Here is a 110,832-nt window from a genome sequence, read left to right as displayed (position 1 = left end):
TCCAGCATGTCCTGGGTGATCAGCGTCACGCCGCCCTCGCTGACGCGGAACCAGCGGGCGTCCTCCTCGGGGTCCTCGCCCACGACCAGGCCTTCGGGGATGATAACGCGGCTGTCGATGACCACGTTCTTCAGCCGGGCATGGCGATGCACGGTGACATAGGGCAGCACCACCGCGTGATCCAGGACCGCGTAGCTGTTGGTATGCACCTCGGTGAACAGCAGCGAGTTGCGGATCTCGGTCCCCGAGACGATGCAGCCGCCCGACACCATCGAGGATATGGCGACGCCGCGGCGGTCCTTTTCGTCATGGATGAACTTGGCGGGCGGCACGCTTTCGGAATAGGTCCAGATCGGCCAGTCGCGGTCCCAGAGGTTCAGTTCCGGCGTGAAATCCGTCAGCGCGATATTGGCCTGCCAGAAGGCGTCGACCGTGCCCACGTCGCGCCAATAGGCCGGCGCGCCCGGCGCACGCACGCAGGAGGTGTCGAACTGATGCGCCATGGCCTTGCCGTCGCGCACGATCCGCGGGATCAGGTCAGTGCCGAAATCATGGCTGGAATCCGGGTCCTCGGCGTCGCGCATCAGCAGGTCGCGCAGGAAGGCCCAGTTGAAGACATAGATCCCCATCGAGGCCAGGGCCTTGTCCGGCGCGCCGGGCATGCCGGGCGGATCGGCGGGCTTTTCCAGGAATGACAGGATCCGCCCGGTCGCGTCCACATCCATCACGCCGAAGGCCGTGGCCTCCATCCGCGGCACGGTCAGGCAGCCCACGGTGACATCCGCCCCGCTGGCCACATGCTCGCGCAGCATGATCTCGTAATCCATCTTGTAGATGTGGTCGCCCGCCAGAATGATGATGTAATCGACATCGTAATCGTCGACGATGTCGATGTTCTGGGTCACCGCATCGGCGGTGCCGCGATACCAGTGATCCTCGTTGGTGCGCTGGCTGGCGGGCAGGATGTCCAGGAACTCGTTGCGTTCCGCGCGAAAGAAGTTCCAGCCCCGCTGGCAATGCCGGATCAGGCTGTGGGCCTTGTATTGCGTGGCGATCGCGATCTTGCGGATGCCGGAATTCATCGCGTTGGACAGCGCGAAGTCGATGATGCGGGTCTTACCGCCGAAGAAGACCGCGGGCTTCACCCGCCGGTCGGTCAGTTCGCGCAGGCGCGATCCGCGCCCTCCGGCCAGCACGAAGGCCATGGCCCGCCGGGTCAGTCGCTGGTTCTCAGCCATCTGGGGTCCTCCCACCCTGTCAATTCCTGTCATCCGCCACGAAGATCACCACCGACAGCGGCGGCAGGGTCACGGCGGCCGATGCGGGCTGGCCGTCCTGGCCCGGCCCGTCGGCACTCACCCCGCCCATGTTGCCCATGCCGCTGCCGCCATAGATCGCGGCATCGGTGTTGATCGCCTCGCGCCAGGGGCCGGGGCGGGGCATGCCGATGCGGAAGCCGGTCCGCGGCACGGGGGTGAAGTTGCAGGCCACGACGACGGGCGGATCGCCCGCCTCGCCGATGCGCTGCCAGACATAGGTCGATTGCGCGGGATCGGTGGCGATCCACTGGAACCCGCCGGGATCGGCGTCGCGCCGGTGCAGGGCGGGCGTCTCGCGATAGATCCGGTTCAGGTCGCGCACCAGCGCCTGCACCCCCTGATGGGGGGCCTGGGCCGCCGCATGCCAGTTCAGCTCGCCGTCATGGTTCCATTCCTCGGGCTGGGCGAATTCGCAGCCCATGAAGATCAGCTTCTTGCCCGGATGCCCCCACATGAAGCCGTAATAGGCCCTGAGATTGGCGAATTGCTGCCACGCGTCGCCGGGCATCTTGCGCAGCATGGACCCCTTGCCATGGACCACCTCGTCATGGCTGATCGGCAGGATGAAGTTCTCGGAAAACGCATAGACCAGGCCAAAGCTCATCAGGTCGTGATGATGGCGGCGATGGACCGGGTCATGCGCCATGTAGCGCAGCGTGTCGTTCATCCAGCCCATGTTCCATTTGAACCCGAAGCCCAGCCCCCCCATGTCCACCGGGGCCGAGACCATGGGAAAGGACGTGCTTTCCTCGGCCACGGTCATGATGCCCGGATGCTGGCCATAGGTCTGGACGTTCATCGCCTGCAGAAAGGCGATGGCCTCGTAATTCTCGCGCCCGCCGTCGCGGTTGGGCACCCATTCGCCGTCGCGCCGCGAATAGTCGCGATAGAGCATCGAGGCCACCGCATCCACGCGCAGCCCGTCGATATGGTATTCCTCCAGCCAATAGAGCGCGTTGGCGGTCAGGAAATTCTGCACCTCGGTCCGGCCGTAATTGTAGATCAGCGTGTTCCAGTCCTGATGGAACCCCTCGCGCGGGTCGGCATGTTCGTAAAGCGCGGTGCCGTCGAACCGCGCCAGCCCATGCGGATCGGTCGGGAAATGCCCCGGCACCCAGTCCAGCAGCACGCCCAGGCCCGCCTGATGCGCCGCATCGACCAGATCGCGGAACTCATGCGGCGGCCCGAAGCGGATCGTCGGCGCATAGAGGCCCACCGGCTGATAGCCCCATGACCCGTCGAAGGGAAACTCGCTGACCGGCATCAGTTCCAGGTGGGTGAAGCCCATGTCCTTGGCATAGGCGACCAGGTCGCGGGCCAGTTCCCTGTAGGACAGGGGCCGGCCGTTCTGATCCCACCGGCGCCGCCAGCTGCCCGGATGCACCTCGTAGATGCTGATGGGGGCGCGGCGGTCCTGCGCCTCGGCGCGCGACCCCATCCACGCGTCGTCGCGCCAGCCATAGCCCGCGATGTCGCGCACGATGCTGGCCTTTTCCGGCGGGTGCTGGCTGCCGAAGCCGACTGGATCGGCCTTCTGCGTCACCGCGCCCGACTGGTCCAGGATCTCGTATTTGTAGAGCGCCCCGTCCCCCGGCCCGGGCAGGAAGATCTCCCACACCCCCTGGCCCACGCGGCGCATCGGGTGGCGGCGGCCGTCCCATTCGTTGAAATCGCCGATGACCGACACGCGCCGCGCATTGGGCGCCCAGACCGCGAAATGCGTGCCCGCCACGCCTTCATGCGTCATCGGATGGGCGCCCAAGGCCTGCCACAGGCGCCGATGCGTGCCCTCGGCCAGCAGATGCAGGTCCATCTCGCCCAGAACGGGACCGAACCGATAGGGGTCGTCGAAATCCCATTCCGCCCCCGCCCCGCTCTGCGCGCGCAGGCGGTAAGGGCCGTCGGGGATGGGACCGGCGAAGATGTCGCCCTCGACCCGGTCCAAGGGGATCACGCCCGCCCCCGTCACCGCCGACAGCGCGGCCAGGCCCGGATGAAAGGCGGTCAGCCACAGCCCCCCGTCATGGGCCTTCGGTCCCAGGACCGCGAAGGGGTGCCCCATCCGCCCCCGGTTCAGGGCCTCCCGGTCGTTGCGCGCAAGCTGCGGCCCTGTCGCCATGTCGATCCATACCCCGTCCCGGCCCGATCAGGATTCGGGCAATTGCCTGACCAACGCTAATCGGTCCTTTTTGATCCCGCCAGAGTCATGCAGGATCGGGCCGACTCGAACGGACAAGGTGACGATGATGGTTGAATGGTGGCGCGACGCGGTGATCTATCAGATCTATCCGCGCAGCTTTCAGGACAGCGACGGCGACGGGGTGGGCGATCTGCCCGGCATCACCCGCAGGCTGGACCATGTGGCGGGGCTGGGGGCGGATGCGATCTGGCTGTCGCCCTTCTTCACCTCTCCGCAAAAGGACATGGGCTATGATGTCAGCGACTATACCGATGTCGACCCGCTCTTCGGCAGCCTGGCCGATTTCGACGCCATGGTGGCGCGGGCGCATGATCTGGGGCTGAAGGTCATCATCGACCAGGTCATCAGCCATTCCTCGGACAAGCATCCCTGGTTCGAGGAAAGCCGCCAGTCGCGCGACAATCCCAAGGCCGACTGGTATGTCTGGGCCGATCCGAAACCCGACGGCACGCCGCCCAACAACTGGCCCTCGGTCTTCGGCGGCCCGGCCTGGGAATGGGAACCGCGGCGCAGGCAGTACTACCTGCACAACTTCCTGATCGAACAGCCCGACCTGAACATGTGGAACCCCGCCGTTCAGGACGCGCTGCTGGACACGATGCGCTTCTGGCTGGAACGTGGCGTGGACGGGTTCCGCCTGGACACGGTGAACTACTATTTCCACGACGCGAAACTGCGCGACAACCCGCCCAATCCCGATCACAAGGGCCCCGAGACCTACGGCTTCCAGCGCCATGTCCATTCCAAGAACCAGCCCGAGAACATCGCCTTCCTGAAGCGGATGCGCGCGCTGACCGATGAATACGACGCACGGATGATGGTGGGCGAGGTCGGCGATGGCGGCCAGGCGGCCATCGACATCATGGGCGATTACACCCTGGGCGATGACCGGCTGCACATGTGCTACAGCTTCGAGATGCTCAGCCCGGACTTCACCGCCGCGCATTTCCGCCACACGATCCAGGGCGTGCATGACCATGCCCCCGACAGCCATTCCTGCTGGTCCTTTTCCAACCATGACGTCTTCCGCCACGTGACCCGGTGGGCCAAGCATGGCGAAACGCCCGAGGCCCTGGCCCGCCAGTCCGCGGCGATGCTGATGTCCTTTCCCGGCACCATCTGCCTCTATCAGGGCGAGGAGCTGGGCCAGACCGAGACCGCGCTGGTCTATGAGGAACTGACCGACCCCCCGGCCCTGCGCTTCTGGCCCGAGGTGAAGGGCCGCGACGGCTGCCGCACGCCGATGGTCTGGGATGCGGACGCCCCGCAGGCGGGCTTCTCGGATGCCGACCCCTGGCTGCCGGTCAAGCCGGAACAGGCCGCGCGTGCGGTGGCTGGCCAGACCGGCAATGACAGCGTGCTGGCCACCTATCGCGGGGTGATCGCGTGGCGCAAGGGATCGCTGGCGCTGCGCTACGGGGCCACGACCTTCCTCGACCTGCCCGAGCCGGTCCTGGCCTTCCGCCGCGACCACGAGGGCCAGGCACTGACCGCCGTCTTCAACCTGTCGCCCAAGCCGGTGCAGGTGACGGTCGCGGGGGACACCGCGCTGGAGGGTCCCGGCCATGCCGATCTGGCGGATGGGCGGCTGGACCTGCCCGCCAACGGCTATGCCTGGCTGACCGGCGCGCCGGACCTGTCGATGTGATCCCGTACCCCGGGGGCCCTTCAGCCCCCGGGACGCCGCCGGCTGAACAGCGCCACCGCCAGATAGGCCCCCGCCGCGGCAAAGATCATCGCCCAGGCCGGGTTGCCGGTCCACAGCTCCACCCCCGCCCAGATCATGGGCAGCACGACGCACAGCACCCGCACCCACAGCCTGCGGAAGAAGGGGGCGTTCGGATCGACGAGCTTCATTCGGTCTTTTCTCCAAGGCTGGGTGCGGGCCCGGGCCGGGGGGTCCGGGGGGCTGGCCCCCCGGCCGTCGCGGGACGCAGGATGCCGCGCTGCCACGGAGGATCGCCACTGAACGCCCCCGCGATATGGTCGATGAAGGCGCGGGTCTTGGGCGGCAGCGGCCGGATCGGCGGCCAGACCACGCTGATCGGCAGCGGCTGCTGCGCCAGGCCCGGCAGGACCTGCACCAGCCGCCCGTCGCGCAACGCGTCATGCACGATGAACAGCGGCAGCAGCGCCAGCCCCAGCCCGCCCACGGCCATGTCGCGCATCGCCTCGCCGTTGTTCGCCATGATCCGCCCGCCGCGCGGCGCGGCGACCTCCGGGCCGAAGGGCCAGACCTCGGCCAGCCGGGCGTTCAGATATCCGATCGCCTCATGCCCGGCCAGATCGCCCGGCCCCACGATGGGCGGGTGCAGCGCCAGGTAATCCGGGCTGGCGACCAGCAGGCGCGGATCCTCGCAGAGCCTGCGCGCCATCAGGCTGCTATCCTTCAGATGCCCGATCCGCAGCCCCAGATCGAACCCCGCCCGGCCCAGATCCGTATGCCGGTCGTCGTAATCCAGCACGATCTCTAGCCCCGGATGGGCGCGGGCGAAACCCGCGATGACCGGCCCCAGATGGCGGATGCCAAAGCTCATCGGCGCGGCGATGGCCAGCCGCCCGCGCAGGCCCGCCCCGCCGCCCTGCGCGCTTTCCGTCGCCGCGACCAGCTCGGCCAAGGCGGGGCGCAGCCGCTCGGCCAGGCTCAGCGCGCTGTCGGTGGGCGCGATCCGCCCCGCATGGCGGGTGAACAGCGCCACCCCAATGGCAGCCTCGAAATCGCTGATGCGCTTGCTGACCACCGATTTCGACAGATCCGCCCGCGCCGCAGCCCCCGAGATGCTGCCCGCGTCCAGAACCGCCAGAAAGGTCTCGATATCGGTGATCGTCCATCCCATCCGCACAGCATGGCAAGCTGCGCCTCCGTTCGCAAGAACCGAACGCGGCGTTGCCCGCCCGGCGGGTGCCGCGAACGCCGCCCCTGCGCCATATTGAACTCAAAGCACAGGAGGCACCCCATGCAACTGACCGGAATCCACCATTTGACGGCGATCACCGCCAATGCGCCGGGCAACAACCGCTTCTATACCGAAACGCTCGGGCTGCGCCGGGTCAAGAAGACGGTGAACCAGGACGACACCTCGGCCTATCATCTGTTCTTTGCCGATGGCGCAGGCAGCCCGGGCACCGACATCACCTTCTTCGACTGGCCCGCCGCCCCCGAACGGCGCGGCACCAACGCGATCACCCGCACGGGCCTGCGCGTGGGCGCGGACAGCCTGGATTACTGGGCCGACCGCCTGAACGGTCTGGCGGGCCGGATCACCACGCTGGACGGCCGCCCGTCCCTGGATGTCGAGGACCCGGAGGGTCAGCGCCTGCGCCTGATCGCCGCCCCCGATCCTGTGGGCCAGCCGTGGGGGGGCAGCGACGTGCCCGCCGAACACCAGATCCGCGGCTTGGGGCCCATCACCATCTCGGTCCCCGATCTGGGCCCGACCGAGGCGGTGCTGACCCGCGTGATGAACATGCGCCGCGTCCGCGACTATCCCAGCCCGGACGGCCAAGGCCAGGTCCATGTCTTCCAGATGGGCGAGGGCGGCGCCGCGGCGGAACTGCATGTCGCGGTCCAGCCCGACCTGCCGCAGGCGCGCCAAGGCGCGGGCGGGGTCCATCACGTGGCCTTCCGCGTCCCCGACACGGATGCGCTGACCGCCTGGACCCAGCATGTGTCCCAGTTCCGCGTCCCCAATTCGGGCGAGGTCGAGCGGTTCTACTTCCGCTCCCTCTATTTCCGCGAGCCGGGCGGCAACCTGTTCGAACTGGCGACCGACGGCCCCGGCTTCGACGTGGACGAACCCTTCGAGACGATGGGCGAATCCCTGTCCCTGCCCCCCTTCCTGGAGGCCAAGCGCCCGCAGATCGAGGCGAACCTGAAACCCCTAGTCTGACGATGTTGCACCGCTGCAACAATCACGCGGCGGTGCAGAAACCTTTTGCCCGCGAATGAAACCCCGCAGGGGGGCCGGGCATTGTCCCCCAGTAACCGAGGAATGAGTCCCCCGCCCCTGACATGGTCAGCGGCGGGGTTTTTTCATGCGCCCAGCCAGTCGGCCGCGATGCGCAGGTCGTCCTGGGCCAGTTGATGCCCGCCGGGCACCATGCGCGCATCCAGATCCGCCCCCGACCGCGCCAGCCAATCGTTCAGCGCCGGGGCATGGACGCCATAGGGATCGCCCTGCCCCGCCAAGGTCAGCACGGCCAGCCCGGTCAGGTCCGCCTCGGGCACCGGGTCCAAGGCCAGCATCGGCCGCATCAGCACCGCGCGGCGGATCAGGCCGGGATGCAGCGCCATCACGGCGCCTGCGAAATTCGCCCCGTTGGAATAGCCCAGCACCGCGATCCGGTCCGCGTCCAGGTCATAGGCCGCGACCGCATCCCGCCAGAACCCGGCAAAGGCCTCGGCCTCGGCGCGGATGTCGTCCTGATCGAAGGTCGTCATGGACAGGCGGCGAAAGAACCGCGCCACGCCCTCCTCGGTCGACCGCCCGCGCAGGCCCAGCAGCGTCGCGCGGGGCGCGATGCGATGGGCCAGGGGCATCAGGTCGGTTTCCGACCCGCCGGTGCCGTGCAGCAGGATCAGGGTCGATCCGTCCGGGTCCTCAGGGGTGTGGATGCGGTGGGTGAAGGGCAGATCGCGCATGGGTCTCCTTTCCTCGCCCGGTCGGGCGAATTGCGGCAGGCGCAGCCGCAGGTCGGTGCTGTCGTCGAAATGGGGCGGGACCATCAGGGTCCGGCCAAGCTGGGCCTCGTCGATGCCCATGCCGGGACCATCGGTCGCGGCCTCGATCAAGAGGCCCGCCGGGTCGCGCATATAGAGGGACGCGAAATACAGCCGGTCATGGGCGGTGGTGTCGGTCAGGGCGCTCGCATGGGCCTCCAGCGCGGCACGGTCGGGGACGCGCAGGGCGACATGGTCGATCACCCCGGTGCCGGGAATGCCCGGCACGAAGCCCGCCGCATCGCGGATGTCCAGCTCGTCACGGTCGGACCGCAGGCGCGTCACGCCCCCCTCCGTCCCCGCAGGGCGGTAACCGAAGCGTGCAAGGAACGCCGCCGTCGCCGCTGCATCCTCGGACCACAGCGTCGCACCCGCCAGATGCGCGGGCGGCGCGGGCCAGCCCGCATCGGCGATGTCCAGCCCCACCAGCTTGACGATGATCCCGTCCGGGTCGCGCAGGCGCAGCACCGGATCGCCGAATTCGCGCATCGGTCCCTGCACCGACAGCCCGTGCTGCATGGCGCGGGTCAGCCAGTCGCCGATCCGCCCGCGCGGGATGGCCAGCGCGATCTCGGCCGCCTGGCCATGGCCCACCCGGCCCGCCGCCCCGCCCTGCCAGACGAGGAAGCTGACCAGCGTCCCCGGCGCGCCCGCGGCATCGCCATAGAACAGATGCAGCTGTTCCGCATCCTCGAAGCCCGCGGTCTGCTTGACCAGCGACAGGCCCAGAAAGCCCATCCAGAAATCGACATTGGCCTGCACGTCGCGCGTGATGGCCGTGACATGATGAAGTCCGCTCATGGTGACCCCCTTTCGCCCCCCAAGATGCCGCGCGGGACCGTTCGGCGCCACGCGGGCGCGCCGCAACCCGGCGTTCGCAGGGGCCGAACGCCGGATCGCTTGCCCCGGGCCGCGCAAGGCCCCACCCTTGAGATCAGCACCAGGAGGAACGCATGAGCTGGAACCCCGCCTTGACCCCCGGCTGCCCCGACGCGGTCGGCGCAGACGCCATCGAGACGCTGATCATCCCCCGCGCCCGCGATCTGGGCGGGTTCGAGGTGCGCCGCGCCCTTCCCGCGCCCAAACGCCAGATGGTCGGGCCGTTCATCTTCTTCGACCAGATGGGCCCGGCCGAGTTCCTGACCGATCAGGGCATCGACGTGCGCCCGCATCCGCATATCGGGCTGGGCACGGTGACATACCTCTATCGCGGCAGCTTTCAGCATCGCGACAGCACCGGCGCGGACCAGATCATCACGCCGGGCGCGCTGAACTGGATGGTGGCGGGGCGCGGCGTGACCCATTCCGAACGCAGCCCCGAGGCGGTGCGCGCCGGTCCCAGCAGCCTGTTGGGCATCCAGACCTGGATCGCCCTGCCCGAGGATCACGAGGATGACGCCCCCAGCTTCGAACATCACGCGGCCGCAGCCCTGCCCGAGATCCGCGACCAAGGCATCACCGCCCGGCTGATCCTGGGCAACGCCTATGGCGAACGCGCGCCCGCGACCATGCATTCCGAGACCTTCTATCTGGACGTCGCGCTGGAGGCGCGGGCGCGTTTTCCCCTGCCCGACAATCACGAGGATCGCGGTCTGTATATCACCGAGGGCAGCGTCAGCGTCGCCGGTCAGGAATACCAGGCCGGGCAGATGATGGTGTTCCGCCCCGGCGACCGGATCACCGTGCAGGCGGGCGACCGGGGCGCGCGGCTGATGGCGCTTGGCGGGGCGACGCTGAACGGGCCGCGCCATATCTGGTGGAATTTCGTCGCCTCATCGCGCGAGCGCATCGAGGAGGCGAAACGCGAATGGCGCGAGGGGCGTTGGGGGCAGGGTCTCTTCGACCTGCCCGTGGGCGACCGCGACGACCACATTCCCTTGCCCTAAGGAAGGCCATGCCATGACCAAGACCCCGCAGGAGATCCTGGATTTCTGGTTCTCGGACCAGATGAGCCGCTACTGGTTCGCCAAGTCCGACGATATCGACCGCGAGATCACCGCCCGCTTCGCCGAAACGCATGAGGCCGCGCAGGCCGGTCATCTGGACGACTGGATCGCCGCCCCCGAAAGCGCGCTGGCGCTGGTGATCGCGCTGGACCAGTTCCCGCGCAACATCTTTCGCGGCGGCCCGCGCGCCTTCGAAAGCGACGATCTGGCGCTGGATCATGCCCGCACCGCCATCGAGAAGGGCCATGACCAAGCCATGACCCCCGAGCAGCGGCAGTTCTTCTATCTGCCCTTCATGCATGCCGAGGACCGGGACGTGCAGGACCGCTCGGTCGAGCTTTACGAGGCGCTCGGTAACGAGAATTCGCTGCATTTCGCGCGCGAGCATCGCGACATCGTCCAGCGCTTCGGCCGGTTCCCCCATCGCAACGCGATCCTGGGCCGCGACAGCACGCCCGAGGAGGCCGAGTTCCTGAAAACCCATTCCGGCTTCTGACATTTACAGCGGCGCGAAGGCCCCCTAGCCTTCGCGCCATGACCGACCTGCCCTGCTTCTACGCACCCGAGACCGCCGCCCATGACCCGCGCTTCTGGATGCTGCGCGGCGTCGTGATGGCGAACAAGGAAACCCCCGAACGCGCCGACCGCCTGCTGGCGGGGATCCGCGCGGCGGGCCTTGATGTCCTGACGCCGCCAAGCGCCGACCAAGCGCCCATGCGCGCCATCCATACCGACCGCTATCTGCGGTTTCTTGAGACCGGCTGGCAGGATTGGCAGCAGGCCTCGGGCGCGGGGCCGGAGGTGGTGGCGAACCTGCATCCGCAGAAGGCCGGCGCGACCTATCCGTCCGGCATCACCGGGCGGGCGGGCTGGCATATGGGCGATACGGGCTGCCCCCTGGGGCGTGACACCTGGGCGGCGGCGCTGCGCGGCGTGGACACCGCGTTGGCGGCGGCGGATGCGGTGATGGCGGGGGCGGGGGCGGCCTATGCGCTGTGCCGTCCGCCGGGGCATCATGCGGATGCGGATACGGCCGGGGGACATTGCTTTCTGAACAATTCCGCCATCGCGGCCCAGGCCCTGCGCGGGCGCCATGACCGGGTGGCGATCCTGGATATCGACGTGCATCACGGCAACGGCACGCAGGCGATCTTCTTCGACCGCGCCGATGTGCTGACCGTCTCGGTCCATGCCGATCCGGACAATTTCTACCCGTTCTATCTGGGCCATGCGCATGAGACAGGCTACGGCGCGAACCTGAACCTGCCCTTGCCCATCGGCTCGGGCGACGAGGCCTGGCTGGCGGCCATCGACCAAGGGCTGGCGCGCATCCGCGATTTCGCGCCGGGCGCGCTGGTCCTGGCCTTGGGCCTCGACGCGCATGAGAACGACCCCTTCCGCGGGCTGCGCGTCACGACGCCGGGCTTTGCGCGGGCGGCGGCGCGCATCCGGGCGCTTGGCCTGCCCACCGTCATCGTGCAAGAGGGCGGCTACCTGTCCGAGGACCTGACCCGCAATCTGGCCAGCTTCCTCGGGGGGTGGATCGAGGCCGGCTGAAGGGGGCGTCATGCGGATCTGCATCTTCAACACGGGCGGCACGATCGCCTGCACCGGCACGCCCTTGGCGCCCATGCCCGCGGCACGCTTTGCCGATGCGGCCCGCGCCATCCTGGGACCGGCGCTGCAGGCGGCCCTGCCGGGGATGGATCTGCATTTCGACACGGGCCTGCGCTTCGACAGCGCCTCGGGGGTGCTGGATAGCACGGATCTGCGCCCCTCGGACTGGTGCCGCATCGCGCGGCGGGTGCTGGACCTCTATGACCGCCATGACGGCTTCGTCATCCTGCATGGCACCGACACGATGGACTACACCGGCGCGGCGCTGCCCTTGCTGCTGAACGTCCCCGATGCGGTCGGCATGGCGCGGGCGGCCCTGTCCAAGCCGGTGATCCTGACCGGCGCGCAGCTGCCCCTGTTCCGCGACACGGGCCAGGGGCTGGTCCTGAACGCGGGCAGCGACGCGCTGGCCAACCTGACCGGCGCGCTGGAGATGACGCGCCTGCGCCTGCCCGAGGTCGGGCTGTTCTTCGACGGCCGCCTGCTGCGCGGCAACCGGGCGCTGAAGGTCTCGACCACCGGATTTGCGGGTTTCGACAGCCCGCATCTGGGGGCCTTGGCGGAACGCGGCATCGGCATCCGCATGGGGGTGGCGCCCCTGCCCGGCCCCGCCGCGCCCGACCTAGCGCTGGATGATGCGGTTGCGCGGGCGCGGGCGCTGGAGCGGCTGGACAGGATCGCGGCGCGGATCGACGATCAGCGCATCGTCCAGATCCCCGCCCTGCCCGCCGATCACCGCGCCGACCGCTCCCTGCTGGCCCAGATGGTGCGGGCCGCGCTGGACCAAGGCGCGACCGGCCTGATCCTGGAGGGGTTCGGCGCGGGCAACTTGCCCCAAGGCGCGGGCGCGCTGGCCGATGCGATCGGGGCGGCGCGGGTGCCGGTGCTGATCGCCAGCCGCGCGGTGGGCGGCCAGGTGGGCGCCTTCGACTATGCCGCCGGGGCCTGGATCGCGGGGACCGGGGCGGTGGCCGCGGGCGACATGACGCCGGTGGCGGCGCTGGCCAAGTTGATGATCCTGAACGCCGATCCGGCCACGCCCGATCCGCGCGCGATGCTGGCCCGCAGCCTGACGGGCGAATGCACGCCCCGCGACCGGATCGACCCCGCGCTCTGGCCCGGTCAGGCGCTGGAGGCGGCGGACGCGCCCCTGAGGCTGGAAAACGACCCCGCGACAGGCCCCCGGCTGATCCGCGGGGCCCGGGCCCTGTGGCAGACCCCCGGGCCAGGGCGGCTGGCCATGCGGGGCGACCGGCTGGCGCTGATCGCGCCCGACGGGGCGGTGGCCTGGGCGTCGGATCCCGCGCCGGGGGCGGTGCCGGTCCTGACGGCCGAGGGGCTGGTCCTGGTCGATCCGGCGGGCCGCGCCGCGCCGGTCATTGCGCTGGCGGGCTGAGATCCGCTAGCAGGGTTCCGGGAACCAAGGGGAAATCCGATGCCGCTGATCCATGTCCTGAACGGCCCGAACCTGAACCTGCTGGGCATGCGCCAGCCCGAGATCTATGGCCGCGAGACCCTGGCCGATCTGGAGGCGCTGTGCCGCGAGGCCGCCCGCCCCCATGACATCCGCTTTCTGCAATCCAACTGGGAAGGCCAGATCGTCGACTGGATCCACGAGGCCCGGCAGGAGGCCGCGGCCATCGTCATCAACCCCGCAGCCCTGACCCATACCTCGGTCGCGGTGCTGGATGCGCTGAACGCCTTCGACGGCCCGGTGATCGAGGTCCATATCAGCCAGGTCCACAAGCGCGAGGCCTTCCGGCATCATTCCTATGTCTCGCATCGCGCGGACGGGGTGATCGCCGGTCTGGGCTTGGGCGGCTATGTGGCCGCGATCCGCCATGTGGCCGGGCTGATCTGACGAAAAGAAGCCGCCGGCCCGGCCGCAGGGAGGAGGGTTGCGGCAGGACCGACGGCGCGGCACCCGATGCGGGGCACCCGAGGAGGACGCACAAAAGCCATTGGCTTCATGTCCCCACCCTGCCCGCCGCCGTGTGATTCGTCCCGCATCGCCCCGCGTCGCGGCGCCCGGAAACCGCCTCTGCCGCGCCGCGGCGCAGCATGGGCGGCGTTTGCCCGCGAAACGGGCAGTCCGCGCTCAGCCGAGCGTCTTCAGATAGCTGTCCGACCACCATGCCACGTCATGATCGACCACATCGCGCAGCAGGGCCGCGTGCTGGTCGCGGCGTTCGGATTTAGACATGCGCATCGCCTCGGCCATGGCGGCGGCCATCTCGGTCGGGTCATGGGGGTTGATGACCAGCGCCTGCTGCATCGTCTCGGCCGCGCCGGCAAAGCGCGACAGGATCAGCACGCCGGGATCCTGCGGGTCCTGGGCCGCGACATATTCCTTGGCCACCAGGTTCATCCCGTCGGCCAGGGGCGTGACCAGCCCGATGCGCGCCTGACGATAAAGGCCCGCCAGGACCGGGCGCGGAAAGGGCCGGTGGATGAAGCGGATCGGCGTCCAGTTCAGCGTCGCGAACTGGCCGTTGATGCGCCCGGCCAGATGCTCGGTCTCCTCGCGGATGGTCTGATAGGCCTCGACCTCGCCCCGGGTGGGCGGCGCGATCTGCAGAAAGCTGATCTTTTCATGCAGGTCAGGGATCTTGTCCAGCAACAGCTGATAGGCGCGGAACCGCTGCGGGATGCCCTTGGAGTAATCCAGCCGGTCCACGCCGATCATCATCTTGGCGCCGGTCAGGCTGCGCATGCGGTCGCTGTCAGGGGCGCAGGCGGCCTCGGCCATGAAACTGTCGGCGTCGATGCCGATGGGAAACACCCCCGCCCGGACGCGGCGGCCGCACAGATCGAAATGCCGCGGATCGGCGGGATCGGCCCCGGCCAGCTGGCGCGCGCTTTCGGCGAACGCCCCCAGGTCGCGTTCCGCCTGGAACCCGATCAGGTCGTAATGGGACAGCCAGTCGAACAGCTGGCCCGGATTGGGCAGGGCCGCGCAATCGCCCGGTCCCGGAAAGGAGATGTGCAGGAAATGCCCGATCCGCGCCGTGACGCCCAGGGCGCGCAGATGCGCGGCCAGCGGGAACAGGTGGTAATCCTGCACCCAGATGCGGTCGTCGGGGCGCAGCTCCCGCGCCAGCATCCGCGCGATGCGGGCATTCACCCGGTCATAGCCGTCCAGATATTCCGGCAGGATCCGCGTCAGGCTGGGCCGCCCATGACAGACCGGCCAGAGGATCGAGTTGGAATAGCCCAGGTAATAGGTCTCGTGTTCATCCGGCGTCAGGTCGAAGGACAGGCGCTGGAAGGCCGCGCCCGGATGGCTGCGCAGCGCGGGTTCCGCATCCGGCGTCACCTCGCCGGAAAACCCCACCCAGACCCCGCCCGATGATTTCAGCGCGTCCTGCAGGGCGACGACCAGCCCGCCGGATGGCGCATCCCCCAAGGGAAGGCGGTTCGACACGACGATCAGGCGGGACATCGGCAGGCTCCTCAGGTCAGGCTGCGGTCCAGCCAGAGGGCCAGGGCCGCGGGATCGGGCAGGCGATGGGCGGCCGCGGTGGCGCCCTCGCCGATCTTGATGGCCATGCCGCCGCGCGACTGCGCCTCGGCCATGGCGGGTTCGTCAGTGGTGTCGTCGCCTGCAAAGACCGGCAGGCGGCCGTGGAACGGCTCCAGCGTCATCAGATGGGCCAGGGCGCTGTCCTTGCCGACACCGGCGGGGCGCAGCTCCAGCGCCATCTTGGCGGGCTGCAGCATCAGATGCGGGTTCCGGGCGGCCAGATCCTGCATGATGCGCCGCACCTCGGGTTCCAGTTCCGGGGCGGCGCGGTAGTGCAGGGCGCCGCCATGGGGTTTCTCCTCGACCAGCAGGGCGGGATGGGGGGCGGCCAGGGCGCGCAGGTCGGCATGCAGCGCGGCCGCGTCGAATTCGGCGTGATGCAGGGTTTGGACATGGCCCGCGCGCAGGGACAGCTCCGACCCGTGGCTGCCCGCGACCACGCCCGGGAAATCCGGCAGATGCCCGCGCAGATCGGCCACGTCGCGCCCCGAGATCAGCGCCACTGCGCCCCCCTGACGGTCATGCAGCCGCGCCAACCGGTCGCGCAGCGCACCCGTCACCCGGACCGCATCGGGGCGCGGGGCGATATCCACCAGGCAGCCGTCGAAATCCAGGAACAGCGCGGCATCGGGCGACAGCGGGGGCAGGGTCATGGGCGGGCCTTCGGGTCGTGGATGACGCAAAGGGAACCCGCCCGCCCCCGCCCCGGTTCACCGGGATGTGAGGTTTTTCTGCCCCGCGGCGCGACGGATCAGTATTCCACCCCCGGCTGCGCCTTGATCCCGGCACGGAAGGGATGGCGGATCTGGGTCATCTCGGTCACCAGATCGGCGGCGGCGACCAGCGCCTCGGGCGCGCCGCGGCCGGTCAGCACGACATGGGTCATCGGCGGCTTCTCGGCCTCCAGAAAGGCCAGCACCTCGGCCACATCCAGATAGCCGTAGCGGAAGGCGATGTTGATCTCGTCCAGCAGGACCATGCGGATGGCGGGGTCGCGGATCAGATCCTTGGCGCGGTCCCAGCCCGCGGCGGCGGCGGCGATGTCGCGCGACTTGTCCTGGGTTTCCCAGGTGAAGCCCTCGCCCATCGCGTGGAACTGACAAAGGCCCGCGAAATGCGTGGTCAGCAGGCGCCGTTCGCCGGTATCCCACGCGCCCTTGATGAACTGGACCACCGCGCAGGGCATCTGATGCGCGATGCAGCGCATGATCATCCCGAAGCCGCTGGAGGATTTGCCCTTGCCCGGCCCGGTATGGACGATCACCAGCCCCTTCTCGCCGGTGCGGCTTTCCATCATGCGGTCGCGGGCGGCCTTCTTCTTGGCCATCTTGCGGCTGTGGCGGGCCAGGTCGTCTTCGGGAATGGGGTCGGTCTGCGTCATGCGGTCGCTCCTTGCGGTTGACAATGGGCGGGGACGGGGGTTTGGTCGCGGGCGTGTTGGTTCCTGTCTATGACAGGCGAAGAGGGAATGCGACAAGGCCCCCCAAAGGGCCCCAAGCGCAGCCGCCCCCGCGACCGTGACCGGAGAGGTCGCCCGATCCACTGGCCCCCAAGGGCCGGGAAGGGGGGCGATCGTGGGGGAAACCCCGGATCCGCAAGCCGGGAGACCTGCCAGCACCGGATGATGACGGGCGAACGGGGTGTTTCGCAACCGGCAGGTGATGGCCGGATGCCCCGTGCCTGCACCTTCCGGACGCCCCTTTGCCGCAAGGAGAAAGGGGCCGCGATGCGCGCCGTTCTGCATGTCTGCACCACCTGTCGCGGCACCCTGCCCGATGACGATCCCGATCCCTGCGCGCCCCGCGCGGGCGCGCGCCTGTTGGCCGCGCTGTCGGGCGATGCCCCGCCGGGGGTCCGGATCCGCCCCGTCGAATGCCTGTCCGCCTGTTCGCAGGGCTGTGCCGTCGCGCTGTCGGGGCGGGCCAAGTGGTCCTATGTCTATGGCCGCCTGACGCCTGACGACGCGGCCCAGATCCTGTCGGGCGCCGCCGCCTATGCCGCCGCGGCCGACGGGGTCGTGCCGTGGCGCGAACGCCCCGCCATCTTCCGCAAGCAGAGCCTTGCCCGCATCCCCCCGCAGGAGTGACCATGACCGACCTGACCAAGACCCCCGTCACCGTGATCACCGGATTTCTGGGATCGGGCAAGACGACCCTGATCCGCCACCTGCTGCGCAATCCCGGCGGGCTGCGTCTGGCGGTGATCGTCAACGAATTCGGCACGATGGGCGTGGATGGCGACATCCTGCGCGGCTGCGCCGACGAGGCCTGCCCGGCCGAGAACATCCTGGAGCTGTCGAACGGCTGCATCTGCTGCACCGTGGCCGATGATTTCATCCCCACGCTGGAATCGCTGATGGCTCTGCCGCGGCGGCCCGACCACATCCTGATCGAGACCTCGGGTCTGGCGCTGCCCAAGCCGCTGCTCAAGGCCTTCGACTGGCCCGCGATCCGGCTGCGGATCACGGTCGATGGCGTCATCGCCCTGGCCGATGCCGAGGCGGTGGCCGCGGGCCGGTTCGCCCCCGACGTGGCGGCGGTGGACGCGCAGCGCGCCGCCGATGAGGGCCTGGACCACGAGACCCCCCTATCCGAGGTCTTCGGCGACCAGATCGCCTGCGCCGATGTAGTGCTGCTGACCAAGGCGGATCTGGCGGGCGATGCGGGGGTCGCCGCCGCGCGGGACGCCATCGCCGCCGAGGCGCCCCGCCCCCTGCCCATCCTGACCGTGACCGAGGGCGTGGTGGATCCGCGCCTGATCCTGGGCCTGGGCCGCGCCGCCGAGGATGACCTGGACGCCCGCCCCAGCCATCATGACGGCGCCGACGATCACGAGCACGAGGATTTCGACACGGTCGTCATCGACCTGCCCGAGATCACCGACCCCGCCGATCTGGCCGCGCGCATCGGGCGGCTGGCCACCGAACAGCGGATCCTGCGGGTGAAGGGCCATGTCGCGGTGGCGGGCAAGCCGATGCGCCTGCTGGTCCAGGCGGTGGGCGCGCGGGTGCGCCATCAATACGACCGGCCTTGGGGCACGACCCCGCGCGCCTCGCGGCTGGTGGTGATCGCGGAACATGACCATGTCGACGCGGAGGCGATCCGCGCGGTGCTGACGGGCGTGCCCGCCTGATGCATGTGGTCTTTCGCGAAGAGGTCGGTCTGGACCGGACCGACGCCCCCTTCGATCCCGGGCAGACGCCCGGCGATCTGGTCGTGCTGTCCTTTTCGGACAGCGACCTGGGGGCCTTTGCGGAGGGCTGGCGCCGCGCGGCGGGGGGCCTGCCCTCGACGCGCCTGTGCAACCTTGTGGCGCTGCGCCATCCGGTCTCGGTCGATACCTATGTCGAGCGGACCCTGTCGGGGGCGCGCGGCATCCTGATCCGCCTGATCGGCGGCGAGGACTGGTGGCCCTATGGGCTGGCCTCGGTCCAGGATCTGGCGCGCAGGCGGGGGATCGCGCTGGCGGTCCTGCCGGCGGATGGGCGCGACGATCCGCGGCTGGACCGGGCCTCGACGGTGCCCGCATCGGTCCTGCGCGTGCTGCGGCGTCATTGCGACGAGGGCGGGGCGGTGGCCGCGCAGGCGGCGCTGGCGCAGCTGGCCATCGCGGCGGGGCTGCAGGCCGCGCCGGTCCTGGGCCGCCCCGCCCTGCCGCGGATGGGGTTCTATGACCCGGGGCGCGGGGTCATCCCCGATCCCGGCCCGGTGGGGGCGCTGGTCACCTTCTATCGCAGCTGGCTGGCGGCGGCGGATGTGGCGCCGATCGACGCGCTGATCCATGCGCTGCGCGATCGCGGCATCGCGGCGATGGGGGCATTCGCGCCGTCCCTGAAGGCCGAGGGGCTGGCGGAATGGCTGGCGGGGGCGCTGCCGGGCGGGCCGGGGATGGTCGTCAATGCGACCGGGTTTTCGGGTGGCGCGGTCGATGGGTATTTGGGCAACGGAGAAACGGCGGGGGTCGCGCCCTTCGGCGGATGGTCCTGCCCGGTGTTTCAGGTGGTGTTGTCGACGAACCGGCGCCGCGACTGGCTGGCGGCGGAGCGGGGGTTGTCGCCGTCCGATCTGGCCATGACCGTCGTGCTGCCCGAGGTGGATGGCCGGATCCTGGCGGGGGTCGTCAGCTTCAAGGGCGTCGCGCCGCGCGATCCGGATCTGGAATATGCGCGTTTCGTCCATCGGCCGGATATGGGGCTGCTGGGGCAGGCGGTGGACCGGATCGTCGCCTGGCGCGGGGCGGCGCGGGATGTGGCGGTGGTGCTGTCGACCTATCCCGGCCGCGACTGGCAGCAGGCCCATGCGGTCGGGCTGGACGCGCCCGCATCCGCGCAGGCGGTGGGGCGGGCGTTGGGGGTCGCGCTGCCCGGTCTGCCGCAGGGCGTCATCCGCTGGCCGCTGGCCGATTACCGCCGCGCGCTGGCCCGCCTGCCGCAGGGGTTGCGCGACGATCTGTCTGCGGCCTGGGGTGCGCCTGAGGAGGACCCCGATTGCGTGGAAGGCGCCTTTGCCCTGCGCGCCAGCCGCCACGGGCCGGTGATCCTGGCGCTGCAGCCCGAACGCAGCCACCGCATCGGGCGCGAGGACAGCTATCACGACCTGACCCGCGTGCCGCGCCATGGCTATGTCGCCTTTTATCTGTGGCTGGCCGAGCAGGGTCTTGGCGCGATGATCCATATGGGGGCGCATGGCACGCTGGAATGGCTGCCGGGCAAGGCGGTGGCGCTGTCGGGGGAATGCTGGCCGCAGGCGCTGGCCGGAGGGATGCGGGTCGTCTATCCCTTCATCGTCAACGATCCGGGCGAGGCCGCGCAGGCCAAGCGCCGCTTGGGTGCGGTGACCTTGGGCCATATGCCGCCCCCGATGCGCGCCGCCGCCCTGCCCCCCGGCATGGCGGGGCTGGAGCGCAGCTTGGACGAATATTCCACCGCCGACGGGCTGGATCCCGCGCGCCGCGACCGCCTGATCGCGGCCATCCGGGACGAGGCCCGCGCCTTGGGCGTCGAAGCGGATCTGGGCATCCCCCCCGACGCCAGCGCGGCCGAGGCGATCACCCGCATCGACCGCTTCGTCTGCGACATCAAGGAAAGCCAGTATGGCGCGGGGCTGCATGTCTGGGGGACCGGCCCCTGCGGGGATGCGGAACGCGCGGGGCTGGCGGCGGCTTTGGCGGGGCGGTTCGTGCCGCCGGGGCCGTCGGGTTCGCCCAACCGGGGACGGACGGATGTGATGCCCACGGGGCGCAACCTCTTCAGCGTTGATCCGCGTGCCCTGCCCACGCCATCGGCCCATGCCCAGGGCGTCAGGCTGGCCGAGGAGCTGCTGCGCCGTCACCTGCAGGATCACGGCGACTGGCCGCGCGGGCTGGTCGTCGATCTGTGGGGCAGCGCCACGATGCGCACGGCGGGCGAGGATTTCGCCATGGCCCTGCATCTGGCCGGGCTGCGGCCGATCCGGGATGCGGGATCGGGGCGGGTGACGGGGGTCGAGGTGCTGCCTCTGGCCCTGCTGGGGCGGCCGCGCATCGATGTGACGCTGCGCGTCTCGGGGCTGTTTCGCGACCTGTTCCCGGTGCTGGCCCAGCTGTTCCAGACCGGGGCCGAGGCCTTGGCCGCGCGGGACGAGGAGGCCTGCCAGAACCCCTATCGCGGCGGGGCGCGCGTGTTTGGCCCGCAGCCCGGGCGATACGGGCTGGGCATGGGCACGGCGGCCACGGAATTCACCGATGCCGCGCGGGCGGCGGCGGGCGAGGCCTGGATCGCCGCGTCAAGCTGGGCGATCGGCACGGACGGGACCAGCCGTCCGGACCGCACCGCGCTGGAGGCGCGGCTGGCCCGCAGCGACAGCTTCGTCCATGCCCAGGACCTGCCCGAGACGGACCTGCTGCTGGCCGCCGATTATGCCGCGCATGAGGGGGGATTTGCCGCCGCCATGGCGCGGATCGGCGGGCGCGCCGCGCTTTATCACCTGGATGCCACGCAGCCGGGCCGCCCCCGCGCCCGCACCCTGACCGAGGAGATCGCCCGCACCATCCGCGCCCGCGCCGCCGATCCGGCCTGGGCCGATGCGATGACCGCCCATGGCTATCGCGGCGCGGCCGAGATCGCGGCCACGCTGGACCATATGGCGGCCTTCGCGCATCTGGCGGGGGCGGTGCCGGCGCATCTGTTCGACCTCTATCACGACGCGACCTTGGGGCGCCCCGAGATCGTGGATTTCATGGAGGGCGCGAACCCGGAGGCGCTGGCCGCCCTGCGCGATCTGTTCCGGCGGCTGCATGAGGCGGGGCTGTGGGTGACGCGGCGCAATTCGATCTCGGCGGGGCTGTCGTGATCCGCGGCTGGTGCCCCGGCGCGCTGCGTCCGATGGATTCGGGCGATGGCTGGGTGGTGCGCATCCGCCCCCCTGGCGGGCGGCTGGACAGCGCCCAGGCCCAGGCCATCGCGGATGCGGCCGAGGCGCATGGCAACGGCGTGATCGAACTGACCGGGCGGGCCAACCTGCAGCTGCGCGGCGTGACGCCCGCCAGCCATGCGCCGCTGATCGAGGCCCTGCGGCCCCATGGGCTGATCGACGCGGATGCGCGCGCCGAAGGGCGGCGCAACATCATCGTAACGCCCTTTGCCGATGCCGAGGCCGACCGGCTGGCCGCCGAACTGGCCGAGGCCTTGGCCGCCAGCGACCTGGCCCTGCCCGCCAAGTTCGGCTTTGCCGTTGATCCCGGCGCGACGCCCGTCCTGACCCGCGACCCCGCCGATATCCGCATCGAGCCGGGCCCGACCCTGCGCGCCGACGGGGCCACCCGTGCCGCGCCCTATCGCGGGCCGGGCGATGCGCTGGCCTTGGCGCGGTGGTTTCTGGATCAGGGCGGCGCGCCGTCGGGACGCGGGCGGATGGCCGCGCTGACCGCCCGGCTGACACCGCCCGGCGCCACCCTGCCCGCAGCCCTGCCCGCAGCCCCTTTGCGGCCCGGGCCACATGCAGATGGCCTGCTGGTCGGGCTGGAATTCGGGCAGATCGGGCCGGACACGCTGCGCCGCCTCGGGCGGCTGGCGCCCCTGCGCCTGACGCCGTGGCGGATGGTGCTGATCCGGGGCGCGCGCCGCCTTCCCGCGATCCCCGGCCTGATCCTCGATCCGCATGATCCGCGCCTGCGCCTGCGGGCCTGTCCGGGCGCGCCCGCCTGCCCCCAGGCACAGGCCGCGACCCGCCCCCTGGCCCGCGCGCTGGCGCCGCTGATCCCGGCGGATGCGGTGCTGCATGTCAGCGGCTGCGCCAAGGGCTGCGGCTGGCCGCGCGCGGCGGATGTGACGCTGACCGCGACGGGCGCGGGCTTCGACCTGATCCGCCATGGCCGCGCCCAAGACCCCGCCGCCCTGCGCGGTCTGCACCCCGATCAACTGCCGAAGGTTCTGTGATGCCCCATGATTACGAAAAGGACGGCGCCGCGATCTATCGCCAGTCCTTCGCCACCATCCGGGCCGAGGCCGATCTGGCGCGTTTCGACGCGGATGAGGAACCCGTCGTCGTCCGCATGATCCATGCCGCGGGCCTGGTGGGGCTGGAGCGTGACGTGGCCTTCACCCCCGGCATGGCGCGGGCGGCCCGCGCCGCGCTGGCCGCCGGTGCGCCGATCCTCTGCGACGCGCATATGGTCAGCGAGGGCGTGACGCGCGCCCGCCTGCCCGCGGAGAACGCGGTGATCTGCACCCTGCGCGACCCGCGCGTGCCCGATATGGCGCGCGACATGGGCAACACCCGCAGCGCCGCAGCACTTGAGCTGTGGCGGCCGCATCTGGCGGGGGCGGTCGTGGCCATCGGCAATGCGCCTACCGCGCTGTTTCACCTGCTGACCATGCTGGAGGACCCCGCCTGCCCCCGCCCCGCCACGATCATCGGCTGCCCCGTGGGCTTCGTCGGCGCGGCGGAATCGAAGGACGCGCTGATGGCCGCACCGCCCGCGCCGTCGGTCGTCGTGCGCGGCAGGTTGGGCGGATCGGCCATCACCGTCGCCGCGATCAACGCGCTGGCCAGCCGGAGGGAATGATGGGACGCATCATCTGCGCGGGTCTGGGGCCGGGCGATCCGGACCTGATCTCGGTCCGGGCCGACCGGGCGGTGCGCGCCGCGCGCCACGTCGCGTATTTCAGGAAACCCGGCCGTCCCGGTCAGGCGCGGCGCATCGTCCAGGGGATGCTCTCCCCGGATGCGGTCGAATACCCGATGGAATATCCAGTCACGACCGAGATCCCCTTCGATCATCCCGATTACAACGACGCGCTGGCGGGGTTCTATGACCTCTGGGCCGCGCGTCTGGCACAGTTGGCCCAGACCGAGGATGTGGTGGTCCTGTGCGAGGGCGATCCGTTCCTCTATGGCAGCTTCATGCATCTGCAGGTGCGGCTGACCGGACTGGCCGAGGTCGAGGTGATCCCCGGCATTCCCGGCATGGTCGGCTGCTGGAACGCGGTAGGCCAGCCGATGACCTGGGGCGATGACGTGCTGACCGTGCTGATGGGCACCCTGCCCGAGGCGGACCTGATCCGCCACATGCAGGGCAGCGACGCGCTGGTGGTGATGAAGACCGGCCGCAACCTGCCCAAGCTGCGCCGCGCCTTGGCGGCGTCCGGGCGTCTGGCGGATGCCTGGCTGATCGAACGCGGCACCATGCCCGGCCAGCGCATCGCGCCTGTGGCGGAGGTGGCCGATGACGACTGCCCCTATTTCGCCATCCTGCTGGTCCATGGTCATGGACGGCGCCCCATGGCGCGGGTGGCGGAATGACCGGCTGGATCACCGTCGCGGGGCTGGGGCCGGGGTCTGACGCCATGGTGACCCCCGAAGTCGCCGCCGCGCTGGATCAGGCGACGGACGTGATCGGCTATATCCCCTATGTCGCGCGGGTGGCGGCTCGGCCCGGCCTGACCCTGCATGCCAGCGACAACCGTGTGGAGCTGGACCGCGCCCGCCATGCTCTGTCCCTGGCAGCGCAGGGCGCGCGGGTGGTGATCGTCTCGTCGGGCGATCCCGGCGTCTTCGCCATGGCCTCCGCCCTGTTCGAGGCGCTGGAGGCCGAGGGCGCCGACCCCGACATCCGCATCCTGCCCGGCATCACCGCGATGCTGGCGGCGGCGGCGCGGGCAGGCGCTCCTTTGGGCCATGATTTCTGCGCGATCAACCTGTCGGACAACCTCAAACCCATGGCGCTGATCGAACACCGGGTGCGCCACGCGGCGCGGGGTGATTTCGCGATGGCCTTCTACAACCCGCGCTCGGCCAGCCGACCCGCAGGTTTTGCCCGCGTGCTGGAGGTGCTGCGCGAGGAATGCGAACCCGAACGCCTGATGATCTTTGCCCGCGCCGTCACCACGCCTGACGAGGCGCTGCGCGTGGTCACGCTGGAGGAGGCCACGCCCGACATGGCCGACATGCGCACCGTCGTGCTGGTCGGCAACCGCGCCACGCGGCGGGTGGGCCGGTGGGTCTATACCCCCCGGGGGGCAGTCTGATGCAGCCAGTCCAGCGCCTGTTCCGGCGTGTCGACCTGCGGCCGGTCGGGCGCCGCGGGCCGGTCGATCAGCACGACCCGCACGCCCAGATCGCGCGCCGCGTCCAGCTTCGCCCGCGCCCCCGCGCCGCCGCTGTTCTTGGCGACCAGATGGGTGATGCCATGCGCGGCCATCAGCGCCCGGTCGCCCGCGACTGTGAAGGGGCCGCGCGCCAGCACGACCTGCGCGCCGGGCAGGGGCGGCGCACCCGGCGCATCGACCAGCCGCAGCAGCCAGCGATGCGGCAGGGCGGCAAAGGGCGCCAAGGTCTGCTTGCCGATGGCCAGGAACACGCCGGTGGGCGCGCAAGGCAGCGCCGCGACCGCGCCCGCGATGTCGGGAATGCGACTCCAGCCGGGATCGACCGGCCAGGCGGGGCGGCGCAGCATCAGCATCGGCACGCCGCCCGCGCGGCAGGCGGCATCCGCATTGCGGCTGATCTGGGCGGCAAAGGGATGGGTCGCATCAATGACCGCGCCGATGTCCTGGTCCCGCAGGTAGCGCGCCATGCCCTCGACCCCGCCGAAGCCGCCGATCCGCGTGGGCAGGGGCTGGGAGATGGGCGCCTCGGTCCGTCCGGCATAGGAGAAGACCGCCGCGACACCGGCGCGGGCCAGCAGGGCGGCCAGGCGGCTGGCCTCACTCGTGCCGCCCAGCAGCAGGATGCGTCGCATGTCTGACCCTTGGCTGACGATCATCGGGATCACCGAAGATGGACCGGACGGCCTGCCCGGCGCAAGCCTGCGCGCGCTAGAGGCTGCCGAGGTCGTCTTTGGCGGCCCGCGCCACCTGGCCCTGGTGGGGGTGGGCGCGCGGGGGCGGGCCTGGCCGGTGCCCTTCGATCTGGCGCCGCTGCTGGCGCTGCGGGGGCGGCGGGTGGCGGCGCTGGTATCGGGCGATCCCTTCTGGTGCGGGGCGGGGGGCAGCATCGCGGCGGCGCTGGAGCGTCACGAATGGTGCGCCCTGCCCGCGCCGGGGGTGCTGTCGCTGGCGGCGGGCCGGCTTGGCTGGCGGCTGGAAGACACCGCGACCCTGGGCCTGCATGCCGCCCCCTTCGCGCGGCTGCGGCCGCATCTGGTGCGCGGCTGCCGGATCATCGCGACGCTGCGCGATGGCGACGCGCCCGCCGCGCTGGCCCAATGGCTGGTCGGACAGGGCGCGCGGGCTGCGCGGCTGACGGTGCTGGAGCGTCTTGGCGGGCCGTCCGAACGGGTGCGCAGCACGCGCGCCGACGGCTTTGCCCTGACCTGCGCGGCACCGGTGGCGGTGGCCATCGACGGGGCGGATCTGCCGCGTGGCTTTGGCCTGCCTGCGGTGCCGGGGCGGGCGGATGCGCTGTTCACCCATGACGGGCAGATCACCAAATCGCCCATCCGCGCGCTGACACTGGCGGCCCTGGCCCCGCGCGCGCGAGAGGTGCTGTGGGATATCGGCGGCGGTTCGGGATCGGTCGCGGTGGAATGGGCGCTGGCCGGGGGCCGCGCCGTGACGGTGGAGCCGCGCGCCGACCGCATCGCCACCATCCGCGCCAATCTGGACGCCTTCGGCCTGGGGGGGCGGGTCACGGTGATCGAAGGCTCGGCCCCCGAGGCGCTGCCGCCCGGCGCCCCTGATGCGGTCTTTGTCGGCGGCGGCGCGTCGCAGGCGCTGCTGGAGGCGCTGTGGGCCCGCCTGCCCCCCGGCGCGCGGCTGGTCACCAATGCTGTGACGCTGGAGACGGAATCGCTGCTGGCCCGCTGGCACGCCGATCACGGCGGCCGCCTGCTGCGCATCGACATCGCCGAGGCCGCGCCCCTGGGCCGGATGCGCGGCTGGACCCCCGCCCGCCCGATCGTGCAATGGAGCGTCACATGCGCATCGCCGGAATAGGCTGCCGCCCGGGCACCCCCCTGCCCGCCCTGCTGGCCGCGCTGGAGGCCGCGGGCGGCGCCGACGCGCTGGCCACCATTCCCGAACGCGCGCCCGAGCTGCGCCCCTTGGCGCGGGCCCGCACCCTGCCCCTGCACCTGGTCGCGGTGGCAGGCGTCGCCACACCCACGCAATCCGCCCGCATCCTGGCCGCCTTCGGCACCGGATCGGTGGCCGAGGCCGCCGCCCTTGCGGCGGGCGGCCGCCTGACCCATCCGCGCCGGACCTTCGGTCCCGTCACCATCGCGATCGCAGAGGTTCCATGACCGTCCATTTCATCGGCGCAGGCCCCGGCGCGCCCGACCTGATCACCCTGCGCGGCCGCGACCTGATCGCGGCCTGCCCGGTCTGCCTCTATGCCGGGTCGCTGGTGCCTGCCGCGCTGCTCTCCCATTGCCCGCCCGGCGCGCGGATCGTGAACACCGCGCCCCTGTCGCTGGACCGGATCATGGAGGAGATCGCCGCCGCCCATGCGGCGGGCCAGGACGTGGCGAGGCTGCATTCCGGCGATCTGTCGGTCTGGTCCGCGATGGGGGAACAGATCCGAAGGTTGCGAGCGCTGGACATCCCCTTCGACGTGACGCCGGGCGTGCCGTCATTCGCCGCCGCCGCCGCCGCGCTGCAGACCGAACTGACCCTGCCGGGCCTTGCGCAATCCGTGGTTCTGACCCGGACGCCGGGGCGCGCATCCTCGATGCCCGGGGGCGAGACGCTGGCGGCCTTCGCCGCGACCGGAGCGACGCTGGCGATCCATCTGTCGATCCACGCGCTGGAGCAGGTGGTGGCCGATCTGACCCCGCATTACGGCCCCGACTGCCCGGTGGCGGTGGTTTGGCGGGCCAGCTGGCCGGACCAGCGGGTGATCCGCGCGACCCTGGCAACGGTAGACGCGCAGGGCATCGACCGCACCGCGCTGATCCTGGTCGGCCCCGCGCTGGCGGGCGAGGGGTTCGAGGACAGCCGCCTTTACGCCGCCGATTATGACCGCCGCTATCGCCCCGTGGGCGACGCGCCGAGGTTTCCGGAATGACCCCGGGTCTGATGATATCCGCCCCCGCATCGGGGACGGGCAAGACGATGCTGATGCTGGGCCTGCTGACCGCGTTGCGCCGGCAGGGACTCACGGTGCAGCCCTTCAAGTCGGGGCCGGATTACATCGATCCGGGGTTCCACCTGGCGGCCTCGGGGCGAGCCAGCTTCAACCTGGATGCCTGGGCGATGGAGCCGGGGCGGCTGATCGCCCATGCGACCGGCCAACCGCCCGCCGATCTGGTCCTGGCCGAGGGGTCGATGGGCCTGTTCGACGGGGTGGCGACCGCGGGGGAAACCGGCATCGGCTCCAGCGCGGAAATCGCCCAGATGATGGGTTGGCCCGTGGTGCTGATCCTGGACGTGGGCGGACAGGCGCAATCGGCGGCGGCCACGGCGCGGGGCTTTGCCACGCTGCGCCCCGATCTGCCCTTTGCGGGGGTGGTGCTGAACCGCGTGGCCTCGCCGCGCCACGACCGGCTGATCCGCGAGGGGATGGATCAGGCGGGCATCCGCGTGCTGGGCAGCCTGCCGCGTCAGGGCAACATCACCCTGCCTGAACGCCATCTGGGTCTGATTCAGGCCGAGGAGACGGCGGGACTGCAGGCCATCCTGGACCATGCGGGCGAGTTCATCGCCGCGCATTGCGACCTGGAGGCGATCATCGCCGCCGCCGCCCATCGTGCCCTGCCCGAGGCCCCCGCGCCCCGACCGCTGACGCCGCCGGGGGGACGGATCGCGCTGGCCCGCGACGCGGCCTTCAGCTTCGTCTATCCGCATGTGCTGGAGGCCTGGCGGCGGGCCGGGGCCACGATCCTGCCCTTTTCGCCGCTGGCGGATGAGGGGCCGGATGACGGCGCCGATTGCTGCTGGCTGCCGGGCGGATACCCGGAGTTGCACGCGCCCCGGCTGGCCGCCTGCAACGGCTTCCGCACGGCCATGCACCGCTTTGCGGCGACGCGGCCGGTGCATGGGGAATGCGGCGGCTATATGGCGCTTGGGGCGGGGCTGGTCGATGCCGATGGGCTGCGCCACCCGATGCTGGGCCTGCTGGGGCTGGAGACCAGCTATGCCAAGCGCCGGATGCATCTGGGATACCGCCGAGCCGAGCCGCTGACCGCTCTGCCGGGGCTGGGGCGGGTGGCGCTGCGCGGGCATGAATTCCACTATGCCACGGTCCTGTCCCAGCCCGACGCGCCCCTGGCCCGCGTGACCGACGCGACCGGCGCCGAGGTCCCCGAGACCGGCAGCCGCCGCGATCAGGTCACCGGCACCTTCTTTCACCTGATCGCCCCAGCCTCGGCTTGACGCGGACGGGGCGATCACGTCTAGGTGATGGCACTGCATGGTGCCCGTCAGACGCTCAGCGTCGGGCTTCATCGGGAACGGGGAAGGGCGGACCCAATCGCGGCGCCCCAAGCCCCGGCCGCCCCCGCGACTGTATGCGGAGAGCGCGCGTCACCCATGGCCACTGGAGCGATCCGGGAAGGCCGACGCCGCGCCACGACCCGCGAGCCAGGAGACCGGCCATGTCAGCCAACCCCATGCCGTCGGGTGGACGGCCGAAGGAGTGTGACATGCATATCGAGGAAGGCGTCGTCACCGGCGCCAAGATCATCCTGAGCCATGCGACCGCAGCCGCGGCGGGGCTCTATACCCTGAAGCTGGCGGCCGGGGCGCTGCGCGCGCAGGGCGCGGCATCGCTGGCCGCGCGGGCGGGCCTGGCCACGGCCGCGACGCTGTTGTTCTTCGAGGTCCTGCCGACCTGGCCCGTGGGCGTGTCCGAGGTGCACCTGATCCTCGGCTCGACCCTGTTCCTGATCCTGGGGGCCGCGCCCGCGGCGATCGGGCTGGCGCTTGGCCTGCTGATCCAGGGGCTGGTCTTCGCGCCCTTCGATCTGCCGCAATACGGGATGAACGTGACGACGCTGCTGGTGCCGCTGTTCGCGCTGCAGGCGGTGGCGCGGCGGATCATCGCGCCGGGCACGGCCTATGTGGACCTGCGCTATGGCCAGGCGCTGGCGCTGTCGGCGGCCTATCAGGGCGGCATCGTGGTCTGGGTTGCATTTTGGGCCTTCTATGGCCAGGGGGCCGAGGCGCTGCCCGGCATCCTGTCCTTCGGCGCGGCCTATATGCTGGTCCTGGCGCTGGAGCCGCTGGTCGATCTGGCGGTGCTGGCAGGCGCCAAGGCCGCGCGCGGCCTGCGCGGCAGCGGGCTGGTCACGCCGCGGCTCTACGCATGATCGAGCTGGTGCTGATCGGGGCGGGCACCGGCCATCCCGACCACCTGACCCTGCAGGGCGTCCGCGCCCTGCAGGAGGCCGACCTGGTCCTGATCCCCCGCAAGGGCGCGGGCAAGGAGGACCTAGCCCATCTGCGCCACGCGATGCTGGCCCGCCACCGCCCCGACGGCGCGGTTGCCCATGTCGACCTGCCCCGCCGCGACCCGTCCCTGCCCTATCTGGACGGGGTCGAGGCCTGGCACGACGCCATCGCCGCGGCCTGGGCGCAGGCCGTGGACCTGCCGCAGGGCGGCACGGTGGCGATGCTGGTCTGGGGCGATCCGTCGCTCTATGACAGCAGCCTGCGGATCGCGGCGCGGCTGGATTGGCGGCCGCGGGTGATCCCCGGCATCACGGCGATCCAGGCGCTGTGCGCGGCCCATGCCATCCCCCTGAACGCCCTTGGCGGAGAGGTCCGCATCACCACCGGCCGCCAGCTGCGCGAAGGCGGCTGGCCCCCAGACTGCGACCGCGCAGTGGTGATGCTGGACGGCGGCTGCGCCTTCGCGACGCTGCCGCCAGAGGGGCTGGAGATCTGGTGGGGCGCCTATCTGGGCATGCCCCAAGAGCGCCTGGACCACGGCCCCCTGGCCGAGGCCGCCCCCCGCATCGAGGCCACCCGCACCGCCGCCCGCGCCGCCCATGGCTGGATCATGGACTGCTACCTGCTGGCGCGCTCGGCCTGAGCTTCGGGAGCCGCTGCGCTGGCAGGCACGGGCAACGAGCCGCCGCGTTCACCTCGGAGCTTGGGGCGGGGGTGCTGATAGAAGGACCCCGCCGGATCAGCGAGAGGGGGAAGAGGGCGCTGCTGAAGGAGATGATTAAGCGGAGTGGGGTATAAGGGGTTGGCGTGGTTTCGTCTAGGTCATGTTGACAAATGGCGGAGCCAGAGCCTGATGCAGGCGACGTCGACGAAGCCGAGGAAGCTTTCGGCGGTTTTGTCGTAGCGGGTTGCCAGGCGGCGGCTGTTTTTCAGCTTGTTGAAGCAGCGCTCGACCATGTTGCGCAGGGTATAGATGGTCATGTCGACAGCCTTGCGCACCCTTCGGTTCTTTCGCATCGGTATCATGGGCAGGGCGTTGCGGCTCTCGATGTCTTCCCGAATTTTATCAGAGTCATAGCCCCTGTCGGCGACCAGAACGGCGGGCTGTGGAAGATTGTCGGCCATCACCAGATCGTAGCCGGTGTAATCGGACTCTTGCCCCGGCGTGATCTCGGTCCTCATCGGGAGGCCTGCGCCGTTGACCCTGAGATGGATCTTGGTCGAGAACCCACCTCTCGAACGGCCAAGAGCCTCTTTCGGAGTCCCCCTTTTGCGCCCGCCGCATGATGGTGCGCGCGGATCACAGTGCTATCAACCATCTGGAGCTTGTCTGGCGCGATCTCAGCGTGGTTCAGCGCATCCAGGATATCCTCCCACAGTCCCGCCAAAGTCCAGCGGCGGAACTGACGGTAGACCGAGGACCACTTGCCAAACTCTTCGGGCAGATCACGCCATGGCGCACCAGTCCTTGCGATCCAGAAAATTCCATCGAGAACAAGACGATGGTTCGCGGGTTTCCGCCCGTTAGCGTGCCGGACGGCACGAATGAAGCCTTCGAAGAAGGTCCACTCATCGTCGGATATCAGGTTGCGTGCCAAGTTCATCTCCCACGTAGAGATGAGCTTGAATCATACGACGACTGCCAGAGGAATCCCTTTTGTCAACACGACCTACTACATACTTGAGCGGATGGCAGGCTGGTCGCAAAGGTTGATTAAGGACAGTAAAGAATTTGCTGACAAGCTGCGTGCCACAATCAGCTTCCTGCGAATCGATCACCCTGTTTGCCAACACAGTCCGGCTGTAGAAAGGGTGGCGAGGGCTTGGAGTCTCACAGACGGTCTAGCCGCACTTTCGTTCATTCGGAACAAACTCGTCCATCAAGACCAGAACTATGTGCCGGATGCCGTTGAACTGTACGAGGCTTGGTTGCTTATGCAGTGGCTGGTAGAGGTTTTCGTTTTCGCGATCATTGGCCATAGCGGCGAGTTTCGCGATCGGCGAGCCTATCAAGGTAAACGTGAAACGTGTACCGTCAGCTTCGCCGGAATGAAGTCCGGCGAAGCTGATTGATAAAATGCTATGCGCTGACTATCTAAGCTTGCAACGACCTCACCCCGACTTCCCCCTCCTCGCGCGACTTGATCGCAGCCACGGCGGCGATGCTGCCCGCGGCCGTGGTGAAATAGGGGATCTTGTCATAGAGGGCGACGGCGCGGATATCGCGGCTGTCGGCGATGGCCTGGGCGCCTTCGGTCGTGTTCAGGACCATCGCGATCTCGCCGTTCTTCAGACGGTCGACGATGTTCGGGCGCCCCTCGTAGACCTTGTTCACGCGGGTCGAGGCCACGCCCTCGGCATCCAAGAAATCCGCCGTGCCAGAGGTCGCGACCAGCGTGAAGCCCATTGCCACCAGATCGCGCGCGGCCTGGGCCAGAGCGGGCGTCTTGTCGGCATCCTTGACCGACAGGAACACGCGGCCCTCGGTCGGCAGGGCGGTGCCAGCACCCATCTGCGCCTTGAGGAAGGCGCGCGCGAAGTTGCGGTCCCAGCCCATGACCTCTCCGGTCGAGCGCATCTCGGGGCCCAAGAGCGTGTCAACGCCGGGGAAGCGGGCGAAGGGCAGCACCGCCTCCTTGACCGAGAACCAAGGCGTGATCGGATCGGCCAGCGTCATCGGATCGGCAAAGGGCAGGTCGTCCTCGGGGCCGACGCCTTCGGGATAGGGGGCACGGGCGGGGAAGTTCGACATGGGCTCACCCGCCATCAGCCGCGCGGCGATCGAGGCGATGGCGCTGTCGGTGGCCTTGGCGACGAAGGGCACGGTGCGGCTGGCGCGCGGGTTTACCTCCAGCACGAAGATCTCTCCGTCCTTCAGGGCGAACTGTACGTTCATCAGGCCGCGGACCTTCAGCGCGCGGGCCATAGCCTCGGTCTGGGTCTTCAGCTCGGCGATGGTCGCGGCGTCCAGCGTATGCGGCGGCAGCGAACAGGCGCTGTCGCCCGAATGGACGCCCGCCTCCTCGATATGTTCCATAATGCCAGCGACATGGACGGTCTCGCCATCCGACAGGGCGTCGACATCGACCTCGATCGCGCCGGACAGATAGCTGTCCAGCAGGACCGGGCTCTTGCCCGACACGGTCACGGCCTCCGAGATGTAGCGCCGCAGATGGTCCATGTCGCGCACGATCTCCATCGCGCGGCCGCCCAGAACATAGGAAGGGCGGATGACCAGCGGGAAGCCGATGCGTTCCGCGATCTCGATCGCCTGCGCGTCGCTGCTGGCGATACCGTTGATCGGCTGCTTGAGGCCCAGATCGTTCAGCAGCTTCTGGAACCGCTCGCGGTCCTCGGCCAGATCGATGGCGTCGGGGGTGGTGCCCAGGATCGGGATCCCCTCCTCCTCCAGCGCATTGGCCAGCTTCAGGGGCGTCTGACCGCCGAACTGGACGATGACGCCGTGCAGGGTGCCGTTCTGCTGTTCGGTATGCAGGATCTCCAGCACATGTTCGAAGGTCAGCGGCTCGAAATAGAGGCGGTCCGAGGTGTCGTAATCGGTGCTGACCGTCTCGGGGTTGCAGTTGACCATGATCGTCTCATAACCGGCATCGGTCAGCGCGAAACAGGCATGGCAGCAGCAATAGTCGAACTCGATCCCCTGGCCGATGCGGTTCGGACCGCCGCCCAGGATGACGACCTTCTTGGCGTCGGTCGGGCGGGATTCGCATTCCACGTCGCCCATCGCGGGGGCCTCGTAGGTCGAATACATATAGGGGGTCTGGGCCTCGAACTCGGCCGCGCAGGTGTCGATGCGCTTGAAGACCGGGCGGATGTCCAAGGCGCGGCGGGCGCGGCGGATCTCGCCCTCGTCGCGCTTGGTCAGATGCGCCAGGCGAGCATCGGTGAAGCCCATCATCTTGACGCGGCGCAGGCCGTCCTCGTCCGTGGGCAGGCCGTTTTCGCGGATCTGGTGTTCGGCGTCGACGATCTCGCGGATGCGGGCCAGGAACCAGGGGTCGAAGCGGGTGACGCGGTTGATCTCGTCATCGGTCAGGCCGAAGCGCATCGCCTCGGCAATGACGCGGATGCGGTCGGGGGTGGGCCTGGACAGGGCGGCGATGACGGCGGGTTTGCCCTGATCGGCGGCGCCCTCGATGGCGATCTCGTCCAGGCCGGTCAGGCCGTTCTCCATCGAGGCCAGGGCCTTTTGCAGCGATTCATGGAAGCTGCGGCCGATGGCCATGACCTCGCCCACAGATTTCATCGCCGTGGTCAGCTCGGGCTTGGAGCCGGGGAATTTCTCGAAGGCAAAACGCGGGATCTTGGTCACGACATAGTCGATGCTGGGCTCGAAGCTGGCGGGCGTCACGCGGGTGATGTCATTGTCCAGCTCGTCCAGCGTATAGCCCACGGCCAGCTTCGCGGCGATCTTGGCGATGGGGAAGCCCGTGGCCTTCGAGGCCAGCGCCGAGCTGCGCGACACACGGGGGTTCATCTCGATCACGACCATGCGGCCATCGGCGGGGTTCACCGCCCATTGCACGTTGGATCCGCCGGTCTCGACGCCGATCTCGCGCAGGACGGCGATGCTGGCGGTGCGCATGATCTGGTATTCGCGGTCGGTCAGGGTCAGGGCGGGGGCGACGGTCATGCTGTCGCCGGTATGCACCCCCATCGGATCGATGTTCTCGATGGCACAGACGATGATGGCGTTGTCGTTGCGGTCCCGCACGACCTCCATCTCGTATTCCTTCCAGCCCAGAAGGGATTCGTCGATCAGCACCTGCGCCATGGGCGAGGCGTCCAGGCCCGACCGCACGATGCGTTCATAATCGTCGCGGTTATAGGCTACGCCGCCGCCGGTGCCGCCCAGGGTGAAGGCGGGGCGGATGATGGCGGGCAGGCCGATCTCCTCCAGCGCGTCCATCGCCTGCTGGACGCCCGCATTGATGTCGTATTTGCCGCTGGCCAGCTTGGGGGCGGCGACGATGGTGGCCTTGGGGTTTTCCAGCCCGATGCGGTCCATCGCCTCGCGGAACAGCTTGCGGTCCTCGGCCATCTCGATGGCGCTGCGCTGCGCGCCGATCAGCTCGACCCCGTAGCGGTTCAGCGCGCCGCTGTCGGCCAAGGCAAGCGCGGTGTTCAGCCCGGTCTGCCCGCCCATGGTGGGCAGCAGCGCGTCGGGGCGTTCCTTGGCGATGATCTTCTCGACGATCTCGGGGGTGATCGGCTCGATATAGGTCGCGTCGGCCATTTCCGGGTCGGTCATGATCGTCGCGGGGTTCGAGTTCACCAGGATGACCCGGTAACCTTCCTCGCGCAGGGCCTTGCAGGCCTGGGCGCCGGAATAGTCGAACTCGCAGGCCTGCCCGATGACGATGGGGCCTGCGCCGATGATCAGGATTGACTTGATATCGGTTCTCTTCGGCATGGCGGCCCCCGGTTCTGCTGGATGTGCGCAAATCGACCGGGGTTATAGCCAGCCACCGCCGGGGCGCAAGGTGCCGCGGCGGGATTAGTTGCCGTCGCGTCCACCCTGAAGCAGCGTCAGCGCCGCGCTGTAGCGGTTCGCGACCGGCGCATCGACCAGCTGGGACCGCACCATGAAGGTCTGGACCAGGCGCTCCATGTTCTCGGGCTTGGCCATTTCCTTGAAATCGGAACTGCCCAGCAGGCGCTTGGCGGCCTTGGTGTATTCCTCCAGCTGACGGTCCACGGGCAGGCGGCCATAGCTTTCGCTGAAGCCAAAGGCGCCTTGGAAGACCTTGCGCAGGGGCTGGTTGCCGATCACCTCGAACCACAAGGTGCGTTCCGAGGATTCGCGCCCCGCGAATTCCTGAAGGTCGCGGCGGGCGTTCAGGGCCAGGCGCAGGTTCTCGTCGGATTCCCCGATGCGGCGTTCGAATTCGCGCTGCACGAAATTCGTGCTGACGGTTTCGGCCAGGTTGGCAGCGGGCTTGTCCGCGCCATAGCCGAAGGCCTCGGCCAGGCGCAGATAGCGCTTGTCGGCCAACCGGTTCACCAGCGAGGACTTGTCCGAGATATCGGATTCCAGGACCTTCTGGATGAAGGCCTTGTTCGCGATGTCCCCCTCCAGCCCGAAGGCCGACAGGGCGGTGCTGAGCAGGCGGTAATCCTTGACCAGCTCCTCGGCCTTGGTGACGCGGTCGATGTTGTCGCGGAAATAGGCGGTGGAGCGCTGGACCACCGGGTCGCGGGCCACGGTCTCGATCTGGCGGGCCTCGGTGCGCTGGACGATCTTCCAGCCCAGCAGGCCCGTGGCGCCGACGCTGATGGGGATCGTCACGGCGTCACCCCCTGGCCGAGGCGAACAGCCGGGATTCGCGCGGGATCAGGTCGCGCAGCTTCCGCATCGCCTGGTAGAAGTTCGATTCGACCACCGCGGCCGTGGAATCGGCCAGCAGCAGGCGGCTGTCTCGGTCATCGAAGACCTGGCTCAGCTGTTCGATGGCCAGCAGCAGCTGGCGCCGCCCCTCCTCGGGTTCGGCATCGCCCGCCAGGATGAGCTGCGCGATATAGAGCGCACGGGTCACCGGCGTGCGGGCGCTGTCGGGATGGATGGCGTCGCGCAGGCGCAGCACGTTCACGTTCGGGGTCTTGATCGCGATCTTGGTGCGACGGTCGCCATTTTCGATGACGGCGCCGTTGATCAGGACGCGCTCGTTCGGGGCCAGCTTGAGGACCAGGCCGCTCATGCGCCGACATCCCCGCGCAGGCCGCGCATGACGGTCATGTTGATATCGATCAGCGGATCGGTCTGGGCATTGCCCGCCATCACGGCCTGGCCGTGGCGGATCGCGAAACCGGCCAGCGAGATCAGTCCCGCCCTGGTTTCGTCGGGAAGGGCGTTGCCGGGCTGCGCCAGATCGGCGGCCAGCAGCGTCCAGAGTTCGGAATTCTTGTGCACCGCCTGGATGGTGTCGGGATTGTCCGCGCGGCGGGGCGCTTGGCGCATCATCCGGGTCACGCGCGAAAAGATGTCGTATTCCGCGTCGCGCGCCGTGCGCAGGGTGGATGACTGATAACCATGACTGGTCAATTGCGTAACCGCATTCAAGATCGTATTCCCGTTCTGGAGTGATCATGGGGTGGCGGGCGCCCCCCAGGGGCGCCCGCCGGTTTCATCAGCGGAAGAGCGACATGACCGCCGAGGGACCCTGGTTGGCGATCGACAGCGCCTGGATGCCCAGCTGCTGCTGCGTCTGCAGCGCCTGGAGGCGGGCCGAGGCTTCCTCCATGTCGGCATCCACCAGCGAGCCGATGCCCGACTTCAGCGAGTCGGCCAGCTTGCCCACGAAGTTGGATTGGTCGGTAATGCGCTTGCCGGCCGAACCCAGATCGGCCGCGCCCTGAACCGCGATGTCGATCAGTTCCTCGATCTCCTCGATAGCGGTTTCGGCGGTAGCGCGGTCCGTGATCGCAGTAAGACCTGCGACGTCCAGACCGGCCTCGAAATCGACCGAGTCAACTTCGATATTTGCGGCACCGGTGGCCACGGTTCCATTCGTGCGGTCCAACGAGCCCAGAACCGTAAAAGCGGTGTTGGTGCCGGTCGGGTTAGTCTTGAGCAGATTGACGCCGTTCAGCTGCGTCGCCTCGATGATCGCGGTGATCTGCTCGACCTTCTTGGCGATGTCGGTCTGGATTTTCCCAAAATCGGCGGCATCGTTCGCGCCGCCGATGGCCAGGTTCTTCATTTCCTTCAGCAGATCGGTGATCTGTTCGGCCCCCGCGCGGGCGGTGCCCACGACGGCATCGGCCACGTTCAGGTTGGACTGGATGGTCTTGAAGCCCGACTGGTCGGTTTCCATGACCTTCGAGATCGCCCAGACCGCGGCGTTGTCCTTGGCGTTCGCGATGCTTTTGCCGGTCGCGATGTCGCTCTGGGTTTTACCCAGCTGCGAGTTGATGCTTTTCAGGGTCTGCAGCGCGACCATGGCGCTGTTGTTGGTCAGGATGCTGGTCATGATATCTGTCCTTGGATGGTGCTTTGCACCGAGGTTGCATCAAAGGCCTTCTGACCGATCGGGCATCTGCCCTGCGCCGTTTTTGGCATGTCACCGTTCTATCCGCCGGTGATTTACAACTAGTGAACTCGCCCCCTTCCTCCAAACAAAGCTTCCGTCGGATTTTACTAAAACCGCTGCGGCGCGTCGGCCTGGGTGGCCGTCACCATGCGCCGCCCCAGGGAATCGTAGGTCTGCAGGCTGCGGGCGGCCTGCAGGATACCGCGCACCTGATCGGCCGCCTGCTGCGCGCCCGTCAGCGAGGCCTGGGCCAGCAGGCGCAGTTCCTCCAACCGGGCCTCCAGCCCGTCGCGCAGGGCGGGGTCGATGCCGCGCCGGGCGGCCGCGGCCACCAGCACGTCGATCCCCGCCAGCGCACCCTGCGCATCCCCCGACAACAGCGCCGCGCGGACCTGGTCCATGGCCTTGACGACGGGGCGGCTCATGCGCGGACCCCCAGCATCGCGGCGAATCCCAGATCCACCTGACGGGCCAGGATCGCGGCATGTTCGCGGGTCAGGAAGCTGGCGAACTGCTCCTCGCCCGCGCCGCCCGAGAACGCGCCCTCCGAGGCCTGGGGCCCGCAATATTTCAACATCTCTTCCAGGAAGACCTGTTCCAGCTGGTCGGCCAGCTGTCGCGTCATCGGGGTCGGGCCGGCCGCGGCCGGAATCGCGTCGATCTGCATCATGTTCCCATCTGGTTCGAGGATGGGTCGAAAATATGGGGCAGCGGTAAATAATTGGTAAGGAGTTCCGGATAATGAGGAAAAAACCGCAAGGGGTGGCCATGACCGAGATTCCGACGACCCAGATCCCCGCCTTCCGTCCCGACATGCCCCTGCCGCCCGGGATGATGCCGCTGCCGACCGGCGATTCGGGTTTTGCGGCGCTGACCGGGCTGATCGCCGCCTGGCCCGCCCCCGCCCCCGTTTCAGACCCCGCGCCCGAGGGTGCCGCCCCCCTGTCCCAGGCCGATGCCTTGGCCCAGTGGCTGGACGACCAGGGCGGGGTGACCGCCCAGCTCGACGGCGGCCTGATCGATCCGGCCATCGCCGCGCTGGACGCAGCCCTGCCGCAGCTGCCCGAGGCCCTGCCCGTGCTGACCGAGGAGGCGGTCTTCATGCCGCCCTCGGAACCGGACCAGCCCGATGCCCCCGTCGCCCGGCCCGAGGCCACCCTCCGCAATCAGCCCACGCCGCCGGAGGACGATGCCGCGCCGCAGATGTCTGCACCGCCCGCTCCCACCCCCGAGGCCGTCCCGGTCCCCCGCCCTGCCGACGATCTGCCGAAGCCGGCGCCCGCCGCGGCGGTCCAGCATTACGATGCCCGGCCTGCGCCCTCTCGGCCGCGCCGGCACCCGCCGCCGCTCCGGCCCTGCAGGACCGCCGCCCCATGGCCGAGCCGCACCAGCCCGTGCAGGCGGCGGACGCCCCCGAGGATCAGCCGCGGGCGCAACCGCTCGACCCTCGGACGGATTCCCGCAGCACGGAGGCGCGGCCCATGCCCGCCCCTGCCGAACAGCCCGCCCCCGCACCCGCGGGCCCCGAGGCCGCAGCCCTGCGCATGCCCGATGCGCCCGACATGACCGCGCCTGCGCGCACGGCCCCCGCATCGGCGGCGGCCATGCCCGATCAGCCCCGCCCGGTCGTCCAGCAGGTCGCCGAGGCTTTGGTCACCTCGCGCGCGGACCGGACCGAGCTCGCCCTGTCCCCGGAGGAGCTGGGGCGCCTGCGCGTCGTCTTCACCGGCCCGGACCGGACGCATGTGACGATCTGGGCCGAACGCCCCGAGACGCTGGACCTGGTGCGGCGCAATGCCGACCTGCTGGCCCAGCAGCTGGCCGATGCCGGGATCGGCGGCGGCAGCATGGAATTCCGCCGCGACGACCGCCCCGAGGGCTGGGGCATGCAGGCCCGTGACACGGGCACGGACGGCGACGGGGCCGCCCCCGCCCCCACCGAATCGCTGCGGCTGAGCCCGCGGGTCCTCAGCGACCGCCGGCTGGACATCAGGATCTGACAAGGAAACACCCCCATGGTCGATGCCATCACCTCTGCCACGACGACGACGCAGCCCCGCCCGGCGGGATTTTCCGGCGCCAGCGCGGGCGCCGATTTCCAGACCTTCCTGACCATGCTGACCGCGCAGCTGAAGAACCAGGACCCGCTGAACCCGATGGAGAGCACGGATTTCGCGATCCAGCTGGCCACCTTCGCGGGCGTCGAACAGCAGGCGCTGAGCAACCGGTTCCTGGAACAGATGGTCGGCCAGTCCGGCGGCGGCGGCATCGCCGGCTGGATCGGCAAGGAGGCGCGGACCACCGCCCCCGTCTGGTTCGGCGACCGGGCGGTGACGCTGGACGTCGCCCCCCATGCCTTGGCCGACAGCGTCCAGCTTGTCACCCGCGACGCCAATGGCCGCGAGATCACGCGCGAGGAGATCGGCCCCGGATCGGGCCAGGTCGACTGGATGGGCCGGACCGAGGATGGCGGCACTCTGCACCAGGGGGCCTATAGCTTCACTCTGGAAAGCCGCCGCGCGGGCGAGCTGATCGCCGAGACCCGCGTGCCTGCCTATGCCCGGATCGTCGAGGCGCAGTTCGACTCAGCCGGCGGGCGGGTGGTCTTCGAGGGCGGCGGATCGGCCCCCGCGGGCGAGGTGACGGCCCTGCGCGACCCGGCCTAGTCGCGCAGACGCCAGCCGGTCGCGAAGATCCAGCGGATGACGCCGAGGCAGACCACCACCATCACCCCCACCGCCAGCAGCGACACGCCGACCGGCACATCGGCCAGCCCGAAGAAGGACCAGCGCACCCCGGAGATCAGGTAGAGCACCGGGTTTAGCTTGGCGACCCCCTCCCAGAAGGGGGGCAGCATGCTGGCGGAATAGAAGGCCCCGCCCAAAAACACCAAGGGCATGATGACCATCATCGGAACGATCTGCAGCTGCTCGAAGGATTTGGCCCACAGCCCGATGATGAAGCCCAGCAGGCTGAACCCCACCGCAGACAGGACCAGAAAGGCGATCATCCAGAACGGATGCAGGATATGGACCCCCACGAAGGCGAAGCTCGTCAGCAGGATCACCAGCGCGATCAGCAGCGCCTTGGCGGCCGCGGCCCCCACGAAGCCCATCGTGACCTCGATCCAGCCCACCGGCGAGACGAGGTATTCATAGATCGTGCCGCTGAATTTCGGGAAATAGATCCCGAAGCTGGCATTGCTGACCGATTGCTGCAGCACCGTCAGCATCATCAGCCCCGGCACGATGAAGGCGCCATAGGCCACCCCCTCGACCGATTCGATGCGCCCGCCTATGGCCGCGCCGAAGACCACGAAATACAGCACCGTGGACAGGACCGGCGATGCCAGCGACTGCCAGATGGTGCGGAAGAACCGCATCATCTCGTGATGAAAGATCGCCCAGACCCCGCGCCAGTTGATGCTCATGCCGCCTCCTCCGAGACCAGGGACAAAAACACGTCCTCGAGGCTGGATTGCCGGGTCGAGACGTCGCGCACCGTGACCCCGCGCGCCGCCAGATCGCCCAGCAGCCGCGCGATGCCCGTGCGTTCGGCCCGCGTGTCGTAATCATAGCTGAGGCTGCGCCCGTCATCCGACAGGACCAGCCCCCGCCCGGCCAGATCCTCCGGCACCCGGTCCAGCGGGCGGTCCAGATGCACGACCAGGGTCTTCTTGCCGAATTCGCCCATCAGCTCGGATGTGGGGCGCACCAGCAGCAGGTTGCCCTTGGCGATGACGCCGATGCGGTCGGCCATCTCCTCGGCCTCCTCCAGGTAATGGGTGGTCAGGATGATGGTCACCCCCTCGCGGCGAAGATCGCCCACCACCTGCCACATCTCGCGGCGCAGGGCCACGTCCACCCCGGCGGTGGGTTCGTCCAAGAACAGCACCTTGGGTTCATGCGACAGGGCCTTGGCGATCAGCACCCGGCGCTTCATGCCGCCCGACAATTCGCGCGTGGCCGCGTCGCGCTTGTCCCACAGCGCCAGCGCCCGCAGGATGCGTTCGACATAGGCCTCGTCGGGCGGCATGCCGTAAAGCCCGCGGGTGAAGCGCACGCAGTTGATGACCTTCTCGAAGGGTTCCAGTGCGATCTCCTGGGGGACCAGGCCGATCAGGCGGCGCGCGGCGCGCCAATCGGTGCGGATGTCGTGCCCGCCCACCCGGACCGTGCCATCCGTCGGCGTCACCAGCCCGCAGATGATCGAGATCAGCGTCGTCTTGCCCGCCCCGTTCGGGCCCAGAAGGGCGATGATCTCGCCCTCGTCGATGGACAGGGTGACGTCGTCCAGCGCCTTGGTGCCGCTGCCATAGGCCTTGGACAGTCGGTCGATCTCGATGATGGCGGGCATGGGCCTCTCCGGTTTGGGGTGCCGGGCCGGGGGCCCGGTTGGGCAGATAGGGCGCCGGCGGGGCGATTGCCAGTGGCGCGCGGCGATATCGGTCAGGCCAGGCGGCCGCGGCTCATGTGGCGCTTGCGGCCGAAGCCCGGGGCGCGCGCGACGGCGAAGCCCGCATCCTGCAGCGCCCGGCGCACATGGCCCGCGGCGGTATAGGTGGCGAAACTGCCGCCCGGCGCGGTATGGGAACCGACCTGCGCCATGACATCCGCGCCCCACATCTGCGGGTTCTTGGCGGGCGAGAACCCGTCCAGGAACCAGGCATCCGCCCGGTCCCGCCACGCGGGCAGTGTCGCGCGCACATCCCCCAGGACCAGCGTCAGGCTGACCCGGCCCAAGGTGATCACCCCCCGCCCCCAGCCCGCCCGCAGCTGCGCCGACAGATCGGCCAGCGCCGGAAAGGCCGCATGGGCCCGGGCCAGCTGCGGCACGGTCATCGGAAAGGCCTCGAAGCTGGTCATGCGCACCGGGACCTGCGCCACCTGCGCCAAGGCCAGCGCGTTCAGCCCGGTGCCGAAGCCCAGCTCGGCCACGTGAAACCCGGGCACCAGCCGCGCGGGCAGGTCATTGCCGGCCAGAAAGACATGGCGCGTCTCCTCCAGCCCGCCGGCCAGGCTGAAATAGGGGTCGTCGAAGTCGCGCGAGACCGGCACGCCGCCCTCGCGCCAATCCAGCGCAGGCTCGTCTTCCGGGGCGGGATGGGCTAGGTCGGACATGGGCGCGACTTTCGGGGGTGGGCTGCGATTTGGCAAGGGTGATCCATGTGGCGGGGGCGGGGGTCTTCGGGCTGGCCGCGGCCTGGGCGCTGACGCGGCGCGGCGCGGCGGTGCGGGTCTTCGAGGCGCGGACCATCGGCGCAGGCTCCTCGGGCGGCCATGTCGGCGCGCTCGCCCCGCATGCGCCCGACCCGTGGAACCCCAAGAAGGCGCTGCAACTGACCAGCCTGCTGGCCGCGCCCGATTTCTGGCCCGGGGTCGAGGCCGCATCCGGCCTGCCCACCGGCTATGCCCGCACCGGGCGCCTCCAGCCCGTCCCCGACGCGCGCATGGCCGAACATCTGCCCGAACGCATCGCGGCGGCGGCCCGGCACTGGCCCGCCGGGATGGGCATGACCCTGACCCGCGACCCCCAAGGCCCGCTGATCCCGCCCAGCCCGACGGGGCTGTGGCTGCATGACGGGCTGACCGCCCGGCTGAACCCGCGCGCAGCCCTGGCCGCGCTGGCCCAGGCCCTGCGCCAGGCCGGCGTCCCGATCACCGAAGACACCCCCGCCCCGCAGGACCACGCGCCCACCCTCTGGGCCACCGGCACCCCGGGGCTCGAGGCGCTGAACACCGCGCTCGACCGCCGCATAGGCCAAGGCGTCAAGGGCCAGTCGCTGCTCCTCGCCCATGCCGTGCCGGACAGCCCGCAGATCTTCGCCGATGGGCTGCACATCGTCCCCCATGCGGACGGCACCACGGCCATCGGCTCGACATCCGAAAACGCGTGGGACCATCCCGATCCCGACCATCAGGCCGATGACCTGCTGGCCCGCGCCATCACCCTCTGCCCCGCCCTGGCCACGGCGCCCGTCCTCGACATCTGGGCCGGCCTGCGCCCCCGCGCCCGATCGCGCGCGCCGATCCTGGCCCCCTGGCCCGGCCGCCCCGGCCACCTGATCGCCAATGGCGGCTTCAAGATCGGCTTCGGCATGGCCCCGCTGATCGCCGATCTGGCCGCCCGGATCATGCTCGACGACCACCAGGACATCCCCGACCTCTTCGCCCTGCCCTGACGCCTCTCCGTTGCCGAAATACCCCGGGGGGAGTCCGCAAGGACGGGGGGCAGCGCCCCCCTTCCCCGCTTGCCACCCGCTCCCGCCCTGCGCACACTCCCCCAAACAGCCGGAGCCCGCCATGACCCGCCTCGACCACGCCTTCACCGCCATCGACGCCGCCAACGCCCAGGACCCCAACCTCCAGGACGGCCAGCCCGCCAACCTCCTCTACGGCCAGCGGATGACGGCAGAACAGCAGCGACTGTTCCCCGACGCCGACGACGTTCTGCGCATCGCCTGCCGCGGCCAGCATGTCGAACGCTGGCTGCTGCCGCGGGCCGCCTATCCGATGAACCGCCCCGGCTATTTGGCCTGGCGCCAGGAACAGGGCCGCCGTCACGCGGACCGCATCGCGGGCATCATGGCCGATGCGGGCTATGACGACGATGACATCGACCGCGCCCGAAAGATGCTGACGAAACAGGGCATCAAGCGCGACCCCCAGGTGCAGGCGCTGGAGGATGTGATCTGCTTCACCTTCATCCGCTGGTATCTGGGCGATTTCATGGCCGAACAGCCCGACCACAAGATCCCCCGCATCATCGAGAAGACCGCCCGCAAGATGTCGGCCGAGGCCCGCGCCCGCGCCCTGGCCGAATTCCCCATGCCCGACGCCTTGGCGCAGTATTTCCACGAGGCCGACCAGCCCCGCACCCTGTCGCGCGCCGTCATCGTCTCGCATGGCCAGCCTGGCGACCCCGCCCCCCAGCAGGCCGCCATCGAGGCCCTGGCCGCCCAGGTCGCGGCCCACGCCCCGGGCGTCGAGGTCCTGGGCGCGACGCTTGCCGATCCCGACGCCCTGCCCCGGACCTGCCGCAGCGACTGTATCATCTATCCGATGTTCATGGCCGAGGGCTGGTTCACCGGGATCGAGCTGCCCCGCCGCCTGGCCCAGGCCGGCGCGCCCGGCGCGCATATCATGCGCCCCTTCGGCACCGATCCCGGCCTCGACGCGCTGGTCGTCGAAAAGGCGCGACAGGCGGCCGATGCCCAGGGCTGGGCGCTGTCCGACACGACGCTGCTGCTGTCCGCGCACGGCTCGCAGCGCGGGCAGGCCAGCCATGACATCACCATGGCGCTGGCCGCCCGCATCGCGCCGCATTTCGCCCACGTGGTCGCAGGCTTCGTCGAACAGGAGCCCTTCATCGCCGACGCCGCCCGCGGCCTCGACCGCGCCATCAGCCTGCCGCTCTTCGCCCTGCGCGCCGAGCATGTGACCGACGACCTGCCGCAGGCGCTGGATCAGGCGGGCTTCACCGGCCCGCGCCTGGACCCGGTGGGCCTCGCGCCCGAAGTGCCCGCGATGATCGCAGCCTCCATCGCCAGAGAAGTTTCAAGCTTGAAATGATTTCGGACCCGTGCCAGCCTGCATCGCAGGAGGTGGCACGGGATGAAGATTCTCTGTCTGGGCGGCGGGCCTGCGGGCCTCTATTTCGCGATCTCGATGAAGCTGCGCGATCCGTCGCATGACGTGACAGTGCTGGAGCGCAACAATGCGGGCGACACCTTCGGATGGGGCGTGGTGCTGTCCGACGACGCCCTGTTGCGGCTGGAACGCAACGACCCGCCCTCGGCGCAGGCGATCCGCGACCACTTCATCTATTGGGACGACATCGCGGTGGTCCGCGACGGGCACCGCCAGGTCTCGGGCGGGCACGGCTTCGCCGGGATCGGGCGGCGGCAGCTGCTGATCCTGCTGCAGGAGCGCGCGCGCGAACTGGGCGTGGACCTGCAATTCCAGACCGAGTTCCAGACCGCCGAAACCTATCGCCGCGACTATGATCTGGTCGTGGCCTGCGACGGGCTGAACAGCCGCGTCCGCACTGAGTATGCGGACGTGTTCCGCCCCGACATCGACATGCGCCGCTGCAAGTTCGTCTGGCTGGGCACCAAGCAGAAATTCGACGACGCCTTCACCTTCATCTTCGAAAAGACGCCGCAGGGCTGGCTCTGGGCGCATGTCTATTCCTACGATGCCGACACTGCGACCTTCATCGTGGAATGCGCCCAAGACACCTGGGACGCGATGGGCTTCGAAGGCATGTCCAAGGAGCAGATCGTCGAGACCTGCCGCAACGTCTTCAAGGACCATCTGGGCGGGCACGAGCTGATGTCGAACGCCGCCCACCTGCGCGGCTCGGCCGTCTGGATGAACTTTCCCCGCGTCATCTGCGACCGCTGGTATCATGAGAACGTCGTGCTGATGGGCGATGCGGCGGCCACGGGGCATTTCTCGATCGGGTCGGGCACGCGGCTGGCGCTCGACAGCGCCATCGCGCTGGCCGACTATCTGCACTCCGAACCCGACCTGCCCCGCGCCTTCGAACGCTATCAGGAGGAACGGCGCGTCGAGGTGCTGCGCCTGCAATCGGCGGCCCGCAACAGCCTGGAATGGTTCGAGGAGGTCGAGCGTTACCTGGACCTGGACCCGATCCAGTTCACCTATTCCCTGCTGACCCGCAGCCAGCGCATCGGCCACGAAAACCTGCGCCTGCGCGACCCGGATTGGGTGCGCGAGGCCGAGGACTGGTTCCAACGGCAGGCCGGCGGCCAGCCGGGCCGCGCGCCGATCTTCGCGCCCTTCCGCCTGCGCGACATGGCGCTGAAGAACCGCATCGTGGTCTCGCCCATGGCGCAGTACAAGGCGCGCGAAGGCTGCCCGACCGACTGGCACCTGGTCCATTACGGCGAACGCGCCAAGGGCGGCGCGGGCCTGGTCTTCACCGAGATGACCTGCGTCAGCCCCGAAGGCCGCATCACGCCGGGCTGTCCTGGCCTCTACGCGCCCGAGCATCAGGCGGCCTGGCGGCGGATCACCGATTTCGTCCATGCCGAGACGGATGCCAGGATCTGCTGTCAGATCGGCCATTCCGGCCGCAAGGGCTCCACCCGCATCGGGTGGGAGGGGATGGACCAGCCCCTTGAGGACGGCAACTGGCCGATCATGGCGGCCTCCGCCCTGCCCTGGTCCGAGGGCAATGCCGTCCCGCAGGAGATGACCCGCGCCGACATGGAGGCGGTGACCGAACAGTTCGTGGCCGCGACCCGCATGGCCGATGCGGCGGGCTTTGACATGATCGAGCTGCATGCGGCGCATGGCTATCTGCTGTCGGGCTTCCTGTCGCCGGTGTCGAACCGGCGCACGGATGACTATGGCGGCAGCCTGGAGAACCGCCTGCGCTGGCCGCTGGAGGTCTTCGCCGCCATGCGCGCCGTCTGGCCCCAGGACAGGCCCATGTCGGTGCGCATCTCGGCCACGGACTGGACCGAGGATGGCGTGACGCCGGACGAATCGGTCGCCATCGCGCGGGCCTTCCATGCGGCGGGGGCGGATATCATCGACGTTTCGGCCGGTCAGACGACGCCCGAGGCGCGGCCCGTCTATGGGCGGATGTTCCAGACGCCGTTCTCGGACCGCATCCGCAACCAGGCGGGGCTGGCAACGATGGCGGTGGGCAACATCACCGATGCCGATCAGGCCAACGGCATCCTGATGGCGGGGCGCGCCGATCTGGTGGCCATCGGGCGGCCGCATCTGGCCGACCCCTATTGGACGCTGCATGCGGCGACGGCCCTGGGCGATCCGGCGGACTGGCCCCTGCCCTATCACGCGAGCCGCGATCAGGCGCGCCGCCTGGCCGCGAAACAGGCCGAGGAGATCCGCGCATGACCCGCATCCTGATCACCGGCGGCGGCAGCGGCACCGGCGCCGACATGGCCCGCGCCTTTGCGGCCCAAGGCCATGAGGTCGTCATCACCGGCCGCGATGCGGCGAAACTGGGGGCGGTGGCGGGGGGCCTGATCCGCGCCGTGCCGGGCGATGTCAGCGACGAGGATCAGGTCCGCGCGGTCTTTGACGCGGCCGGTCCCTGTCAGGTCGTCATCGCCAATGCGGGCATCGCCGAGGCCGCGCCCTTCGGCAAGGTCACGATGGAGCATTGGCACCGCATCATCGCGGTGAACCTGACCGGGGTGTTCCTGACCTTCCGCCAGGCGCTGGCGCAGATGGGACCGGGGGGGCGAATGATCGCCATCTGCTCGATCACCGGGGTGCGCGGGGCGGCCTATGCGGCGCCCTATGCGGCCAGCAAGCATGGGGTGATGGGCCTCGTGCGGTCGCTGGCGCTGGAGGTCGCGAAGAAGGACATCACCGTCAACGCGATCTGCCCCGGCTATCTGGATACCGAGATGACGCGGCGCAGCATCGCCAACATCATGGACAAGACCGGCCGCGACCATGATGCGGCGGTGGCCGCGCTGGCGGGCAAGAACCCGCAGGCGCGGCTGATCGCGCCCTCCGAGGTCACGGCGACCGCTTTGTGGCTGGCTTCCCCCGCGGCGGCCAGCGCGAACGGCCAGGCCATCGTCCTGGACGGGGGCGAGAGCGCATGACCGACCTGTCCAAGCGGCGGCTGAAGACCTGGATCCGCCTTCTGGGCGTGACGCGGGGGGCCGAGAACCACCTGCGCGACTATCTGCGCCGCGCGCATGGCACGACCCTGCCCCGGTTCGACGTGATGGCGGCCTTGTGGCGCAGGCGCGACGGCGTGACCATGTCCGAGCTGTCGCGCCTGCTGCTGGTGTCGAACGGCAATGCCACGGCGGTCGTCGACCGGCTGGAGGCCGATGGCCTGGTTCGCCGCGAGGCCGAGGATGGCGACCGCCGCCGCATCCGCGTGCGCCTGACGCCCGAAGGCCTGGAGGCGTTCGAGATCATGGCCTTGGGCCATGAGGCCGAGGTCGACGCGATCCTGAGCCGATTGTCCGAAACCGATCTGGAGGCGCTGCGCGACATCCTGTCCCGCGCCGGGAGGCCCGAATGAACCCCGTCCCCATGGCCGATCTGGCACCCGAGCATTTTCTGTGGGAGGTCACGGACCGCATCGCGGTGATCCGCCTGAACCGCCCCGAGCGCAAGAACCCCCTGACCTTCGACAGCTATGCCGAACTGGGCGCCTGCTTCCGGATGCTCGCCCATGCGTCGGACGTGGATGTGGTTGTGCTGGCGTCGAATGGCGGGAATTTCTGCTCGGGCGGCGACGTGCATGAGATCATCGGCCCGCTGGTCGGGATGGAGATGCCGCAGCTCTTGGCCTTCACCCGCATGACGGGGGAGTTGGTGCGCGCGATGATCCATTGCGGCAAGCCGGTGATCGCCGCGGTCGAGGGGGTCTGTGTCGGCGCGGGCGCGATCATGGCCATGGCCAGCGACCTGCGGCTGGCGGCGCCCTCGGCCAAGGCCGCGTTCCTCTTCACCAAGGTTGGGCTTGCGGGCTGCGACATGGGCGCCTGCGCGATGCTGCCGCGGATCGTGGGCCAGGGGCGGGCGGCGGAACTGCTGTATACGGGCCGCGTGCTGCGCGCCGAGGAGGGCGAGCGGTGGGGGTTCTGGAACAGCCTGCATGACGACGTCTTTGCCGCCGCGATGGAGTTGGCGCGGGCGATCGCGGCGGGGCCTGTCTGGGCGCATGGCATCACCAAGACGCAGCTGCTGCAGGAATGGACCATGGGTCTGGATCAGGCGATCGAGGCCGAGGCGCAGGCCCAGGCCATCTGCATGACGACGCGCGATTTCGAGCGGGCCTATCGGGCCTTCGTCGCCAGACAGACGCCGGTCTTCGAGGGCAACTGATTTTTTGGGTATTTGGGCAACAGAGAAGATGGACCGCAGCTTTCTGGACTGGCCGTTCCTCGAGGATCGGCATCGGGTGCTGGCCGAAGGGCTGGAGGATTGGGCGGCAGGTGCGCTGCCCGTGGATCACGGCGACGTGGACGGAGCCTGCCGGGGGCTGGTGCGGGCGTTGGGGGACGGCGGCTGGCTGGCGCATTCGGGGGGCGAGGCGCTGGACGTGCGCGCGCTGTGCCTGATCCGCGAGACGCTGGCGCGCCATGACGGGTTGGCGGATTTCGCCTTCGCCATGCAGGGGCTGGGCATGGGGGCGGTGACGCTGTTCGGCAGCGGGCCGCAGCGGGCGTGGCTGGAGCGGACGCGGGCGGGGCAGGCGATTTCGGGCTTTGCGCTGACCGAGCCTGCCTCGGGGTCGGACGTCGCGCGCCTGGCGACCACCGCGCGGCGGGACGGCGACGGGTGGGTTCTGGACGGGGAGAAGACCTATATCTCCAACGGCGGGATCGCGGATGTTTATGTGATCGTCGCGCGGACCGGAGAGGGTGAGGGCGCGCGGGGGCTGTCGGCATTTCTGCTGCAAGCGGAAACGCCGGGGCTGGAGGTGGTCGGGCGCATCGACGTGATGGCCCCCCATCCGCTGGCGCATCTGCGGCTGACCGGGGTGCGGCTGCCGGGGGAGGCGCTGATCGGGCAGCCGGGTCAGGGCTTCCGCATCGCCATGACGGTGCTGGATCATTTCCGGCCTACGGTGGGGGCCGCGGCCCTGGGCTTCGCGCGCCGGGCGCTGGACGAGGCGCTGGCGCGGGTGCGGTCGCGCCGGATCCATGGCGCGCCGATGGCCGAGCTGCAGATGGTCCAGGGGCATCTGGCCGACATGGCGCTGAAGATCGACGCCGCCGCCCTGCTGATCTATCGGGCGGCCTGGGCCAAGGACCACGGTGCGCCCCGCATCACGCGCGAGGCGGCGATGGCCAAGCTCTATGCCACCGAGGTCGCGCAGGAGGTCATCGACCAAGCCGTGCAGCTGCATGGCGGCGACGGCGTGCGCACCGGCAGCGTGGTCGAGAGCCTGTACCGCGAGATCCGCGCGTTGCGCATCTATGAGGGGGCCAGCGACGTGCAACGCGTCGTCATCGCCCGCAGCATCCTGGAGGGCGCATGACCTATTCCCGCACCATTCCCATCGAATTCTGCCACTGCGACCCGGCGGGGATCGTCTTCTATCCCCGCTATGCGGAGATGGTGAACCACATGGTGGAGAACTTCTTTCTGGAGGTCGTGGGGCATGGCTTCGGGCCGATGATGGCGGCCGGTCAGGGCATGCCCACCGTCGCGCTGGAGATGGCCTTCCGCAAGCCCGCGCGCCTTGGCGACCGGCTGGACTGGACGCTGGTGGTCGAGCATCTGGGCCGGACCAGCGCGCGCTTCCTGGTGCGCGGCGAGGACCGGGTCGAGGCGCGGACCACGGTGGTCTGGATGGACCGCGACTTCACCCCGTCCCCCTGGCCGGACGCCATGCGACAGACACTGGAGGCGCATCATGCATGAACCCCTGCATCCGGCGACGTGGAAGCGCGCCTCGGGCTATTCCAACGGGGTGATGGCGCGGGGGCGGATGATCTTTACCGGCGGGCTGGTGGGCTGGGACGCGGATCAGGTCTTTCAGACCGACGATTTCGCGGGACAGGTCCGGCAGGTGCTGGAGAACATCGTGGCGGTCCTGGCCGAGGGCGGCGCGGGGCCCGAGCATCTGGTGCGGCTGACCTGGTATGTCACCGACAAGCACGAATATCTGGGCGCGCTGCGCGATGTGGGGGCGGCCTATCGCGACGTGATCGGGCGGCATTACCCGGCCATGGCGCTGGTGCAGGTCGTGGCGCTGGTCGAGGACCGCGCCAAGGTCGAGATCGAGGCCACCGCCGTGGTGCCGGAATAGGGGGACGTCATGCTGGGACCAAGCGGGCACGAGGACAGCTTCACGCGCGACAACCTGCCCCCGCCGGAGGCCTGGCCGCGGATCGACCTGTCCGGATACGACTATCCCGACTGGCTGAACGCGGGGGCGGAGCTGACCGACCGCATGGTCGATCGCGGCTTTGGCGACCGGGTGGCGCTGGTCGGCAACGGGCGGGCCCGGACCTACAAGGAGCTGTCGGACTGGACCAACCGGCTGGCCCATGCGCTGGTCGCGGATTACGGGCTGCGGCCGGGCAACAGGGTGCTGATCCGGTCGGCCAACAACCCCGCGACGGTCGCCTGCTGGCTGGCCGCGACCAAGGCGGGGGCGGTGGTGGTGAACACCATGCCCATGCTGCGCGCCAAGGAGCTGTCCCAGATCATCGACAAGGCGCGGGTGACCCATGCGCTGTGCGACACGCGGCTGATGGATGAGCTGGTGGCGGCGGCCAGGGGTTCGACGCTGACGACGGTCGTTGGCTTCGACGGCACCGCGAACCATGACGCGGAGCTGGACCGCGCGGCGCTGACCAAGCCCGTGCGCTTCGAGGCGGTGCGGACCGGGCGCGATGACGTGGCGCTGCTGGGGATGACCTCGGGGTCGACGGGCGAGCCCAAGGCCACGATGCATTTCCACCGCGACCTCTTGATCATCGCCGACGGCTATGCGCGCGAGGTGCTGGGGGTGACGCCCGACGATGTCTTCGTGGGGTCGCCGCCCTTGGCGTTCACCTTCGGGCTGGGCGGGCTGGCGGTGTTTCCGCTGCGCTTTGGGGCCAGCGCGGTGCTGTTGGAGGATGCCTCGCCCCCGAACATGATCGAGATCATCGAACGCCACCGCGCCACGATCTGCGTGACCGCGCCCACGGCGTACCGGGTGATGCTGCGCGCGATGGATCAGGGGGCGGACCTGTCCAGCCTGCGCGTGGCGATTAGCGCCGGAGAGACCCTGCCCGCCCCCATCTGGCAGGATTGGCACGACCGCACGGGCAAGCCGATGCTGGACGGGATCGGCGCGACCGAGATGCTGCACATCTTCCTGACCAACCGGCTGGATGACAGCCATCCGGGCTGCACCGGGCGGCCGGTGCAGGGATACCGCGCCCGGATCGTAGACGATGCGGGACAGGAGGTGCCGCGCGGAGAGATGGGGCGGTTGGCAGTAATCGGGCCCACGGGCTGCCGCTATCTGAACGATGCACGGCAGGCGGAGTATGTGCAGGGCGGCTGGAACCTGACCGGCGACACCTTCTGGCAGGACGATGACGGGCGGTTCCATTTCGCGGCGCGCTGCGACGACATCATCGTGTCGGCGGGCTACAACATTGCGGGGCCGGATGTGGAGGCCGCGCTGCTGGCGCATCCCGACGTGCTGGAATGCGCGGTGATCGGCGCGCCGGACGTCGAACGCGGCCAGATCGTCGAGGCGCATGTGGTGCTGGCCCCCGGCGTCGCGCCCGATACCGCGACCGCGGAGCGGTTGCAGCGTCATGTGAAGGATGCGATCGCGCCCTTCAAATATCCCCGCCGGGTGGTCTTCTGCGAGGCCCTGCCCAAGACCCAGACCGGCAAGATCCAGAGGTTCAGGCTGAAGCAATGAGTATCGACCCTGCACAGGAAGGCGCGCGCATGTCCTTCGACGGGCGCATGTCCTATGGCGATTACCTGGGGCTGGACCGGCTGTTGACGGCACAGCACCCGCTGTCGGATGCGCATGACGAGATGCTGTTCATCATCCAGCACCAGACCTCCGAGCTGTGGATGAAGCTGGCGCTGCTGGAGATGGGGGCGGCGCGCGAGCGGATCGCCGAGGGCGATCTGCGCCCGGCGTTCAAGATGCTGACCCGCGTGGCGCGGATCATGGAGCAGCTGAATTCGGCCTGGGACGTGCTGCGCACCATGACGCCGTCGGAATATTCGACCTTTCGCCCCGCGCTGGCCGAAAGCAGCGGGTTTCAGTCGCATCAATACCGGATGATCGAATTCGTCGCGGGCAACCGCAACATGGCGATGATCGCGCCCCATGCGCATCGGCCCGACCTGGCGGATGCGCTGCGGGCCGAGGCCGCGCGACCGTCGCTCTATGACGAGGTTCTGGGGCGGCTGCGGGCGGCGGGGTTCGACGTGGCGGCGCGCCCGGCGCTGGACGCACCCCATGCGCCGGATGCGGCGGCGCGGGCGGCCTGGGCCGAGGTCTATCGCGATCCGGGGCGGTATTGGGAGCTCTATGAGCTGGCCGAAAAGCTGGTCGATTTCGAGGATTATTTCCGCCGCTGGCGGTTCAATCATGTGACGACGGTGGAGCGGATCATCGGCTTCAAGCGCGGATCGGGGGGCACCTCGGGGGTGACCTATCTGCGGCGGATGCTGGACGTGGTGCTGTTCCCGGACCTGTGGGAGCTGCGGACCGCGCTGTGAGGAAGGGGGCGGACGGCCGCGCCTGACCGGCCCTGACGGGCCGGGGTCGCGGCCGTCGGTGGCGCCCGGACCTGCGGTCCGGGCGCGGTCGCCCTGTCCCTTCAGGCGTCGGGGGCGTGATAGGCGTAGCGGCCTGCCGCGGTGAAGCCCAGGCCCGCATAGACGGCCTGCGCGGGGCCGTTCGCCTCGGCCACGGCCAGGGCGATGCGCGTGGCGCCGTGATCGCGGGCCCAGAAGGCGGCCTGGCGCATCATCCAGCCGGCCAGGCCTTGGCGGCGATAGGCGGGCAGGACCTCGACGGCATGGATCATCGCGACGGGGCCGTGGATGGCCACGAAGCCCGCCCCGGCGGCCCGGTCGCGGATGCGGCCCAGCAGCGCGGCCTTGGGGTGGGGCGCGCTGTCGAACACGACCTGACGGGCGGGGGTGATGCCGCCCGCGGCCCAGATCTGGCGCTGGATCGCCAAGGGCGGCCAGATGGCGAAAGCGGTGACGGGCGGCAGGGCGCGGTCGGTCAGCGCCTCCATCGGCGCCTCCATGACCATGGTGGGGGTATGGGCGCGCATGCCGCGGGCGCGAAGGGCGCCGATCAGCGCGGCATCGTCGCCCCAGACCCGGAACAGCGGCGGCTGGCCCCATGCGGCATGCTGCGCGCAGGCGGCGTCGATATCGGCATCCGTCCACGGCCCGACCGCCACGGCCGAGCTGACACGCTCGCCCGCCCCCGCGCCGCGCCCGACCAAGAAGCCGCCGCAGCGGATGGTCTGCGATGCGGGCCAGGTCGCCTCGAAGGCCGCGGCCAGGGCGGGGTCGGGCCTCACAGCCCGATGCGCGTGCGCAGCGCGGCCATGGCCTGATCGACGCGGGCGGCATCAAGGCCCCGCACGACCAGGTTCGTGCCCCAGCCCGTATCGTCGCGGAAGGGATAGGATCCAAGCGACAGGTCGGCATAATCGGCGGCGATGGCCTTCAGATCCTCGGCCACCTCGCTTTCGCCGCGGCGCACCTCGACGGTCAGCGACCGGACCGGGCGGCCCACGGGCAGCTGCGGGATCAGCCAGGCGACCATGGCGCGGAAGACCTCGGGGACGCCCGCCATCACATGGGTCGCGCCAATGGAAAAGCCGGGCGCGGCCGAGACGGCATTGTCGATCAGCGTGGCACCCACGGGGATGCGGGCCATGCGCAGGCGGTTCTCGTTCAGTTCGACCCCCATGCGGTCGCAGCGGTCGGCCAGCAGGGCGCGGGCGGTGGCGTGGACCTCGACCGTGGTGCCATGGGCTGCGGCCACGGCATCGGCGGTGATGTCGTCATGGGTGGGCCCGATCCCGCCCGAGGTGAACAGCAGATCGCAGCTGCCCCCCAAGGTCCCGTCCAGCGCCCGGATCGCCCCCACGATATGGTCGTGATCGTCCGAGACGACGCGGATCTCGCGCAGGTCGATGCCGGTGGCGGTCAGCACCTGGGCCAGGTGATGGGCGTTTCCCTCGCGGGTGCGGCCCGACAGGATCTCGTCGCCGATGACCAGGATGGCGGCTGTGGGGTTGTCGGACTGCATGGGGCTCTCCCTTGGGTGTGGCGCCTCATCTATGCCCGCCGGCGGGGCTGGAACAAGTGGGCGCGCGCCTCTATCTAGGGCGGCAGACAGAAAGGATCAGCGATGGACGAAGGCCGTATCACGAAAGAGGGCATCCGCCTGCACATGCCGGGCGATTTCGCCGGAATGCGAGCGGCCGGGGCCGTGGCGGCGCGGATCCTGGACGAGGTGGGACCGATGGTCGCGCCCGGCGTCACGACCGGCGCGCTGGACGATTTCATCCGCGACCGGGTGGCCGAACTGGGCGCGACCTCGGCCACGATCGGCTATCGCGGATATCAGCATGCCAGCTGCATCAGCGTCAACCACGTGGTCTGCCACGGCATCCCGGGCGACAAGGTGCTGAAGGATGGCGACATCCTGAACATTGACGTGACGGTGATCGTGGATGGTTGGTTCGGCGATACCAGCCGCATGTATGTCGCGGGCCGCGCGCCGCTCAAGGCGCAGCGCCTGCTGCAGGTGACCCATGACGCGCTGATGAAGGGGATCGAGGCCGTGCGCCCCGGCGCGACCTTCGGCGATATCGGCGCCGCGATCCAGACCTATGCCGAGGATCGGCGCATGTCGGTGGTGCGCGACTTCTGCGGCCACGGCATCGGGCGGGTGTTCCACGCGCCGCCGAACGTCCTGCATTTCGGCCGCCCCGGAAAGGGCGCCGTGCTGGAGGAGGGCATGTTCTTCACCATCGAGCCGATGATCAACCTCGGCCGCCCGGAAACCAAGGTCCTGGCCGATGACTGGACGGCGGTGACGCGGGACAAGTCGCTGTCGGCCCAGTTCGAACATTCGATCGGCGTGACCGCCGACGGATGCGAGATCTTCACCCCCTCGGACCGGTTCTTCCCCGACCTGTCCTGACAGGGACCGGCGCCCGGGGGGGCCGGGGGGTGGGAACCCCCCGGCCGTCGCGGGACGCAATTCAGGCGTGGCCGGCCTCGCCCGACAGCAGGGACGGGTCGATCCCTTGAATGCGCAGCGCGCGCTGCCACTTGTCGTCATGGCTGGCATCGAAGATCAGCTCATCCGCGCCCTCGCCCGTCAGCCAGCCATTGGCCAGCATCTCGCCCTCCAGCTGGCCCGGCCCCCATCCGGCATAGCCCAGGGCCAGCACCGCCGGGTCGGGCCCCTGCCCCTGGGCCAGCTCCATCAGGATGTCGCGGGTCGTGGTCATCGCCAGGGCCTGGCCGATGCGCAGCCGCCCCTCCGGGTCCTCGCCATGGGCGGCGACGCGGTGCAGCACAAATCCGCGCCCCGGCTCGACCGGGCCGCCGAAGCGCACCTCGATCCGGCGCGCGTCATCCGCCGCCTCGATGCCCAGCTGGTCCAGCAGCTCGTCAAAGCCGATCTCGGGCAGGGGCCGGTTCAGCACCAGGCCCATCGCCCCCTCGTCGGAATGGGCGCAGACCAGCACGACCGACCGCTCGAACCGGGGGTCGGCCATGCCGGGCATGGCGATCAGGATCTTGCCGGTCAGGTTCTGCGGGGGGCCGTCCAGTCCGGTCTGCGGGGTGGGTGTCATCGTCGCTCCTTTTCTGAAAAGATCGTGTGCCGGGGGCCATGTTGCAAGCCTTGCGCGGATTTGTGACTTCCCCCCCGGCGGCGCCCCCCGCTATGGCTGGGCCATGACCCATCCGAACCGCCTCTCCGCGCCCCTGATCGCCGCCCTGATCCTGCCCTTGCCCGCGCTGGCCGATCTGCCGCCGGGGCTGGCCTCGGCGCGGCTGCTGCCGGGCTGGACCGGTGATGACGGCGGGCGCATCGCCGCGCTGGAGCTGGTGCTGGAGCCCGGCTGGAAGACCTATTGGCGCAGCCCCGGCGATACCGGCCTGCCGCCGCATTTCGCGTGGGAGGGGTCGGCGAACCTGGATCACGCCCGGCTGCACTGGCCCGCCCCGCAGGCGATCCGGTCCGGCGCGGTGCTGGAGATGGGCTATCACGACCGCCTGGTCCTGCCCTTCACCGCCCTGCCCGCCGATCCCGACCAGCCCATCGACCTGGCGCTGCAGGTCAGCCTGGGGCTGTGCGAATCCATCTGCGTGCCCGCCCATCTGGACCTCGTCGCCCCGCCCCCGGCCCCGCAGCCCGACCCCGCCATCCTGGAGGCCCTGGCCTTGGAGCCGCAGCGGCTGGAGGATGGGCCCGCCTGCACCATCGCCCCCATCGCCGACGGGATGCAGGTCACCATGACCCTGCCCGTCCCCCAGGTGACGCTGGCCGCGATCGAGCTGGACGACCGCCCCGAGATCTGGGTCTCGGGCGCGGAGATCCATCCCGGCCCGGACGGTCCGGTGGCCCGGGTGGACATGGTTGGCCCCGAAGGCGGCCCCTTCGATCTGGACCCGCAGGCCCTGCGGCTGACGGTGATCGCCGAGGACGGGGCCACGGAACAGTCAGGCTGCGCGGACTGAACGTCCCAGGATCAGCCCCGCCACGACCAGGATCGCCGCCAGCAGGGCGGCGAAGACCGCCAGCGCCGCCCCCGCCGATGCCGCCACCGGCAGCCATGCGGGCAGCGCCAGCCCCATCGCCGGGGCCAGCGTCACCGGCCCCATCACGACCAGCATCGCCACCCCCGCGGCCAAGGCCACCCCCTGCATCGGACGACGGATGCGCCCCTTGCGCAGGCTGCGGCGAAAGGCCCGGCGCGCCCGGCCCAGATCCGACCCCACCGCCAGCACGGCGGGCACCACGATCAGCACCAGCACCATCCCGAAGGCCAGCCCGAAGGCCAGCGTCACCACCGTCGGCATCAGGAACAGCGCCTGCGACGACCGTTCATAGAGCAGCGGCGTCAGCCCCAGCACCGTCGTCGCCGTGGTCAGCAGCACCGGCCGGAACCGGTCGGCCACCGCATCCATGATCGCCGGGCGCAGCCCGCGCGTGCGGGCATAATCATCCACGGTCGAGATCAGCACGATGGAATCGTTGATGATGATCCCCGACATGCCGATCAGGCCGACGACGGAAAACAGGCTCATCGGCAGGCCCCAGGCCGCATGGCCCCAGACCGCCCCGATGATGCCGAAGGGGATGACCGACATCACCACCAAGGGCCGCGACCAGCTGGCGAAGATCCAGGCCAGCACCATGTAGATCCCGGTCAGGGCCAGCGCGAAGCCCGTCAGCGCCTCGCCCAGGAATTCGCGTTCCTGCTGGGCGAGGCCCGTCTCCTCATAGGTGATGCCGAATTCGGCGGCGATCTGGGGCAGCAGGCGGGTCTGCAGATCGGCGGTGATCGCCGCCGCCCGCGCCGGATCATCGCCCGATATGTCGCCGGTGACCGTGATCACCCGCTCGCCGTTCTCGCGCCGCACGACCGAGAACCCGGCCTCGGACGACACGGTCACGATATCGGCCAAGGGCACCCAGGTGCCGGACGGGCTGCGCATCAGCATCCGGTCCAGGAAATCGTCGCGGCGGTCATCCTCGTCCAGGCGGACGGTGACGGCGCCGGTGCGGGGGCCTTCGGGCCAGGTCGCGGCCTCGATCCCGCCCAACCGCTGGCGCAGGTCGCGGGCCAGCGCGTCGGTGGTGAAGCCCAGGGCCTCGCCTTGGGGCGTCAGGCGCAGGGCCTGTTCGTCCTTGTCGTAATCCAGGCTGTCCTCCAGCGCCGAGACCTCGGGCGCCTCGGCCAGCCGGGCCTTCAGCGCCTCGGCGGCGGCCTTCAGCTGCTGCGCCCCCGCCCCCGACATCCGGACCGAGATCGCATCGCCCCCCGGCCCCGACCGCCCCCCACGAAAGCTGACCGTCTCCAGCCGCGGATCGGCGGGCATCGCCTCCTGCAGGGCCGACACGAATTCAAAGCTGGAATAGGGGCGGAAATCCGGGTCGATCAGCTCGATCTGGATGGCGCCCAGCAGGTCGGCATCCTTGGTCTCGGCCCCCGGCAGGGGGCGCCCGGCATTGCCGCCGACCTGGGCCAGGACATGGGTCACCGGGTTGATGCCGTATTCGTCCTGGTATCGCGCGGCGACGCCCGCCACGGCGTCCTGGACCAGCCCCATAACGCGCAGCGTATCCGCGCGGTCCGCACCCTCCAGCATGGCGACATTGCCGGTCACGCTGCCCTGTTCGGGCGCGTCGAAGAACCGCCACGGCACCGCCCCCGTCATCAGCTGGACCGAGGCCCATGAAAACGCCACCATCAGCAGCGCCAGCACCGGATAGCGCGCGACCAGCACCAGCCGCGTCAGCGGCCGCAGCACGCGCGCCACGAAGCGGTCCAGCATCCGGTTCACCACGATCGAGGGCCGGTCATACCAGGCATCCCGCGCCCGATGCGCCAAGGCATGGGCCATGTGATTGGGCAGGATCAGGAAACATTCCACCAGCGAGGCCGCCAGCACCAGGATCACCGTCAGCGGGATGTCGGCCACCATCGTGCCGAAGCGCCCGCCGATCAGGACCAGCCCGCCGAAGGCGATGATCGTGGTCAGGGTCGATGCGATGACCGGGGATGCCATGCGGGCGGCGGCGCGCTCGGCGGCGACCTTGGGGGGCTCGCCCAGCTTGCGGGCGCGGAAATCGGCGTGTTCGCCCACCACGATCGCGTCGTCGACGATGATCCCCAAGGTCAGGATCAGCGCGAACAGCGAGATCATGTTCAGCGTCATCCCCGCCGCATACATCAGCGCCACCGCCGCCAGCAGCGCCGCCGGGATCCCCGCCGCGACCCAGATCGCCGTGCGCGCGTTCAGGAACAGGAACAGCAGCCCCACCACCAGCGCCAGCCCCAGGATCGCATTGTCCAGAAGCAGCGCCAGCCGGGCCGAGATCTGTTCGGCCCGCGTGCGCACCAGTTCCGCCGTGACCCCCTGCGGCAGCGAGGGCGTCATCTGGGCCACCGCCTCCTCGACCTCGCGCTGCAGGCCGATCGCATCGCCCGAGGCGCTGCGCTGGACGGATATCACCAGCGCCGGGTCGGTGCCGCTGAAATAGGCCACGCCCCGGTCGATGCCTGTATCGCTGATCCGCGCCACGTCTGACAGGGTCAGCAGGCTGCCATCGGGCTGGGCGCGCAGGACCAGCGCGCCGATCTCGGCCGGGCTGCGGGCCTGGCCGCCGGTCCGCACGCGCGAGGTGCCGGAGGCCACGTCCCCCGCCGGGATCGGGGCCGAGGCCGCCGCGATGACCTGTGCGATCTGGTCCAGCGTCACGTCATGGCGCACCATATCGGCCATGCCCAGCTCCACCAGCGTCTCAGGGGCGGCCATGCCCGCCACCGACAGCCGCGTGACGCCGCGGGCGTAAAGCCTGTTGGTCAGATCATCCGCGATCCGCCCCAGCTGGTCCAGGCCCACCGGCCCCGCGATCACCACATCGGCCACCTGGTCGCGCCAGGCGCGGCGGCTGACCTCGGGCGTCTCGGCCCCGTCGGGCAGGTTGCCCGCGCCCGCGACGGCGGTCTCGACCTCGCCCACGGCGCGGGACATGTCCCAGCCCGGCTCGAATTCCAAGGTGATGCGCGCCGATCCCTGGCTGGCCTGGCTGGAGGTCAGGGCCACCCCCTCGACCCCCATCAGCGCGGGTTCCAGCACCGCCACGACCGAGCGGTCCACGTCATCCGCCCCCGCCCCGTCCCACCGGACCGAGACCTGGATCTGCTGGATCACCGTGTCGGGAAAGAACTGGGCGCGCAGCCGCGGCGCGGCGTAAAGCCCCGCCACCACCATCACCGCCAGCACCAGATTGGCCAGCGTCGCATGCCGCACGAAAAGCGACAGGATCCCCCGCCGATCAGCCATGATCGGGGCCCGCAGGCGCGGCGACCGTCTCGGCCCGCGGGGCGGTGCCGGTCGCGGCCTCGTCCTGGCCGATCTCGCGGATGCGGATGCCGGTGCCCAGCTGGGGCGCGCGTTCGGCCACGATCCGCGCGCCGTCCAGTGCGTCGGAGACGCGGATGATCACCTGATCGCCCTGACGGCGCAGCACCTGCGCGGGCAGCGCGGTCAGGCGGCCCTCGGCATCGGCGGCCAGCACGGTGCCGTCCGATCCCACCGCCGTCGCGGGCAGCATCGCCACCCCCTCCAACGGCGGTTCGGGAATGGCCAGGCTGACGAAATCGCCCGGGCGCAGCAGCGCGCCGCCATCGGTGATCGCGCCATAGACGACACGGCCCGCGCCCCCTTCGGCCACCGATGCGGCGGCCCGGTCCAGCCGGGCGCCGACCTGCATCACCCCGCCCGCGCCGGGCAGCATCACCCGGATATCCTGGGCGATCAGCGCGCCCGCATCGTCCAGCAGGCGCGCGAACTGGTCCAGCGACAGGGGGATCTGGACCTCCAGCGCGGCGGGATCGACGATGGTGGCCAGTTGTTCGTTCACGCCGACCAGCGCGCCCTCGACCACGGTGACGCCGGTGACGCGGCCGTCGAAGCCCGCGCGAATCTCGGTATCGGTCAGGGCGCGGCGGGCCTCGGCCAGGGCGATCTCGGCCCGGCGCAGGGCGTTCTCGGCGGCGGTGACGGCGCTTTCGGCATCCGCGCGGGCGGCGCGGCTGGCGATCAGGGTCTGCTGGGCCGATGAAGCGGCCAGCTCGGCCGTCTCGCGGTCCAGCGTGGTGCCCAGGCCCCGGTCGCCCAGCTGGTTCTGGCGGTCCAGCGCGGCCTCGCGCAGCTGGGCCTGGCGTTCGGCGGCGGCCACGTCCTGATCGGCGATGTCCACCCGCCGCACCGCATCGCGCAGCGTGCCTTGGGCATCGTCGCGTTCGGCCTGGCGGCTGTCCAGCGCGGCCTGGGCCGCCGCCGGGTCGATCCGTGCCAGCAGCTGGCCCGCGACGACGGTGCCGCCCTCCTGCAGGGCGGGGTCCAGCTGGACGATCCGCCCGGCCGCGCCCGCCCGCAGCTGCAATTCGCGCCGCGACCGGACCTGGCCGAAGACCTGCAATTCGGGCCGGATCACGTCGGCCTGGACCGCGACCAGCCGCGCGGCATAGACCTGTTCGCCCGCGGGCCGGGCGCGGCCCGCGCCCTCGCCGCGCCCCTGCATCGCCTGGACGAGCTGGAACCCCGCCAGAAACAGCAGGGCCAATGTCAGGAAGGTCAGGAACAGCCCCAGCAGGCTGCGGGTCAGAAAGCGCATGGCATCAGGTCCATCTTGGGATGGCCGGCTTAGACCATGATGGGGAAACGGAACCTAAACGGAAAGCGATTCCAGCCGGTCGGCCAGCGACAGAAGGTCCGCCCAGGCATCGCGCTTGGCGGGCGGGTTGCGCAGCAGATAGGCGGGGTGGGTCATGGGGATGGCCGGACGGCCGAAGGCCTGCACCCATTGGCCGCGCAGGCGCAGGATGCCGCGCCGCTCGATCGCGGCCTGGCAGGCGATGTTGCCCATCAGCACGATGATCTGCGGATCGGCCAGCTCGACATGGCGGCGCAGAAAGGGCAGGCTCACGGCAATTTCATCGGGCTCGGGGTCGCGATTGCCGGGCGGGCGCCACGGCAGGACATTGGTGATATAGAGCCCGCGTTCCGCATCCACCGCATCCCGCGCCAGCCCGATCGCGCCGAACATGCGGTCCAGCATCTGGCCCGCGCGGCCGACAAAGGGGCGGCCCTGGCGGTCCTCCTCGTCGCCGGGCGCCTCGCCCAGGATCAGGATGCGGGCGCGGGGATCGCCATCGGCGAAGCAGAAATTCCGCGCGCCCTTCTTCAGGTCCAGCCCGTCGAAACCCTCCTGCGCAGCGGCCAGGTCGGCCAGGCTGGCGGCGGCGGCGGCCAGCCCCTCGGCCTCGGCCAGGCGGGCGGCCAGGTCGCCCTCGGCGCCCAAGGCCAGCGCGGGGGCGGGTTCCGGGGCGGGCGCCGCGGCGGGGCTGCGCGCGGGCAGCTCGAACCGGTCCAGGGGGGCGTCCAGCACCGGCAGGTCCGCGCCCATCTCGATCTGCCAGTCCAAGAGCGCTAGCGCCGTCTCGGCATCCAGCTCGAATCCCTGATAGCGCGGCGCCTCCATGCCCCTAATCCACGACCAGCATATAGCCGGTGCCGCGCACCGTCTGCAGAAAGCGCGGCTCGCGCGGGTCGGGCTCGATCTTGCGGCGCAGGCGGGTGATCTGGACGTCGATGGCGCGTTCGCCGCCCTCGGCCTCGTCGCCGCCGCGGCCCAGATCCTCGATCAGCTCGGACCGGCTGACGGGCTGGCCGCGGCTGGCGGCCAGGCGGCGCAGCAGCGCGGTTTCCGTGCCGGTCAGGCGCAAGGGCGCGTCGCCGTTCCACAATTCGCCCTTGTCCGTGTCGTATCGCAGCGCCCCGAGCGACAGGAATTTGGGGGGCGCCACCTCGGCCACGGGCACCCGGCGCAGGATCGCGCCGATCCGCAGCAACAGCTCGCGCGGCTCGAAGGGCTTGGGCAGGTAATCGTCGGCGCCGCTTTCCAGCCCGTTGATGCGGTCCTCGGTCTCGCCCTTGGCCGTCAGCAGCAGGATGGGCGTGTCCAGACGCTCGCGCAGGGCGCGGGTCAGGGCCAGCCCGTCCTCGCCCGGCATCATCACGTCCAGCACGATCAGATCGAATTCCAGCCCCGCCAGCAGCCGCCGCGCCTGCGCCGCGTCGCGCGCCATCGTCACCATATAGCCGTTCTTGCGCAGAAACCGCCCCAGAAGGGCGCGGATGCGTTCGTCGTCATCGACGACCAGCAGGTGACAATCGGGTGCGGTCATGGCGGCCTCAGCGGTCCTCGGGCAGATCCTTCAGGGCCTGATACTGTGCGCGGGTCTCGGGGTCCATCATCGCTTCCAGCACCTGCCGGAAACCGCTGACGGCCTGCGGCCCCGCCGCGCGATAGGCCGCCCGCATCCGCGCGCGCTGCGATTCCGACAGGCGGCGCTCCAGCGCGGTGCCCTTGGGGGTCAGGTGCAGCTGGCGTTCGCGCCGGTCGCGCCTGCCGATGCGGCTGTCCACCAGCCCGTCATCGATCAGCGTGCGCAGCACCCGGTTCAGCGATTGCTTGGTCACCCCCAGCACCGCCAGCAGCGAGGTCACCGTCAGGCCCGGATCGCGGTTGATGAAATGCAGCGCCCGGTGATGGGCGCGCCCGTAATCCAGATCGGCCAGGATCATGTCGGGATCGGCGGTGAAGGCGCGATAGGCGAAGAACATCGCCTCGATCCCGCGGCGCAGCTGGTCGTCGGTCAGGAACAGCAGATCCTCGCCCACCATGGCCTGCATCCGCGCCTTTTCCTGCATTGCGATCCCCGACATGGCCCGTCTCCCCGATATGGCAGCGTTGTTGACTTTCTAGGGCGTGATTGCTAGCCGTCAAGCATCTTGCGTAACAAACCGCCCTGTTCCGCCCCGACAGACGCAAGAAACGAACAACCGGGCGGGCGATGGAGACATATGATGCTGGCTTACGACGACCGCGACGGCAAGATCTGGATGGATGGAGAGCTTGTGGACTGGCGCGACGCCAAGGTGCATGTGCTGACCCATGCGCTGCATTACGCCAGCTCGGTCTTCGAGGGCGAACGCTGCTATGACGGCAAGATCTTCAAGGGCCACGAACATTCGCTGCGCCTGATCGAATCGGGCCGGCTGCTGGACATGCCCATCCCCTATTCCGCCGAGGAGATCGACGCCGCCAAGGAGGAGGTGCTGCGCGCCAACGGCTTCGCCAACGCCTATATCCGCGTCGTCGCATGGCGCGGGTCGGGGCCGGACATGGGCGTGTCGGCGGCGCGCAACCCGGTGCGCATGGCCGTCGCGGCCTGGGAATGGGGCAGCTATTACGGCGATGCCAAATGGCAGGGCGCGAAGCTGGACGTGGCCAAGTGGAAGCGCCCCAGCCCCGAAACCATCCCCACCGCCGCCAAGGCCGCCGGTCTCTACATGATCTGCACCATGTCCAAGCACGCGGCCGAGGCCAAGGGCTGTTCCGACGCGCTGTTCATGGATTGGCAGGGTTACGTCGCCGAGGCCACCGGCGCCAACATCTTCTTCGTCAAGGATGGCGAGATCCACACCCCCAAGGCCGACCGTTTCCTGAACGGCATCACCCGCCAGACCATCATCCAGATGCTGAAGGACAAGGGCTATGCCGTCCATGAACGCCGCATCCTGCCGGATGAACTGGAATCCTTCCAGGAATGCTGGCTGACCGGCACCGCGGCCGAGGTCACCCCGGTGGGCCAGATCGGCGACTGGCATTTCCAGGTCGGCCAGATCACCCGCGACGTGGCCGAAAGCTACGAGGCGCTGGTCCGCGCCTGACGGGCCATGGTTCGGGGCCGCCCTGCGCGGCGGCCCCGGGCCGTCACGCCTCGCGGCCCCGCGCGATGTCCAGATAGCGGCTGGCGCGGGTGGCGCCGTCGCGGTCCTTGGGGCGGGACAGCAGTTTCAGCACGGCCGGACCGGGCGCGGATTTGCGGTCCTGGTCCAGAAAGGCGCCGATGCGGGACGGGCCCCGCAGGCGCGGACGGTCGGCAAGATGACGGGTCATGTCGGCTCCTCCTTGGTCACGGGGCCAAGGATAGGGCCGATCCGGTCCGATTTGAACCCCCCGGTTTCGGCAAAGGCTCAGGCGGCCTTGATGCCTTGCGCCGCGGCCAGCACGGCATGCAGGGCCACCGGGTCGTCATTGGCGCGCAGCTTGGCGCGCAGGTCCTGGTCGCGCAGCGTGCGCGACACCAGGGCCAAGGCCTTCAGGTGATCAACGCCGCTGGTCTCCGGCGCCAGCAGGGCAAAGACCAGATCCACCGGCTGGCGGTCCACCGCGTCGAAATCCAGGGGCTTTTCCAGCCGCAGGAACAGCCCCGCGACCTTGTCCAGCCCGTGCAGCCGCGCATGGGGCAGCGCCACGCCCTGGCCCACGCCCGTCGGGCCCAGGCTCTCGCGTTCCTGCAGCGCGTCCAGCACCTCGGATGCGTTCAGCCCGTATTGCGAATGGGCCAGGTCGGCCAGTTCCTGGAACAGCCGCTTCTTCGACGTGACCTGCCCGAGCGAGCGCACCGCGCCGGGGCTGAGGATTTCTGCAAGTTGCATCGCGTCCAGTCTTTCCCAAACTCTGCGCCCCCGGACAGGCGTCCGGGGGCGGCATCCGATCCGGCGTCAGACGCGGCGGCGATCAGCCATTGCCGCGCGGGTCGATCCAGCCCACATTGCCGTCGTCGCGGCGGTGGACGACGTTGACGCCGCCATGTTTCTCGTTGCGGAACACCAGCAGCGGGCTGCCGGACAGTTCCATATGCATCACCGCATCCCCCACCGACAGGGTGGGCACGCGGCTTTCCATCTCGGCGATGATGATCGGCTCCAGGCTGCCGCCCTGCGATTCCGCGTCATCATCCTCGGGGGCCAGCACATAGCTGTCGGCCTGGCCAAAGACAACAGGCTCGGCATGGTCCTTGTGGTGATCCTTGAGACGGCGCTTGTAGCGGCGCAGCTGCTTGTCCATCTTTTCGCGGCAGGCCTCGAAGGCGGCATAGATGTCGGTCGCGCTGCCCCGGGCGGCGACGGTCATGCCGCTGGACAGATGCACGGTGGCGTCGCACAGGAACTGGTGGGCGTCTTTCGAGAAGGTCACCGCCGCATCGGTCGGGCGTTGGGAATACTTCTCCAAGGTCTCGCCCATTTCGGATTTCACATGCGTGCTCAACGCATCTCCGACATCGATGTGTTTTCCGCTGATGGTGTAGCGCATCGTCACTCCTCTCCGGTTGCCCGCCGCCGCGATGCAGACCCGGGGGCCGGCAAGGGCGAAGGCGGGTATGTGCGGGACGCCATCTGCGCACCCGCATATCTCGATTTGGTGACAGTGCGCGGCATCTGTCAACGGGCCACACGGGCCCGTGACCGATTCAGCCCAAGGTGAAGCCTTCGCCCAGATAGACCTCGCGCACGCGGGGATCGGCCACGATCTGGTCGGTCGAACCCGACATCAGCACATGCCCGTCATGCAGGATATAGGCGCGATCGACGATGCCCAAGGTCTCGCGCACGTTGTGATCGGTGATCAGCACGCCGATGCCGCGCGATTTCAGGGCGTGGACCAAGGTGCGGATCTCGCCCACGGCGATGGGGTCGACGCCCGCGAAGGGTTCGTCCAACAGCAGGAAGGACGGATCGGACGCCAGGCAGCGCGCGATCTCGGCCCGCCGGCGTTCGCCCCCCGACAGGGCCAGGGCCGATGCGCCGCGCAGATGGGTGATCGAGAAATCGGCCAGCAACTCCTCCAGCCGGTCGCGCCTGTGGCGCGGATCGTCCAGCGCGACCTCCAGCACGGCCATGATGTTCTGTTCGACTGACAGGCCGCGAAAGATCGACATCTCCTGCGGCAGATAGCCGATGCCCATGCGCGCGCGGCGGAACATCGGCAGGCGCGTCACGTCGCGCCCGTCGATGGCGACCCGGCCCGCATCCGGCGTGACCAGCCCCGCGATGCAGTAGAAACAGGTCGTCTTGCCCGACCCGTTCGGCCCCAGAAGCGCCACGACCTCGCCGCGCTGCAGCCGCACCGACACGTCGCGGATGACGGGGCGGTTGCGATAGGACTTGCGCAGCCCCTCGACGACCAGCCCCTGGCCGCCCGGCGTGGCGGCGGCGCGGCGCATCAGGGCGTCCCCGGCTGCAGGACCGACCGCACCCGACCCTCGACCCGGGCCGATCCGGTGGCCAGATCGACCGTCACCCGGTCCCCGGCCAGCACGTTGCGCCCTTGGGTCAGCAGCACGTCGCCGGTCAGCAGGACCGTGCCCGCTTCCACGTCATAGACCGCCTGCTGCGCCTCGGCCGCGTCGGGCCCCGATACCAGCGTCACGTCGCCGGTCGCGGTCATGCGGCTGATGCGGTCCTGGCCGCCGGTGGCGTAATCGACGGTGACCTCCTCTGCGCTCAGGCGCATCTCGCCCTGGCCGATCACGACATTGCCGGTGAACAGCGCGCTGCCGTCGGACTGATCGACGGTCAGATTGTCGGCCGAGACCTCGACCGGGGCGGAAAGATCGGCCCGCATCCCGCCGAAGGCCAGGTTCTGGGCCAGGACCGGCGCGGGCAGCGCCAGGGTCAGGGCAAGGATCAGGGGGCGCAGGGTCATGGCGGCCTTCGCTTGGGGGGTTTCAAGGCTGGTATATCAGACGCACGCCGTCCGAGAAATTCAAGATCGCCGGATCGCTGTCGGGCGCCGACGGCGCCAGCATCATCCGCCCGGCGGTGATCCGCCCGAAGGGCGCGGTCGCATCGACCCCGTTCAGGGCGCGGATCTCGGACCGGGCGGTCTCGGCCTCCAGGTCGGGGGCGTCCAGGCGCCAGCCGCTGGAGGTGGTCATCCGCACCCCGCCCTCCAGCCGCAGGACCCCGTCCCCGGCCCCGCCCGCGGGGGCGGTGACCCGGGCCGACAGCCCGTCGGGCCGCAGCCAGTCCAGCTGCAGCGCGCCCGCCTGCCCGCCGCCGGGGGTCGGCATGGCACGGTCCGCGCGCAGCGTCACCTGCGCGCCGTCATCGGTCACGCCGCTATATTCGGGCGCCAGGATGCGGCTGTCGCGGGCGGCGGCCTGGGCGTCCACCTCGGCATAGGGGATGCGCGATTCCACATCCGACCCGCGCGAGAACAGGAACATCGTCGACAGCAGCACCAGCGCCAGCAGCGGCAGCACCACCTGCAGCCAGCGGACGATGCGGGTGCGGTTCATCTCAGACCAGCCCGGCGCGCAGGCAGTCATGGATATGCAGGATGCCGCGGGGCATGCCGTCCTCGACCGCGAACAGGCAGGTGATCTTGCGATCCTGCATCTGGGCCAGCGCGGCCTCGGCCAGGGCGCCCGGCGCGATGGTGCGCGGCGCGGGGGTCATCACGGCGGCGGCGTCCAGATCCAGCAGCCCCTGCATGTGGCGCCGCAGGTCGCCATCGGTGATGATGCCCACCAGCGCGCCCGCACCATCGACGACGCCGGTCACGCCATAGCCCTTCTGGCTGATGACCAGCAGCGCCTCGGACATGGGGGCGTGCTCTGCCACCAAGGGCAGATCGGTATGCATCAGGTCGCCCACCTTGGCCAGCAGCGCCCCCAGCTTGCCGCCGGGATGAAAGGTGCGGAAATGTTCGGGGGTAAATCGGCGATGCTCCATCAGCGCGACGGCCAGCGCATCGCCCAAGGCCAGCGTCATGGTGGTCGAGGTCGTGGGCACGATCCCGTTGCCGCAGGCCTCGGGGGCTGCGGGCAGGACCAGCCCCAGATCGGCCTGGCGCATCAGCGTCGATTGCGGCCGCGCCGCCACCCCGATCAGCGGGATGGAAAAGCGCCGCGTATGGGCGATCAGGTCGGCCAGTTCCGGCGTCTCGCCGCTGTTGGACAGGACCAGCGCCAGGTCGTCGCGGGTCACCATGCCCAGATCGCCATGGCTGGCCTCGGCCGGATGGACGAATTGCGCGGGCGTCCCGGTCGAGGCCAGCGTCGCCCCGATCTTGCGCCCCACATGGCCCGACTTGCCCATGCCCGACACGATCACCCGACCGCGCACCGCCAGGATCATCTCGACCGCGCGCGAGAATTCATCGCCAAGGCCCGCCGACAGGGCCTCCAGCCCCGCCACCTCGACCCCGATTACCCGCCGCGCCGTCTCGATGTAATCCGCCACGCTCCGCCCTTCTCCGTTGTCCAAATACCCATGTCCCGCCTCAGTGGCGGAAGATGTCTCCCTCATCCGCCCAGCCCAACAGGTCCAGATGGGCGCGCGCTGGCAGAAAGTCAAAGCAGGCCTGCGCCAGACCAAGCCGGTTCTCGCGCTTCAGGCGCTCCTCCAGCGCCTCCTTCAGCTTGTGCAGGTGCAGCACATCCGATGCCGCATATTCCAGCTGGGCGTCCGACAGATCCGCCGCGCCCCAATCGCTGGTCTGCTGCTGCTTGCTGACATCGACGCCGACCAATTCGTTCAGCAGCACCTTCAGCCCGTGCCGGTCGGTGAAGGTCCGCACCAGCCGGGACGCGATCTTGGTGCACCAGACGGGCGAGGTGACGACGCCGAAGGCATTCTCCAGCGCGGCAATGTCGAAGCGGCCGAAATGGAACAGCTTCAACACCTTGGGGTCGGTCAGCAGTTTCGTCAGGTTCGGGGCCTCGGTCTGGCCGCGGTCGATCTGGACCAGATGCGCATCCCCGTCCCCCGACGAGATCTGCACCAGGCACAGCCGGTCGCGGCGCGGGTCGAGACCCATCGTCTCGGTGTCGATGGCCACGACCGGACCCAGGTCCAGATCCTCGGGCAGGTCGTTGGGATACAGGTGGATACTCATGACGGTTCCGGCCTCCGGCTGGCTGGGGCGGCCCGGGTGTCGGGGCCGCGGGATTTGCCCCCCTTCCACCAGAAACCCGCGCCCCGATCCAGCGGAAACCGCCCGAAGCCCCCGTCACAGCCGCGTCAGGCGGGGCCGCCTCACTCGGCCGCCCAGACCAGGGGGGCGGGATCCTCGCGATGGGCAAAGCGCAGTAGGTGGCTTTCCAGAACCTCGCGCAGACGGTCGCCGTCGCCCGCGCTGTCGGCCTCCAGCGCGATGTGCAGCACGCCGTCGCTGGCGCGCAGCACCGCCAGCCCGGTGCCGAAATCAAGAACCGCGTGATCGCCGCGATCGGCGACGGGGATCTTGTGGCCGAAATGCTTGCACATCGTGCCCATCAGCGCCTCGGCGCGTTCGGATGCATAGGCGGTGGTCAGGATCATGGGGCCTCCTCGGGGCGTTTTGCGTCTTGTGCAAAATCGCGGCCAAACCTGTCAACGCCATTTCCGACAAAAAGCCCCCGGTATTCTTGCCACCGACGCCCGGCCGCGCTAAGCCCGTGCCGCGTGAAGCCATCACCCCAGCCACACGCAGAGCCTGACATCGAAAGGATCTGCCATGCTGAAACCGCTTCTGCCGCTGGTGCTGGCCACCACCCTGGCCACCCCTGCCCTGGCCCAGCCCCTGTCCATCCCCACCGCCCAAGGCCCGGTCACGGTGGAGGCGAACCCCGCCACCATCGCCGTCTATGACATGGCGGCGCTGGATACGCTGCTGGCCTTGGGGGTGATGCCCGCCGCCACGATCGACCCGATCCAGGTCCCCGAACTGGCCCGGGCCGCCCGGTCCGCCCGCCCCGTCGGCACGCTCTTCGAGCCGGATCTGGAGGCCTTGGCCGCGCTGGCCCCCGATCTGGTGATCGTGGGCGGGCGGTCCTCGGTCCAGCTGGGCGCGGTGTCGAACGTGGCCCCGGCCATCGACATGACCCTGGGCGCCGACCTTCTGGCGGATGCGCGGCTGCGCATCGACGGCTATGGCGCGCTCTTTGGCCGCGAGGACGAGGCCCGCGCCCTGAACGCCGCCCTGGACGACCGGCTGGAGCGGCTGCGCGACGCCGCCCAAGGCAAGGGCGACATGCTGATCGTGATGACCAACGGCACGCGCATGTCAGCCTATGGCGCGCAGTCGCGATTCGGCTGGATCTTCGACGCGACCGGGCTGGAGGAGGCCGTGCCCGGGCTCGACAATGCCAATCACGGCCAAGCGATCAGCCATGAATTCATCGCCCAGGCCGATCCCGACTGGCTGGTCGTCGTGGACCGCGCCGCCGCCATCGGCGAGACCGCCCCCGACGCGCTGCAGACGCTGCGATCGGACCTGGTCGCGGGCACGACCGCCTGGCGCCAGGATCAGGTCGTCGTGCTGGATCCGGGCCAGACCTATATCTCGGCCGGCGGCTATTCGGCGCTGGAGGGCACGCTGGACCGCCTGATCGCGGCCTTTTCCGGCGACGCGCCGGCCTGATCCATGCGCCCCCTGCCCGCCCTGTCGATCGCCCTGGCGGCCCTGATGCTGGCCAGCCTGGGGATCGGCGCCGCCAGCATCCCCGTCACCGCCGCCCTGCGCGACCCGCAGGCGGCGCTGGTCCTGATGGAATCGCGCCTGCCGCGCAGCCTGTCCGTGGCCCTGACCGGGGCGGCGCTGTCGGTGGCGGGCGCGCTGATCCAGATCCTGGTCAGGAACCGCTTCGTCGGTCCCGACACATCCGGCACGGCCGAGGGCGCGGCCCTGGGCCTGCTGGCCGTCACCATCCTGGCGCCCGCCAGCCCGATCTGGCTGCGCATGATCGCGGCCAGCGTCGCGGCGATGGCCACGACCATGCTGTTCCTGACCCTGATCCGCCGCCTGCCCGCGCGCGAGGTGATGCTGGTCCCCATCGCGGGCCTGGTCCTGTCGGGCGTGCTGGGATCGGTGGTCACCTTCATCGGCTGGCAGACGGACCTGATGCAATATGTCGGCAGCTGGCTGATGAGCGGCGAGTTCTCGGGCGTGATCTCGGGGCGCTACGAGCTGTTGTGGCTGGCCGCCGGGGCGGCGGGGCTGGCATGGTTCGCGGCCGACCGCTTCGCCATCCTGGCCTTGGGCGATCAGGTGGCCACGGGGCTGGGCCTGTCGGCGCGATCGGTGATGCGGCTCGGCATGGCGGTGGCCTCGGTGGTGACCGCCATGGTGGTGACGACGGTGGGAATGATCCCCTTCGTGGGGCTGGTCGTGCCCAACATGGTCGCCCGCGTGATGGGCGACGACCTGCGCCGCAGCCTGCCGGTCATCGCCCTGTCGGGGGCGGTGCTGGTCCTGGCCTGCGACCTGATCGGGCGGCTGGTCATCCACCCCTACGAGCTGCCGGCGGGGCTGATCCTGGGCATCCTGGGGGCGGGGCTGTTCCTGGTCCTGCTGCATCGGGGACCGGCCCATGGATAGCGTGCTGACCGCCCGGCACCCGGCCCTGCGCGGGCCCGGCGCGATGCTGGCGGGGCTGGGGGTGATCCTGGCGGCGCTGGCGGGGCTGTGGATGGTTCAGGGGCTGGGCCCCGGCAATCGCGCCTTCCTGCTGGAGCTGCGGGCCGCCAAGCTGGCCGCGCTGGTCATCGTGGCCACCGCCATCGGCACCGCCACGATCCTGTTCCAGACCGTCGCCGCGAACCGGGTGCTGACGCCCTCGATCATGGGCTTCGACGCGCTTTATGTGCTGCTGCAGACGGCGCTGGTCGCCTCGATCGGCGGATCGGGGCTGGCGGCCCTGCCCGCCGCCCCCCGCTTCGCCGCCGAGATCGCGCTGATGACCGCGCTGGCGGCGGTCCTGTTCGGGACGCTCTTGCTGCGCGGGGCGCGCGACGTGCCGCGGATGATCCTGACCGGGGTGATCCTGGGGGTGATGTTCCGCTCCGTCTCGGGGTTTCTGGGGCGGGTGATGGATCCCAACGAATATGCCGTCGTCCAGGCCGTCAGCTTCGCCAGCTTCAACCGGGTCGAGACCGCGCTGCTGCCCCATGCGGGCCTGGCGACCGCCGTGGCGCTGGTCCTGGCATGGCGGCTGTCGCGGCGGCTGGACGTGCTGGCGCTCGGCCGCGATCCGGCGCTGTCCTTGGGCCTGCCCCATGCGCGGGTGCTGATCGCGGCGCTGGCCTTGGTGGCGGTGCTGGTCTCGGTCTCGACGGCGCTGGTGGGGCCGGTGGCCTTCTTCGGGCTGATCGTGTCGGGCCTGGCGCATGGTCTGATGCGGGATGCGCGCCATGCCGTCCTGCTGCCCGCCAGCGCGCTTCTGGCCGCGATCCTGCTGGTCGGGGGGCAATGGCTCTTCGAGCGTCAGCTGGGCCAGGCCGCCACCCTGTCGGTGGTGGTGGAATTCGCGGGCGGGCTGTTCTTTCTCTATCTGCTGGTAAAGGGGCGCATCCGATGATCCGCATCGAGGGGCTGGACCACCGGATCGGCACGGCGCCGATCCTGCACGACATCACCACGACCCTGCCCCAAGGGCGGCTGACCGCGCTGATCGGCCCGAACGGGGCGGGGAAATCGACCCTGCTGCGCCTGGTCGGCCGGTTGGAGCCGATCCGCCGTGGCCGTATCACGGTGGACGGGCTGGACGTGGCCGCGACCCCCACGGACCGGCTGGCGCGGCAGATGGCGATCCTGGGCCAGCAGACCGCCATCGCCAGCCGCCTGCGGGTCGAACAGCTGGTGGCCTTCGGGCGCTGGCCGCATCACAAGGGCCGTGCGGGCCCGCGCGACCGGGCGATCACCGCCCGCGCCTTGGCCGCCTTCGATCTGACGCCGCTGGCCCACCGCTTCCTGGACGAGCTGTCGGGCGGTCAGGCGCAGCGCGCCCATATCGCGATGGCCTTCGCCCAGGACACGCCCTGGCTGCTGCTGGACGAGCCTCTGAACAACCTCGACATGGCCCATGCGCGGGCCCTGATGACCCGGCTGCGCGATCTGGTGGATGCCCAAGGCCGCAGCGTCGCCATGGTCGTGCACGAGGTGAACTATGCCGCCGCTTGGGCCGATCACGTCATCGCCATGAAGCAGGGGCGCATCCTGGCCGAGGGGCCGCCCGACCGGGTGCTGACCGAACAGGTCCTCTCGGCGCTCTATGACACGCCGGTGGCGGTGGGGCGGCATCTGGACCGCCCGCTGGTCCTGCACCACGCCTGATGGGGCCGGGACCCGCGGGGACGCAGTCCCCGGCGCGCGGCGCCCCTTCGATGGGGGCGTCGCGCGCTGCCCGCCTCAGCGGGGGGCGATCGTGATCGGCAGGTCGAACTGATAGCTGGCCGCGTCCAGCCCGGCGGGCGCGCCGGGACAGCGCCCGGCGCGCTGCGCCGCCGACACCGCCGCCGCGTCGATCTCGGCCACCCCGAGGATGACCGCAGCCCCACCCCCGGATCGTCCCGCCTTGCGCCACATCCAGCGCCAGGACCGCCCGTCCCCCTGCCGCAGCCCGCGCGGTGCGGGCGCGCGGCGCTGGATGCAGGCGGCCACCTGCGCCCCCATTGCCGCAGCGCATCGGCGCGCTGCGCCGCGCTGGCCCCGCCGCCGCCGCTGGCGCTCTGCGCCTGCTGGCCGCCCGCACCCGCCTGCCGGGCCTGCGCCTGAGGCGCGGCAGGCGGCGTCTCGGCCCTCGGTGCCTCGGCTCTCGGTGCCTCGGCCCGCGGCGCGGCCTGACGCGCAGGTTCGGGCTGGCGGCGCGCAGGCCGCGCCTCGGGCCGCGCCGAGGCTGCCAAGGCCAAACTCGGTTCCGGCTCCGCCTCCGGTTCCGGCATGGGCTCCGGCTCGGGGGCAGGCTCCGGCTCGGGAACGGGGGCGGGCAGATCGGGCGCCGCCTCGGGGGTGCCATCGGCTCGGGCAGGCTCAGGTCCGGCATCTCGGGCGGCGGGGGCGCCATCTCGGGCGGCGAGATCTCGGGCTGGGCGGGCTCGGGGGCCGTCATCGCCGGGGCAGCGACAGTGACGGCGACGGGCGGGGCGTCCCAGGCCTCGACCATGGCCCGGATCTCCTCGCCGCCGGCAGCCAGGGCGGGGGCCGCCTCGGGGCCCGGCACCGGCGCGCCGCGCGTCACCCCCTCGGGCAGCAGAACCCCCGCGGCCGAGACCATCAGCGCCCCCGCCATGGTCACGAAGCCCGCCATCTCGGCTGTGCGGCGCAGACGCATGAGCTCAGCCCCCGATCACAACCAGCCGCGCGCCCGCGGGCGTCGCGGCGCGCAGGCGCGCCAGCAGCCCCGCCAGAACCGCGGCGGGCAGGGCCGCATCGGCGCGGATCTCGACCGGGCCGGGATCCGGGCGGGCGGCGATGGCGTCCCAGACCGCCTCGCCCCGCGCGTCGCCCCAAGCCAGGCTGCCGTCGGGGCCGACGAACAGCGCCTCGACCCCGTCCGAGGCGACGGGCGACTGCCCCTCCGGCGGGGTCAGGGGAAAGGGCACGGGCCGCGCGATCTGGGCCGTCAGCAGAAAGAAGATCAGCAGCAGGAACACCACGTTGATCATCGGGATGATCGATTCGCCGCGCGGGCGCCGGGGGGGCATGTCGATGCGCATGGCCTATTCCACCAAGATCAGGGTGCCGACCCCGCCCGCCCGCAGCAGGTCCATCACCGCCACCAGCCGCTGCAGGTCGGCGCCGTCGCGCGGGCGCAGGATCACCGGCGCATCCGCATCGGGCATCAGCGCCGCGACCGCATCGGCCAGCGCCTTGGGCGCAACGGGGCCGCCGTTCAGCGCCAGCCCGTCGGGCGCGATGTCCACCAGCCGGGGCGGGCCCTGCCAGTCGCCGCCGCCGCCCGTCGCCGCACCCTGGATCGGCAGCACCGCATCCATCCCGAAGCGCGAGGCCAGCATGAAGAAGATCAGCAGCAGGAAGACCACGTCGATCATCGGCGTCAGCGACATGCGCCGCGCGCGCCGGGGCGCGCCCAGATCAATGGCCGGGATCACGCCGCGGCCTCGGCCAGATGCGGGCGGGGCGCCGCGCGGGGGGCGACGAAGATGCGCGTCGCCAGATCCTCCAGATCCGATTGCAGCCGGTCCGACAGGCTCTCGAACCAGGACAGGGCGACGCCCGCCGGGATGGCCACCGCCATGCCCGCGGCGGTGGTCAGCAGCGCCTCCCAGATGCCGCCGGCCAGGTCCGAGGGATTGGCCTGGTTCCCCGCCGTCTGCAGCACCTGGAATGCCGCGATCATGCCCAGCACCGTGCCCAGCAGGCCCAGCAGCGGCGCGATCGTGGCGATCAGCTCCAACGCGCGCAGCCCCTCGCGCGCGCGATAGAGGGCTTGGCGCGCGATGCGGGCGGTCTCCTCGCGCGCGGCGGCCTCGTCGAAACGGGCATCCATCGAGGTGCCGATCGCGGCCTGCACCACCCGCGCCCGGGCCGAGGGGCGCCCCATCACCTGCGCCAGTGCATCGGCCCAGCGGCCGCGGCCCCACAGATCGACGGCGCGGCGCGAATGGCGCCCGCCCCACAGGCCCATGCGCCACAGCGACCAGACCTTCCACAGGATCACCGCCAGCAGGATCACGGCCAGGGCGGCGATCAGCCACATCGTCCAGCCGCCCCCCTGGATCAGCCCGATCACGGGCAGGCCGGCAAGGGCGGAGAGGGTGTCGGTCATGGCGGGGCCTTCGGGTCGCTGCGGGATTTGCGCCGCCCTAGCAAGCCTGACGAAAGAAGTCAAGATTACCCGCCCTTGCCCCCGCCCCGCCCCTGCCCCACCATGGCGCGATGACGCCCGAACGCCCCCGCGATGATCCTGGCCGGAGGCCGCGCCACCCGCATGGCGGGGCGCGACAAGCCGCTGCTGCCCTTGGGCGGGCGGCCGCTGCTGGCGCATATCCTGGACCGGCTGCGTCCGCAGGCGGGGGCGCTGGCGCTGAACGCGAATGGCGATCCGGCCCGGTTCGCGGAATTCCGCCTGCCGGTCCTGGCCGACAGCCTGCCCGACCGGCCCGGCCCCTTGGCGGGCGTGCTGGCGGCGATGGATTGGGCCGCGTCGATCGGCGCGGATCACGTGCTGACGGTGGCGGGCGATTCGCCTTGCCCCCCCGCCGATCTGGCCGCGCGGCTGGCGGCGGGGCGGGGGCCGCAGGGGCTGGCCATCGCCGCCAGCGCGGGGCCCCAACAGGGCGGGCCGCCGCGCGATCACCCGACCTTCGGGCTGTGGCCCGTGGCGCTGCGCCCGGCGCTGGCCCGCGCCCTGGCCGCGGATCGGCGGCGGATGCGCGATTTCACCCAGGCCCATCAGGCGGGGCTGGTCCTGTGGGCGGGCGATCCCTTCGCCAATATAAACACCCCCGAGGACCTGGCCCGGGCCGAGGCGCGGCTTGCCGGTCTTTGACCGCATCCTGATCGTCGACTGGTCGGCATCGGGCCGCCCCAAGCGCGGGCGCGATTCCCTGTGGCTGGGCGATGCCACGGGCGCGCGCGACAACCCCGCCACCCGGGCCGAGGCCTTTGCGCTGATCCGGCGGGCCGTCGCGGGGGGCGGGCGGCTGCTGATCGGGGTGGACGTGGCCTTTGGCCATCCCGACGGGCTGGTCCAGGCGGTGACGGGGCAGGGCTCGGCGCTGGCGCTGTGGGACTGGCTGGCGGCGCGGCATCGCGACGACGACCGCAATGCCAGCACCTGGCGCGACCAGGCGGCGCTGATGAACCGCATCCTGGGCCGCCCGGCCTTCTGGGGGGACGTGCGGCGGCTGCCCACGCCGGACCTGCCGCGCAGGCGGCCCCCGGACCCGCCGCTGCCGCCGCTGCGCGCCACGGACCGGCCCATGCCGGGTGCGCGGCCCAAATCCCCCTTTCAGACGGCCGGCGCAGGCGCCGTCGGCGCCCAGAGCCTGACCGCCATCCCCTGGCTGAACCGGTTGCGCGCGGATCCCGTCATCGCCGTCTGGCCGTTCCAGCCGATCCGCGATGCCCGGGTGGTGCTGGCCGAGGTCTATCCCTCGATGATGGGGATCACCCTGCGCGACCGGCCGGGCCATCCCTGCCTGGACGCGATGCAGGTGACCGAGCTGGCGCGCGTACTGGCCCGGCTGGATGCCCGCGACGCGCTGGCGGGGATGCTGCGCCCCGACCCGGCCCTGCCCCCGTCCGAGGGCCAGATCCTGGGCGATCCGGACGTCATCCGGGCGGAGGCGCGGTGGACTGGCCGATGACCAGCTCGGCCTCCAGCAGCTCCTGCACGGGTTCGGTACGGCGCCCGGTGATGGCGTCGATCAGCAGTGCCGCCGCCCGTTCCCCCGCCCGCCGCACGGGCGATCGCATGGCGCTGAAGACCGGCACCGCATCGCGATTGGCGTAATAGGACAGGTCGTCGTCGAAGGTCAGCACCGACAGGTCCCGGCCGATGCGCAGGCCCATCTCCTCGGCGGCCTGGCGCACGCCGGTCGCCACCATCGTCGCCGCACAAAGGATCGCCGTCGGCCGCTCCGCCAGCCCCAGCATCCGCCGCGCCCCGCCATAGCCTTGGGCCACGGTCATCTCGGCGCTGGACATCAGCGCGGGGTCGGGGCTCAGCCCGGCCTCGCGCAGGGCGGCCAGGTATCCGTCGCGGCGGCGGCGGGCGAAATCCAGCGTCTCGTCCCCGTTCAGGATGGCGATGCGGCGATGGCCCAGCTGGATCAGGAACTGGGCGGCGCGGTGAAAGGCGCGCTGGTTGTTCACGTCGACCCAGCTATAGGGGCCCTGATGTCCCGTCACCCGCCCATGCACCACATAGGGCAGCCCGATCCGGTCCAAGAGCGCCGGGCGCGGGTCGTCATGGCGCGGGAACTGGACGATCACGCCCCCGATCAGCCCCTTGGAGGCCAGCGCCCGATAGGCGGCGGGCTGGTCGTCATGGGGGACCACGGTCAGGTTGATCTCGAACCGGCGGCGGGCGCATTCCTCGCCCACCCCGGCCAGGAAATCGGCATAGATCGGGTTCACGATCTCGTTCTGGCCGCCGATGGGGATGACGCAGCCGATCGTGTCGGGATGGCCCATGGCCAGGGTGCGGGCATGGGCGTTGGGCTGGTATCCGTGCTGGCGGGCGGCGGCGACCAGGCGGGCGCGGGTGGCCTCGTTCACCTCGGAATGGCCGTTCAGCGCGCGGCTGACGGTCGTGGGCGACATGCCCACCAGCTTTGCAAAATCCTTCAGCTTCATCCCCGCCCCGCCCCTGCCACCGGGTGCAGACCTTGCCCCAGAATCCCGCCCCGAGGCAAGTTCGCCCGCAGGAACGACGCGCCCCGCCGCGCGTTGACCCGTCACCACCCCGAAACCGAGAGGCCCCCATGATCCCGGACCGCATCCTGTCCATCCTGGTGCTGACGGCGGCGGTGGCCTTCGCGGCCTCGCCGGTGATCTTTCCCGAATTCGCGGGCTATGACCCCGACCTGTTCCCGATCCGCCAGGACGATCCCCCGGTCCAGCCGGCGGGCTGGGCCTTCTCCATCTGGGGGGTGATCTATGCCTGGCTGATCCTGGGGGCGGGATATGGCCTATGGCGCCACGCCGATGACGCGGGCTGGCGGGCGATGCGCCTGCCGCTGCTGGCCAGTCTGGCGATCGGGTTCTTCTGGATCCCGGTGGCGAACCGGATGCCGGGCCTGGCCACGATCATGATCCTGGGGATGCTGGCCACCGCGGTCGCGGCGATGCTGCGCGCGGGCCGTGACGCGCCATGGTGGCAGGGGCGGCCGGTGGCGCTCTATGCCGGGTGGCTGACGGCGGCCTCGGGCGTGTCGGTGGGGATCTGGCTGGCGGGGTTCGGCTATCTGGGTCCGCAGGCGGCGGCGATCCTGGCCTTGGTCGCGGTGACGGGCCTGGCGCTGGCGGTGCAGGCGCGCAGGCCGGGCGAATGGGCCTATCCGGTGGCGGTGATCTGGGCCTTGGCGGGGGTCGTGGCGCAGAACTGGCGTCCGGGGAACTGGACCGTCATCGCGCTGGCGGTGATCGGGACGGCTGCGCTGTCCGGTCGCATCCTGGCGAATCGCCGCGCATCCCATCATGCCCCCGCATCCGAACGAGGTCGGCCATGAAACGACGCGTCTTTTTGTCCCTCGCCACCGCCATCGGCGCCCTGGGTCTGGCCCCGGCGCGGGCCGCGGATCAGCCCAGCTTTACCTTCCCCTCGGTCGACGGGGGCGATTACGACACCGCCCAGTGGCGGGGGCGGCCGGTCCTGGTGGTGAACACCGCATCGCTTTGCGGCTTTTCCGGCCAGCTGCGCGAGATGCAGGCCCTGCATGAGGCCCAAGGGCCGGGCGGGCTGGTGGTGCTGGCCGTGCCGTCCAACGATTTCAACCAGGAACTGGCCAGCGGCGCCGAGGCGCGCGATTACTGCCAGATGGAATACGGGCTGACCCTGCCGATGACCGACATCCTGCCCGTGGCCAAGGGGCAGGTGCATCCCTTCTATGCCTGGGTGCGGCAGCAGACGGGCTTCGTGCCGAAATGGAACTTCAACAAGGTGCTGCTGGGACCGGACGGGCGGATCCTGGGCACCTGGGGGTCCTTCACCAAGCCGGGCGGCCCACAGATCCGCGCGGCCCTCGGCTGATCACCACGGCACGACCTGACCCTTCCAGTCGCAGAAACCGCCGCTGTCCTCGGGCGTCAGGGTGTCGATGACGGCCAGCAGGGCCTCGGCGCTGCGCTCGGGCGTGATGGTCGGGTGGCGGGCGGCGTATTTGCGGGTCAGGGGCGTTTCCACCGTGCCGGGATGCAGGGCGATCAGGATCGCGTGGCGGTTCCGGCGCCGCCATTCGATCGCCGCGGTATGCAGGATCTGGTTCTGCGCCGCCTTGGCCGCGCGATAGGATACCCAGCCCCCCAGCCCGTTATCCCCGATCGAGCCCACCCGCGCCGACAGGCTGGCCAGCACCGAGCGCCGATCCCGCGCCAGAAGCGGCGCGAAATCCCGCAGGACCAGTGCCGGGCCGATGGCGTTCAGCGCGAATTGCGCGGCCATGGCCTGGGGATCCACGGCATCCATGGTCTTTTCCGGCTGATGGCCGTCGATGACCAGCGCGCCGGTGGCGTTCACGATCAGGTCGAAATCGCGGCCCTTCAGGCGGGCGGCGTGGTCGGCGACCGTCTCGGGGCGGGTCAGGTCCAGCCCGTCCTCGCGGCGCGACAGGGTGGTGACATCGGCCCCCTGCCCCCGCAGCCGCGACGCCAGTGCCGCGCCGATGCCGCCCGAGGCGCCGATGATCAGGGCCTTGGTCATGATTTCAACCTCTCATTGGCCTCCAGCGCCCGTGCCCGGCCTTGGGCCAGGCTCAGCGCCGGTTCGGGCCGGTCATCGGTCACCGACCAGGACCGGGGCGCGGCGGCGGCGAAGAGGCGCGCGCCCTCGCCCTTCAGCCAATGATCCCGGTATCGCGCCTTGCCGTCGAACTTCTCGCCCTGCGTGTCGGGGTTGAAGATCCGGAAATAGGGCGAGGCATCCGGCCCGCAGCCCGCCACCCATTGCCAGTTCATCGCATTCGAGGCCGCGTCCCAATCGGTCAGGCAATGCCGGAACCAGTCCAGGCCCACCCGCCAATCGGTCAGCAGATGCTTGGTCAGATAGCTGGCGGTGATCATCCGCACCCGGTTGTGCATCCGCCCCGTGGCGTAAAGTTCACGCATGCCGGCATCGACCATGGCGATCCCGGTGCGGCCCTGCCGCCAGGCCTCGGCATCCCCATTGTCCGACCGCCAAGGGAAGCGATCCCATTCCTCGCGCCAGCAGCGGCGGTCCATGGCGGGAAAGTCGTGCATCAGCTCGCGCGCGAATTCGCGCCAGCACAGTTCCGACAGAAAGGCCTCGATCCCTTGGCGCCCCTCGTGCAGGCCGGGGGCGGCGCGGGCCCAGATGCGGCGGGGGCTGATCTCGCCCACGGCCAGCGCATCGGAGAGGGCCGAGGTCGCCTCCTTCCACGGCAGGTCGCGGTCGGGCTTGTAGCCCTCCAGCCCGGCATCCAGGAATTCCTCCAGCCGGTCCAAGGCGGCATCCTCGCCCGCGCGGATCTGGGGGGCCAGCACGTCCCAGCCCCAGTCCATCGCGGCCCTCGCCTCGGGCCAGTCGGTGCCGTCGCTGGCGGGCCAGTCCTCGGGCGATGACAGGCGCGGCGCGTCCAAGGGCGGGGCGATGTCCTGCTGGCGCACCGCCTTCCAATAGGGCGAGAAGACCTTGTAGATCCCCCCCGACCCCGTCCGGACCGCGCCGCGCCCGACCAGATCGGCGGGCGGATGCAGGCACAATTCCGCGCCGCCCCGCTGGCAGGCCGCCTCCAGCCCGTCATCGGAGGCGAAGGGGAACCCTTCGGTCGTGTGGACATGGCTGGCGCCGGTCTGGCGGGCGATGTCTTCCAGCACCTGGGCGGGATCGCCGCGCCGGACGATCAGGCGGCTGTGGCGGGAATGCAGCGCGGCCTCCAGCCGGGGCAGCGCCATGGCCTGACGCTGCGCACTGGCGGGGGCGGCCTGCGCCTCGGCCGGGTCCAGGATCACCAGGGGAATCACCGCTCCCTGGGCCGCGGCGGCCACCAGCGCGGGGTGGTCGTCCAGCCGCAGCACGCGCCGGAACCAGCAGATCACCGTCATCCCAATCCTCCTGTCTTGCCCTGCATCACGCGTCAGCAGACGGAAAGTTTCATGCCCTTCGCGCATCGCCAAGGGATTGCGCGCCATTGTCACACCCCGTATCGCTGCTATAGCTGCTGTCCGAACCCCATCGAAGGCCGCCCGATTGACCGACCTGCCCCCCACCACCGACGCCGCCACCCCGCCGGGGATGGTCTGGCTGGTCTCGGCCGGGCCGGGCGACCCGGAGCTGCTGACCCTGAAGGCGGCGCGGCTGCTGGCCCAGGCCGATGTGGTGCTGTTCGACGACCTAGCATCGGGGCCGGTGCTGGACCATGCGGGCCCCCAGGCCCAGCTGATCGCGGTGGGCAAGCGCGCGGGGCGACCCTCGGCCAAGCAGGATGCGGTCAATGCGCTGATCCTGTCGCATGCCCGTGCGGGCCAGCAGGTCGTGCGCCTGAAATCCGGCGATTCCGGCATCTTCGGTCGGCTGGAGGAGGAGATCCAGGCCCTGACCCGGGCCGGCATCCCGTTCCAGATCGTGCCCGGCGTGACATCGGCCAGCGCGGCGGCGGCGGCGATGGGCATGCCCCTGACGCGGCGGCTGACCGCGCGCCGGGTCCAGTTCGTGACCGGCGCCGACGTGACCGGCGGACTGCCCGGCGACATCAACTGGGCGGCCTTGGCCGATCCGGCGGTGACCACCGTGGTCTTCATGGGCCAGCGCAGCTTTCCGGCCCTTGCGCGCGGGCTGATCGCCCATGGCCTGCCCCCGGACACCCCCGCTTTGCTGGCCGAGGCGGTGGGCCATCCCGGCCAGCGCATGCTGCCCGGAACCGTGGCCGGGCTGGCCGCGATGCTGGAACGCGACGGGCCCGCATCGGTGCCGGGGCTGATCCTTTATGGGCCGCTGGCCCTGCCCGGCGGGAACGGGTCGGGAACCCCCGCCACGCCCTGACGCGTCAGGCCGGACCCAGCCGGGCGACCGCCCAAGACGCGGCCTCGGCCACGACCGGATCGGCATCCCCCTGCAGCCCCCGCGCCACCGCGATCAGTCCCGCATCCCCGGAATTCCCGATCGCATACAGAACGTTGCGCACAAACCGATCCCGCCCGATCCGCTTGATCGGCGAGCCCGAGAACCGCGCCCGGAACCCCGCATCGTCCAGGCCCGCCAGCTCCGCCAAGGGCGGCGCGTCGATGATCCCGCGATAGCGCATTTCGGATCCCGCCTGCGCGAACTTGTTCCACGGACAGACCGCGAGGCAATCGTCGCAGCCATAGATCCGGTTGCCCATCAGCGCCCGCAGATCCGGCTCCACCGGCCCCTTGTGCTCGATGGTCAGATAGGAAATGCAGCGCCGCGCATCCAGCTGATAGGGCGCGGGAAACGCCCCCGTCGGACAGATATCCAGACAGGCCCGGCAGGACCCGCAATGGCTGACCTGGGGCGCATCCGGCGGCAGCGGCATGGTGGTGAAGATCGCGCCCAGAAAGAACCAGCTGCCCAGATCGCGCGACAGCAGATTCGTGTGCTTGCCCTGCCAGCCCAGCCCCGCGGCCTGCGCCAAGGGCTTCTCCATTACCGGCGCGGTATCGACGAAGACCTTGATGGCGTGCCCCGGCTCGGGCGCCGTCTCAAGTAGCCAGCGCCCCAAGCGCTTCAGCCGCTTCTTGACCAGATCATGATAATCCCGCCCCTGGGCATAGACGCTGACGGCGGCACGGTCGCGCCGCTCCAGCACCTCCAGCGGATCGCCCTCGGGGGTGTACAGCTCGGCCAGCATCACCACCGACCGCGCCTCGGGCCAGAGCGCGGCCGGATCGCCCCGCCAACCCATCCGCTCGGCCATCCAGCCCATCTGCCCGTGCCGCCCCCGGGCCACGAAATCCGCCAACCGCCCGGCCAGCTCCGGCACGCCGTCCGGCCGCATCACCCCCATCGCGGCGAATCCCACCGCGCGGGCCTCCGCCTCCATCTCGCGCTTCTTCGTTGTCCAAATACCCCGGGGGGGATCGCCGTCAGGCGATGGGGGGCTGGCCCCCCCTTCCTCAGCCAAAATCCAACTCGGCGTAGTGGGCGGCCGGATGGATCCCCGGCACCTGATCGGCCAGCACCGACCGGAAGGCCGGCCGCGACTTGATCGTCGCATACCAGTCGCGCAGCGCCTCGGACCGGTCCCAATCCACGTCCGAGATGTAATCGAGGCAGGAAAAATGCGCCGCGGCCGTGAAATCCGCCAGGCTCAGTGTGTTGCCTGCCAGCCAGCGCCGCGTCTCCAGCAGGGTCGAAAGATAGTCGATATGCTCCTTGATCGCGCGCAGCCCGTCCTTGACCACCCGGCTGTCGGGATAGCCGGATCGGGTGATCTTCTTCCAGACGCGCTCGTTCAGGATGGGCTGGGTCACCTCGACATGGAACTTGTCGTCGAACCAGGCGCACAGGCGCCGCACCTCATGGCGCTCCAGCGGCGTCTGCGGCATCAGCGCGGGGGCGGGCACGGCCTCGTCCAGATATTCGATGATCGCCTGGCTTTCGGCCAGCAGGTTGCCGCGATAGCGCAGCACCGGCAGCTTGCCTGCGGGATTGCGCCGGACCAGGTCGGGCGACCCTTCCCAGTATCGCTCCTCGACCAGCTCGACCTCGATCTTCTTCTCGGCCAGGACCAAGCGGACCTTGCGGCAAAAGGGCGACAGGGCGGTGTGATACAGTCGCGTGGTCTGCGTGTTGGTGTTCATGGGACTGCTCTCGAGACCTACTTCTTATTTTCGCAACGCCGCCTTGATACGCCCCGCCCCCCCCGCTTTCAACCGCGGCGGGCTATTCGAAGCAGGCGGCGCGGCCGTCGCGGGCGATGGTCTGCGCACCGTCCAGGATGGATCGCGACCGCGCCGAAGGCGCCCCGGTGCCGCGATGGCGCGGCGCGGGCAGGATGGCGGCCAGCCGCGCGGCCTGGACCGGGGTCAGCCGATCGGGGGTGGTGCCGAAATGCGCCTCGGCCGCGGCATGGATGCCGAAGACGCCCGGCCCGAACTCGGCCACGTTCAGATAGACCTCCAGGATGCGGGCCTTGGACCACAAGGCCTCGATCTGGGGGGTCAGGATCGTCTCGGCCGCCTTGCGGGGCCAGCTGCGGGTCTGCCACAGGAACACGTTCTTGGCGGTCTGCTGGGTGATGGTCGACGCGCCGCGCGACGAGCCCGAGGCCACGACCTTGCGGATCTCGACCATGTCGAAACCCCAATGCAGGCAGAAATTGGCATCCTCGGCCGCGACGACGCTGCGGGCCATGACCGGGGCGATCCCCTCCAAGGGCACCCACCGGCGTTCGGCCAGCGGATGCTCGCGCGCGGCGCCCAGCATGGTCCAGGTCAAAGGCGGGTTCACGAAGGCATAGACCGTGACCGACCCCACCATGACCAGCACCGCCCGCAGCAGCGCGAATCGCAGCCAGAACAGCAGTGCGCGCCGCACGACGGCAGGGCGCGATGCGGGCGGGGCGTCGGATGCGGGCTGGCGCGGGAACATGTTTGCATGTCTCATGGCGGCGGCGGCTGCGTCAAGCGCCGCCCCCCGATCCCGACCGAAAGGCCCCTGCCCCATGCGTTTCTGCATCGCCCTGCTGCTGATGACAGCCCCCGCCACCGCCCAGCCCATGCTGTCCTGGCCCCTGGGCCCCGATACGCAGATCACCCAGGCCGACCATGACTGCGCCGACGGATCGCGGGTGGGCGTCACCTATCTGACCGCCGGCGACGATGCCCTGGCCCTGATCCAGGGGCTGGAGGGGCCGAGCGTGCTGGTCAATGTCGTCAGCGCCTCGGGGGCGCGCTATGTCGCCGGGCTGACCGAATGGTGGGTCAAGGGCGACGAGGTCACGCTGACCCAAGGCGACAGCGCGACCACCTGCACCGTCACGCAATGAGGAACGCGGCCCCGCCAAGGGCCGCGTCCGTCGTCACTCGGCGGGAACCGCGCTCGGTTCCTCGACCGCCTCGATCGGGTGGGGCAGGTGCTGCAGCATCTCCTTGGGGCAGACCTGCAGGAAATGGCCCTTCTCCTCGGCCCAGTTCGACAGGATCTCCTCGGCGCGACGCGACCCGGTCTCCTTCAGGTGGCGCTCGATCAGGGTCTTCAGCTGATCCTCCCAATGATCCTGGGTCACGGGGCACATCACCAAGGTCTCGGCGTTGATGTAGTCGCGCGCCAGACCCTCGGGGTCATACAGGTACGCCATCCCCCCGGTCATGCCCGCGCCGAAATTGGCGCCGATGCGACCCAGGATCACGGCCACGCCGCCGGTCATGTATTCGCAACCGTTCGACCCGCAGCCCTCGATCACCACGCTCGCACCGCTGTTCCGGACCGCGAAGCGTTCGCCCGCCCGGCCCGCCGCGAACAGGAACCCGTTCGTGGCGCCATAGAGGACCGTGTTGCCGATGATCGTGTTCTCATGCGCGACCAGCGGGCTGGACATGGCGGGGCGCACCACGATGGTGCCGCCCGACAGGCCCTTGCCGACATAGTCGTTGGCATCGCCCGAGACCTCGATCTTCAGTCCCGGCGCGGCAAAGGCGCCGAGCGACTGGCCCGCGCTGCCGGTCAGGCGCACGGTCAGGTGGTCGGGCTGCAGGCTGTTGCGCATCCCGAACTTCTGCACGATCAGGCTGGATGTGCGCGTGCCGATGGTCCGATGGGTGTTCCGGACCGCATAGGACAGCTGCATCTTCTCGCCATCCTCGAAGAACCGCGCGGCGTCCTTGACGATTTCCGCATCCAGCGTGTCCAGCACCGCGTTGCGCGGCTTGGAGCGATCATAGACGATCTTGTCCGCGCCATCGACGGTGATCAGCAGCGGGTTCAGGTCCAGATCGTCCAGGTTCGCCGCACCCCGGCTGACCTGGGTCAGCAGATCCGCACGCCCGATCACCTCGTCCAGCGACCGTGCGCCGATCGAGGCCAGGATCTCGCGCACTTCCTGCGCATAGAAGGTGATCAGGTTCACCACCTTGTCCGCCGATCCGGTGAACATGGCGCGCAGCTTCTCGTCCTGGGTGCAGACGCCCACCGGGCAGGTGTTCGACTGACACTGGCGGACCATGATGCAGCCCATGGCGATCAGGGCGGCGGTGCCGATGCCGTATTCCTCGGCCCCCATCATCGCCGCCATGACGATGTCGCGGCCCGTGCGCAGACCGCCATCGGTGCGCAGCGTCACGCGTTCCCGCAGGCGGTTCATGGCCAGGACCTGATGCGCCTCGGTCAGGCCCATCTCCCACGGCAGGCCCGCGAACTTGATGGACGTCGCGGGCGACGCGCCGGTGCCGCCGTTATGGCCCGAAATCAGGATCACGTCGGCCTTGGCCTTGGCCACGCCCGCCGCGATGGTGCCCACGCCGCTGGAGGCCACCAGCTTGACGGTGATCTTGGCGCGCGGGTTGATCTGCTTGAGGTCATAGATCAGCTGCGCCAGATCCTCGATCGAATAGATGTCGTGATGCGGCGGGGGCGAGATCAGCGTCACGCCCGGCGTCGAATGCCGCAGCCGCGCGATCAGCTTGGTGACCTTCATGCCGGGCAGCTGGCCGCCCTCGCCGGGCTTGGCGCCTTGGGCGACCTTGATCTCCAGCTCCTCGCAGGCGTTCAGGTATTCGGCGGTGACGCCGAAGCGGCCCGAGGCGACCTGCTTGATCTTGGCGCAGGGGTTGTCGCCATTGGGCAGCGGGTGGCTGTGCGCCGGGTCCTCTCCGCCCTCGCCCGAATCGGATTTCGCGCCGATCCGGTTCATCGCGATGTTCAGCGTCATATGCGCCTCGGGGCTCAGCGCCCCCAGCGACATGCCCGGCGTCACGAAGCGCTTCCTGATCGAGGTGATCGATTCGACCTCCTCGATGGGGACCGGCTTGCCGAGGGGCTTGATGTCCAGAAGGTCGCGGATGTGGATCGGCGGGTTGGCCCGCATCGTGGCGCTGAACTGCTTCCAGATGTCATAGGAGGCCTTTTCGCAGGCCACCTGCAGCAGCTTCATCGTGTTGGCTTCCCAGGCGTGCTTCTCGCCCGAGCGGCGCAGCTTGTAGAAGCCGCCCACGGGCAGCAGCTCCACGTTCTCGGTGCGGAAAGCCAGCTGGTGCAGACGCTCCAGCTTGGCCTGCAGCCCGTGCAGGCCGATGCCCGAGATGCGCGACTGCATGCCGGGGAAATACTCCGCGACCATGGCGCGCGACAGGCCCACCGCCTCGAAGTTCAGGCCGCCGCGATAGGAGGACAGGACCGAGATCCCCATCTTGGCCATGATCTTCAACAGGCCCGCATCCACCGCGTCGCGATAGCGGCGCATGTTCTCGATCAGCGTGCCGGTCAGCAGCCCGCGCCCGATGCGGTCCGCGATGCTGTCCTGCGCCAGATAGGGGTTCACCGTGGTCGCGCCGCAGCCGATCAGCACCGCGAAGTAATGCGGGTCGATGCATTCCGCCGAGCGCACGTTCACCGAACAGAAGGTCCGCAGGCCCTTGCGCGTCAGCCAGCTATGCACCGCGCTGGTCGCCAGGATCATCGGCATCGCCACGCGGCCCGGACCCTGCGCGTCATCCGACAGGACCAGATGGCCCGCGCCCGAGCGCACGGCATCCTCGGCCTCGGCGCGGATGCGCGCCAGGCCCTCGCCCAGGGCGTCCGGCCCCGCGCCTTCGGCAAAGGTGCAGTCGATCACCGTCACGGTGTCGCCGAACATCTTCACCATCTCGTCGTATTCGCCATTGGCGATGAAGGGGCTCTCCAGCACGACGATCTCGGTCTGGCTGCTCGACTCGTCCAGCACGTTCTTGAGGTTGCCGAACCGCGTCTTGAGGCTCATCACCCGTGTCTCGCGAAGCGAGTCGATGGGCGGGTTCGTCACCTGGCTGAAGTTCTGGCGGAAGAAATGGCTCATCGGGCGGTACTGGTTCGACAGGACCGCAGGCGGCGTGTCGTCGCCCATCGAGGCGATGGCCTCCTTGGCGTCCTCGGCCATGGGCGCGAGGACATGCTCCAGATCCTCATGCGTATAGCCCGCGGCGGTCTGGCGGCGGCGCAGGGCATCGCCTTGGAACCGCACGGCCTCGGGCAGGTCGCGCATGATGTCGTTCAGCTCGGTGACCTTCTCGATCCATTCGCCGAAGGGCTGGCTGGAGGCCAGCCGGTCCTTGATCTGCGAATCGTGGTAAAGCTTGCCGTCCCACATATCGACCGCGATCATCTGGCCCGGCCCAAGCGCGCCTTTTTCACGGACATTCATCTCGTCGACCGGCACCATGCCGACCTCGGATCCTGCGATGACCAAGTTGTCGCCCGTCACCACATAGCGCATCGGCCGCAGCCCGTTGCGGTCCAGACCGCCGCAGACCCAACGCCCGTCGGTCATGGCCAAGGCGGCGGGGCCGTCCCACGGCTCCATCACCGCGTTGCAATAGGCGTACATGTCGGCCCAGGCCTTGGGCATGTCGGTCGTGGCCTTGGACCAGCTTTCCGGGACCAGCATCGTCTTGGTCATCGGCGCGGAACGCCCCGACCGGACCAGAACCTCGAAGACCGCATCCAGCGCCGCCGAATCCGACGAGCCGGCCGGCACGATCGGCTTGATGTCCTCGGCCGCGTCCCCGAAGGCCGAGGATGCCATGCGGATCTCGTGGCTGCGCAGCCAGTTCAGGTTGCCCTTCAGCGTGTTGATCTCGCCGTTATGGGCCAGCATGCGGAAGGGCTGGGCCAGCCACCATTGCGGGAAGGTGTTGGTGGAATAGCGCTGGTGATAGATCGCGAAAGCGCTCTCGAACCGCTCATCCTTCAGGTCGGGATAGAATTCGGCCACCTGCTCGGCCAGCATCATGCCCTTGTAGATGATCGACCGGCAGGACAGCGAACAGAAATAGAGCTCGCGCACCTGGGCCGCGATGGCGGCCTTCTCGATGCGGCGGCGGATGATGTAGAGCTCGCGCTCGAAGCGGACCTGGTCGATGTCCTTCTCGCAGCGGATCAGGATCTGCTCGATCTCGGGGCGGGTGGCATTGGCCTTCTCGCCCAGGACCGAGGTGTCGACCGGCACATGGCGCCAGCCATAGATGTAGTGGCCCATCCGCAGGACCTCGGATTCCACGATGGTCCGGCAGGCCTCCTGGGCGGCGAAGTTGGTGCGGGGCAGGAAGACCTGGCCCACGGCGATCAGCTTGGACTGGTCGGGTTCATGGCCCGTGCGGCGCACCTGGTCATAGAAGAAGGGCACCGGGATCTGCACATGGATGCCCGCGCCGTCGCCGGTCTTGCCGTCGGCATCGACCGCGCCGCGATGCCAGATGGCCTTCAGCGCGTCGATGCCGTTCTGCACGACCTTGCGCGACGGCTTGCCGGCCAGATCGACGACAAAGCCCACCCCGCAGGAGGAATGCTCGTCCTCCTGCCGATAGAGGCTGTTCCGGTCCATCCAGTCGCGGCGGGCTTCTTCCTTGGCTTGCCAATCGGTGGTCATGATGCGGCCCTTTCCTGCGGGATCTGCGTCAGCAACTGATCGCAGTCGAATTGCGGTGTCGTGCTGCCGAAACCGGCGGCACCGGGGGGGATGAACAGCACCGGGCTGTCATCGGTCTGGCGGGTCTCGCCGGTCCAGTCGCTGCTGGTCTCGGTCCCGCCGAAGAATCGGTTCAGCTCGCGGCTGACGAACTGGCTGCCCTCGCGGGTGATCAGCAGATCGCCGCCCTCGGACCGGGTGGTCAGCCGGAACCGGGTCCGGTCCAGCTGGCGGCCGCCGATGGTCGCCGTCTCGCCGGTCAGTTCGTCATGGCCCTGATGGCGCAGCCGGATGCCGTCCGCCGATTCGGTCCAGAAATCGAAATCGTCGCGCCCCGTCTCCAGCAGGCGCGACAGGCTGGCATGGCTTTCGGCCTCGTCGACCAGCCGGTCCACGATGCCCGAGGTGACGCTGGTGCTTTCGATCCAGCGGGTCTCGGCATCGATGGTGGCCAGGTGGAACAGCCCGTCGCGGCCGAAATGGGCGCTGTGGCGGTGCCCCTCGGGATCGGCCGCGCAGGTATAGTAATGCGTGACGGTGCAGCTGCGGTTCTGCGCGGTCAGATCCAGCGTGCAGCCCGCGGGCGGCGTGAAGACCGCGGCCCCCGCCTGCCCCGCCAGCAGCAGCGCGGCGATGCCGAGCGCCATCCCCGTCAGGATGCGCGCCCCGTCCGGCCCCGCAGCCGCCGCATGCCCGTCGATCCGGTCATGTGCCATGGCTGCGGCCCTATTCGGCGGCGACGCGGGCATCGCCCGTCAGATAGGTCGCGATGGAGTCCGCCGCCTCGCGCCCGTCGCGGATCGCCCAGACCACCAGGCTGGCGCCGCGCACGATGTCGCCCACCGCATAGACGCCGGGGATCGAGGTCATATGCGTCTGGAAGCTGGCCTTGATCGTGCCCCAACGGGTGACCTCCAGCCCGTCCACGCCCCACAGCTTGGGCAGGTCCTCGGGTTCGAAGCCCAAGGCCTTGATGACCAGATCGGCGGGTTCGTCGTAATCGGCGCCCTCGATCAGTTCGGGGGATTGGCGGCCGGTGACGTCGGGCTGGCCCAAACGCATCTTCTGGATGCGCACGGATGCGACCTGGGGCAGGCCGTCCACATCGGCCTCCTGCGCGGTGGCGGCGACGCCTGTGACATGGCCCGCAAAGCTGCCCGGCGCCGACAGCCAGACGAATTCGACGCCCTCTTCCTCGGCATTCTGCACCTCGCGCTGGCTGCCCGGCATGTTGGCCCGGTCGCGGCGATAGAGGCATTTCACCGATTGCGCGCCCTGCCGGATGGCGGTGCGCACGCAATCCATCGCCGTGTCGCCGCCGCCGATGACGACGACGCGCTTGCCGCGGGCGTTCAGCTCTCCGTCCTCGAAATCGGGGACCTCGTCGCCGAACTCGACCTTGTTGGATGCGGTCAGATAGTCGATGGCGCGCACGACCCCGCCGTGATCGGCATTGTCGATGTCCAGATCGCGGGTCTTGTAGACGCCCGTGGCGATCAGCACCGCGTCATGCTTGCCGCGGATCGCGTCGAAGCTGATATCCTCGCCGACATTGCAGTTCAGCACGAACTCGACGCCCCCATCGGCCAGCAGCTGGTTGCGGCGCATGACGACGTCCTTCTCCAGCTTGAAGCCGGGGATGCCATAGGTCATCAGCCCGCCCGCGCGGTCATAGCGGTCATAGATCGTGACCTGGAACCCCTGCCGGCGCAGCATGTCCGCCGCGGCCAGGCCGCCCGGACCCGCACCGATGATGCCCACCGATTCCGCGCGTTCCTGTGCGGGCTTGGCGGCCTCGACCCAGCCCTGGTCCCAGGCCGTGTCGGTGATGTATTTCTCGATCGCGCCGATGGTGACGGTGCCGTGGCCCGACTGCTCGATCACGCAATTGCCCTCGCACAGGCGGTCCTGGGGGCAGATGCGGCCGCAGATCTCGGGGAAGGTATTGGTGGCCTGGCTGACGCGATAGGCCTCCTCCAGCCGGCCTTCGGCGGTCAGGCGCAGCCAGTCGGGGATGTTGTTGTGCAACGGGCAATGCGACTGGCAATAGGGCACGCCGCACTGGCTGCAGCGGCCCGCCTGTTCGGCGGCCTTCTGGGCGGCGAATTCGCGATAGATCTCGTGGAAATCCTCGCTGCGGTCCTGGGCCGAGCGTTTCTCGGGCATCTCGCGCGGGGTCGAGACGAATGTCAGCATCTTCTGCGTGGCCATGGCTGCGCTACCTTCCCTGAAAGGACTTCCGCAACCCGCATAAACCAAGGCTTTTCAGATGAAAAGTCAGCCGTGCTGACCTATTAGCGACTTTTCATGGTCCCGCCGCAGAATTTTGCCGCGGCGGGACGATATTTAGGTCAGTATTGCTTACATACCTGCGGAAAGCGCCAGCAGGGCAAGGGTTCCGACGATGATCCGCCACCAAGCGAACAGCGCATAGCCCCGGCGCGAGACATAGCCCAGCAGCCAGCGCACCACGACGACCCCGGTGATCAGCGCGAAGACGAAGCCGATGGCGATGTTGCCGATGGCCGCCCCGTCCAGCACGTCGCGATTCTTGAACAGGTCATAGGCAAACGCCCCCAGCATCGTGGGCATCGCCAGAAAGAACGAGAATTCCGCCGCCGACCGCTTGTCGGCGCCCAGCATCAGCGCCCCCACGATGGTGGCCCCCGACCGCGACACGCCGGGAATCATCGCCAGGCACTGGATGAAGCCCACCTTCAGCGCCATGGGCAGGGGGAAATCCTCGGCCCGGGCATAGACGGGGGCGACGGCGCGCCGGTCCACCCAGAGCAGGATGAAGCCGCCCAGGATCAGCATGACGGCGATCAGCATCGGCGTCTCGAAAAGGACGGTCTTGATGAATCCATGCGCCAGCACGCCGATTACGGCCGCGGGCAGAAAGGCCACCAGGATCGCGGCAATGAAGCGCCGCGCCGCCGGGTCATGGGGCGCATCGCGCGCGACCTGGGTGATCCGCGCCGCATAGACGCCCAGAATGGCCAGCAGTGCGCCCAGCTGGATCAGCACCTCGAAGGACCGGCCGGGCGATTCGAAGCCCAGGAAATGCCCCATCAGCAGCAGGTGCCCCGTGGATGACACGGGGATGAATTCGGTCAGGCCCTCGACGATGCCGAGGACCGCAGCAACGATCGTATTGGGTTCCATCAGTTCTCGCGGAGGTTCTTGGCCGAATCGTTCATGGCCTGGTACTGGCCCGACGGCCGGAACCGCCACAGATAGCTGTCCAGCGTCGCGGCCGCCGAGACGGGCTGGATGCCCAGATCGGCAAAGCCCATCGCGCCCTCGGACACGACATTGTCCCGGCGCAGCAGCGCCAGCTGGTCGCGGCTGAGCGCGCTGTTGGTGAACAGCCCGCCGGTGACGAACTGGACCGCATCCAGCATGCGCGCGCCGAGGCCCGCCACGGCAAAGGGCAGGTTCACGACCAGGCGGCGGCGGTTCACCACCTCCAGCACCTGGCCGACGATCTGGCGCATGGTCAGGATGTCGGGGCCGCCCAGCTCGTAGATGCCGGGGCGGGCCTCGCCGGTGGCGCCCATGACGGCGGCGCGGGCCACGTCCTCGACGAAGACGGGCTGCATCCGGGTGGAACCGCCGACGATCGGCATGACCGGCCCCATCCGGGTCATCCCGGCGAAGCGGTTGAAGAAATTGTCATCCGCCCCAAAGATCACCGAGGGCCGCAGCACCACCGCATCGGGCCGGGCCTTCAGCACCTCGGCCTCGCCGCGCGACTTGGCGGCGATGTAGCGGCTGGAGGATTCGGGATCGATCCCCAGCCCGGAGATATGGACCATGCGTTCCACCCCCATCTCGGCCGAGAGGCGGGCGATATGGGCGGCACCCTGGTCGAAGACGGCGTCGAAGGTGCTCTTGCCCTTGGGGGTCAGGATGTTGACGCAGTTCACCGCCGCATCGGCGCCCGACAGGGCGGCGCGGACCGACATCTCGTCGCGGATGTTGCACATGACCGGGACGACCTGGCCCACCGCGCCATAGGTGCGGGTGAACAGCGCCTCGTCGGGGCGGCGCACCGCGATCCGCACGCGCCAGCCCTGCCTGGCCATCAGCCGGGCCACCTGCCGGCCGACAAAGCCGGACCCGCCGAAGATCGTGACCAGTTTCGTCATGGCGTCTCGCCTTCCTTGATGTGGGCAATATGGCAGAACCCATATCCAAGCGGGGCCGCTGCGGCAAGGCGGGTCGCTGTCGCAAGGCCCGGATGGGCCGGGGATGGCCGGTCGGGAAAAAATGCCGGCTTTCATAAAATATCTCGAAATTCCTGTTCGACCCCCATTGACGCCCCCCCGCACTGTCTTTAATCAGCCGCTCACACCACCTGCCCAGGTGGCGGAATTGGTAGACGCGCACGGTTCAGGTCCGTGTGCCGCAAGGCGTGGAGGTTCGAGTCCTCTCCTGGGCACCATGAACAAAACCCCCGGAAACCTCTGGTTTCCGGGGGTTTTGCATTGGCGTCGGGGCCTTTTCGCGAATGAACGGTTGATTTCGGGGCGGCGGCAGGCTAGCTCGGTCCGTGGGACACCCCTCCCCAACGAGGGGCTTCATAGCTGGAAGGCTAGCCACATGACCGATCATGCGATCCCGGCTGCGCGGCCGGAAAATCCGCGTTTCTCCTCGGGCCCCTGTGCCAAGATCCCCCATTATTCGCTGGACATGCTGTCGGACGCCCCCTTGGGCCGGTCCCATCGCGCCGCCGTGGGCAAGTCCAAGCTGGCCGAGGCCATCGACCTGACCCGCGCGGTCCTGGGCGTGCCCGAGGATTACCGCATCGGCATCGTCCCCGGTTCCGACACCGGCGCGGTCGAGATGGCGATGTGGACCCTGCTGGGCGCACGGCCAGTCGAGATGCTGGCCTGGGAGAGCTTCGGCGAGGGCTGGGTGACGGATGCCGTGAAGCAGCTGAAGCTGGATGCCACCGTCCGCAAGGCCGATTACGGCAGGATCGTCGATCTGACGCAGGTCGATTTCGATAAGGATGTCGTCTTCACCTGGAACGGCACCACCAGCGGCGTGCGCGTGCCGAACGGTGATGCGATCCCGGCGGATCGCGCGGGCCTGACCATCTGCGACGCGACCAGCGCGGCCTTCGCCATGGACCTGCCTTGGGACAAGCTGGATGTGGTGACCTTCAGCTGGCAGAAGGTGCTGGGCGGCGAGGGCGCGCATGGCGTGCTGATCCTGTCGCCGCGCGCCGTCGAGCGGCTGGAGAGCTATACCCCCGCCTGGCCCCTGCCCAAGATCTTTCGCCTGACCAAGGGCGGCAAGCTGATCGAGGGCATCTTCAAGGGCGAGACGATCAACACGCCCTCGATGCTGGCGGTCGAGGATTACCTGGTCGCGCTGAAATGGGCGCAATCGCTTGGCGGGCTGTCTGCGCTGATCGCGCGGGCGGATGCCAATGCGGCGGCGGTGCGTGATTTCATTGCGGACAAGGACTGGATCGCGGATCTGGCCGAGGATCCGGCGACGGGCTCCACGACCAGCGTCTGCCTGAAGTTCACCGATCCCGCCATCAAGGACGGCGCCGCCTTTGCCAAGGCCGTGGCCAAGCGGCTGGAGAAGGAAGGCGTGGCGCTGGATGCAGGTGCCTATCGCGACGCGCCGGCCGGTCTGCGGATCTGGTGCGGATCGACGGTCGAGACGGCCGATGTCGCGGCGTTGATGCCTTGGGTCGAATGGGCCTATCGGGCCGAGCTGGCCGCACAATAACCGGCGCGGACCGGGGGCCAGCCCCCGGACCCCCGGGGTATTTCCGCAACGAAGAAACATGGCGTCGGCGAGGCTCTGCCCGGACGCATTTTACAAGGATGAATGACATGCCGAAGGTTCTCGTGTCCGACAAGCTGTCCGAAACCGCCGTCCAGATCTTTCGCGATCGCGGCGTCGAGGTGGATTACCTGCCCGATCTAGGCAAAGACAAGGAAAAGCTGGCCGAGGTGATCGGGCAGTATGACGGGTTGGCCATCCGGTCGGCCACCAAGGTCACCGACAAGCTGCTGGAAGGCGCGACGAACCTGAAGGTGATCGGTCGCGCGGGGATCGGGGTCGACAATGTGGACATCCCCGCCGCCAGCAAGAAGGGCGTCATCGTGATGAACACGCCCTTCGGCAACAGTGTCACCACGGCCGAGCATGCCATCGCGATGATGTTCGCGGTCGCGCGCCAGCTGCCCGAGGCCAGCGTGTCGACCCATGCCGGCAAGTGGGAGAAGAACCGTTTCATGGGGGTCGAGCTTTTCAACAAGACCCTGGGCGTGATCGGGGCGGGCAATATCGGCTCGATCGTGATCGACCGCGCTTTGGGTCTGCACATGAAGGTGCTGGCCTATGACCCCTTCCTGTCCGAGGAGCGGGCGCGCGAGATCGGCGTCACCAAGGTCGAGCTGGACGATCTGCTGGGGCGAGCGGACTTCATCACCTTCCACGTGCCGCTGACCGACAAGACCCGCAACATCCTGTCGCGCGAGGCCATCGCCAAGCTGAAGAAGGGCGTGCGCATCATCAACTGCGCCCGCGGCGGCCTGGTCGATGAGGAGGCCTTGGCCGAGGCGCTGAAGGACGGGCGCGTGGCGGGGGCGGCCTTCGACGTGTTCGCCGTCGAGCCCGCGACCGAGAGCCCGCTGTTCAACCTGCCCAACGTCGTCGTGACGCCCCATCTGGGCGCCGCCACCACCGAGGCGCAGGAGAACGTCGCCCTGCAGGTGGCCGAGCAGATGTCTGACTACCTGCTGTCGGGTGCGGTGCAGAACGCGCTGAACATGCCCTCGGTCACCGCCGAGGAGGCCGCCGTGATGGGCCCCTGGATCAAGCTGGCCGGGCATCTGGGGACGTTTGTCGGGCAGATGACGGATGAGCCGATCAAGGCGATCAACGTGCTCTATGACGGCGTCGTGTCCGAGATGAACCTGAACGCGCTGAACGCCTCGGTCATCGCGGGGGTGATGCAGGCCTCGAACCCGGATGTGAACATGGTCTCGGCCCCGGTCATGGCCAAGGAGCGCGGCGTGCAGGTCTCGACCACCACGCAGGACAAGGCCGGCGTCTATGAGGGCTATATCAAGCTGACCTGCGTGACCGAGACGCGCGAGCGGTCGATCGCCGGCACCGTCTTCAGCGACGGCAAGCCGCGCTTCATCCAGATCCGTGGCATCAATATCGATGCCGAGGTGGGCACGCATATGCTCTATACCCGCAACAAGGACGTGCCGGGGGTGATCGGCGCCCTGGGCATGACCTTGGGCGATCTGGGCGTGAACATCGCGAACTTCACCCTGGGCCGGTCGGCGAACGGGTCGGACGCCATCGCGATCCTCTATCTGGACGAGGCGATCAGCGACGAGGCCTTGGCCACGCTGCAGAACACCGGCAAGTTTCTGCAGGCCCGCCGGCTGCAATTCGAGGTTTGACCATTCCGCCGCGCGCCCCTAGCCATGGGGCGTGCGGCAAGGAGGGTTGCTATGCGGCTCTATGCGATCGGCGACATTCACGGCCAGCTGGACCTGCTGAAGGCGGCGCATGACCGGATCATGCGCGATGGCGGGCGCGATGCCCGCATCGCCCATGTCGGCGACCTGATCGACCGCGGCCCCGATTCGCGCGGGGTTGTGGAGCACCTGATGCGCGGCCAGCGCGAGGGGCGGCCTTGGATCGTCGTGCGGGGCAATCACGACCGCTTTCTGCCGGCATTTCTGCGCGACCCGGACTGGGTCGATCCCGGCCTGTCATCGGCGCAGCACTGGATCGACCATCCAGGCCTAGGCGCGGATGCGACGCTGCGATCCTATGGCGTCGACCCCGACCAGCCGCGCGACGCCCTGCTGCGCGAGGCGCGAAGGGCCGTGCCCCCCGATCACGCGGATTACCTGGCGACGCTGCCGCTGTGGTATCTGCATCCGCGGGCCTTGGTGGTGCATGCGGGCATCCGGCCGGGCGTCCCACTGCAGGATCAGGCCGAACAGGACCTGGTCTGGATCCGCAAGGGGTTCCTGGAATCGCAGGCGGATTTCGGGCCGCTGGTCGTGCATGGCCATACCGCGATGGACCGGCCCCTGCGCCATGCAAACCGGCTGAACCTAGATGGCGGCGCCGCCTATGGCCGCCCCTTGGCCGCCGTGGTGATCGAGCCAGACGGCATCCATCTGCTGACCGATCGGGGGCGCGAACCGATGCCCGTCACCCCCATCGGGCCCGAGGTGGACAGAATCGCCGCGAAGCGCTAAACAGCCTGCTGATTTTCTGACCAAGCCCGGATAGGCCCGAATGGAACACCCCAGGATGCTGAGCCACAGCCGCCATGCGAAATACAGCCTGGGCCAGGTCGTGCGCCACCGCAACCGCCCCTTTCGCGGCGTGATCTTCGACGTGGATCCCGAATTCGCCAATACCGAGGAATGGTACGAATCCATCCCCGAGGATGCGCGTCCGGCCAAGGACCAGCCCTTCTATCACCTCTTTGCCGAGACCGAGGCGACCTATTACGTCGCCTATGTCTCGGAACAGAACCTGGAGCTGGACGTGTCGGGCGAGCCGGTCGACCATCCCGAGCTGGCCGATGTCTTCGGCGCCTTCGAGGACGGGCGTTACTTCCTGGCCGGCCCGGTCAACTGACCCGGGTCAGTTCGGCGCGGTCTCGGACTGGCCGAAGGGCACGCTGAAGGCCAGGTAGTTGCGGCTTTCCTCGCGGTAATAGCACAGGGACTGGGTCAGGTCCTGGATCAGGAACCAGCCGAAGCCGCCCTCGGGCAGGTCCTCGGGGATCATCGGCGGCAGGCTGCGCGGCAGCAGACATTCGTCGGGCAGCGACACGCCGTCATCCGTCAGCGCGCAGGCCAGCCCCGAGGCATAGCGCACGATGCACAGGTGGATCACCGGCAGGCGCGCGCCCCGCCCCTCGGACAGGGGGGCATGTTCGGCGACGTTGTTCATCACCTCGGCCAGGACCAGTTCCAGCCGGCCCAGGGTGTCGTCGCTGACCTCGGCGCGGAAGCGGGCCCGCACGTCCTGCAGGGTGTCGCGCACGGTTTCGGGGCGGGCGTCCAGCACCCGGTGGAACATCGGTTGCGTCAGGGTCTGGGCGCGGTTGCCGATCCCTGGCTCGGGCCTTTCTGTCGGGGTCATTCACGAAGCTCCTTCTGAGCGGTCGGGGGGCTGGATGTCGAAGACGCTGTCCATCCGGGTCAGGCGGAACACCCGTTCGACATTGGGCGTCAGCGCGCAGAGCACCAGCGCCAGGTTCTCGGGCAGGCTCTTGCGCACGGCGATCATCGCGCCCAGGCCCGAGCTGTCCATGAAGTCGACCTTGGCCATGTCCAGATGGACGGGCTTGCGGTTGCGGACCACGATCTCGCGCAGCTTGTCCTTGAACACGGTGGCGATGGCCGCGTCGATGCGCGGTTCGGTGACCTTGATGTTCAGATGCGATTCGCATTCCTCGACGATGAACTGCATGATCGGGCCTTTCCTGCGTTCCTGCCACAGTGACTAGACGGCAAAGGTTACGATCCGGTAAGCGGGATGTCGGAGGATGGGGAAAATCATGACAAATCGACAGGTCTATGTGCTGGGCGCCGCGCGCACGCCGATGGGCGGACTGCTGGGGGCGCTGTCGGGGATGGCCGCGCCCGCCCTGGGGGGCGTGGCGATCGGGGCGGCCTTGGCGCGCGCGGGGGGCGCGGATCCCCAGGCCGTGCTGATGGGCTGCGTGCTGCCCGCGGGGCTGGGCCAGGCGCCCGCGCGGCAGGCGGGCTTTGCCGCGGGTCTGGACCAGGGGGTGCCCGCGACCACGCTGAACAAGATGTGCGGATCGGGCATGCAGGCCGCGATGATGGCATCGGACGCCATCGCCGCGGGCAGCGCCGGGGTCGTCGTGGCCGGCGGGATGGAGAGCATGTCGAACGCCCCCTATCTGCTGCCCCGGATGCGGGCCGGGGCCAGGCTGGGCCATGGCCAGGTCATCGACCACATGTTCCTCGACGGGCTGGAGGACGCCTATGACCCCGGCCGCCTGATGGGCAGCTTTGCCGAGGATTGCGCCGACGAATTCGGCTTCAGCCGCCAGGCCCAGGACGATTACGCCCGCGAAAGCCTGACGCGCGCGCAGGCGGCCATCGCCTCGGGCGCCTTCGGGGTCGAGATCGCGCCCGTTTCGGTCCCCGGGCGCGGCGCGGTCACGCTGGTCGACACGGACGAACAGCCGGGCCTGGCGCGGCCCGACAAGATCCCGCATCTGAAGCCCGCCTTCCGCCATGACGGCACGGTGACGGCGGCCAACAGCTCGTCCATCTCGGACGGGGCGGCGGCCTTGGTGCTGGGCGCGGGCGCGGATGGCGCCATCGCGCGCATCCTGGGCCATGCCACCCATGCCCAGGCCCCGGGCCAGTTCCCGACCGCCCCCGTCCCCGCCGCCCAGGCCCTCTTGGACCGCATCGGCTGGTCCAAGGACAGCGTCGATCTTTGGGAGGTGAACGAGGCCTTCGCCGTCGTGCCCATGGCCTTCATGGCGCGGATGGGCGTGCCCCATGACCGCGTCAACGTGAATGGCGGGGCCTGCGCGCTTGGCCATCCGATCGGCGCGTCGGGGGCGCGGATCATCGTCACGCTGATCCACGCGCTGCAGGCGCGCGGCCTGCAGCGCGGGGTCGCCGCCATCTGCATCGGCGGCGGCGAGGGCACCGCCATCGCCGTCGAGCTGGTCTGACTGCCCATCCCCCGGGCATCCTGCCCGGCCGCGCATCAGCCCGGCGGGGCCCTGCGGGGGCCATTGCGGAACTAACGGGCAAAATCCGTGGTTTCCCTGTGGACTTGCACCGATCCGGCACGGATCATCGGGCCAGCAGGTCCAAAACAAGAATATGGCAAGCGACGGGGGGATGATGAGTTATTACAACGAGATGTTCGAAGGCGACAAGGTTCGCGACCCCTATGCCCGGCTGCGGGACTGGGTCGAGACCATGCCCGACGATTTCCGCCAGATGAAGCAGGCCGAGGCCGAGGCGCTGTTCCGCCGCATCGGCATCACCTTCGCCGTCTATGGCGAGGGTGGCGACCCGGACCGGCTGATCCCCTTCGACATGATGCCCCGCGTCTTTGAACAGGCGGAGTGGCGGCGCCTGGAACGCGGCATCAAGCAGCGCGCCCGGGCGCTGAACGCCTTTCTGCGCGACGTCTATGGCCGGGGCGAGATCATCCGCGCGGGCCGCATTCCCGCGCGCCTGGTCTATCAGAACGAGGCCTATGAAAAGGCCGTGGTCGGTGTCGTGCCGCCACGCGGGGTCTATTCCCATATCATCGGCATCGACCTGGTGCGCACCGCCAAGGACGAGTTCTACGTGCTGGAGGACAATTGCCGCACGCCGTCGGGTGTCAGCTACATGCTGGAGAACCGCGAGATCATGATGCGCATGTTCCCGCAGCTGTTCCGCGGCAACAAGATCGAGCCGGTGGACCAATATCCCGAGCTGCTGCGCCGCACGCTGGAATCCGTGGCCCCCGCGAAATGCAGCGAGCGTCCGACCTGCGTGATCCTGACACCGGGCCATTTCAACAGCGCCTATTACGAACACAGCTTTCTGGCCAACCTGATGGGGGTCGAGCTGGTCGAGGGCCAAGACCTCTTCGTGGACGGCGAATTCTGCTATATGCGGACCACGACGGGCCCCAAGCGCGTGGACGTGATCTATCGCCGGATCGACGACCCCTATCTGGACCCGCTGTGTTTCCGGCCCGATTCCATGCTGGGGATTCCGGGACTGATGGATGTCTATCGCTCGGGCGGGGTCTCGATCTGTTCGGCGCCGGGCGCGGGCGTGGCAGATGACAAGGCCATCTATACCTTCGTGCCGGAAATGGTGCGCTTCTATCTGGGCGAGGAACCCATCCTGAACAACGTCCAGACCTGGACCCTGTGGAAGGATGACGATTACCGCTATGTCATGGAGAACCTGGGCGATCTGGTCGTCAAGGAGGTCCATGGCTCGGGCGGCTACGGCATGCTGGTCGGCCCCAAATCCACCAAGGAGGAGATCGAGGCCTTCCGCGCCAAGATCCAGGCCAATCCGTCGAACTACATCGCCCAGCCCACGCTGTCGCTGTCCACCTGCCCCACCTTCGTGGACGAGGGCATCGCGCCGCGCCATGTGGACCTGCGGCCCTATTGCCTCTGCGGCGACCGGATCGAGCTGGTGCCGGGGGGCCTGACCCGCGTGGCGCTGCGCGAGGGCTCGCTGGTCGTCAATTCGTCACAGGGCGGAGGTGTCAAGGACACCTGGGTCCTGTCGGAATGAGGGGGAGAAACACGATGCTCAGCCGCACCGCCTCGAACCTGTTCTGGATGGGCCGCCATCTGGAACGCGCCGAAACCGCCGCGCGCCTGCTGGATGTGGGCCAGCGCATCACGCTGATGCCCAATACCGAAACCGGCTATCAGAACGAATGGAATTCGCTGCTGCAGGCCTCCGGGACCTCGGACCTGTTTGCGCGGAAATACGGCGAGATCACCCAGGAGAAGGTCGAGGAGTTCATCTTCTTCGACCGCGACAACCCGTCATCCGTGGTGGGCTGCCTGGAAAAGGCGCGGGAATCGGGGCGCATCGTTCGCACCGCCCTGACCAGCCAGGTCTGGGACGCGCTGAACGTGGCCTATCAGGAGCTGCGCCACCTCGAACGCAAGCCCCGCGCGGCGGTGGACACGGCCTCGCTGGTGGATTTCACCACCGGCCATACCTCGACCGTGCGCGGCGCGATCAACGCGACGCAGCTGCGCAATGACGGCTGGCATTTCATGAACCTGGGATACGGGCTGGAACGCGCGGATGCGACCGCGCGGCTGCTGGACGTGAAATATTTCGTCCTGCTGCCGCGGATCGAATTCGTGGGATCGGGCCTCGACACCTATCAATGGCAGGTGATCCTGCGCGCGCTGTCGGCGCATCGGGCCTATCACTGGGCCTATGGCGGCGACATCACCGCGGGTCAGGTCGCCGATTTCCTGATCCTGAACGGGGAAAGCCCGCGCGCGCTGATCACCTCGCTCTATGAGACCGTGTGGCACCTGGAGGGGCTGGCCCGCCGCTATGGCGAGGCCGTGCCCAATGCCGCCCGGGACAAGGCGCGCGAGACGCTGGCCGCGCTGCAGGACCGCAATATCGAGATGATCTTTGACGAGGGGCTGCACGAATTCCTGTCCTGGTTCATCGGCGAGCTGTCCGAGATCTCGAACCTGGTCCACCAGGATTACCTGCAGGGGGGGGCCTGAAGCCATGAAGCTGCGCATCTCGCATCGCACCGTCTATCGTTACCAACAGCCGATCCGGAACCTGGTCCAGAGCCTGCGGCTGACCCCCTCGGTCTTCGAGGGTCAGCGCACCCATGACTGGCAGATCGACGTGACCGGGGGCATCCGCGGCCCCGGTTTCCGCGACGGCGCCGGCGACTGGATCGAGGGCTGGACCCTGCGCGGCCCCGCCGAGGAGGTCACCGTCAGCATCGAGGGCCGCGTCGACACCCGCGACACAGCGGGCGTCCTGCGCGGGCATCGGGAAATCGTGCATCCGCTGACCTATCTGCGCGACAGCCCCACCACCGCCCCCGATCCCGGGCTGCGCGATCTGGCGCAATCGGTCCAGGCCCAGGACCCGCTGGACCTGGCCCATGCCCTGTCGCGGGCCATATCGGATGCCATCGCCTTCCGCCCCGGCGTGACCCAGACCCAGACCACCGCCGCCGAGGCCCTGGCCTTGGGCGAAGGCGTCTGCCAGGACCACACCCATGCGCTGATCGCGGTGGCGCGGCTGCGCGACATGCCCGCGCGCTATGTCTCGGGCTATCTGCATTCAACCATCGACGGCGAGGCCCATGACGCCGCCCATGCCTGGGCCGAGATCCACGTCCAGGGCCTGGGCTGGGTCGGCTTTGACGCGGCGAACCGGTCCTGCCCGGATGAACGCTATGTCAGGCTGGGTTCGGGTTTCGACGCCTCGGATGCGGCGCCGATCCGCGGCGTGGCCATGGGCAGCGGGGCCGAGGACATGGATGTGCGCGTCCAGGTCGAGGAAATGGCCCAATAGAACCGGCGGCGGGGGGCGTCCACGCCCCCCGCCCCGATCTTACAGCGTGATGCGGTACTGCACGAAGCCGTCCGCGCCATCGCCCGCGGGCTCCAGCGTCAGGGCGGTGACCTGATCCGCGTAATCGGCCGCACCCGGCCCCGTGTCGAACAGCACCGTCGCCCCATCCGCGGGGGCAAAGGACCAGTTGCCGTCCGCCGCCGGGTCGATGGTGCCCTGATCGACGATATAGCGCACGATCACGTCGCGATTCGTGTCCGGCCCCTCGAAGATGATGGTGGACCCGTCCGCCCCCGGGAACGACCCGCCCCCCGTAGCGCGGTAATTGTTCGTGGCGACGATGAATTCCGCATCCATGTCGATGGGCCGGCCGTCATGTTCCAGATCGACGATGCGGTTCGCATCCGCATCCGCCAGCGTCCCGTCGGGCGCAAAGCGCGAGGGCTGGGTCAGGTCGATCCGATAGCTCACCCCGTCGATCACGTCGAAATTGTAGCTGCGGAAATCGGGGTTCAGCAGCGGCTGGTCCGCATGGCCCGGCTGGATCTGGTTGAAGGCCCCGGCGCTGCGTTCCAGCCAGTCCTTGACCTGCTGGCCGGTGATGCGCACCGCCCGGATCGTGTTGGGATAGAGATAGAGGTCCGCCACGTTGCGGATCGCGATATCGCCCGCAGGCACGTCGGTGAAGTAATCCGGCCCCCCACGGCCCCCGGCCTTGAAGGGCGCCGCCGCCGACAGGATCGGCAGGCCCTCATGTTCCGTGCCGGCCAGCATCTGTTCGATATACCAGCTCTGGGCATTGGACACGATCTGGACGGAGGGATCATCCGCCACCATCGCGAAATAGCTGTAGAGCGGCGCGCTGGTCTGGCCCACGGCGCGGCGGACGTAATCCAGCGTCTGCTGGTGATCCTCGGCGGTGGCCTCCTCGATGGCGGCGACGCTTTCGACCAGGGGCACGACGGCGTTCTCGGCGTCGCGGTCATAGATGGGGCGTGCCTCGACATCATGGCCGATGACCTGCCAGCCGTCGCCCCTGCGCTGCAGCAGCAGATCGACCAAGCCCATATGCGACCCCCAGAACCCGGCCATCACGGCGGGCTTGCCGTTGATCGTGCCCGCGGTCGCATCGACGCCCGGGTGATCCGCGTAATCGGGGCCGGGGAAGACGGCATGGGAATGGCCGGTCAGGATCACGTCGATCCCGTCGATGCCGGCCAGCGGGATGGCGGCGTTCTCCATCCCCGGCTCGTCGGTCATGCCGCCGATGCCGCTATGGGCCAGGGCGATGACCAGATCGCAGCCCTCCTCGCGCATGCGCGGGACCCAGGCTTCGGCGGATTCGACGATCTCGCGCGTGGTGACGCGGCCTTCCAGATGGGCGCGGTCCCATTGCATGATCGTGGGCGGCACGAAGCCGATGATGCCGATGCGGATCGGATGGACCTCGCCCGCGCCGTCGGTCAGCTCGCGCTCCAGGATGGCATAGGGGGGGACCAGGGTCGTGTCCCCGGTCACCGCATCGCCGCGTTCGGTGACGACATTGGCGCAGACGACCGGATAGCCGGTGCCCGCCAGGCTGGCCATCAGGAATTCCAGCCCATAGTTGAATTCGTGATTGCCCAGGCAGCCGCCGTCGAAGCCCAACGCGTTCATCGCGTCGATGATCGGATGGGTCGCGCCCTCGGGCATGCCGCGCTCATAGGCGATGTAATCGCCCATCGGGTTGCCCTGCAGGAAATCGCCATTGTCCAGCAGAATGGAATTATGTGCCTCGGCCCGCACGTCCTGGACCAGGGCCGCGGTGCGCGACAGGCCCATCGTGTCCGCCTGGCGGTCGGCATAGTAGTCATAGGGCCAGACATGCACATGCAGGTCCGTCGTCTCCATGATCCGCAGATGCGCCTGCCCCGCCTCGGCCCGGGCCGAGAACGGATGCAGCGCGACCAGCGCCAGCCCGGCCGCGCCGGATGACAGGAACCCGCGACGGGTCAGGGTGAAATGTCGTGTCATGGTGGTCATCCCTTGATATCCGATCCTGCACGATGTGCGATTTTCGCGCGCAAGGCGACCCAAAGTTTCATGACATCCTGTCCCAAGAGAGAGATTGCGGCCCGCCGCCCACGGGCCTAACGTCGCCTCTGGACTGGAACGGAAAGACCTGCCGATGACCTATTGCGTCGGACTGAAACTGGATGCGGGGCTGGTGCTGCTGTCGGATACGCGCACCAATGCGGGTCTGGACAACATATCCTGCTATCGCAAGATGTTCTTCTTCGAACGGCCCGGCGAACGGGTGATCGCGATCATGACCGCCGGATCGCTGTCGGTGACCCAGACCACCCTGGCCCGGCTGGAGGAGGCGATCGACGACGACCTGGCGGACGAGACGACGTCCATCCTGCTGGCGCCGACGATGCTGCGGGTGGCCACGATCATCGGCGACACGCTGTGCCGCACCCGGCGCGAGATCGCCGAGCAATGCCGCGATTTGCGCCAGCAGGCCTCGGCCAGCATGATCGTCGCGGGCCAGCGCAAGGGCGGCGACATGCGCCTGTTCCTGATCTATCCCGAGGGCAACTTCATCGAGGCGACCGAGGACACCCCCTTCCTGCAGATCGGCGAGCATAAATACGGCAAGCCCATCCTGGACCGCGTGGTGACCCCCGCGACCAGCCTGTCGGATGCGCAGAAGGCCGTGCTTCTGTCGATGGATTCCACGCTGCGGTCGAACCTGTCGGTGGGCATGCCGCTGGATCTGGCGGTGATCGACCGCGACAGCTGTTCGGTGACCACCCGCCGCCGCATCCTGGACGGCGACCCCGATTTCGCGCAGATGAGCGCCGCCTGGTCCGCCGCCCTGCGCGACAGCTTCGTCAAGGTCACGCTGTAACCGCACCACGAAGCGCGTTGCCGCACCCGCCCCGGCGCGGTAACAACCCCTGACGCATGCCAATCGGGGGACCCGCCATGACCGACAAGACCAGCCGCAGCCGCATCACCCCCGAGGAGGCGCTGGCCTATCACATGGAGCCGCGGCCCGGCAAATACGACATCACCCCATCCACCCCCATGACCACGCAGCGCGACCTGTCGCTGGCCTATTCGCCCGGCGTCGCGGTGCCGGTCCAGGCCATCGCCGACCGCCCCGAGACGGCATACGACTATACCACCAAGGGCAACATGGTGGCGGTGATCTCGAACGGGACGGCGATCCTGGGGATGGGGAACCTTGGCGCGCTGGCCTCGAAACCCGTGATGGAGGGCAAGGCGGTGCTGTTCAAGCGCTTCGCCGACGTGAACGCCATCGACCTGGAGCTGGACACCGAGGACGCCGACGAATTCATCAACGCCGTCAAGCTGATGGGCCCGACCTTCGGGGGCATCAACCTGGAGGACATCAAGGCGCCGGAATGCTTCATCATCGAACAGCGCCTGAAGGAGCTGATGGACATCCCGGTCTTTCACGACGACCAGCACGGCACGGCGGTGATCTGCGCCGCAGGCCTGCTGAACGCGCTGGAGCTGTCGGGCAAGCGGATCGAGGACGTGCGGATCGTGCTGAACGGCGCGGGGGCCGCCGGCATCGCCTGCCTGGAGCTGCTGAAGTCGATGGGCGCGCGGCATGACAACTGCATCATGTGCGACACCAAGGGCGTGATCTATCAGGGCCGCACCGAGGGCATGAACCAGTGGAAATCGGCCCATGCGGTCGTGACCACCGCCCGCAGCCTCGAGGAGGCGATGAAGGGCGCCGACGTCTTCCTGGGCGTCAGCGCCAAGGGCGCCGTGACCCAGGACATGGTCGCCTCCATGGCCGACAACCCGGTGATCTTCGCCATGGCGAACCCCGACCCCGAGATCACGCCCGAGGACGCCCATGCCGTCCGCCCCGACGCGATCGTGGCGACGGGCCGCAGCGATTATCCGAACCAGGTGAACAACGTCCTGGGCTTTCCCTACCTGTTCCGGGGCGCGCTGGACATCCACGCCCGCGCCATCAATGACGAGATGAAGATCGCCTGCGCCGAGGCCTTGGCGAGGCTGGCGCGCGAGGATGTGCCCGACGAGGTCGCCGTCGCCTATGGCCGCAAGCTGCAATTCGGGCGCGACTACATCATCCCGACGCCCTTCGATCCGCGGCTGATCCACGTGATCCCGCCCGCCGTCGCCAAGGCCGGAATGGATACCGGCGTCGCGCGGCGTCCGATCATCGACATGGAGGGCTATGTCCAGACGCTGAAGAACCGGATGGACCCCACGGCGGCGATCCTGCAGGGGCTGCATGCCCGCGCGCGGTCCAAGCAGGCCCGGATGATCTTTGCCGAGGGCGACGATCCCCGCGTGCTGCGCGCCGCCGTCGCTTGGCAGC

At 69.5% G+C, this 110,832-nt stretch carries 113 protein-coding genes, 1 tRNA gene and 2 riboswitches (2 of these 116 cut by a window edge); of the genes, 59 read left to right on the top strand and 55 right to left on the bottom strand.

The window, feature by feature from the left end; genetic code table 11:
• Positions 1-1,238: the 5' portion of a glucose-1-phosphate adenylyltransferase gene (glgC, locus tag JHW48_RS01950; protein ID WP_119884820.1), read on the bottom strand. Its footprint begins 22 nt before the window's first position; only the first 1,238 of its 1,260 coding nucleotides appear in the window; it begins with the start codon at positions 1,236-1,238; its stop codon lies beyond the left edge, outside the window.
• Positions 1,239-1,257: 19 nt separating this feature from the next.
• A complete protein-coding gene (gene glgB, locus JHW48_RS01945) occupies positions 1,258-3,438 on the bottom strand; it encodes a 1,4-alpha-glucan branching protein GlgB (protein ID WP_119884819.1) in 2,181 nt (726 codons plus the stop codon).
• A gap of 127 nt (positions 3,439-3,565) precedes the next feature.
• Between glgB and JHW48_RS01940 the strand changes: the two genes are divergently transcribed.
• Positions 3,566-5,167, top strand: coding sequence for an alpha-glucosidase (locus tag JHW48_RS01940; RefSeq protein WP_119884892.1), 1,602 nt, complete (start codon positions 3,566-3,568; stop codon positions 5,165-5,167).
• 20 nt (positions 5,168-5,187) lie between these two features.
• Here JHW48_RS01940 and JHW48_RS01935 read toward each other — a convergent pair whose 3' ends face one another.
• Positions 5,188-5,376 (bottom strand): hypothetical protein, encoded by a 189-nt coding sequence (locus tag JHW48_RS01935; protein WP_119884818.1) that lies wholly within the window; start codon positions 5,374-5,376, stop codon positions 5,188-5,190.
• Positions 5,373-6,356 carry a LysR family transcriptional regulator gene (locus tag JHW48_RS01930; protein WP_119884817.1) on the bottom strand — a complete coding sequence of 328 codons (984 nt, stop codon included), beginning with the start codon at positions 6,354-6,356 and terminating at the stop codon, positions 5,373-5,375. Before JHW48_RS01930 ends, JHW48_RS01935 begins: the two co-directional genes overlap by 4 nt.
• Before the next feature lie 120 nt (positions 6,357-6,476).
• On the opposite strand from JHW48_RS01930, the gene JHW48_RS01925 reads away from it, so the two are divergent.
• Complete coding sequence (locus JHW48_RS01925; RefSeq protein WP_119884816.1) at positions 6,477-7,409, top strand: ring-cleaving dioxygenase; 933 nt, start codon at positions 6,477-6,479, stop codon at positions 7,407-7,409.
• A gap of 143 nt (positions 7,410-7,552) precedes the next feature.
• Here JHW48_RS01925 and JHW48_RS01920 read toward each other — a convergent pair whose 3' ends face one another.
• Entirely contained in the window at positions 7,553-9,040 is a 1,488-nt protein-coding gene (locus JHW48_RS01920) for a VOC family protein (protein WP_119884815.1), read from the bottom strand.
• A gap of 152 nt (positions 9,041-9,192) precedes the next feature.
• Here JHW48_RS01920 and JHW48_RS01915 point away from each other — a divergent pair, with 152 nt between their 5' ends.
• The 5 genes from JHW48_RS01915 to aroQ are packed head-to-tail and all read left to right on the top strand — an operon-like array spanning position 9,193 to position 13,663.
• Complete coding sequence (locus JHW48_RS01915) at positions 9,193-10,125, top strand: pirin family protein (protein ID WP_119884814.1); 933 nt, start codon at positions 9,193-9,195, stop codon at positions 10,123-10,125.
• A gap of 13 nt (positions 10,126-10,138) precedes the next feature.
• A complete protein-coding gene (locus JHW48_RS01910) occupies positions 10,139-10,681 on the top strand; it encodes a DUF924 family protein (RefSeq protein ID WP_119884813.1) in 543 nt (180 codons plus the stop codon).
• A 38-nt stretch (positions 10,682-10,719) separates the two neighbouring features.
• Complete coding sequence (locus JHW48_RS01905; protein ID WP_119884812.1) at positions 10,720-11,742, top strand: histone deacetylase family protein; 1,023 nt, start codon at positions 10,720-10,722, stop codon at positions 11,740-11,742.
• A gap of 10 nt (positions 11,743-11,752) precedes the next feature.
• A complete protein-coding gene (locus JHW48_RS01900) occupies positions 11,753-13,198 on the top strand; it encodes an asparaginase (RefSeq protein WP_119884811.1) in 1,446 nt (481 codons plus the stop codon).
• A 39-nt stretch (positions 13,199-13,237) separates the two neighbouring features.
• Positions 13,238-13,663, top strand: a complete 426-nt coding sequence (gene aroQ, locus JHW48_RS01895) for a type II 3-dehydroquinate dehydratase (protein ID WP_119884810.1) — start codon at positions 13,238-13,240, stop codon at positions 13,661-13,663.
• Between the two features lie 237 nt (positions 13,664-13,900).
• Here aroQ and JHW48_RS01890 read toward each other — a convergent pair whose 3' ends face one another.
• The 3 genes from JHW48_RS01890 to cobO form a co-directional block, all read right to left on the bottom strand.
• Positions 13,901-15,244, bottom strand: coding sequence for an alpha,alpha-trehalose-phosphate synthase (UDP-forming) (locus tag JHW48_RS01890; RefSeq protein ID WP_119884809.1), 1,344 nt, complete (start codon positions 15,242-15,244; stop codon positions 13,901-13,903).
• A gap of 11 nt (positions 15,245-15,255) precedes the next feature.
• Complete coding sequence (gene otsB, locus JHW48_RS01885; protein WP_119884808.1) at positions 15,256-15,978, bottom strand: trehalose-phosphatase; 723 nt, start codon at positions 15,976-15,978, stop codon at positions 15,256-15,258.
• 98 nt (positions 15,979-16,076) lie between these two features.
• A complete protein-coding gene (gene cobO / locus JHW48_RS01880) occupies positions 16,077-16,706 on the bottom strand; it encodes a cob(I)yrinic acid a,c-diamide adenosyltransferase (protein ID WP_119884807.1) in 630 nt (209 codons plus the stop codon).
• A 40-nt stretch (positions 16,707-16,746) separates the two neighbouring features.
• Positions 16,747-16,955, top strand: a riboswitch (cobalamin riboswitch).
• 96 nt (positions 16,956-17,051) lie between these two features.
• On the opposite strand from cobO, the gene JHW48_RS01875 reads away from it, so the two are divergent.
• The 7 genes from JHW48_RS01875 to cobJ are packed head-to-tail and all read left to right on the top strand — an operon-like array spanning position 17,052 to position 24,830.
• Complete coding sequence (locus tag JHW48_RS01875) at positions 17,052-17,411, top strand: DUF1636 family protein (protein ID WP_119884806.1); 360 nt, start codon at positions 17,052-17,054, stop codon at positions 17,409-17,411.
• A 2-nt stretch (positions 17,412-17,413) separates the two neighbouring features.
• A complete protein-coding gene (cobW, locus tag JHW48_RS01870) occupies positions 17,414-18,457 on the top strand; it encodes a cobalamin biosynthesis protein CobW (protein ID WP_119884805.1) in 1,044 nt (347 codons plus the stop codon).
• Complete coding sequence (cobN, locus tag JHW48_RS01865; protein ID WP_119884804.1) at positions 18,457-21,654, top strand: cobaltochelatase subunit CobN; 3,198 nt, start codon at positions 18,457-18,459, stop codon at positions 21,652-21,654. Before cobW ends, cobN begins: the two co-directional genes overlap by 1 nt.
• Positions 21,612-22,739, top strand: a complete 1,128-nt coding sequence (cobG, locus tag JHW48_RS01860; RefSeq protein WP_240637669.1) for a precorrin-3B synthase — start codon at positions 21,612-21,614, stop codon at positions 22,737-22,739. The genes cobN and cobG overlap by 43 nt, the downstream gene beginning before the upstream one ends.
• A complete protein-coding gene (locus JHW48_RS01855) occupies positions 22,739-23,368 on the top strand; it encodes a precorrin-8X methylmutase (protein WP_119884803.1) in 630 nt (209 codons plus the stop codon). The genes cobG and JHW48_RS01855 overlap by 1 nt, the downstream gene beginning before the upstream one ends.
• Positions 23,368-24,105: a precorrin-2 C(20)-methyltransferase gene (cobI, locus tag JHW48_RS01850; protein ID WP_205961855.1), complete on the top strand. Its 738-nt coding sequence runs from the start codon at positions 23,368-23,370 to the stop codon at positions 24,103-24,105. Before JHW48_RS01855 ends, cobI begins: the two co-directional genes overlap by 1 nt.
• Positions 24,102-24,830 carry a precorrin-3B C(17)-methyltransferase gene (gene cobJ, locus JHW48_RS01845; protein ID WP_119884801.1) on the top strand — a complete coding sequence of 243 codons (729 nt, stop codon included), beginning with the start codon at positions 24,102-24,104 and terminating at the stop codon, positions 24,828-24,830. Before cobI ends, cobJ begins: the two co-directional genes overlap by 4 nt.
• Here cobJ and JHW48_RS01840 read toward each other — a convergent pair.
• Entirely contained in the window at positions 24,806-25,543 is a 738-nt protein-coding gene (locus tag JHW48_RS01840; protein WP_119884800.1) for a cobalt-precorrin-6A reductase, read from the bottom strand. The two genes, cobJ and JHW48_RS01840, sit on opposite strands and share 25 nt — an antisense overlap.
• On the opposite strand from JHW48_RS01840, the gene cbiT reads away from it, so the two are divergent.
• The 6 genes from cbiT to cobF all read left to right on the top strand — a co-directional run bounded on the left by cbiT (position 25,542) and on the right by cobF (position 30,774).
• Positions 25,542-26,738, top strand: coding sequence for a precorrin-6Y C5,15-methyltransferase (decarboxylating) subunit CbiT (gene cbiT, locus JHW48_RS01835; RefSeq protein ID WP_272835714.1), 1,197 nt, complete (start codon positions 25,542-25,544; stop codon positions 26,736-26,738). The genes JHW48_RS01840 and cbiT overlap by 2 nt on opposite strands.
• On the top strand, positions 26,720-27,043 hold the full coding sequence (locus tag JHW48_RS01830) for a cobalamin biosynthesis protein (RefSeq protein WP_119887790.1): 324 nt from the start codon (positions 26,720-26,722) through the stop codon (positions 27,041-27,043). The genes cbiT and JHW48_RS01830 overlap by 19 nt, the downstream gene beginning before the upstream one ends.
• The gene (gene cobM, locus JHW48_RS01825; RefSeq protein WP_119887791.1) at positions 27,040-27,807 is read left to right on the top strand and encodes a precorrin-4 C(11)-methyltransferase; all 768 of its coding nucleotides are present in this window, start codon (positions 27,040-27,042) and stop codon (positions 27,805-27,807) included. Before JHW48_RS01830 ends, cobM begins: the two co-directional genes overlap by 4 nt.
• Entirely contained in the window at positions 27,804-29,114 is a 1,311-nt protein-coding gene (locus JHW48_RS01820) for a cobyrinic acid a,c-diamide synthase CobB (RefSeq protein ID WP_240637980.1), read from the top strand. Before cobM ends, JHW48_RS01820 begins: the two co-directional genes overlap by 4 nt.
• A gap of 21 nt (positions 29,115-29,135) precedes the next feature.
• A riboswitch (cobalamin riboswitch) is annotated at positions 29,136-29,352 on the top strand.
• Positions 29,353-29,383: 31 nt separating this feature from the next.
• Positions 29,384-30,049, top strand: a complete 666-nt coding sequence (locus JHW48_RS01815) for an energy-coupling factor ABC transporter permease (RefSeq protein WP_119887793.1) — start codon at positions 29,384-29,386, stop codon at positions 30,047-30,049.
• Positions 30,046-30,774 carry a precorrin-6A synthase (deacetylating) gene (gene cobF / locus JHW48_RS01810; protein WP_119887794.1) on the top strand — a complete coding sequence of 243 codons (729 nt, stop codon included), beginning with the start codon at positions 30,046-30,048 and terminating at the stop codon, positions 30,772-30,774. Before JHW48_RS01815 ends, cobF begins: the two co-directional genes overlap by 4 nt.
• A 179-nt stretch (positions 30,775-30,953) precedes the next feature.
• Here cobF and JHW48_RS01805 read toward each other — a convergent pair.
• Positions 30,954-31,735, bottom strand: a protein-coding gene (locus JHW48_RS01805) for an IS5-like element ISPaes1 family transposase (RefSeq protein WP_119887974.1) whose coding sequence is annotated in 2 segments (ribosomal slippage) — positions 30,954-31,393 and positions 31,393-31,735 — 783 coding nt in all. Because the reading frame shifts where the segments join, the coding sequence is not laid out codon by codon here.
• Between JHW48_RS01805 and JHW48_RS01800 the strand changes: the two genes are divergently transcribed.
• Positions 31,719-32,204, top strand: coding sequence for a hypothetical protein (locus JHW48_RS01800; protein WP_147388156.1), 486 nt, complete (start codon positions 31,719-31,721; stop codon positions 32,202-32,204). The two genes, JHW48_RS01805 and JHW48_RS01800, sit on opposite strands and share 17 nt — an antisense overlap.
• A gap of 22 nt (positions 32,205-32,226) precedes the next feature.
• Here JHW48_RS01800 and carB read toward each other — a convergent pair whose 3' ends face one another.
• The 7 genes from carB to JHW48_RS01765 all read right to left on the bottom strand — a co-directional run bounded on the left by carB (position 32,227) and on the right by JHW48_RS01765 (position 38,849).
• Complete coding sequence (gene carB, locus JHW48_RS01795) at positions 32,227-35,565, bottom strand: carbamoyl-phosphate synthase large subunit (protein WP_119887650.1); 3,339 nt, start codon at positions 35,563-35,565, stop codon at positions 32,227-32,229.
• Positions 35,566-35,649: 84 nt separating this feature from the next.
• The gene (locus tag JHW48_RS01790; protein WP_119887649.1) at positions 35,650-36,441 is read right to left on the bottom strand and encodes a DUF1217 domain-containing protein; all 792 of its coding nucleotides are present in this window, start codon (positions 36,439-36,441) and stop codon (positions 35,650-35,652) included.
• Between the two features lie 4 nt (positions 36,442-36,445).
• Positions 36,446-36,850, bottom strand: a complete 405-nt coding sequence (gene flbT / locus JHW48_RS01785) for a flagellar biosynthesis repressor FlbT (protein WP_119887648.1) — start codon at positions 36,848-36,850, stop codon at positions 36,446-36,448.
• A complete protein-coding gene (gene flaF, locus JHW48_RS01780; protein WP_170152370.1) occupies positions 36,847-37,194 on the bottom strand; it encodes a flagellar biosynthesis regulator FlaF in 348 nt (115 codons plus the stop codon). The genes flbT and flaF overlap by 4 nt, the downstream gene beginning before the upstream one ends.
• A gap of 85 nt (positions 37,195-37,279) precedes the next feature.
• A complete protein-coding gene (locus JHW48_RS01775; RefSeq protein WP_119887646.1) occupies positions 37,280-38,122 on the bottom strand; it encodes a flagellin N-terminal helical domain-containing protein in 843 nt (280 codons plus the stop codon).
• A 167-nt stretch (positions 38,123-38,289) separates the two neighbouring features.
• Positions 38,290-38,607, bottom strand: a complete 318-nt coding sequence (locus tag JHW48_RS01770) for a hypothetical protein (RefSeq protein ID WP_119887645.1) — start codon at positions 38,605-38,607, stop codon at positions 38,290-38,292.
• Positions 38,604-38,849 (bottom strand): hypothetical protein, encoded by a 246-nt coding sequence (locus JHW48_RS01765; protein ID WP_240637967.1) that lies wholly within the window; start codon positions 38,847-38,849, stop codon positions 38,604-38,606. Before JHW48_RS01765 ends, JHW48_RS01770 begins: the two co-directional genes overlap by 4 nt.
• A gap of 101 nt (positions 38,850-38,950) precedes the next feature.
• On the opposite strand from JHW48_RS01765, the gene JHW48_RS01760 reads away from it, so the two are divergent.
• From JHW48_RS01760 to JHW48_RS01750, 3 genes are read left to right on the top strand one after another with little or no spacing between them, the layout of a single operon-like run.
• Entirely contained in the window at positions 38,951-39,748 is a 798-nt protein-coding gene (locus JHW48_RS01760; protein WP_272835711.1) for a hypothetical protein, read from the top strand.
• A complete protein-coding gene (gene fliK / locus JHW48_RS01755) occupies positions 39,745-40,182 on the top strand; it encodes a flagellar hook-length control protein FliK (RefSeq protein ID WP_272835709.1) in 438 nt (145 codons plus the stop codon). The genes JHW48_RS01760 and fliK overlap by 4 nt, the downstream gene beginning before the upstream one ends.
• A gap of 15 nt (positions 40,183-40,197) precedes the next feature.
• Complete coding sequence (locus tag JHW48_RS01750; RefSeq protein WP_119887887.1) at positions 40,198-40,848, top strand: flagellar hook capping FlgD N-terminal domain-containing protein; 651 nt, start codon at positions 40,198-40,200, stop codon at positions 40,846-40,848.
• Here the strand turns inward: JHW48_RS01750 and JHW48_RS01745 are convergent.
• The 3 genes from JHW48_RS01745 to mnmC2 all read right to left on the bottom strand — a co-directional run bounded on the left by JHW48_RS01745 (position 40,845) and on the right by mnmC2 (position 43,302).
• Positions 40,845-41,606, bottom strand: a complete 762-nt coding sequence (locus JHW48_RS01745) for an ABC transporter permease (RefSeq protein ID WP_119887889.1) — start codon at positions 41,604-41,606, stop codon at positions 40,845-40,847. The two genes, JHW48_RS01750 and JHW48_RS01745, sit on opposite strands and share 4 nt — an antisense overlap.
• A gap of 2 nt (positions 41,607-41,608) precedes the next feature.
• Positions 41,609-42,538: an ABC transporter ATP-binding protein gene (locus JHW48_RS01740; RefSeq protein WP_119887888.1), complete on the bottom strand. Its 930-nt coding sequence runs from the start codon at positions 42,536-42,538 to the stop codon at positions 41,609-41,611.
• A gap of 92 nt (positions 42,539-42,630) precedes the next feature.
• Positions 42,631-43,302 carry a tRNA (5-methylaminomethyl-2-thiouridine)(34)-methyltransferase MnmC2 gene (gene mnmC2, locus JHW48_RS01735; RefSeq protein ID WP_272835708.1) on the bottom strand — a complete coding sequence of 224 codons (672 nt, stop codon included), beginning with the start codon at positions 43,300-43,302 and terminating at the stop codon, positions 42,631-42,633.
• 29 nt (positions 43,303-43,331) lie between these two features.
• Between mnmC2 and JHW48_RS01730 the strand changes: the two genes are divergently transcribed.
• The 11 genes from JHW48_RS01730 (at position 43,332) to JHW48_RS01675 (ending at position 54,408) form a co-directional block, all read left to right on the top strand.
• On the top strand, positions 43,332-44,363 hold the full coding sequence (locus tag JHW48_RS01730) for an NAD(P)/FAD-dependent oxidoreductase (protein WP_119887086.1): 1,032 nt from the start codon (positions 43,332-43,334) through the stop codon (positions 44,361-44,363).
• Positions 44,364-44,484: 121 nt separating this feature from the next.
• Positions 44,485-45,753 carry a DUF4202 family protein gene (locus tag JHW48_RS18630; RefSeq protein ID WP_419182401.1) on the top strand — a complete coding sequence of 423 codons (1,269 nt, stop codon included), beginning with the start codon at positions 44,485-44,487 and terminating at the stop codon, positions 45,751-45,753.
• A 42-nt stretch (positions 45,754-45,795) separates the two neighbouring features.
• Positions 45,796-48,075 carry a bifunctional salicylyl-CoA 5-hydroxylase/oxidoreductase gene (locus JHW48_RS01715; RefSeq protein WP_119887084.1) on the top strand — a complete coding sequence of 760 codons (2,280 nt, stop codon included), beginning with the start codon at positions 45,796-45,798 and terminating at the stop codon, positions 48,073-48,075.
• The gene (locus JHW48_RS01710) at positions 48,072-48,797 is read left to right on the top strand and encodes an SDR family NAD(P)-dependent oxidoreductase (RefSeq protein ID WP_119887083.1); all 726 of its coding nucleotides are present in this window, start codon (positions 48,072-48,074) and stop codon (positions 48,795-48,797) included. Before JHW48_RS01715 ends, JHW48_RS01710 begins: the two co-directional genes overlap by 4 nt.
• Complete coding sequence (locus JHW48_RS01705; RefSeq protein WP_119887082.1) at positions 48,794-49,228, top strand: MarR family winged helix-turn-helix transcriptional regulator; 435 nt, start codon at positions 48,794-48,796, stop codon at positions 49,226-49,228. Before JHW48_RS01710 ends, JHW48_RS01705 begins: the two co-directional genes overlap by 4 nt.
• Positions 49,225-50,037, top strand: coding sequence for an enoyl-CoA hydratase family protein (locus tag JHW48_RS01700; protein WP_119887081.1), 813 nt, complete (start codon positions 49,225-49,227; stop codon positions 50,035-50,037). Before JHW48_RS01705 ends, JHW48_RS01700 begins: the two co-directional genes overlap by 4 nt.
• A 28-nt stretch (positions 50,038-50,065) precedes the next feature.
• Positions 50,066-51,196, top strand: a complete 1,131-nt coding sequence (locus JHW48_RS01695; RefSeq protein ID WP_119887080.1) for an acyl-CoA dehydrogenase family protein — start codon at positions 50,066-50,068, stop codon at positions 51,194-51,196.
• On the top strand, positions 51,193-51,582 hold the full coding sequence (locus JHW48_RS01690) for an acyl-CoA thioesterase (RefSeq protein ID WP_119887079.1): 390 nt from the start codon (positions 51,193-51,195) through the stop codon (positions 51,580-51,582). The genes JHW48_RS01695 and JHW48_RS01690 overlap by 4 nt, the downstream gene beginning before the upstream one ends.
• On the top strand, positions 51,575-51,970 hold the full coding sequence (locus tag JHW48_RS01685; protein ID WP_119887078.1) for a RidA family protein: 396 nt from the start codon (positions 51,575-51,577) through the stop codon (positions 51,968-51,970). The genes JHW48_RS01690 and JHW48_RS01685 overlap by 8 nt, the downstream gene beginning before the upstream one ends.
• 9 nt (positions 51,971-51,979) lie before the next feature.
• Positions 51,980-53,590 carry an AMP-binding protein gene (locus JHW48_RS01680; protein WP_119887077.1) on the top strand — a complete coding sequence of 537 codons (1,611 nt, stop codon included), beginning with the start codon at positions 51,980-51,982 and terminating at the stop codon, positions 53,588-53,590.
• Positions 53,587-54,408 carry a tryptophan 2,3-dioxygenase gene (locus JHW48_RS01675; RefSeq protein WP_119887076.1) on the top strand — a complete coding sequence of 274 codons (822 nt, stop codon included), beginning with the start codon at positions 53,587-53,589 and terminating at the stop codon, positions 54,406-54,408. The genes JHW48_RS01680 and JHW48_RS01675 overlap by 4 nt, the downstream gene beginning before the upstream one ends.
• Positions 54,409-54,509: 101 nt before the next feature.
• On the opposite strand, the gene JHW48_RS01670 is transcribed toward JHW48_RS01675, so the two are convergent.
• Both JHW48_RS01670 and JHW48_RS01665 read right to left on the bottom strand, forming a co-directional pair.
• Entirely contained in the window at positions 54,510-55,229 is a 720-nt protein-coding gene (locus tag JHW48_RS01670; protein WP_119887075.1) for a GNAT family N-acetyltransferase, read from the bottom strand.
• The gene (locus JHW48_RS01665) at positions 55,226-55,966 is read right to left on the bottom strand and encodes a competence/damage-inducible protein A (protein WP_119887074.1); all 741 of its coding nucleotides are present in this window, start codon (positions 55,964-55,966) and stop codon (positions 55,226-55,228) included. Before JHW48_RS01665 ends, JHW48_RS01670 begins: the two co-directional genes overlap by 4 nt.
• Before the next feature lie 102 nt (positions 55,967-56,068).
• Here JHW48_RS01665 and map point away from each other — a divergent pair, with 102 nt between their 5' ends.
• Positions 56,069-56,866: a type I methionyl aminopeptidase gene (gene map, locus JHW48_RS01660; protein ID WP_119887073.1), complete on the top strand. Its 798-nt coding sequence runs from the start codon at positions 56,069-56,071 to the stop codon at positions 56,864-56,866.
• Positions 56,867-56,927: 61 nt separating this feature from the next.
• Here the strand turns inward: map and JHW48_RS01655 are convergent, their stop codons facing one another.
• Positions 56,928-57,527, bottom strand: coding sequence for a YqgE/AlgH family protein (locus JHW48_RS01655; protein WP_119887072.1), 600 nt, complete (start codon positions 57,525-57,527; stop codon positions 56,928-56,930).
• 103 nt (positions 57,528-57,630) lie between these two features.
• On the opposite strand from JHW48_RS01655, the gene JHW48_RS01650 reads away from it, so the two are divergent.
• Complete coding sequence (locus JHW48_RS01650; protein WP_272835705.1) at positions 57,631-58,416, top strand: protein-disulfide reductase DsbD domain-containing protein; 786 nt, start codon at positions 57,631-57,633, stop codon at positions 58,414-58,416.
• Here JHW48_RS01650 and JHW48_RS01645 read toward each other — a convergent pair.
• Genes JHW48_RS01645 through JHW48_RS01625 form a run of 5 tightly spaced genes read right to left on the bottom strand, consistent with a single transcriptional unit; the run spans position 58,399 to position 65,202 of the window.
• Positions 58,399-61,752, bottom strand: coding sequence for an efflux RND transporter permease subunit (locus JHW48_RS01645; RefSeq protein WP_272835704.1), 3,354 nt, complete (start codon positions 61,750-61,752; stop codon positions 58,399-58,401). The genes JHW48_RS01650 and JHW48_RS01645 overlap by 18 nt on opposite strands.
• The gene (locus JHW48_RS01640) at positions 61,745-63,088 is read right to left on the bottom strand and encodes an efflux RND transporter periplasmic adaptor subunit (RefSeq protein ID WP_119887868.1); all 1,344 of its coding nucleotides are present in this window, start codon (positions 63,086-63,088) and stop codon (positions 61,745-61,747) included. Before JHW48_RS01640 ends, JHW48_RS01645 begins: the two co-directional genes overlap by 8 nt.
• Positions 63,089-63,142: 54 nt before the next feature.
• Complete coding sequence (locus tag JHW48_RS01635) at positions 63,143-63,955, bottom strand: uracil-DNA glycosylase (protein WP_272835703.1); 813 nt, start codon at positions 63,953-63,955, stop codon at positions 63,143-63,145.
• Between the two features lie 4 nt (positions 63,956-63,959).
• Positions 63,960-64,661 (bottom strand): response regulator, encoded by a 702-nt coding sequence (locus JHW48_RS01630; protein ID WP_119887325.1) that lies wholly within the window; start codon positions 64,659-64,661, stop codon positions 63,960-63,962.
• A 7-nt stretch (positions 64,662-64,668) separates the two neighbouring features.
• The gene (locus tag JHW48_RS01625; RefSeq protein ID WP_240637941.1) at positions 64,669-65,202 is read right to left on the bottom strand and encodes a MarR family winged helix-turn-helix transcriptional regulator; all 534 of its coding nucleotides are present in this window, start codon (positions 65,200-65,202) and stop codon (positions 64,669-64,671) included.
• A 141-nt stretch (positions 65,203-65,343) separates the two neighbouring features.
• On the opposite strand from JHW48_RS01625, the gene JHW48_RS01620 reads away from it, so the two are divergent.
• On the top strand, positions 65,344-66,210 hold the full coding sequence (locus tag JHW48_RS01620) for a branched-chain amino acid aminotransferase (protein WP_419182407.1): 867 nt from the start codon (positions 65,344-65,346) through the stop codon (positions 66,208-66,210).
• Positions 66,211-66,253: 43 nt separating this feature from the next.
• Here the strand turns inward: JHW48_RS01620 and JHW48_RS01615 are convergent, their stop codons facing one another.
• The 9 genes from JHW48_RS01615 to JHW48_RS01575 all read right to left on the bottom strand — a co-directional run bounded on the left by JHW48_RS01615 (position 66,254) and on the right by JHW48_RS01575 (position 71,652).
• Positions 66,254-66,439: a hypothetical protein gene (locus JHW48_RS01615; protein WP_119887327.1), complete on the bottom strand. Its 186-nt coding sequence runs from the start codon at positions 66,437-66,439 to the stop codon at positions 66,254-66,256.
• 77 nt (positions 66,440-66,516) lie between these two features.
• Positions 66,517-66,981: a PTS sugar transporter subunit IIA gene (locus JHW48_RS01610; protein ID WP_119887328.1), complete on the bottom strand. Its 465-nt coding sequence runs from the start codon at positions 66,979-66,981 to the stop codon at positions 66,517-66,519.
• Between the two features lie 82 nt (positions 66,982-67,063).
• Complete coding sequence (hpf, locus tag JHW48_RS01605) at positions 67,064-67,639, bottom strand: ribosome hibernation-promoting factor, HPF/YfiA family (RefSeq protein WP_119887329.1); 576 nt, start codon at positions 67,637-67,639, stop codon at positions 67,064-67,066.
• 157 nt (positions 67,640-67,796) lie between these two features.
• The gene (gene lptB / locus JHW48_RS01600; protein ID WP_119887330.1) at positions 67,797-68,549 is read right to left on the bottom strand and encodes an LPS export ABC transporter ATP-binding protein; all 753 of its coding nucleotides are present in this window, start codon (positions 68,547-68,549) and stop codon (positions 67,797-67,799) included.
• Positions 68,549-69,031 carry a lipopolysaccharide transport periplasmic protein LptA gene (gene lptA, locus JHW48_RS01595; RefSeq protein ID WP_119887331.1) on the bottom strand — a complete coding sequence of 161 codons (483 nt, stop codon included), beginning with the start codon at positions 69,029-69,031 and terminating at the stop codon, positions 68,549-68,551. The genes lptB and lptA overlap by 1 nt, the downstream gene beginning before the upstream one ends.
• Before the next feature lie 22 nt (positions 69,032-69,053).
• Entirely contained in the window at positions 69,054-69,626 is a 573-nt protein-coding gene (locus tag JHW48_RS01590) for a hypothetical protein (RefSeq protein WP_119887332.1), read from the bottom strand.
• Position 69,627: 1 nt separating this feature from the next.
• Positions 69,628-70,572, bottom strand: coding sequence for a KpsF/GutQ family sugar-phosphate isomerase (locus tag JHW48_RS01585; protein WP_240637942.1), 945 nt, complete (start codon positions 70,570-70,572; stop codon positions 69,628-69,630).
• Positions 70,573-70,612: 40 nt separating this feature from the next.
• Positions 70,613-71,227: a ribonuclease D gene (locus JHW48_RS01580; RefSeq protein ID WP_119887334.1), complete on the bottom strand. Its 615-nt coding sequence runs from the start codon at positions 71,225-71,227 to the stop codon at positions 70,613-70,615.
• 140 nt (positions 71,228-71,367) lie between these two features.
• Positions 71,368-71,652: a DUF2218 domain-containing protein gene (locus JHW48_RS01575; protein WP_119887335.1), complete on the bottom strand. Its 285-nt coding sequence runs from the start codon at positions 71,650-71,652 to the stop codon at positions 71,368-71,370.
• Between the two features lie 175 nt (positions 71,653-71,827).
• Here JHW48_RS01575 and JHW48_RS01570 point away from each other — a divergent pair, with 175 nt between their 5' ends.
• The 4 genes from JHW48_RS01570 to JHW48_RS01555 are packed head-to-tail and all read left to right on the top strand — an operon-like array spanning position 71,828 to position 75,424.
• Positions 71,828-72,733: a siderophore ABC transporter substrate-binding protein gene (locus JHW48_RS01570; protein WP_119887336.1), complete on the top strand. Its 906-nt coding sequence runs from the start codon at positions 71,828-71,830 to the stop codon at positions 72,731-72,733.
• A 3-nt stretch (positions 72,734-72,736) separates the two neighbouring features.
• Positions 72,737-73,690 carry an iron chelate uptake ABC transporter family permease subunit gene (locus tag JHW48_RS01565; protein ID WP_119887337.1) on the top strand — a complete coding sequence of 318 codons (954 nt, stop codon included), beginning with the start codon at positions 72,737-72,739 and terminating at the stop codon, positions 73,688-73,690.
• 43 nt (positions 73,691-73,733) lie between these two features.
• On the top strand, positions 73,734-74,669 hold the full coding sequence (locus JHW48_RS01560; RefSeq protein ID WP_119887340.1) for an iron chelate uptake ABC transporter family permease subunit: 936 nt from the start codon (positions 73,734-73,736) through the stop codon (positions 74,667-74,669).
• On the top strand, positions 74,666-75,424 hold the full coding sequence (locus JHW48_RS01555; protein ID WP_119887338.1) for an iron ABC transporter ATP-binding protein: 759 nt from the start codon (positions 74,666-74,668) through the stop codon (positions 75,422-75,424). Before JHW48_RS01560 ends, JHW48_RS01555 begins: the two co-directional genes overlap by 4 nt.
• Before the next feature lie 75 nt (positions 75,425-75,499).
• On the opposite strand, the gene JHW48_RS01550 is transcribed toward JHW48_RS01555, so the two are convergent.
• From JHW48_RS01550 to JHW48_RS01535, 4 genes are all read right to left on the bottom strand, one after another.
• Positions 75,500-75,751, bottom strand: coding sequence for a hypothetical protein (locus JHW48_RS01550; RefSeq protein WP_272835700.1), 252 nt, complete (start codon positions 75,749-75,751; stop codon positions 75,500-75,502).
• 674 nt (positions 75,752-76,425) lie between these two features.
• Positions 76,426-76,806, bottom strand: coding sequence for an ExbD/TolR family protein (locus tag JHW48_RS01545; protein WP_119887940.1), 381 nt, complete (start codon positions 76,804-76,806; stop codon positions 76,426-76,428).
• 3 nt (positions 76,807-76,809) lie between these two features.
• Positions 76,810-77,157 (bottom strand): ExbD/TolR family protein, encoded by a 348-nt coding sequence (locus JHW48_RS01540; protein ID WP_119887942.1) that lies wholly within the window; start codon positions 77,155-77,157, stop codon positions 76,810-76,812.
• A 41-nt stretch (positions 77,158-77,198) separates the two neighbouring features.
• Complete coding sequence (locus tag JHW48_RS01535; RefSeq protein ID WP_119887941.1) at positions 77,199-77,879, bottom strand: MotA/TolQ/ExbB proton channel family protein; 681 nt, start codon at positions 77,877-77,879, stop codon at positions 77,199-77,201.
• A 132-nt stretch (positions 77,880-78,011) separates the two neighbouring features.
• Between JHW48_RS01535 and mobA the strand changes: the two genes are divergently transcribed.
• The gene (gene mobA, locus JHW48_RS01530) at positions 78,012-78,602 is read left to right on the top strand and encodes a molybdenum cofactor guanylyltransferase MobA (protein ID WP_240637795.1); all 591 of its coding nucleotides are present in this window, start codon (positions 78,012-78,014) and stop codon (positions 78,600-78,602) included.
• Positions 78,589-79,422: a molybdopterin guanine dinucleotide synthesis gene (locus tag JHW48_RS01525; protein ID WP_119885777.1), complete on the top strand. Its 834-nt coding sequence runs from the start codon at positions 78,589-78,591 to the stop codon at positions 79,420-79,422. The genes mobA and JHW48_RS01525 overlap by 14 nt, the downstream gene beginning before the upstream one ends.
• On the opposite strand, the gene JHW48_RS01520 is transcribed toward JHW48_RS01525, so the two are convergent.
• Positions 79,388-80,413, bottom strand: a complete 1,026-nt coding sequence (locus JHW48_RS01520) for a LacI family DNA-binding transcriptional regulator (RefSeq protein ID WP_119885778.1) — start codon at positions 80,411-80,413, stop codon at positions 79,388-79,390. The genes JHW48_RS01525 and JHW48_RS01520 overlap by 35 nt on opposite strands.
• A 128-nt stretch (positions 80,414-80,541) precedes the next feature.
• Here JHW48_RS01520 and JHW48_RS01515 point away from each other — a divergent pair, with 128 nt between their 5' ends.
• Both JHW48_RS01515 and JHW48_RS01510 read left to right on the top strand, forming a co-directional pair.
• The gene (locus tag JHW48_RS01515) at positions 80,542-81,288 is read left to right on the top strand and encodes a TspO/MBR family protein (RefSeq protein WP_119885779.1); all 747 of its coding nucleotides are present in this window, start codon (positions 80,542-80,544) and stop codon (positions 81,286-81,288) included.
• On the top strand, positions 81,285-81,809 hold the full coding sequence (locus tag JHW48_RS01510; RefSeq protein WP_119885780.1) for a glutathione peroxidase: 525 nt from the start codon (positions 81,285-81,287) through the stop codon (positions 81,807-81,809). The genes JHW48_RS01515 and JHW48_RS01510 overlap by 4 nt, the downstream gene beginning before the upstream one ends.
• On the opposite strand, the gene JHW48_RS01505 is transcribed toward JHW48_RS01510, so the two are convergent.
• Together JHW48_RS01505 and JHW48_RS01500 are read right to left on the bottom strand one after the other, a co-directional pair.
• Positions 81,810-82,478 carry an SDR family NAD(P)-dependent oxidoreductase gene (locus tag JHW48_RS01505; RefSeq protein ID WP_119885781.1) on the bottom strand — a complete coding sequence of 223 codons (669 nt, stop codon included), beginning with the start codon at positions 82,476-82,478 and terminating at the stop codon, positions 81,810-81,812. It lies immediately after the preceding gene.
• A complete protein-coding gene (locus JHW48_RS01500) occupies positions 82,475-83,839 on the bottom strand; it encodes a cryptochrome/photolyase family protein (protein ID WP_119885782.1) in 1,365 nt (454 codons plus the stop codon). The genes JHW48_RS01505 and JHW48_RS01500 overlap by 4 nt, the downstream gene beginning before the upstream one ends.
• A 190-nt stretch (positions 83,840-84,029) precedes the next feature.
• Between JHW48_RS01500 and cobA the strand changes: the two genes are divergently transcribed.
• Positions 84,030-84,776 (top strand): uroporphyrinogen-III C-methyltransferase, encoded by a 747-nt coding sequence (cobA, locus tag JHW48_RS01495; RefSeq protein ID WP_119885806.1) that lies wholly within the window; start codon positions 84,030-84,032, stop codon positions 84,774-84,776.
• A 4-nt stretch (positions 84,777-84,780) separates the two neighbouring features.
• Here cobA and queG read toward each other — a convergent pair whose 3' ends face one another.
• The 3 genes from queG to mtgA form a co-directional block, all read right to left on the bottom strand.
• Positions 84,781-85,797, bottom strand: coding sequence for a tRNA epoxyqueuosine(34) reductase QueG (queG, locus tag JHW48_RS01490; protein ID WP_119885783.1), 1,017 nt, complete (start codon positions 85,795-85,797; stop codon positions 84,781-84,783).
• Between the two features lie 73 nt (positions 85,798-85,870).
• Complete coding sequence (gene fzlA / locus JHW48_RS01485; protein ID WP_119885784.1) at positions 85,871-86,557, bottom strand: FtsZ-binding protein FzlA; 687 nt, start codon at positions 86,555-86,557, stop codon at positions 85,871-85,873.
• 82 nt (positions 86,558-86,639) lie between these two features.
• Positions 86,640-87,362 (bottom strand): monofunctional biosynthetic peptidoglycan transglycosylase, encoded by a 723-nt coding sequence (gene mtgA / locus JHW48_RS01480; RefSeq protein ID WP_119885807.1) that lies wholly within the window; start codon positions 87,360-87,362, stop codon positions 86,640-86,642.
• A 58-nt stretch (positions 87,363-87,420) separates the two neighbouring features.
• Between mtgA and JHW48_RS01475 the strand changes: the two genes are divergently transcribed.
• Complete coding sequence (locus JHW48_RS01475) at positions 87,421-87,744, top strand: MliC family protein (protein WP_170152260.1); 324 nt, start codon at positions 87,421-87,423, stop codon at positions 87,742-87,744.
• Between the two features lie 33 nt (positions 87,745-87,777).
• Here JHW48_RS01475 and gltB read toward each other — a convergent pair whose 3' ends face one another.
• The 5 genes from gltB to JHW48_RS01450 form a co-directional block, all read right to left on the bottom strand.
• Complete coding sequence (gene gltB / locus JHW48_RS01470) at positions 87,778-92,316, bottom strand: glutamate synthase large subunit (protein WP_119885785.1); 4,539 nt, start codon at positions 92,314-92,316, stop codon at positions 87,778-87,780.
• Positions 92,313-93,071, bottom strand: coding sequence for a hypothetical protein (locus tag JHW48_RS01465; protein WP_119885786.1), 759 nt, complete (start codon positions 93,069-93,071; stop codon positions 92,313-92,315). The genes gltB and JHW48_RS01465 overlap by 4 nt, the downstream gene beginning before the upstream one ends.
• A gap of 10 nt (positions 93,072-93,081) precedes the next feature.
• Positions 93,082-94,566 (bottom strand): NAD(P)-dependent oxidoreductase, encoded by a 1,485-nt coding sequence (locus JHW48_RS01460; protein WP_119885787.1) that lies wholly within the window; start codon positions 94,564-94,566, stop codon positions 93,082-93,084.
• A gap of 150 nt (positions 94,567-94,716) precedes the next feature.
• Positions 94,717-95,520 (bottom strand): undecaprenyl-diphosphate phosphatase, encoded by an 804-nt coding sequence (locus JHW48_RS01455; protein ID WP_119885788.1) that lies wholly within the window; start codon positions 95,518-95,520, stop codon positions 94,717-94,719.
• Positions 95,520-96,506, bottom strand: a complete 987-nt coding sequence (locus tag JHW48_RS01450) for a complex I NDUFA9 subunit family protein (RefSeq protein WP_119885789.1) — start codon at positions 96,504-96,506, stop codon at positions 95,520-95,522. The genes JHW48_RS01455 and JHW48_RS01450 overlap by 1 nt, the downstream gene beginning before the upstream one ends.
• A gap of 211 nt (positions 96,507-96,717) precedes the next feature.
• On the opposite strand from JHW48_RS01450, the gene JHW48_RS01445 reads away from it, so the two are divergent.
• From JHW48_RS01445 to hspQ, 5 genes are all read left to right on the top strand, one after another.
• A tRNA-Leu gene (locus tag JHW48_RS01445) sits at positions 96,718-96,802 on the top strand.
• Positions 96,803-96,960: 158 nt separating this feature from the next.
• Complete coding sequence (locus tag JHW48_RS01440; RefSeq protein WP_119885790.1) at positions 96,961-98,106, top strand: phosphoserine transaminase; 1,146 nt, start codon at positions 96,961-96,963, stop codon at positions 98,104-98,106.
• Positions 98,107-98,213: 107 nt separating this feature from the next.
• Entirely contained in the window at positions 98,214-99,803 is a 1,590-nt protein-coding gene (serA, locus tag JHW48_RS01435) for a phosphoglycerate dehydrogenase (RefSeq protein WP_170152261.1), read from the top strand.
• 51 nt (positions 99,804-99,854) lie between these two features.
• Positions 99,855-100,616, top strand: a complete 762-nt coding sequence (locus JHW48_RS01430) for a metallophosphoesterase (RefSeq protein ID WP_119885792.1) — start codon at positions 99,855-99,857, stop codon at positions 100,614-100,616.
• Positions 100,617-100,656: 40 nt separating this feature from the next.
• On the top strand, positions 100,657-101,004 hold the full coding sequence (gene hspQ, locus JHW48_RS01425; protein WP_419182400.1) for a heat shock protein HspQ: 348 nt from the start codon (positions 100,657-100,659) through the stop codon (positions 101,002-101,004).
• Between the two features lie 6 nt (positions 101,005-101,010).
• Here hspQ and JHW48_RS01420 read toward each other — a convergent pair whose 3' ends face one another.
• A complete protein-coding gene (locus JHW48_RS01420; protein WP_119885794.1) occupies positions 101,011-101,514 on the bottom strand; it encodes an ATP-binding protein in 504 nt (167 codons plus the stop codon).
• On the bottom strand, positions 101,515-101,844 hold the full coding sequence (locus JHW48_RS01415) for an STAS domain-containing protein (RefSeq protein ID WP_119885795.1): 330 nt from the start codon (positions 101,842-101,844) through the stop codon (positions 101,515-101,517).
• An 88-nt stretch (positions 101,845-101,932) separates the two neighbouring features.
• On the opposite strand from JHW48_RS01415, the gene JHW48_RS01410 reads away from it, so the two are divergent.
• From JHW48_RS01410 to JHW48_RS01395, 4 genes are all read left to right on the top strand, one after another.
• Positions 101,933-103,093, top strand: coding sequence for an acetyl-CoA C-acyltransferase (locus tag JHW48_RS01410; protein WP_119885796.1), 1,161 nt, complete (start codon positions 101,933-101,935; stop codon positions 103,091-103,093).
• A 172-nt stretch (positions 103,094-103,265) separates the two neighbouring features.
• A complete protein-coding gene (locus tag JHW48_RS01405; RefSeq protein WP_119885797.1) occupies positions 103,266-104,678 on the top strand; it encodes a circularly permuted type 2 ATP-grasp protein in 1,413 nt (470 codons plus the stop codon).
• A gap of 14 nt (positions 104,679-104,692) precedes the next feature.
• The gene (locus JHW48_RS01400) at positions 104,693-105,649 is read left to right on the top strand and encodes an alpha-E domain-containing protein (RefSeq protein ID WP_119885798.1); all 957 of its coding nucleotides are present in this window, start codon (positions 104,693-104,695) and stop codon (positions 105,647-105,649) included.
• A gap of 4 nt (positions 105,650-105,653) precedes the next feature.
• A complete protein-coding gene (locus JHW48_RS01395) occupies positions 105,654-106,460 on the top strand; it encodes a transglutaminase family protein (protein WP_119885799.1) in 807 nt (268 codons plus the stop codon).
• 39 nt (positions 106,461-106,499) lie between these two features.
• On the opposite strand, the gene JHW48_RS01390 is transcribed toward JHW48_RS01395, so the two are convergent.
• Entirely contained in the window at positions 106,500-108,473 is a 1,974-nt protein-coding gene (locus tag JHW48_RS01390) for a bifunctional 2',3'-cyclic-nucleotide 2'-phosphodiesterase/3'-nucleotidase (protein ID WP_119885809.1), read from the bottom strand.
• A gap of 154 nt (positions 108,474-108,627) precedes the next feature.
• Between JHW48_RS01390 and JHW48_RS01385 the strand changes: the two genes are divergently transcribed.
• Together JHW48_RS01385 and JHW48_RS01380 are read left to right on the top strand one after the other, a co-directional pair.
• The gene (locus JHW48_RS01385; RefSeq protein ID WP_119885800.1) at positions 108,628-109,353 is read left to right on the top strand and encodes a proteasome-type protease; all 726 of its coding nucleotides are present in this window, start codon (positions 108,628-108,630) and stop codon (positions 109,351-109,353) included.
• Between the two features lie 77 nt (positions 109,354-109,430).
• On the top strand, positions 109,431-110,832 hold the 5' portion of the coding sequence (locus tag JHW48_RS01380; protein ID WP_119885801.1) for an NADP-dependent malic enzyme. The gene runs 875 nt beyond the window's last position; only the first 1,402 of its 2,277 coding nucleotides appear in the window; its start codon is at positions 109,431-109,433; the stop codon falls past the right edge of the window.

The sequence above is a fragment of the Paracoccus aestuarii genome (assembly GCF_028553885.1).
Lineage (GTDB): Bacteria > Pseudomonadota > Alphaproteobacteria > Rhodobacterales > Rhodobacteraceae > Paracoccus > Paracoccus aestuarii.
Note: the sequence above shows the minus strand (reverse complement) of the source record. Positions and strands in the feature narration are given on the sequence as shown.

Bases quoted from the DNA above. Each gene is read 5' to 3' on its own strand.
- JHW48_RS01705 (WP_119887082.1), top strand. From the start codon at position 48,794: ATGACCGACCTGTCCAAGCGGCGGCTGAAGACCTGGATCCGCCTTCTG.
- JHW48_RS01505 (WP_119885781.1), bottom strand. From the start codon at position 82,478: ATGACCAAGGCCCTGATCATCGGCGCCTCGGGCGGCATCGGCGCGGCA.
- cbiT (WP_272835714.1), top strand. From the start codon at position 25,542: ATGTCTGACCCTTGGCTGACGATCATCGGGATCACCGAAGATGGACCG.
- JHW48_RS01740 (WP_119887888.1), bottom strand. From the start codon at position 42,538: ATGCCCGCCATCATCGAGATCGACCGACTGTCCAAGGCCTATGGCAGC.
- JHW48_RS01905 (WP_119884812.1), top strand. From the start codon at position 10,720: ATGACCGACCTGCCCTGCTTCTACGCACCCGAGACCGCCGCCCATGAC.
- JHW48_RS01620 (WP_419182407.1), top strand. From the start codon at position 65,344: ATGCTGGCTTACGACGACCGCGACGGCAAGATCTGGATGGATGGAGAG.
- queG (WP_119885783.1), bottom strand. From the start codon at position 85,797: ATGGAGGCGGAGGCCCGCGCGGTGGGATTCGCCGCGATGGGGGTGATG.
- JHW48_RS01410 (WP_119885796.1), top strand. From the start codon at position 101,933: ATGACAAATCGACAGGTCTATGTGCTGGGCGCCGCGCGCACGCCGATG.
- JHW48_RS01560 (WP_119887340.1), top strand. From the start codon at position 73,734: ATGCTGGCGGGGCTGGGGGTGATCCTGGCGGCGCTGGCGGGGCTGTGG.
- JHW48_RS01455 (WP_119885788.1), bottom strand. From the start codon at position 95,520: ATGGAACCCAATACGATCGTTGCTGCGGTCCTCGGCATCGTCGAGGGC.
- JHW48_RS01385 (WP_119885800.1), top strand. From the start codon at position 108,628: ATGACCTATTGCGTCGGACTGAAACTGGATGCGGGGCTGGTGCTGCTG.
- JHW48_RS01685 (WP_119887078.1), top strand. From the start codon at position 51,575: ATGCATGAACCCCTGCATCCGGCGACGTGGAAGCGCGCCTCGGGCTAT.
- JHW48_RS01695 (WP_119887080.1), top strand. From the start codon at position 50,066: ATGGACCGCAGCTTTCTGGACTGGCCGTTCCTCGAGGATCGGCATCGG.
- mtgA (WP_119885807.1), bottom strand. From the start codon at position 87,362: ATGAGACATGCAAACATGTTCCCGCGCCAGCCCGCATCCGACGCCCCG.
- JHW48_RS01930 (WP_119884817.1), bottom strand. From the start codon at position 6,356: ATGGGATGGACGATCACCGATATCGAGACCTTTCTGGCGGTTCTGGAC.
- mobA (WP_240637795.1), top strand. From the start codon at position 78,012: ATGATCCTGGCCGGAGGCCGCGCCACCCGCATGGCGGGGCGCGACAAG.
- JHW48_RS01610 (WP_119887328.1), bottom strand. From the start codon at position 66,981: ATGCAACTTGCAGAAATCCTCAGCCCCGGCGCGGTGCGCTCGCTCGGG.
- carB (WP_119887650.1), bottom strand. From the start codon at position 35,565: ATGCCGAAGAGAACCGATATCAAGTCAATCCTGATCATCGGCGCAGGC.
- cobW (WP_119884805.1), top strand. From the start codon at position 17,414: ATGACCGACCTGACCAAGACCCCCGTCACCGTGATCACCGGATTTCTG.
- JHW48_RS01900 (WP_119884811.1), top strand. From the start codon at position 11,753: ATGCGGATCTGCATCTTCAACACGGGCGGCACGATCGCCTGCACCGGC.
- otsB (WP_119884808.1), bottom strand. From the start codon at position 15,978: ATGACCCTGCCCCCGCTGTCGCCCGATGCCGCGCTGTTCCTGGATTTC.
- JHW48_RS01910 (WP_119884813.1), top strand. From the start codon at position 10,139: ATGACCAAGACCCCGCAGGAGATCCTGGATTTCTGGTTCTCGGACCAG.
- JHW48_RS01405 (WP_119885797.1), top strand. From the start codon at position 103,266: ATGATGAGTTATTACAACGAGATGTTCGAAGGCGACAAGGTTCGCGAC.
- JHW48_RS01925 (WP_119884816.1), top strand. From the start codon at position 6,477: ATGCAACTGACCGGAATCCACCATTTGACGGCGATCACCGCCAATGCG.
- flbT (WP_119887648.1), bottom strand. From the start codon at position 36,850: ATGAGCGGCCTGGTCCTCAAGCTGGCCCCGAACGAGCGCGTCCTGATC.
- lptB (WP_119887330.1), bottom strand. From the start codon at position 68,549: ATGCGCCGCGCCGCCGCCACGCCGGGCGGCCAGGGGCTGGTCGTCGAG.
- JHW48_RS01935 (WP_119884818.1), bottom strand. From the start codon at position 5,376: ATGAAGCTCGTCGATCCGAACGCCCCCTTCTTCCGCAGGCTGTGGGTG.
- JHW48_RS01650 (WP_272835705.1), top strand. From the start codon at position 57,631: ATGACCCATCCGAACCGCCTCTCCGCGCCCCTGATCGCCGCCCTGATC.
- JHW48_RS01635 (WP_272835703.1), bottom strand. From the start codon at position 63,955: ATGGAGGCGCCGCGCTATCAGGGATTCGAGCTGGATGCCGAGACGGCG.
- glgB (WP_119884819.1), bottom strand. From the start codon at position 3,438: ATGGCGACAGGGCCGCAGCTTGCGCGCAACGACCGGGAGGCCCTGAAC.
- JHW48_RS01465 (WP_119885786.1), bottom strand. From the start codon at position 93,071: ATGGCACATGACCGGATCGACGGGCATGCGGCGGCTGCGGGGCCGGAC.
- JHW48_RS01920 (WP_119884815.1), bottom strand. From the start codon at position 9,040: ATGAGCGGACTTCATCATGTCACGGCCATCACGCGCGACGTGCAGGCC.
- JHW48_RS01890 (WP_119884809.1), bottom strand. From the start codon at position 15,244: ATGTCCCGCCTGATCGTCGTGTCGAACCGCCTTCCCTTGGGGGATGCG.
- JHW48_RS01590 (WP_119887332.1), bottom strand. From the start codon at position 69,626: ATGAACCGCACCCGCATCGTCCGCTGGCTGCAGGTGGTGCTGCCGCTG.
- map (WP_119887073.1), top strand. From the start codon at position 56,069: ATGGACGAAGGCCGTATCACGAAAGAGGGCATCCGCCTGCACATGCCG.
- JHW48_RS01580 (WP_119887334.1), bottom strand. From the start codon at position 71,227: ATGAGTATCCACCTGTATCCCAACGACCTGCCCGAGGATCTGGACCTG.
- JHW48_RS01820 (WP_240637980.1), top strand. From the start codon at position 27,804: ATGACCCCGGGTCTGATGATATCCGCCCCCGCATCGGGGACGGGCAAG.
- JHW48_RS18630 (WP_419182401.1), top strand. From the start codon at position 44,485: ATGACCCGCCTCGACCACGCCTTCACCGCCATCGACGCCGCCAACGCC.
- JHW48_RS01420 (WP_119885794.1), bottom strand. From the start codon at position 101,514: ATGACCCCGACAGAAAGGCCCGAGCCAGGGATCGGCAACCGCGCCCAG.
- JHW48_RS01770 (WP_119887645.1), bottom strand. From the start codon at position 38,607: ATGAGCCGCCCCGTCGTCAAGGCCATGGACCAGGTCCGCGCGGCGCTG.
- lptA (WP_119887331.1), bottom strand. From the start codon at position 69,031: ATGACCCTGCGCCCCCTGATCCTTGCCCTGACCCTGGCGCTGCCCGCG.
- JHW48_RS01765 (WP_240637967.1), bottom strand. From the start codon at position 38,849: ATGCAGATCGACGCGATTCCGGCCGCGGCCGGCCCGACCCCGATGACG.
- JHW48_RS01855 (WP_119884803.1), top strand. From the start codon at position 22,739: ATGCCCCATGATTACGAAAAGGACGGCGCCGCGATCTATCGCCAGTCC.
- JHW48_RS01815 (WP_119887793.1), top strand. From the start codon at position 29,384: ATGCATATCGAGGAAGGCGTCGTCACCGGCGCCAAGATCATCCTGAGC.
- JHW48_RS01655 (WP_119887072.1), bottom strand. From the start codon at position 57,527: ATGACACCCACCCCGCAGACCGGACTGGACGGCCCCCCGCAGAACCTG.
- cobA (WP_119885806.1), top strand. From the start codon at position 84,030: ATGGTCTGGCTGGTCTCGGCCGGGCCGGGCGACCCGGAGCTGCTGACC.
- JHW48_RS01715 (WP_119887084.1), top strand. From the start codon at position 45,796: ATGAAGATTCTCTGTCTGGGCGGCGGGCCTGCGGGCCTCTATTTCGCG.
- JHW48_RS01680 (WP_119887077.1), top strand. From the start codon at position 51,980: ATGCTGGGACCAAGCGGGCACGAGGACAGCTTCACGCGCGACAACCTG.
- JHW48_RS01440 (WP_119885790.1), top strand. From the start codon at position 96,961: ATGACCGATCATGCGATCCCGGCTGCGCGGCCGGAAAATCCGCGTTTC.
- JHW48_RS01830 (WP_119887790.1), top strand. From the start codon at position 26,720: ATGCGCATCGCCGGAATAGGCTGCCGCCCGGGCACCCCCCTGCCCGCC.
- JHW48_RS01555 (WP_119887338.1), top strand. From the start codon at position 74,666: ATGATCCGCATCGAGGGGCTGGACCACCGGATCGGCACGGCGCCGATC.
- JHW48_RS01415 (WP_119885795.1), bottom strand. From the start codon at position 101,844: ATGCAGTTCATCGTCGAGGAATGCGAATCGCATCTGAACATCAAGGTC.
- JHW48_RS01545 (WP_119887940.1), bottom strand. From the start codon at position 76,806: ATGCGCATCGACATGCCCCCCCGGCGCCCGCGCGGCGAATCGATCATC.
- JHW48_RS01615 (WP_119887327.1), bottom strand. From the start codon at position 66,439: ATGACCCGTCATCTTGCCGACCGTCCGCGCCTGCGGGGCCCGTCCCGC.
- JHW48_RS01690 (WP_119887079.1), top strand. From the start codon at position 51,193: ATGACCTATTCCCGCACCATTCCCATCGAATTCTGCCACTGCGACCCG.
- JHW48_RS01875 (WP_119884806.1), top strand. From the start codon at position 17,052: ATGCGCGCCGTTCTGCATGTCTGCACCACCTGTCGCGGCACCCTGCCC.
- JHW48_RS01400 (WP_119885798.1), top strand. From the start codon at position 104,693: ATGCTCAGCCGCACCGCCTCGAACCTGTTCTGGATGGGCCGCCATCTG.
- cobI (WP_205961855.1), top strand. From the start codon at position 23,368: ATGGGACGCATCATCTGCGCGGGTCTGGGGCCGGGCGATCCGGACCTG.
- JHW48_RS01475 (WP_170152260.1), top strand. From the start codon at position 87,421: ATGCGTTTCTGCATCGCCCTGCTGCTGATGACAGCCCCCGCCACCGCC.
- gltB (WP_119885785.1), bottom strand. From the start codon at position 92,316: ATGACCACCGATTGGCAAGCCAAGGAAGAAGCCCGCCGCGACTGGATG.
- JHW48_RS01760 (WP_272835711.1), top strand. From the start codon at position 38,951: ATGACCGAGATTCCGACGACCCAGATCCCCGCCTTCCGTCCCGACATG.
- JHW48_RS01940 (WP_119884892.1), top strand. From the start codon at position 3,566: ATGGTTGAATGGTGGCGCGACGCGGTGATCTATCAGATCTATCCGCGC.
- mnmC2 (WP_272835708.1), bottom strand. From the start codon at position 43,302: ATGTCCGACCTAGCCCATCCCGCCCCGGAAGACGAGCCTGCGCTGGAT.
- JHW48_RS01430 (WP_119885792.1), top strand. From the start codon at position 99,855: ATGCGGCTCTATGCGATCGGCGACATTCACGGCCAGCTGGACCTGCTG.
- cobM (WP_119887791.1), top strand. From the start codon at position 27,040: ATGACCGTCCATTTCATCGGCGCAGGCCCCGGCGCGCCCGACCTGATC.
- hspQ (WP_419182400.1), top strand. From the start codon at position 100,657: ATGGAACACCCCAGGATGCTGAGCCACAGCCGCCATGCGAAATACAGC.
- cobF (WP_119887794.1), top strand. From the start codon at position 30,046: ATGATCGAGCTGGTGCTGATCGGGGCGGGCACCGGCCATCCCGACCAC.
- JHW48_RS01625 (WP_240637941.1), bottom strand. From the start codon at position 65,202: ATGTCGGGGATCGCAATGCAGGAAAAGGCGCGGATGCAGGCCATGGTG.
- JHW48_RS01460 (WP_119885787.1), bottom strand. From the start codon at position 94,566: ATGGCCACGCAGAAGATGCTGACATTCGTCTCGACCCCGCGCGAGATG.
- JHW48_RS01565 (WP_119887337.1), top strand. From the start codon at position 72,737: ATGCGCCCCCTGCCCGCCCTGTCGATCGCCCTGGCGGCCCTGATGCTG.
- hpf (WP_119887329.1), bottom strand. From the start codon at position 67,639: ATGCGCTACACCATCAGCGGAAAACACATCGATGTCGGAGATGCGTTG.
- JHW48_RS01390 (WP_119885809.1), bottom strand. From the start codon at position 108,473: ATGACACGACATTTCACCCTGACCCGTCGCGGGTTCCTGTCATCCGGC.
- JHW48_RS01700 (WP_119887081.1), top strand. From the start codon at position 49,225: ATGAACCCCGTCCCCATGGCCGATCTGGCACCCGAGCATTTTCTGTGG.
- JHW48_RS01915 (WP_119884814.1), top strand. From the start codon at position 9,193: ATGAGCTGGAACCCCGCCTTGACCCCCGGCTGCCCCGACGCGGTCGGC.
- JHW48_RS01500 (WP_119885782.1), bottom strand. From the start codon at position 83,839: ATGACGGTGATCTGCTGGTTCCGGCGCGTGCTGCGGCTGGACGACCAC.
- fliK (WP_272835709.1), top strand. From the start codon at position 39,745: ATGACCGCGCCTGCGCGCACGGCCCCCGCATCGGCGGCGGCCATGCCC.
- JHW48_RS01750 (WP_119887887.1), top strand. From the start codon at position 40,198: ATGGTCGATGCCATCACCTCTGCCACGACGACGACGCAGCCCCGCCCG.
- cobO (WP_119884807.1), bottom strand. From the start codon at position 16,706: ATGACGCAGACCGACCCCATTCCCGAAGACGACCTGGCCCGCCACAGC.
- JHW48_RS01630 (WP_119887325.1), bottom strand. From the start codon at position 64,661: ATGACCGCACCCGATTGTCACCTGCTGGTCGTCGATGACGACGAACGC.
- JHW48_RS01775 (WP_119887646.1), bottom strand. From the start codon at position 38,122: ATGACCAGCATCCTGACCAACAACAGCGCCATGGTCGCGCTGCAGACC.
- JHW48_RS01675 (WP_119887076.1), top strand. From the start codon at position 53,587: ATGAGTATCGACCCTGCACAGGAAGGCGCGCGCATGTCCTTCGACGGG.
- JHW48_RS01710 (WP_119887083.1), top strand. From the start codon at position 48,072: ATGACCCGCATCCTGATCACCGGCGGCGGCAGCGGCACCGGCGCCGAC.
- fzlA (WP_119885784.1), bottom strand. From the start codon at position 86,557: ATGAACACCAACACGCAGACCACGCGACTGTATCACACCGCCCTGTCG.
- JHW48_RS01840 (WP_119884800.1), bottom strand. From the start codon at position 25,543: ATGCGACGCATCCTGCTGCTGGGCGGCACGAGTGAGGCCAGCCGCCTG.
- JHW48_RS01510 (WP_119885780.1), top strand. From the start codon at position 81,285: ATGAAACGACGCGTCTTTTTGTCCCTCGCCACCGCCATCGGCGCCCTG.
- JHW48_RS01535 (WP_119887941.1), bottom strand. From the start codon at position 77,879: ATGACCGACACCCTCTCCGCCCTTGCCGGCCTGCCCGTGATCGGGCTG.
- JHW48_RS01515 (WP_119885779.1), top strand. From the start codon at position 80,542: ATGATCCCGGACCGCATCCTGTCCATCCTGGTGCTGACGGCGGCGGTG.
- cobN (WP_119884804.1), top strand. From the start codon at position 18,457: ATGCATGTGGTCTTTCGCGAAGAGGTCGGTCTGGACCGGACCGACGCC.
- JHW48_RS01450 (WP_119885789.1), bottom strand. From the start codon at position 96,506: ATGACGAAACTGGTCACGATCTTCGGCGGGTCCGGCTTTGTCGGCCGG.
- JHW48_RS01575 (WP_119887335.1), bottom strand. From the start codon at position 71,652: ATGATCCTGACCACCGCCTATGCATCCGAACGCGCCGAGGCGCTGATG.
- serA (WP_170152261.1), top strand. From the start codon at position 98,214: ATGCCGAAGGTTCTCGTGTCCGACAAGCTGTCCGAAACCGCCGTCCAG.
- JHW48_RS01540 (WP_119887942.1), bottom strand. From the start codon at position 77,157: ATGTCGCTGACGCCGATGATCGACGTGGTCTTCCTGCTGCTGATCTTC.
- JHW48_RS01570 (WP_119887336.1), top strand. From the start codon at position 71,828: ATGCTGAAACCGCTTCTGCCGCTGGTGCTGGCCACCACCCTGGCCACC.
- aroQ (WP_119884810.1), top strand. From the start codon at position 13,238: ATGCCGCTGATCCATGTCCTGAACGGCCCGAACCTGAACCTGCTGGGC.
- JHW48_RS01395 (WP_119885799.1), top strand. From the start codon at position 105,654: ATGAAGCTGCGCATCTCGCATCGCACCGTCTATCGTTACCAACAGCCG.
- JHW48_RS01640 (WP_119887868.1), bottom strand. From the start codon at position 63,088: ATGCGCTTTCTGACCCGCAGCCTGCTGGGGCTGTTCCTGACCTTCCTG.
- JHW48_RS01520 (WP_119885778.1), bottom strand. From the start codon at position 80,413: ATGAAGCTGAAGGATTTTGCAAAGCTGGTGGGCATGTCGCCCACGACC.
- cobJ (WP_119884801.1), top strand. From the start codon at position 24,102: ATGACCGGCTGGATCACCGTCGCGGGGCTGGGGCCGGGGTCTGACGCC.
- JHW48_RS01665 (WP_119887074.1), bottom strand. From the start codon at position 55,966: ATGCAGTCCGACAACCCCACAGCCGCCATCCTGGTCATCGGCGACGAG.
- JHW48_RS01645 (WP_272835704.1), bottom strand. From the start codon at position 61,752: ATGGCTGATCGGCGGGGGATCCTGTCGCTTTTCGTGCGGCATGCGACG.